At 40.3% G+C, this 115343-nt stretch carries 83 protein-coding genes and 3 pseudogenes (2 of these 86 running past the window's edge); 43 read left to right on the plus strand and 43 right to left on the minus strand.

Annotated features, from left to right (window positions below):
- The 13 genes and pseudogenes from AC1HCU_RS06220 to AC1HCU_RS06280 all read left to right on the plus strand — a co-directional run.
- On the plus strand, nucleotides 1-366 hold the final stretch of the coding sequence (locus AC1HCU_RS06220) for a RagB/SusD family nutrient uptake outer membrane protein (protein ID WP_480370390.1). Its footprint begins 1488 nt before the window's first position; 366 of the gene's 1854 nt are visible here — the last part of the coding sequence; its start codon lies beyond the left edge, outside the window; its stop codon occupies nucleotides 364-366.
- Nucleotides 367-402: 36 nt separating this feature from the next.
- Nucleotides 403-1770: a BT_3987 domain-containing protein gene (locus AC1HCU_RS06225; RefSeq protein WP_480370394.1), complete on the plus strand. Its 1368-nt coding sequence runs from the start codon at nucleotides 403-405 to the stop codon at nucleotides 1768-1770.
- Nucleotides 1771-2013: 243 nt separating this feature from the next.
- Complete coding sequence (locus AC1HCU_RS06230) at nucleotides 2014-2322, plus strand: hypothetical protein (RefSeq protein WP_480370397.1); 309 nt, start codon at nucleotides 2014-2016, stop codon at nucleotides 2320-2322.
- A gap of 38 nt (nucleotides 2323-2360) precedes the next feature.
- Nucleotides 2361-3194 (plus strand): CHAP domain-containing protein, encoded by an 834-nt coding sequence (locus tag AC1HCU_RS06235; protein WP_480370399.1) that lies wholly within the window; start codon nucleotides 2361-2363, stop codon nucleotides 3192-3194.
- A 138-nt stretch (nucleotides 3195-3332) separates the two neighbouring features.
- On the plus strand, nucleotides 3333-3629 hold the full coding sequence (locus tag AC1HCU_RS06240) for a transposase (RefSeq protein ID WP_286880050.1): 297 nt from the start codon (nucleotides 3333-3335) through the stop codon (nucleotides 3627-3629).
- A 68-nt stretch (nucleotides 3630-3697) separates the two neighbouring features.
- The gene (locus tag AC1HCU_RS06245) at nucleotides 3698-4453 is read left to right on the plus strand and encodes an IS3 family transposase (RefSeq protein ID WP_231960459.1); all 756 of its coding nucleotides are present in this window, start codon (nucleotides 3698-3700) and stop codon (nucleotides 4451-4453) included.
- A gap of 296 nt (nucleotides 4454-4749) precedes the next feature.
- On the plus strand, nucleotides 4750-6018 hold the full coding sequence (locus AC1HCU_RS06250; RefSeq protein ID WP_480370401.1) for a hypothetical protein: 1269 nt from the start codon (nucleotides 4750-4752) through the stop codon (nucleotides 6016-6018).
- 6 nt (nucleotides 6019-6024) lie between these two features.
- On the plus strand, nucleotides 6025-6858 hold the full coding sequence (locus AC1HCU_RS06255; RefSeq protein WP_480370404.1) for a CHAP domain-containing protein: 834 nt from the start codon (nucleotides 6025-6027) through the stop codon (nucleotides 6856-6858).
- A gap of 21 nt (nucleotides 6859-6879) precedes the next feature.
- Nucleotides 6880-8304, plus strand: a complete 1425-nt coding sequence (locus tag AC1HCU_RS06260) for a Gfo/Idh/MocA family protein (protein ID WP_480370407.1) — start codon at nucleotides 6880-6882, stop codon at nucleotides 8302-8304.
- Nucleotides 8305-8441: 137 nt separating this feature from the next.
- On the plus strand, nucleotides 8442-10658 hold the full coding sequence (locus AC1HCU_RS06265) for an alpha-galactosidase (protein WP_480370410.1): 2217 nt from the start codon (nucleotides 8442-8444) through the stop codon (nucleotides 10656-10658).
- A 542-nt stretch (nucleotides 10659-11200) separates the two neighbouring features.
- On the plus strand, nucleotides 11201-12853 hold the full coding sequence (locus AC1HCU_RS06270) for an ISL3 family transposase (RefSeq protein ID WP_480370413.1): 1653 nt from the start codon (nucleotides 11201-11203) through the stop codon (nucleotides 12851-12853).
- 36 nt (nucleotides 12854-12889) lie between these two features.
- Nucleotides 12890-13609, plus strand: a pseudogene (locus tag AC1HCU_RS06275) (IS256 family transposase); the annotation flags it as partial.
- A 385-nt stretch (nucleotides 13610-13994) separates the two neighbouring features.
- On the plus strand, nucleotides 13995-15545 hold the full coding sequence (locus tag AC1HCU_RS06280; RefSeq protein ID WP_480370415.1) for a hypothetical protein: 1551 nt from the start codon (nucleotides 13995-13997) through the stop codon (nucleotides 15543-15545).
- A 148-nt stretch (nucleotides 15546-15693) separates the two neighbouring features.
- Here AC1HCU_RS06280 and erm read toward each other — a convergent pair whose 3' ends face one another.
- Nucleotides 15694-16500 carry a 23S ribosomal RNA methyltransferase Erm gene (gene erm, locus AC1HCU_RS06285; RefSeq protein ID WP_332456452.1) on the minus strand — a complete coding sequence of 269 codons (807 nt, stop codon included), beginning with the start codon at nucleotides 16498-16500 and terminating at the stop codon, nucleotides 15694-15696.
- A gap of 232 nt (nucleotides 16501-16732) precedes the next feature.
- On the opposite strand from erm, the gene AC1HCU_RS06290 reads away from it, so the two are divergent.
- From AC1HCU_RS06290 to AC1HCU_RS06305, 4 genes are all read left to right on the plus strand, one after another.
- Nucleotides 16733-17398, plus strand: a complete 666-nt coding sequence (locus AC1HCU_RS06290) for a KilA-N domain-containing protein (RefSeq protein WP_480370418.1) — start codon at nucleotides 16733-16735, stop codon at nucleotides 17396-17398.
- Nucleotides 17399-17771: 373 nt separating this feature from the next.
- Entirely contained in the window at nucleotides 17772-18263 is a 492-nt protein-coding gene (locus AC1HCU_RS06295) for a putative signal transducing protein (protein WP_332456457.1), read from the plus strand.
- Nucleotides 18264-18543: 280 nt separating this feature from the next.
- Nucleotides 18544-19158, plus strand: coding sequence for a Vat family streptogramin A O-acetyltransferase (locus AC1HCU_RS06300; RefSeq protein WP_332456458.1), 615 nt, complete (start codon nucleotides 18544-18546; stop codon nucleotides 19156-19158).
- Nucleotides 19159-20058: 900 nt separating this feature from the next.
- Nucleotides 20059-21588 carry a serine hydrolase domain-containing protein gene (locus AC1HCU_RS06305; protein ID WP_480370421.1) on the plus strand — a complete coding sequence of 510 codons (1530 nt, stop codon included), beginning with the start codon at nucleotides 20059-20061 and terminating at the stop codon, nucleotides 21586-21588.
- A 54-nt stretch (nucleotides 21589-21642) separates the two neighbouring features.
- On the opposite strand, the gene AC1HCU_RS06310 is transcribed toward AC1HCU_RS06305, so the two are convergent.
- Nucleotides 21643-21918 (minus strand): hypothetical protein, encoded by a 276-nt coding sequence (locus AC1HCU_RS06310; protein WP_480370423.1) that lies wholly within the window; start codon nucleotides 21916-21918, stop codon nucleotides 21643-21645.
- Nucleotides 21919-22472: 554 nt separating this feature from the next.
- Here AC1HCU_RS06310 and arr (AC1HCU_RS06315) point away from each other — a divergent pair.
- The 8 genes from arr (AC1HCU_RS06315) (at nucleotide 22473) to map (ending at nucleotide 35723) form a co-directional block, all read left to right on the plus strand.
- Nucleotides 22473-22922: an NAD(+)--rifampin ADP-ribosyltransferase gene (arr, locus tag AC1HCU_RS06315; RefSeq protein WP_480370426.1), complete on the plus strand. Its 450-nt coding sequence runs from the start codon at nucleotides 22473-22475 to the stop codon at nucleotides 22920-22922.
- Between the two features lie 787 nt (nucleotides 22923-23709).
- On the plus strand, nucleotides 23710-26838 hold the full coding sequence (locus AC1HCU_RS06320) for a SusC/RagA family TonB-linked outer membrane protein (RefSeq protein WP_480370429.1): 3129 nt from the start codon (nucleotides 23710-23712) through the stop codon (nucleotides 26836-26838).
- Between the two features lie 21 nt (nucleotides 26839-26859).
- On the plus strand, nucleotides 26860-28794 hold the full coding sequence (locus tag AC1HCU_RS06325) for a RagB/SusD family nutrient uptake outer membrane protein (protein ID WP_480370432.1): 1935 nt from the start codon (nucleotides 26860-26862) through the stop codon (nucleotides 28792-28794).
- A 30-nt stretch (nucleotides 28795-28824) separates the two neighbouring features.
- Nucleotides 28825-30033, plus strand: a complete 1209-nt coding sequence (locus AC1HCU_RS06330; protein WP_480370434.1) for a DUF5000 domain-containing lipoprotein — start codon at nucleotides 28825-28827, stop codon at nucleotides 30031-30033.
- A gap of 32 nt (nucleotides 30034-30065) precedes the next feature.
- Complete coding sequence (locus AC1HCU_RS06335) at nucleotides 30066-31232, plus strand: DUF4998 domain-containing protein (RefSeq protein WP_480370437.1); 1167 nt, start codon at nucleotides 30066-30068, stop codon at nucleotides 31230-31232.
- A gap of 171 nt (nucleotides 31233-31403) precedes the next feature.
- A complete protein-coding gene (locus tag AC1HCU_RS06340; RefSeq protein WP_480370440.1) occupies nucleotides 31404-33935 on the plus strand; it encodes an alpha-L-rhamnosidase-related protein in 2532 nt (843 codons plus the stop codon).
- A 120-nt stretch (nucleotides 33936-34055) separates the two neighbouring features.
- Nucleotides 34056-34943 carry an AraC family transcriptional regulator gene (locus AC1HCU_RS06345; protein WP_480370443.1) on the plus strand — a complete coding sequence of 296 codons (888 nt, stop codon included), beginning with the start codon at nucleotides 34056-34058 and terminating at the stop codon, nucleotides 34941-34943.
- A 15-nt stretch (nucleotides 34944-34958) separates the two neighbouring features.
- Nucleotides 34959-35723, plus strand: coding sequence for a type I methionyl aminopeptidase (gene map / locus AC1HCU_RS06350; protein ID WP_480370446.1), 765 nt, complete (start codon nucleotides 34959-34961; stop codon nucleotides 35721-35723).
- Nucleotides 35724-36129: 406 nt separating this feature from the next.
- Here the strand turns inward: map and AC1HCU_RS06355 are convergent, their stop codons facing one another.
- The 17 genes from AC1HCU_RS06355 to AC1HCU_RS06435 form a co-directional block, all read right to left on the minus strand.
- Nucleotides 36130-38955: a glycosyl hydrolase gene (locus AC1HCU_RS06355; RefSeq protein WP_480370449.1), complete on the minus strand. Its 2826-nt coding sequence runs from the start codon at nucleotides 38953-38955 to the stop codon at nucleotides 36130-36132.
- Between the two features lie 44 nt (nucleotides 38956-38999).
- Nucleotides 39000-41012 (minus strand): C2 family cysteine protease, encoded by a 2013-nt coding sequence (locus tag AC1HCU_RS06360; RefSeq protein ID WP_480370452.1) that lies wholly within the window; start codon nucleotides 41010-41012, stop codon nucleotides 39000-39002.
- A gap of 177 nt (nucleotides 41013-41189) precedes the next feature.
- A complete protein-coding gene (locus AC1HCU_RS06365) occupies nucleotides 41190-41759 on the minus strand; it encodes a hypothetical protein (RefSeq protein ID WP_480370455.1) in 570 nt (189 codons plus the stop codon).
- 593 nt (nucleotides 41760-42352) lie between these two features.
- Nucleotides 42353-43465 carry a discoidin domain-containing protein gene (locus AC1HCU_RS06370; RefSeq protein ID WP_480370458.1) on the minus strand — a complete coding sequence of 371 codons (1113 nt, stop codon included), beginning with the start codon at nucleotides 43463-43465 and terminating at the stop codon, nucleotides 42353-42355.
- 41 nt (nucleotides 43466-43506) lie between these two features.
- Nucleotides 43507-44502, minus strand: a complete 996-nt coding sequence (locus tag AC1HCU_RS06375; RefSeq protein ID WP_480370460.1) for a BT_3044 domain-containing protein — start codon at nucleotides 44500-44502, stop codon at nucleotides 43507-43509.
- Between the two features lie 35 nt (nucleotides 44503-44537).
- Nucleotides 44538-46595 (minus strand): RagB/SusD family nutrient uptake outer membrane protein, encoded by a 2058-nt coding sequence (locus AC1HCU_RS06380; RefSeq protein ID WP_480370463.1) that lies wholly within the window; start codon nucleotides 46593-46595, stop codon nucleotides 44538-44540.
- A gap of 12 nt (nucleotides 46596-46607) precedes the next feature.
- Complete coding sequence (locus AC1HCU_RS06385; RefSeq protein ID WP_480370467.1) at nucleotides 46608-49727, minus strand: SusC/RagA family TonB-linked outer membrane protein; 3120 nt, start codon at nucleotides 49725-49727, stop codon at nucleotides 46608-46610.
- An 18-nt stretch (nucleotides 49728-49745) separates the two neighbouring features.
- Complete coding sequence (locus AC1HCU_RS06390; RefSeq protein ID WP_480370470.1) at nucleotides 49746-51227, minus strand: IPT/TIG domain-containing protein; 1482 nt, start codon at nucleotides 51225-51227, stop codon at nucleotides 49746-49748.
- Between the two features lie 42 nt (nucleotides 51228-51269).
- The gene (locus tag AC1HCU_RS06395) at nucleotides 51270-51665 is read right to left on the minus strand and encodes a hypothetical protein (RefSeq protein WP_480370473.1); all 396 of its coding nucleotides are present in this window, start codon (nucleotides 51663-51665) and stop codon (nucleotides 51270-51272) included.
- Between the two features lie 34 nt (nucleotides 51666-51699).
- On the minus strand, nucleotides 51700-53076 hold the full coding sequence (locus tag AC1HCU_RS06400; RefSeq protein WP_480371088.1) for a transglutaminase domain-containing protein: 1377 nt from the start codon (nucleotides 53074-53076) through the stop codon (nucleotides 51700-51702).
- A 565-nt stretch (nucleotides 53077-53641) separates the two neighbouring features.
- On the minus strand, nucleotides 53642-54265 hold the full coding sequence (locus AC1HCU_RS06405; RefSeq protein ID WP_480370475.1) for a hypothetical protein: 624 nt from the start codon (nucleotides 54263-54265) through the stop codon (nucleotides 53642-53644).
- Between the two features lie 24 nt (nucleotides 54266-54289).
- Complete coding sequence (locus AC1HCU_RS06410; RefSeq protein WP_480370478.1) at nucleotides 54290-55252, minus strand: hypothetical protein; 963 nt, start codon at nucleotides 55250-55252, stop codon at nucleotides 54290-54292.
- Nucleotides 55253-55408: 156 nt separating this feature from the next.
- Nucleotides 55409-57103, minus strand: coding sequence for a hypothetical protein (locus tag AC1HCU_RS06415; protein ID WP_480370481.1), 1695 nt, complete (start codon nucleotides 57101-57103; stop codon nucleotides 55409-55411).
- A gap of 393 nt (nucleotides 57104-57496) precedes the next feature.
- Nucleotides 57497-59122: a RagB/SusD family nutrient uptake outer membrane protein gene (locus AC1HCU_RS06420; protein WP_480370483.1), complete on the minus strand. Its 1626-nt coding sequence runs from the start codon at nucleotides 59120-59122 to the stop codon at nucleotides 57497-57499.
- A gap of 125 nt (nucleotides 59123-59247) precedes the next feature.
- On the minus strand, nucleotides 59248-62604 hold the full coding sequence (locus AC1HCU_RS06425) for a TonB-dependent receptor (protein ID WP_480370486.1): 3357 nt from the start codon (nucleotides 62602-62604) through the stop codon (nucleotides 59248-59250).
- A 223-nt stretch (nucleotides 62605-62827) separates the two neighbouring features.
- Nucleotides 62828-63844, minus strand: coding sequence for a FecR family protein (locus tag AC1HCU_RS06430; RefSeq protein ID WP_480370489.1), 1017 nt, complete (start codon nucleotides 63842-63844; stop codon nucleotides 62828-62830).
- A gap of 49 nt (nucleotides 63845-63893) precedes the next feature.
- Entirely contained in the window at nucleotides 63894-64451 is a 558-nt protein-coding gene (locus AC1HCU_RS06435; RefSeq protein WP_480370492.1) for an RNA polymerase sigma-70 factor, read from the minus strand.
- 849 nt (nucleotides 64452-65300) lie between these two features.
- Here AC1HCU_RS06435 and AC1HCU_RS06440 point away from each other — a divergent pair.
- The 4 genes from AC1HCU_RS06440 (at nucleotide 65301) to AC1HCU_RS06455 (ending at nucleotide 68428) form a co-directional block, all read left to right on the plus strand.
- Nucleotides 65301-66521: a transposase family protein gene (locus tag AC1HCU_RS06440; RefSeq protein WP_480370495.1), complete on the plus strand. Its 1221-nt coding sequence runs from the start codon at nucleotides 65301-65303 to the stop codon at nucleotides 66519-66521.
- 17 nt (nucleotides 66522-66538) lie between these two features.
- Complete coding sequence (locus AC1HCU_RS06445; protein WP_286880050.1) at nucleotides 66539-66835, plus strand: transposase; 297 nt, start codon at nucleotides 66539-66541, stop codon at nucleotides 66833-66835.
- 68 nt (nucleotides 66836-66903) lie between these two features.
- Nucleotides 66904-67659 carry an IS3 family transposase gene (locus AC1HCU_RS06450; protein WP_231960459.1) on the plus strand — a complete coding sequence of 252 codons (756 nt, stop codon included), beginning with the start codon at nucleotides 66904-66906 and terminating at the stop codon, nucleotides 67657-67659.
- 346 nt (nucleotides 67660-68005) lie between these two features.
- Nucleotides 68006-68428, plus strand: coding sequence for a hypothetical protein (locus AC1HCU_RS06455; RefSeq protein WP_480370498.1), 423 nt, complete (start codon nucleotides 68006-68008; stop codon nucleotides 68426-68428).
- Between the two features lie 751 nt (nucleotides 68429-69179).
- On the opposite strand, the gene AC1HCU_RS06460 is transcribed toward AC1HCU_RS06455, so the two are convergent.
- Both AC1HCU_RS06460 and AC1HCU_RS06465 read right to left on the minus strand, forming a co-directional pair.
- Complete coding sequence (locus tag AC1HCU_RS06460) at nucleotides 69180-70061, minus strand: IS3 family transposase (protein WP_139224143.1); 882 nt, start codon at nucleotides 70059-70061, stop codon at nucleotides 69180-69182.
- A complete protein-coding gene (locus tag AC1HCU_RS06465) occupies nucleotides 70004-70300 on the minus strand; it encodes a transposase (RefSeq protein WP_286880050.1) in 297 nt (98 codons plus the stop codon). Before AC1HCU_RS06465 ends, AC1HCU_RS06460 begins: the two co-directional genes overlap by 58 nt.
- Nucleotides 70301-70394: 94 nt before the next feature.
- On the opposite strand from AC1HCU_RS06465, the pseudogene AC1HCU_RS06470 reads away from it, so the two are divergent.
- From AC1HCU_RS06470 to bla, 11 genes and pseudogenes are all read left to right on the plus strand, one after another.
- Nucleotides 70395-70640: pseudogene (locus tag AC1HCU_RS06470) on the plus strand (hypothetical protein); the annotation flags it as partial.
- A 576-nt stretch (nucleotides 70641-71216) separates the two neighbouring features.
- The gene (locus AC1HCU_RS06475) at nucleotides 71217-71873 is read left to right on the plus strand and encodes a hypothetical protein (protein ID WP_480370501.1); all 657 of its coding nucleotides are present in this window, start codon (nucleotides 71217-71219) and stop codon (nucleotides 71871-71873) included.
- 212 nt (nucleotides 71874-72085) lie between these two features.
- Nucleotides 72086-72649 (plus strand): DUF7010 family protein, encoded by a 564-nt coding sequence (locus AC1HCU_RS06480; RefSeq protein ID WP_480370503.1) that lies wholly within the window; start codon nucleotides 72086-72088, stop codon nucleotides 72647-72649.
- A gap of 495 nt (nucleotides 72650-73144) precedes the next feature.
- Nucleotides 73145-73484: pseudogene (gene arr / locus AC1HCU_RS06485) on the plus strand (NAD(+)--rifampin ADP-ribosyltransferase); the annotation flags it as partial.
- A gap of 110 nt (nucleotides 73485-73594) precedes the next feature.
- On the plus strand, nucleotides 73595-74092 hold the full coding sequence (locus tag AC1HCU_RS06490; RefSeq protein WP_480370506.1) for a hypothetical protein: 498 nt from the start codon (nucleotides 73595-73597) through the stop codon (nucleotides 74090-74092).
- Nucleotides 74093-74463: 371 nt separating this feature from the next.
- Nucleotides 74464-75039 (plus strand): Crp/Fnr family transcriptional regulator, encoded by a 576-nt coding sequence (locus AC1HCU_RS06495; protein WP_480370509.1) that lies wholly within the window; start codon nucleotides 74464-74466, stop codon nucleotides 75037-75039.
- Between the two features lie 136 nt (nucleotides 75040-75175).
- A complete protein-coding gene (locus AC1HCU_RS06500) occupies nucleotides 75176-75700 on the plus strand; it encodes a hypothetical protein (protein WP_480370512.1) in 525 nt (174 codons plus the stop codon).
- 24 nt (nucleotides 75701-75724) lie between these two features.
- The gene (locus tag AC1HCU_RS06505) at nucleotides 75725-76429 is read left to right on the plus strand and encodes an outer membrane beta-barrel protein (RefSeq protein WP_480370515.1); all 705 of its coding nucleotides are present in this window, start codon (nucleotides 75725-75727) and stop codon (nucleotides 76427-76429) included.
- A 35-nt stretch (nucleotides 76430-76464) separates the two neighbouring features.
- A complete protein-coding gene (locus tag AC1HCU_RS06510; protein WP_480370517.1) occupies nucleotides 76465-77181 on the plus strand; it encodes a porin family protein in 717 nt (238 codons plus the stop codon).
- 217 nt (nucleotides 77182-77398) lie between these two features.
- A complete protein-coding gene (locus AC1HCU_RS06515; protein ID WP_480370519.1) occupies nucleotides 77399-77971 on the plus strand; it encodes a hypothetical protein in 573 nt (190 codons plus the stop codon).
- Nucleotides 77972-77998: 27 nt separating this feature from the next.
- Complete coding sequence (gene bla, locus AC1HCU_RS06520; RefSeq protein WP_480370522.1) at nucleotides 77999-79060, plus strand: subclass B1 metallo-beta-lactamase; 1062 nt, start codon at nucleotides 77999-78001, stop codon at nucleotides 79058-79060.
- Nucleotides 79061-79445: 385 nt separating this feature from the next.
- On the opposite strand, the gene AC1HCU_RS06525 is transcribed toward bla, so the two are convergent.
- From AC1HCU_RS06525 to AC1HCU_RS06560, 8 genes are all read right to left on the minus strand, one after another.
- The gene (locus AC1HCU_RS06525) at nucleotides 79446-80441 is read right to left on the minus strand and encodes a Gfo/Idh/MocA family protein (protein ID WP_480370525.1); all 996 of its coding nucleotides are present in this window, start codon (nucleotides 80439-80441) and stop codon (nucleotides 79446-79448) included.
- Nucleotides 80442-80454: 13 nt separating this feature from the next.
- Nucleotides 80455-81891, minus strand: a complete 1437-nt coding sequence (locus AC1HCU_RS06530; protein WP_480370528.1) for an MFS transporter — start codon at nucleotides 81889-81891, stop codon at nucleotides 80455-80457.
- Between the two features lie 10 nt (nucleotides 81892-81901).
- Nucleotides 81902-83086 (minus strand): Gfo/Idh/MocA family protein, encoded by a 1185-nt coding sequence (locus AC1HCU_RS06535; protein WP_286880563.1) that lies wholly within the window; start codon nucleotides 83084-83086, stop codon nucleotides 81902-81904.
- Nucleotides 83087-83240: 154 nt separating this feature from the next.
- The gene (locus AC1HCU_RS06540) at nucleotides 83241-84866 is read right to left on the minus strand and encodes a 3-keto-alpha-glucoside-1,2-lyase-like domain-containing protein (protein WP_480370532.1); all 1626 of its coding nucleotides are present in this window, start codon (nucleotides 84864-84866) and stop codon (nucleotides 83241-83243) included.
- A 22-nt stretch (nucleotides 84867-84888) separates the two neighbouring features.
- The gene (locus tag AC1HCU_RS06545) at nucleotides 84889-85797 is read right to left on the minus strand and encodes a sugar phosphate isomerase/epimerase family protein (protein ID WP_480370535.1); all 909 of its coding nucleotides are present in this window, start codon (nucleotides 85795-85797) and stop codon (nucleotides 84889-84891) included.
- 263 nt (nucleotides 85798-86060) lie between these two features.
- Nucleotides 86061-88430 (minus strand): 3-keto-alpha-glucoside-1,2-lyase-like domain-containing protein, encoded by a 2370-nt coding sequence (locus tag AC1HCU_RS06550; protein WP_480370538.1) that lies wholly within the window; start codon nucleotides 88428-88430, stop codon nucleotides 86061-86063.
- 13 nt (nucleotides 88431-88443) lie between these two features.
- Complete coding sequence (locus AC1HCU_RS06555) at nucleotides 88444-90228, minus strand: RagB/SusD family nutrient uptake outer membrane protein (protein ID WP_286880568.1); 1785 nt, start codon at nucleotides 90226-90228, stop codon at nucleotides 88444-88446.
- Nucleotides 90229-90338: 110 nt separating this feature from the next.
- Nucleotides 90339-93329, minus strand: coding sequence for a SusC/RagA family TonB-linked outer membrane protein (locus tag AC1HCU_RS06560; RefSeq protein ID WP_480370541.1), 2991 nt, complete (start codon nucleotides 93327-93329; stop codon nucleotides 90339-90341).
- Nucleotides 93330-93944: 615 nt separating this feature from the next.
- On the opposite strand from AC1HCU_RS06560, the gene AC1HCU_RS06565 reads away from it, so the two are divergent.
- Nucleotides 93945-95018 carry a substrate-binding domain-containing protein gene (locus AC1HCU_RS06565; RefSeq protein ID WP_480370544.1) on the plus strand — a complete coding sequence of 358 codons (1074 nt, stop codon included), beginning with the start codon at nucleotides 93945-93947 and terminating at the stop codon, nucleotides 95016-95018.
- Nucleotides 95019-95270: 252 nt separating this feature from the next.
- Here AC1HCU_RS06565 and scpA read toward each other — a convergent pair whose 3' ends face one another.
- The 14 genes from scpA to AC1HCU_RS06635 form a co-directional block, all read right to left on the minus strand.
- Nucleotides 95271-97418 (minus strand): methylmalonyl-CoA mutase, encoded by a 2148-nt coding sequence (gene scpA, locus AC1HCU_RS06570; RefSeq protein ID WP_480370547.1) that lies wholly within the window; start codon nucleotides 97416-97418, stop codon nucleotides 95271-95273.
- A 236-nt stretch (nucleotides 97419-97654) separates the two neighbouring features.
- Nucleotides 97655-99550 carry a methylmalonyl-CoA mutase family protein gene (locus AC1HCU_RS06575; protein WP_480370550.1) on the minus strand — a complete coding sequence of 632 codons (1896 nt, stop codon included), beginning with the start codon at nucleotides 99548-99550 and terminating at the stop codon, nucleotides 97655-97657.
- A 65-nt stretch (nucleotides 99551-99615) separates the two neighbouring features.
- A complete protein-coding gene (locus AC1HCU_RS06580; RefSeq protein ID WP_480370552.1) occupies nucleotides 99616-100371 on the minus strand; it encodes a creatininase family protein in 756 nt (251 codons plus the stop codon).
- 19 nt (nucleotides 100372-100390) lie between these two features.
- Nucleotides 100391-101260 carry a LuxR C-terminal-related transcriptional regulator gene (locus AC1HCU_RS06585; protein ID WP_480370555.1) on the minus strand — a complete coding sequence of 290 codons (870 nt, stop codon included), beginning with the start codon at nucleotides 101258-101260 and terminating at the stop codon, nucleotides 100391-100393.
- On the minus strand, nucleotides 101261-101605 hold the full coding sequence (locus AC1HCU_RS06590) for a nitrous oxide-stimulated promoter family protein (protein WP_480370557.1): 345 nt from the start codon (nucleotides 101603-101605) through the stop codon (nucleotides 101261-101263).
- Between the two features lie 99 nt (nucleotides 101606-101704).
- The gene (gene mtgA / locus AC1HCU_RS06595; RefSeq protein ID WP_480370560.1) at nucleotides 101705-102382 is read right to left on the minus strand and encodes a monofunctional biosynthetic peptidoglycan transglycosylase; all 678 of its coding nucleotides are present in this window, start codon (nucleotides 102380-102382) and stop codon (nucleotides 101705-101707) included.
- 49 nt (nucleotides 102383-102431) lie between these two features.
- The gene (locus tag AC1HCU_RS06600) at nucleotides 102432-103733 is read right to left on the minus strand and encodes a hypothetical protein (RefSeq protein ID WP_480370563.1); all 1302 of its coding nucleotides are present in this window, start codon (nucleotides 103731-103733) and stop codon (nucleotides 102432-102434) included.
- 356 nt (nucleotides 103734-104089) lie between these two features.
- Nucleotides 104090-105550, minus strand: a complete 1461-nt coding sequence (gene rodA, locus AC1HCU_RS06605) for a rod shape-determining protein RodA (RefSeq protein ID WP_480371091.1) — start codon at nucleotides 105548-105550, stop codon at nucleotides 104090-104092.
- Between the two features lie 29 nt (nucleotides 105551-105579).
- Entirely contained in the window at nucleotides 105580-107457 is a 1878-nt protein-coding gene (locus tag AC1HCU_RS06610; RefSeq protein WP_480370566.1) for a penicillin-binding transpeptidase domain-containing protein, read from the minus strand.
- Entirely contained in the window at nucleotides 107441-107959 is a 519-nt protein-coding gene (gene mreD / locus AC1HCU_RS06615) for a rod shape-determining protein MreD (protein WP_480370569.1), read from the minus strand. Before mreD ends, AC1HCU_RS06610 begins: the two co-directional genes overlap by 17 nt.
- Nucleotides 107956-108804 carry a rod shape-determining protein MreC gene (mreC, locus tag AC1HCU_RS06620; RefSeq protein ID WP_480370572.1) on the minus strand — a complete coding sequence of 283 codons (849 nt, stop codon included), beginning with the start codon at nucleotides 108802-108804 and terminating at the stop codon, nucleotides 107956-107958. The genes mreD and mreC overlap by 4 nt, the downstream gene beginning before the upstream one ends.
- 69 nt (nucleotides 108805-108873) lie before the next feature.
- Nucleotides 108874-109899, minus strand: coding sequence for a rod shape-determining protein (locus AC1HCU_RS06625; RefSeq protein WP_480370573.1), 1026 nt, complete (start codon nucleotides 109897-109899; stop codon nucleotides 108874-108876).
- A gap of 48 nt (nucleotides 109900-109947) precedes the next feature.
- Nucleotides 109948-111471 (minus strand): bifunctional phosphoribosylaminoimidazolecarboxamide formyltransferase/IMP cyclohydrolase, encoded by a 1524-nt coding sequence (gene purH, locus AC1HCU_RS06630; protein ID WP_480370576.1) that lies wholly within the window; start codon nucleotides 111469-111471, stop codon nucleotides 109948-109950.
- 330 nt (nucleotides 111472-111801) lie between these two features.
- Complete coding sequence (locus AC1HCU_RS06635) at nucleotides 111802-112764, minus strand: ROK family protein (protein ID WP_480370579.1); 963 nt, start codon at nucleotides 112762-112764, stop codon at nucleotides 111802-111804.
- Nucleotides 112765-113038: 274 nt separating this feature from the next.
- Between AC1HCU_RS06635 and AC1HCU_RS06640 the strand changes: the two genes are divergently transcribed.
- Together AC1HCU_RS06640 and AC1HCU_RS06645 are read left to right on the plus strand one after the other, a co-directional pair.
- Nucleotides 113039-114487, plus strand: a complete 1449-nt coding sequence (locus tag AC1HCU_RS06640) for a tryptophanase (RefSeq protein WP_480370582.1) — start codon at nucleotides 113039-113041, stop codon at nucleotides 114485-114487.
- A 172-nt stretch (nucleotides 114488-114659) separates the two neighbouring features.
- A protein-coding gene (locus AC1HCU_RS06645; RefSeq protein ID WP_480370585.1) for a winged helix-turn-helix domain-containing protein crosses the window boundary here: on the plus strand, nucleotides 114660-115343 show its 5' portion. The gene runs 300 nt beyond the window's last position; only the first 684 of its 984 coding nucleotides appear in the window; its start codon is at nucleotides 114660-114662; its stop codon lies beyond the right edge, outside the window.

Raw genomic sequence — 115343 nt, forward strand, 5'->3', positions numbered from 1 at the left:
GATGCTTTATTGTCTGTAAATTTGGTTAGAGAAAGAAGCGGACTCAATAAACTTGAAGAAGCGTATCCAGAAGTTATCGGTAACAAAGAGTTGTTGAGAGAATTAATAAGGAAAGAGAGAATGGTTGAATTAGCATTTGAATGTCACAGGTATTATGATGTTAGGACATGGATGATTGCAAAAGAAGAGTCTAACCAACCTAACTTTACGTTAGATCTCACATCCACAACTTATGACGAATCTTGGAAACGTACAAATAAGGTATTCCCAGGTAAACTGGTTTTTGAAGATAAACATTATCTTTTCCCAATTCAACAGAATCAGTTGAGTGAAATGGTAAATATTACACAAAATTATGGTTGGTAAAATAAAATAGGTCTAACATTTATTTAAAAATAAATTATGAAATATATACTAAATGAGCTTAATGTTGTTATTCAACTAATTTTGGCCGTTGTATTACTTGTATCTTATTCTTGTGAGGATAGTCGGATGCACAATATGGTTGATGATAAAGTTTATATTTTGAAAAGTGGTTTTGTAGAAGAGGATATTTTTACAGATAACTCTCCATATCACTTTTATGTTGTTAAAAGCGGTATCACAGGTATGGAAGCTGCAGTAGAATTGGTAATCGATGAAGAACCAATGTTAATCTATAATTATAATAATAATACTAATTATAAGATGTTGCCGGAAGATACTTATACTATAGAGTCAAGCATCATTAATTTTGGTCCGAACGACTACAAGAAATCATTCCCTATAGTTTTTAATACTGAAAAAATTAAAAGTTTGAAGGAAACCAATCAAGTTGAATACGTACTCCCTTGTAGAATTAGATTATTGCGATCAAAATCAGAAGCAGAAGTCTCAGATTCATTACATATAACAACTATAATTCATCCGAACATAAAAGATGCTTACGTTGAATTTCCTGAAACCAATGATGAGGTTTTGATGTTTCCTAATTCTGATAAAGAGATCGATTATTATTTAAAAGTTCATACTACATACCATAACACATCGGATGTTATAGTAAGAGTAAATTTTGATGAGTCCTTGGTGGTGAAATACAATTCAGAAAATAATACAACATACAAGTTGTTACCTGAGTTGGCGTATACTAATAGTTTATCTAACAATTCATTGACAATACCTGCATTATCTAAGGAGCAATTTATTAAATTTACTATTAAGAAGTCTGCCTTTTTAGATGAAAATGGAAATTATTTGTTCGGTGATTATATTATACCGTTGCAATTAACTAGCACTTCTGGAGAAACTGTAAATGAAGAGAAGTCAGAATTCTTATTGTTTGTTTCCTTCTTGCCAATTATGATTGAAAAGAAAGACTGGCAAGTAATAGAAGTTTCTGATGAGGAAACATCTGCAGAAGATGGAAAAGCAGTTAATGTCATAGATGGTGATTATAATACATGGTGGCATAGCAAATATTCTAAACCTTTGGCTCAGATTCCACATCACATTACTTTATATTTGGCTAAAGAAGTTACGTTGACGAAAATACATTTATTTAAGAAAAAATCAGCGTATAGGTCAGACACGAAAGGTGGTGAGTTTTATGTAAGCCTTGATAATGAAACTTGGACAAAATTAAGTGATTGGAAATATGCAGACTTAATGTCATATGATGAAATGTTTGAGGTGACACCAACACCAGCAAGATATTTGAAAATTGTTTTCACAGAAAGTAACAGAGCTTCATTTTCTAATTTGGCAGAAGTGGATCTGTATGGAATATATTAAAAATAGATAATCGATTAAATCAATAGTGAGGCCAACATCCAATTAACTGAAACAATCAATGCTTTATATAATGAAATATGACACGAAAAAGAAGGTTAAAAACTTATTATCAGCATCTTTATAATAATTCCAAACACTGTAAAGATGGGTAAAACCAGCATATTTAACCAATATAGGAGTATCTGTAGTTATGTTTCAAATAAACTAACTACTAAGTTAAACAAAAGTTTAAAATTGTTCCTTATGGAGACATTAGTTTTATACATAATTATCCCCAGCAGGATTATTTCCCTTCAAATGGGAAGGTATGGCATATCTTGTAAACAACGATTTCGCCAGAACTTCTCGAAGGATTTTGATTGGCTTATCTCCCTGTCAGAAAGGATATTATCCGGTTATCGTAAGGCAATAACCATTGATTCCAGCTATATATCCAAGTCAGGAAAGTGTTCTCCTTGGATTGGTCACTTCTGGTCCGGCATAAAGCCTAACAGAAGATTAAATGATAAACTTATTAAAAAAATTGTTGATTTTGAGTCAATTGCGGCATGACTCTTATACTAAATATTTAACGAACTATTGATTAAATAATGAAGAAAAAATATTATTATTTTATATTTTTATTAGCGTTTTCTACTAATTTGTTGTTCAGTCAAAATAATGTTAGTCGATCTGACGGTATTGGTTACAACTATTTAGGTGAAGATCATAGGCCATTTATGAGATGTGAGCAATATAGCGATAAAGAGGCTGAAGATTTGAAATTGTCTTTTAAACACGTAATTGAGAAGGCCACAACGACACGTCAAAAAGCCATTACTGCTGCACATTTTCTTGCAACATTACCTTATGCAATTCCTTTTGGTTATGAGTCTCATGAAGAAGGGTACGAGCTGGCATGGAAATATACACGAAAAGGTTTATTTTTAAATACGGTAGTGGAAAATGGGCGTTTGTATCCAGCCTGGGGATGTGATGTTCTATCATCTGGATTAGCTGATGATTTCAGAGCGTCTTTAAATAAGTTAGGAGACACATATAAAGTAGGTTTTCACTGTTCTTCTTTTATTAGATGGTGTCTTTACAATGCAGATGCAGTGACACAAAATATATTAGAGGGATCCTGGGCTAACGATTTTGGAAATTTTCCAGGAAGCATAAAGGTCCCATTAAAAGAAGGATTGGAGCAGATGAAGCCAGGTGATTTGATGTATTTTCCGGTTGATGAAAGAAATGGACATATTGCCATGATAATAGGTATAAAAGGTGATATAGTAACATTTGCTGAAAGTGCTTTATGGGGTGGTGATCATAAAGATAATAGAAATGGCGTGCGCTGGCGCGTATTTAATATGAAAACCACAAATTACGACACCTACAGATTTAAATGGTTAATCCGTATGGATAACATTTATAAAGATTAGAAATATTAATAATTAAACTATTTGTTATGTCTAGAATAAAAAACACATTTTTTGCACTAATATTATTCAGTCCAATTATAATACTCCCCGAAATTTGTACCACGAACTAAGCAAAGATTAAATGCTTATATTTGTGATATGAACAAGTCAAGAAGAAAACATTCAGCCGCCTTCAAGGCAGAGGTTGCATTGGCAGCGATCAAGGAACGCGAGACGTTATCTGAGTTAAGTGCCCGTTATGGTGTTCACCCCACAGTGATCAGCACGTGGAAAAATGAGTTTCTGAAACGTTCAGAAGAAATCTTCTCGAAACAAGGTCCCAAGAGTGAAGCTGACTTTGAAAAGGAGCGACGGGAGCTCTTCGCCAAGATAGGTGAATTGGAGATGCAGCGGGACTGGTTAAAAAAAAAGTCGAAACAGTTGGGCTTGGAATAATTGAACGTCGAAGCCTTGTATCGAAAGATGATTGTATAAGCCTCCAGAGCCAATGTGATCTGCTGGGGATCAGCAAATCCGGTCTTTACTATGTGGCAAAAGGAGAATGTGATGCGAATCTTGAGATTATGAAGAAAATGGATAAACACCATCAGGATCATCCCACTTACGGAGTTCTGCAAATGCAAGACTACTTGTTGGCACAGGGTTTACGGGTCAATCCCAAGCGAGTGAGACGACTCATGCGCAAGGCGCAGATAATAGCTCAATATCCAAAGCGAAATTTGAGCAAATTGGGCCTATCCGACTATATCTATCCCTATCTGCTTCGTAATCTTGATGTAGACCATCCGAACCAGGTCTGGGAGATTGACATCACGTACATACCCATGGACAGGGGTTTCATGTATCTAACGGCAATCATAGACGTGTACAGTCGTTTTATTGTTGGATGGGGACTTCATAACAGCCTTCATGGAGAGAACGTGATTGAAGTCCTTGACGGGGCAATAGATGAGCACGGTGTGCCCGGGATTATCAACTCGGATCAGGGAAGTCAGTTTACCAGCCCGGCGTGGGTGAACAGGCTCAATGAACTTGGAATCAGCATCAGCATGGATGGCCGTGGCAGGGCAACGGACAACATCTATATTGAACGGTTCTGGAGGACATTGAAACAGGATTATGTTTACCCGTTTCCGGCAGAGAACGGCACCACACTCTGGAAAGGGATCCGATGGTTTGTGAATCATTACAACAAGGAGAAAACCCACCAGGGTGTGGGTAGAAGAACGCCGGAAAGCGTGTTCCGGTTAAGTGCATAATTTTTTACTTGTAAACAAATGTACATGCACCAAATGAGACATCAAGCTAAATCCCTGACGGGTTTTGGGAAAAATCTCCACTCAAAAGGAGTTGTATTTTTTCCAAAAAGCTTGACTTACTCATTTGCTTCAAGAATGGCTGGTTTACAAGTAAAAAAACGATAATGTGAAAAAATTCGAGAACAATATTTTAGTTAAAAACCCCGCTTAATCGGTACAGAGAATAGGGAGTACTAAAAATAATATTATTAAATTGCACCAGTGAGGAACCATTGGAGGATATCAAGTACAATGAAATGAAATATCAATTGTCGGTAAATCCTGATAAAATAGAGAAATTTGACTATCTAGGAGGAGAAAAGACATTGACTATTAAAGCAGAAGAAATTGTAAAGAAATTTGTAAACGATGTTTATCAACCTAATAGTGATGAAATAGTTAACGCAGATTTTGAATATTCTTTAGAGGGTAGTGATGGTTTCACTGCTTCCAAGGAGAATTATATGATTAAGGTTGAAGTTACAAAGAATGAATCTGATGAACGTACAGCAGAGCTTTTTGTATTTTTAAAGGATAAACCCTATTATAATACTACTATTCAGCTTTTTCAAGAGGCATCACCGGAGTTTTTCATATATGAATTAATATTATCGGTTGAGGATATGCTTATATTTACTTCAGAGGGTGGAAGTAAGAATGTAACTATTACAGCTAATGAAAAGCATATGAAAAAAGAAGGAGATGATATTGTTGAGTTAGAGGTCAAACAAACGCCATTCAAAATAGAGTTAACTGGAGATGTATTCACGAAAAACTTAGTAGGTAATACTCTCACTTTAACTACACCTAAAAATGATTTAGGTTATGTAGAACATATGGGTGAAATGACTATAACTTTAGATAAAGATTCAACAAAGACAATAACATTAGCACTAATACAGAAAGGTGTGCCATTCCCTAAGGATCACCCATTTCCTCTATTAGCCGAATACAATGTAGGGCCAACACCTAAAGTTTTTACAGACAGTCATGATAACGACAGAAGTGGGTTATATATTCAGTCAACCGCAGTGAATGTTTGTCCAGATGGTTGGCGTCTTCCAACTTATGAAGAACAGAGTTATTATTCACCTGGAAACGTTAATGATAGAATTGGGATATATGGTAAAGAACTTGAATATAAAATTATTAATAAAACAGCATACAAATATAGAAAAATTGGCGCATTTACTGAAACAACACCTCCCAATAACACTTCTAGATTAGAAATAACAGCTCGTTATTTGGGTGACGTTGCAATTCAACCAGGTCTTATAACACAGAAAGAGTGGTGGGATTCTAATAACAGTGGCGATGTAGTTCGTTATTTCCCAATGCCAGGTCGTCTTCAAGGTGGTAAAGTAAATAGTTTTGGTGCCAGAGCATTCTATTGGTCTAGCTCAAAAAATACTAGTAGTGGTAATCCTTACCATATGAGTATAAATAATTGGGATATATATGAAAATTCGGGCTATGATGGTTCAGTTGGAGGACCTGCTCGTTGTATTAAAATTGTAAATAATTAATTGAATATGAAAAATATGTATGAGAAAATGTTATATGTTTTTGTATTAATCACACTATTCTTTTCTTGCTCAAAAGAGTCAGATAAAGTTGTAAACGAGATAGAAGATAAAGATACCTTCACAGGCTACAACTATACAGGAATTGATGATCGTCCATTTCTTAAATGTGGGCAATACTCAGATGATGATATAAATAAAATAAATCAGGCTTTAGCTAAAGCTATAGCACAAGCTCCAAATAAAAGGGAGAAAGTAGTTGCTGCCGCTAACTTCCAGGTCACTATGGATCATGTAGTGCCTTATGCGTACGAGCCTGGAGGAGAGGCTTATAAGCTAGTATGTCGCTATTCAAGAAAAGGCCTGTTTTTGAAAAATATAGAAGAAAATGGCTACCTATACCCAGCATGGGGATGTGACGTAATAAAACCTGTTGATTTTAAACAAGACGTAAAGAACTTAGGACAAACTTATGCAAACGGATTGCACTGCTCCTCATTTATCGGTTGGTGTTTAGTTAACGGTGAAGTTTCTAAAGCTGAATTGGTTGATAAAACATGGGCAAATGGTTATCGGGTATTTCCAGGGAGCAAAGAGGTTCCTCTCAAGACTGGTAGATATGACATTAAACCAGGAGATTTAATGTGGTTTAATGGACACGTTGCAATAGTTATAGGTGTAAAGGGCGACATTGTTACATTCGCAGAAAGTGCACTTTGGGGAGGAAATCACACTGACCAAAGGAATGGTACAAGATGGCGCACCTTTAATCGTGAGACTGAAAACTATGATACTTTTAGATTTAAGTCTCTAATTAAGATGGATGGAGTATATAACAAATAAATACATTTAAAAGAGTAATAAATGGCACAAAGTAGAAGAAATTTCATAAAAGGTTTAACACTAGGAACAGTAGGATTAAGCGCAACTAATATATTGGCAAATGTAGATTCAAGTGCTATATTGTCATCGAGTAAAAAAGAGGTGAGAAGGCAAACATTCAATATGTGTGGTTACCGTGCGCCAAAAATTAATAAAGTAAGAGTTACATTTATTGGCGTTGGATCTAGAGGAAGAAGTAATCTAAGACAAATGACTTTTTTAGAAGGGGTTGAAATTAAATCGATTTGCGATATCGACCCTTCTGCTATTGATAAAACTCAAAAATTATTGTCCGACCAGAAACTTCCAAAGGCAAAGGTATATACCGGTAGTGACTACGCATGGAAAAGAGCTTGTGAAGATACTGATATAGACTTAGTAAGTATTGCTGTTCCGAGAGGTCCTTTACATGCAGCTATATCTATCTATGCAATGGAGCAAGGGAAACATGTTGCTGTTGAGGTCCCTGCAATATTCACAATTGATGAAGCTTGGAAGTTGGTAGAAACATCTGAAAATACGAAGAGGCACTGTATGATGATGGAAAATTGTTGTTATGATTTCTTTGAATTGCTAACATTAAATATGGTTCGTCAGGGCTATTTTGGAGATGTCGTTCATGCAGATGCTGCATATATACATTCTTCAGGTGGAGCTGATGGATTGGTTAGCGAAAAATCTAGGATTTGGGCACTCGAGGAAAAACAACGACATAATGGTAATCTTTATCCAACTCATGGCTTAGGTCCTGTTTGCCAAGCAATGAATATTAACAGGGGAGACAAGTTTACTTACATGGTATCTATGTCATCAGATGACTTTATGAGAGGTAAAGCAGTGCATGAAAAAGCAAAAGAAGACCCATACTACGAAAGATTTGATGGCAGTAATTTTTGTGGCAATATGAATACGTCCTTAATTCGTACAGAAAACGGTAAAACTATTATGCTACAATACGACGTAACAAGTCCAAGAGTATACTCCAGAATACATATGCTAAGTGGTACAAAAGCAGCATGTATGAAATATCCACTTCCAGCTAGGATTTCTATAAAAGAAAAATGGTTGAATGATGCAGAGATGAAGGAGCTAGAGGATAAATATACGCCAGAAACGTTGAAACGTATAGGGAACATGGCAAAGAAAGTTGGAGGCCATGGTGGAATGGACTTCTTAATGACATGGAGGTTAATTGACTGCCTTCGCAATGGACTTCCTATGGATCAAGATGTTTATGACGCAGCCTTATGGAGTGTAATTTGGCCATTAAGTGAATGGTCTGTTGCTAATAAATCAAAACCTGTTGATGTACCAGATTTTACTCGAGGTGCATGGAGAACCAATGAGCCAACAGACGTATCTTTGTCACAAGGTGGTTCAACATTAGTGCGTATGGAATTACTGTAGATTAAATAAAATTTGCGTAATAAATTGGCATATAGTTTATTTTGAGTACAATTTTATCACATTATATTTTTAGACAAATACACATTCAATTGAATGTGTATTTGTCTAAAATTTTAACTATCTAAAACAAAAAACAAATGAAGAGGAATATTCATAAATTTTCAATAGTTCTACTATTTATTTTTTTTAGTAATGTCGTTTTATTTGCTACTAGCCAATCAGAACTAATAAAATTAAATACGGACAATTTATCTTTAGTATTTGAGGTAGATGAAAAAGGGGTGTTACTTCACAGGTATTTTGGAGAAAAACTAATAGATTCATCTCCATTTTTATCAAAAAAATCATATCGTTCTGTCGAATATGCAACTAAAAATGAAGTTTATTCGACCGCAGGAGGTAAAAATTTTAGAGAACCGGCTCTACGTGTAACACATTTTGATGGTGATTTGAATACAGAGTTAGTATTTGAAAAATTAGAAAGAGAAATTTCGAAGGATAACAATACTGAAATTGTTACCATTTATCTTAAAGATAGGAAATATCCATTTAATGTATTACTTATTTTTAAAGCTTTTAAAAAAGAAGATGTTTTTACAATGTATACAGAATTCAGCAATAACGAAGATGGAGATGTTGTTTTGCATAATTTTTATTCCTTTTATTTACCAATTGATGCAAGAAGATATTACCTGACTAAATTTTATGGTATTGCCACAACTGAAATGACGGCAGAAGAAACACCTCTACCTCATGGTGTTACGTCTATTGAAAGCCGAAAGGGTATTCGTGCTACGCATAGTGAAAATCCTTCTTTCTTATTATCACTTAATAATCCGCTACAGGAGGATGATGGAGAGGTAATTGCTGGGGCTTTGGCATGGAGTGGCAACTATAAGTTAAATTTTGAAATAGACGAATTCAATACTTTGAATATATCAGCTGGTATTAATCCGTATGCATCAGAATACCATTTAGCTAAAAGAGAGAATTTTATAACACCAGAAATGGTATTTACTTATAGTTCAAATGGTGCCGGCGATGTCTCCAGAAATTTGCATGACTGGGCAAGGAAGGGTGGCTTATATGACCCTAATGCGATTCGCCCTATAGTTTTAAACAGCTGGGAAGGCGTGCATTTTTCTTTTACAGAAGAAAAAATAATGGAAATGATTGATAATGCTGCTGAATTAGGAATAGAAGTCTTCGTATTGGATGATGGGTGGTTTGGGAATAATTACCCAAGAAATAATGCCACAATGGGATTGGGAGATTGGCAAGTGAACAAAGAGAAATTACCTAACGGAATTGACTATCTTGCTAAATATGCAGTTAGCAAAGGCCTAAAGTTTGGAATATGGATTGAGCCAGAGATGGTAAATCCTAAAAGTGACTTAGCTAATGAGCACCCAGAATGGATAGTTCAAGCAGAAGGTCGTGAAATACCAGTAAGGCGTAATCAATGGGTATTGGATTTAAGTAATATCGAAGTACAGGATTTTGTATTTAATGTTTTTGATTCGGTGATGCAAATGTCGGATGATATATCATACATCAAATGGGATGCAAACAGGCATCTTGAATCGGTTGGCTCTACTTGGTTGCCTTCAGACAAACAGTCGCATTTTTGGATTGAATATGTACTGGGCCTTTATAGTGTCTATGATAGAATTCGGGAAAAGTATCCAGATGTTATAATACAGGCCTGTTCTTCTGGAGGAGGAAGAGTAGAGTATGGCTCATTAAAATATCATCAAGATTACTGGACAAGCGACAATACTGATGCATATAGCAGAGTTTTTATCCAATATGGTACAAATTTAATTTATCCGGCTATTTCAACTGGTGCGCATTTTTCTCACGTGCCAAACAAACATACTGGTAGGGTTATTCCTCTAATGTTTAGGATGGCTGTAGCAATGACAGGTAGACTTGGGTTTGAGATGAAGTTGAGTGATCTTAACACTGGAGAAAAACAAATATTGAGAACATCTATAAAACAATATAAAGAAATACGTGATATAATTCAATTTGGTGATTTGTATAGAATAGTTTCACCATATGATGACTCCGGTTATTATTCACTAATGTACGTAAGTAAGGATAAAAAGAGAGCTGTGTTTTATGCCTTTTGCCTAAAATATAGGGGTTATCTCTCTGTAGTTAATTTTAAATTAAAGGGTTTAGATTCAACTAAAACTTATCATGTAAAAGAACTTAACAATCTCAAACCATCATTTTGGGCTAATGAACTGAATATCAATGGAGACTTTTTACTAAAAGAAGGCTTAAATCCTAATTTGCAAAATATTTATCAAAGCATAGTTTTATATTTAGAAGATGTGAATTTATAATAAATATTATGCCCTTACCATTGCAAATTCCGTTTCATCCTGACCCCTCGTTCCAGAATACTGACCCCTCTATAACTTCATCCAGAGAAGTAATATTTTAAATGGATAACAGGGGGTCAACCTGCCGGAATGTCTGCAACCTGCCGTTCCGACATATTGACCCCTTCGGGTGCTGAAGGTTTTCCTCTATTTGAATTGTTTATGTTTACAGAAACATAATCAATATCAAGATGGCAAGGACAGCAAAAAGCATCAGTATGATCAAACAAATACTACGTCTACACAGACTTGGAGTAAGCCCCCGATAAAATACCCATTTTAGCGTAAATGGTTTTTTCCGATCTTTGCCGGCAAACGTATTTTCTATGAAGCCTTGTAAACAGGAATCAAAAATGGTTCTTCGTCACTTTTGGTGGCAGTGAAAAATATTGCTAATTTATAATATATATACCTCATATACAGATAAATAAACCTTATAAAATTAGGTTTGTTCGATATTTATGATTAACTTTAATGCATTGTGTATTAAATGTATAACATAAATGAAGAGGGTTTTAGAAAGCAAGAAAAATATCTCCTTACGGTCATTGATACAGCTTCCAAGAGTAAAAGTGAAAGGAATCTCCATGAATGAAGATCAGTTGTTCATATCAGCAGAAATTGCATCCAAATATGGTTTTTGTCCTTTATGCGGTTCAAGGAGTAAACGTCTTCATAGTTACTATTGCAGGAAGTTGCAAGATCTTCCAATAATATCCAGATCCGTCAAGTTAGAACTTAAAGTAAGAAAGATTTTCTGTGACAATCCAAAGTGTTCGAAAAAAGTGTTTTCACAACAATTGTCTGATAAAGTGGTCCCATATTCACGCAGAACATCACGAGCCAATGACAGACTACTCCATTTAAGCAAGGAAACATCATCAAACAAAGCTTCATGGATTTCAGAGCAGATGCTGCTACGGGTCAGCTCCTCAACGTGTCTTAGAACCATACACAAATGCAATGTTTCTCCTCCTGCAAAAATGACACATTTGGGAATAGATGACTGGGCATACCACAAGGGGCATACCTATGGTACGATAGTCGTAAATAGGGAGACAGGTAAAACAGTAGAAGTATTAAAGAGCCGGGAAAAGGAGGATATAGCAGAGTGGTTACGACAGTATCCCGACATCAAGACCATCACACGTGACCGGGGCGATTGTTACATCCAGGCAGTCAGTGAAGCCCTGCCTGATGCAATCCAAATTGCCGATAGGTTTCATTTGATAGTGAATTACTCCGATCATGTCAGAAATACAGTCAAAAAACTTATATCCAGACTCAAAATAGGAATAGCATTAAAAAAAACGGGTATTCAGGACAATGATGACATTATAATTCAAAAGATAATTGATCTTAGCGCCGCTTCTGCTGTACAACCTGATGAAAATAAGTCCTCTTTAATACGGAGAGTAAGGGATCTTTATAAGGAAAACTATTCCATGAGATCGATTGCCCAGATATTACAAATTGATTTCAGAACTGTTCATAAGTATATCCACATGGAAAAAGACCAGATCCTTACAATAAGAAAAACATTCGTTAACTACACGATGTATCTGGATGACTTGATTGATGGATTTCGTAAAGGAGAAAGTATCAGTTTGATTTTCAGAAGGATAAAAGAAAAGGGTTTCAAGGGTTCTCTAAGGGGATTAACGATCCGTTTTGGTAAGCTATACAAAGGCCGTATGGAAAGAAGAGGGTCTAGTGTTTCAAAGAAGGAAACCATAAAGTTCCCGAAAATATTTTCAAGTAGAAAAATCAGTATTTATCTTACTAATAAAAACTTTGAAAGAATATTATCCCCAGTTGAAATAGGATGGTATGAACATCTTAGAAAAGAAAATCCAATTCTTCAAAGTCTTTGGAATTTGTCAGAAAACTTCAGATCAATTTTTACAGAGCGATCCATAATGAAATTCCATGAGTGGATTCAACAGGTCAGGCAATCTGATTTCAGGGAGTTAAAAAACTTCGTATGTGGTTTACAAAAGGATTTAAAAGCGATTGAAGCATCCATAATCTATGACTTTAACAACGGAATAACAGAGGGTTGTGTAAACAGATTGAAGAATATAAAGAAGCAGATGTATGGAAGAGCAAGTTTTGATTTACTTAGAAAGAAAGTAATTCTTTCAAAATGGGGATAACCACCAAAAGTGACGAAGAACCATTCCTAGTTACCGTTAACAGCCATCCACTACAAGGTTATGGATGATAAAAACCGACCGGTTACCCGCGCCATTTACAATGTGCTCGGAGTTGACCGCAACGGGCATAAGGATCTGCTGGGAATGTATATTTCCAGGAGCGAAGGTGCTAATTTCTGGCTCTCGGTACTGACTGATTTACAAACTCGGGGAGTACGGGATATTTTAATAGCCAGTGTGGATAATCTGACCGGTTTCTCCGATGCGATCAATAGTGTGTTCCCGGAAACCATCGTTCAGAGCTGCATTGTGCATCAGGTGCGAAACTCCCTAAAATATGTTGCCGGCAAATACCAAAAAGCCTTCATGAAGGATCTCAAGCCCGTTTATCAGGCTGTAAGCAAGGAACAGGCAGAAGTGGAGCTGGACAATCTGGAGTTGAACTGGGGCGAACAATATCCACTGGTGATTAAATCCTGGCAGGACAACTGGCATAAACTATCGGCCTATTTCCAGTATACTGACGCCATCCGGCGACTGGTCTACACCACCAACACGGTGGAGGGATATCATCGTCAGATTCGCAAGGTGACAAAAAACAAAGGGGTTTTCACGAATGACACGGCGTTGGAAAAACTGGTTTATCTGGCCTACCGCAATATCCGCAAGAAGTGGACCATGCCCTTGAAAGACTGGGGACAGGCGGCCCAGCAACTGGCTATTCTTTTTCCGGATAGATTTAAACTTTTCGATTAAATTTTTATTGATAATGGCGATTCAATAATTTTCATTAGTTTTGTGGTGACCAACAAGACGATGGCGATGCTTTGCATCATTGGAACATAAAAACGATTAGGGGATCGACCCCTAACCGTTTTTGACCAACTAAAACTCAGGTCTCAGCATTACCCATTAGAAAATGACGTTGAATTAACAATAAAATTAAAACCTGACACAGTTTAATTTACACAACCCTATAACAGGCGTTTGGCTCAATGGCGGGTGAAGAAGTTAATTGAACATTCTACCTCGCATCAAAATTTGTGGTGTATTGACAGTTTTGAGCTCCGAAATCCGCCACTGCGCCAAGCGCCAAAACGTTAGCGGCAAGCGTACGTGCGGAAAATGAAAGTAAAATAAAATGGAAATGTATCAATATATACAGATATTGAACCAATCTAATAAGAAGTGGTTTTTCTCGAAAGAAAATATCGAGGAAAAGCTACTTGTTGTGTCAAAAATTGGAGAAAGCGGTTATCCGAGTTTAATTCCATACCTGATTCCTTATTTGAAACATTCTAATAAAAATCTTCGGAACAAATGCTGCGAAACGATATTGTTTCTTTTCACGAAAATTGACAGCAAAAAAGGATTTTACGAATCAATCAAATATTGTCAAATTTCTATTGATGACATTGATTTTTATGAGAAAAAATTTCCCAAAGAAGAATACTTGAATTTATTGGCAATCAGTTCTTTTAATTCAAGCGGATATATAAGAGAAAAGGCTGTCAGAAAATTAATAGAATCAAAATCTGAAAGAACAATTCCATTTTTGATTTATCGTTTGGCTGATTGGGTAAAGCAAGTTCGGGACGTTGCCTTGCAAGGATTTGAATATTTCAAGCAAAGCGAATTTATTGATTCGCTGTTGGAAAATCTTCCTCTATTTGAGTGGCTTCAAAAAGTGCAAAGAACCGATTTGAGTGGATTGTATAATGAAGTCGTGAATTTCATTATCTGGGGAAATCGTGAATACATTCTCAAATCGTTCAAAAAGTATCCCGAAAAATTGAGAATAATAATTGCAAAATATTTATCTGAAACCTATTCAGACAATTATCAAGAATTGCAGTTGCTTATTGCCGACAAACATTTCTTGGTGCGAAGTTTTGCAATAAATCACTTTGACAAATTAGCAAAGAATGAAATCGAATTATTACTGAAAGACAAATCGGGAAAAATCCGTTATCAAACTCTTTCTAAACTAAAAGATTGCGATACTTTCAGCGACTTGATTTTGAATTTTATCGCAGATGAATCTGGTACCGTCAGAAATTTTGCGAGATATTCTTTGAAAAATTCAAATCTTGATTTTGCGGAAATATACAGCCAAAATCTACAAGAGAAAAAGCAAATTATTGGTTCATTAAACGGATTAGCCGAAATTAACGCAGTAGGAAAAGTTAGTATAATAGATCAGTATTTATCGAATCCAATAATTAAGGTTCAAAAAACAGCATTTTTCGCATTACAAAAATTAGATAACGAGAAAGCCTATTCATTTGCAGTTGAAAATTTGAGTGTAAAAGCAACAGGACTTAGAAATATTATAATCGAGTTTCTGTCGCATAATGCAACAAGCGATGTTTTGAAAAAAGCAAGAGAAATTTATAAGCAAGATAACCAAGATTTGAAAAAATCAATGTTGAAACTGTTTTCAAAAATTGGCGGTTGGTCTGTTATTGCAGATTTGGTAATCGGCACGATTGATAATGATGAAACAATTAGAATTCTGAGTGCGGAATCTATTCGGAATTGGAAACGTCAAGTAACAAATTTGTTTATCATTCCAAAACAAGAAGATATAGAAAATGGAAAATCAGCATTAAGTCTTGCTTCTAAAGTTCTTGAAGAGAAAAAATATTTTAAAGAAGACCCGTTAAATGAACTTGAATTTTATATAAAATAAAGAATGCCAGCCAATAACAAGCGGTTTGCTGTAATGCGGGGCGTGAACATTTGTGAACCCCGCACTACAACAAGCTGCCGAACCGTTATGTGCAAGCAAAAACAACACTCTCCCCAAATGAAAAAGCGTTGTTCTGACAAAAACGGATTTACTTTTTTGGGTGAAATTTATCGGGTACGACTTTTAACATTTCAACAAAACATTCTAAAAATTGCTGTGCAGACATCGTGCAAACCGAATTATCCAACTTTAAACCAGACTTTTCAGAAAGTTCCCTAACTTGTTGTTTACGAAAGATTTTCTTCAAAGCCGTACGTGCCGGCAAATCAGGGAAATGAAGCATAAAATAAAGAAAATCAAGATATTTTTCTTTCATCTCGACACCGATATTTTCACACTTCTTTTTACTGATTTTTAGTAATGCCGACTTAACCGTTGGAGGCGGCAGAAAACTTTTCGGACTAATTTCATACATCAATTCCAACCTGAAAAATGTATGATAAAAAACAACATACGGGTTGAAAAACTTTTGCTGAACAAGTTTTTGAGCGGGTTCTAATTGCATAATCAAACAGCCTTGCGTAAAATATTCCAGATTCGTGAACATCAGCGATTTCAGAATATCGGAAGTGATTCCGTATGGTATATTAGAAACCACTTTAAAATGCTTTTGCGGAAACGAAAACCGCATATAGTCGATTGCTACAATGTTGACTTTTTTATTACATCCGAATTTCGACCTGAGTTCGGATACAAAACGCCTGTCATTTTCAATAGCTATCACATTGTCAGAGTTTTTAGCTAAATGAACAGTCAAAAAACCGAGACCGGCACCAATATCTAAAACCAAATCTTCTTTTTGCACGTCAGCCAGCCGAATAGCATCATTTATTAATCGGGTGTCTATTGTAAAATGTTGACCTGTAAACCTTACAGGAACACGATTTTTTTTCATTATTAATTTCTTTTGGATGAATACTTGACTCAAATCACAGAAAGTGAAAGACAGTATTAACCATCAGAAACAGCAATGAAATTACGACACTGATTTTAGAATAAAATAGTGGCTGTAAATCATAGACTAATCGTCTAGAAAAAATATTGATTTAAAAAAATAAGGAAGGACTGTCTCTCACTTATATAAAAGTCCAAGGTCTGCTGAAATACATGATGAAATAATTTAGTTTATGACAAAAGTACAAAAAAAATTGCCATCACACAACATCGGCTTTGCAAAAGCGGGGGCAAAATTCCCTGGCGTTGAAGATTTTCGCACTTTAAGTCGCAAAAAAACATTTAGTTTTTTTATTTTTTGTAAGTTTGAAAAACGAAAATGGTTTTTGCTCGAGTTCGTATTTATAGAAAGTTTTAAATTTCTTAGCCCCGCTTTCGCAAAGCCGTTAACCGTTAGCGGTCATTGTAAAACGAGAACCGATAGCGTATCAAACACGCAAAAAACAAATTTTATGGCAAAAGGAAGAATACTACAAGTCAAAGCATTCGAAATAACGGTTATCAGTCAGCTGAATACCGATTATATCAGCCTCACGAATATGGCTGTTACTTTTCGAGAAGGTAGCAAAAAGACTGGCAAATGGATAACCAACAATAATAATATAGAGTATCTTGGCGTTTGGGGGAAAATAAATAATCCCGATTTTAATTACCCCGAATTCGGGGTAACTGGACAAGAAGCAGGCACAAGCAGATTTATAATGTCAGCTGGTCAATGGATTGACCGGACAAAAGCCGTAGGAATGCTTGTAAAAGCCGGACGCTACGGAACAAGAAAAGTAGCTATCACACAAATGAAGTCGTTACTTGCAAGCAACACAATGAAAAAACTGAGATGAGTAAACAACGAGCCACTAACATCCTATTGGCAAGCGGGCGACAGCATGGCAGGATAAAGTAGTAATTAAACTATGTCGATAAAGATAAAAGCAAATCAGATTGTAGGATTGATGTTTACAGTAATCAATTTATTGTGGATAATCTACCAAACTTATTTCTTTCTTGCTTATCGACTAAAAAAAGATGTATTATGGCTCATTATGATTCGCGAAGGGATATTGATTACTAATGTAATAATAGGTTGCATAGGAGTTTGTTTAAGTTTGTCATTGCTTGGGAACAAATTGGAAATGAAATATTTTTTGATTTTCGAGGCTATTCTTCTATTGATAGAATTTTATTTAATTTAACAGTCTGAGTATGGTTTTCAAAATGAATAATACAGAGAAAAAGATAAACGAGAAGTTTGTTACGGTTTTAACTGCAACTTTTGGATATGAAATTGCGATAATTCGAGGCAAATTAGAATCAGAAGGAATTACTTGTTTCGTGCAAGACGAATTAACAGTTCAAGTCAATCCATTTTATTCAAATGCGATTGGAGGAGTGAAACTTCAAGTCAGAGAAAGCGATTTAAACCAAGCTATTGAAATTTTGAAAGAAACGGGATATATTAAAGATGATAATTTGCAATCGCCAGAAGAGTTGTCTCGTTTTGAAAATTATTCTGATGAGCAAGAGGAAGTAAACGATGAAGCAAAGGTATTTTGTCCATTTTGCGGTTCAAACGAGATTGTTAAATCGAAGAAGGCAGGTTGGTTCTTTTTAACTACTTCAATACTGTTTGCGACTCCTACACCGTTTTTTCAAAAGAGATATTATTGCTTTGATTGCAAACAAGAGTTTAAACAAAAAAGAAAATGATTAGTCGTTACCAGCAGGTAACGAGCGGTTTCACGCAAGCTGGACAGCGGTATGTCGAGAGATAACAATAGTAAACGTTAAAGAATAAATACATGAAAGCAAATACATTGAAATTAAATTACCTACCATAAAAGAACAAGAGCGAATTTTAAGATTATTTGGACGCGATAAAGATATTTTCAAATTGGATCTTATAGAAAAATATAATGCAAACTTATACGGCTGCTAACACGTTAGCGGTCATTTATAAAAGATACCCAACACATAGATTAGGACAGGAATAGGTCCAGATAAAAACGAAAAATATCCACTAAATGGACAAAAGAGACTATGTTTTCTTAAGAATACTATAACGAATCCCAATATTATAGTCGGAGATTACACATATTATGACGATTTTGAAGACGCCTTGAATTTTGAAAAAAACGTAAAGTATCATTATGATTTTATTGGAGATAAGCTAATTATCGGGAAATTTTGCATGATTGCACCGGGAGTGACTTTTATAATGAATGGAGCCAATCATCAACAAAAAGGGGTTACGACATATCCGTTTAGTCTTTTTGGCAATGGATGGGAGAGAGTAATGCCGACATTACATGATTTACCAATAAAAGGTGATACCGTTATTGGTAATGATGTGTGGATTGGTTCAAATGTTACCATAATGCCAGGAATTCGTATCGGTGATGGAGCAATAATTGCGACCAATTCGACAGTAACCAAAGATGTTGCACCTTATGCAATAATTGGGGGCAACCCAGCAATTGAGATTAGAAAGAGATTTTCTGATATTAAGATAAAAGAATTGTTAGAATTACAGTGGTGGAATTGGGATATTGAAAAGATAACAGAGAGTCTTGGATACTTAACTGGAAAGAAAATTGAAAAATAAAAACGCCCGCTAACACGCGGTCATAAAACATAGCGGTTTTAGTGCAATTTGCAGCTCAGTTCCCGCTGGTAAGGTCAGTAACGAGGGATAGGTTCGCAGCCACGAAATCCACTACGTTTCATACCGTCAACCGTTAAACTAAACCTGTCGGTAAATTAGAATAATGATAATTTTGAAAAAAGTGAGTAATATATTAGTCCAATTTTCCGAAGAATTTAAAATTAAAATGGAAGAAAAATAAAGAACTACGTACAACGCACAATATAAACAGTTGTTGTTCCGTTGATTGTGAAACTTTTGTTCCCACACCAACATTTTTCCCAGCGGATACGAACGCACCCCGAAAACCCAACCATTTCATATTGTCAGCCGTTGTGCGGTATGCCAATAACCTATGAAATATCATATTGGCGTAAATGACGTAAATATGACGTAAGTATGACTTGAGCAATTAATGATATTAAGTATACTTTTGTTCTAAATTTTAAAATATAAAAAATGAAGAACAAAGAATTAGCACAAAAAATTAAAACCTTGAGAAGTAGAAAAGGTTTGTCCCAAGAATATCTATCTGAAAAAAATGGACTTAGTTTACTATCATCCAAAAATTAGATTCCTAAGGAAATAAAGCATAGCACATAACAATGATACAAATAATAACAGAGTAAATAGTAAATTCAAGGGTTGTGCGCTTCAACTTTTTTTGTATTTTTGACAGGTAGATACCACGCTGTCGGCTACTATTCTTTTTCTCGCCGTTAGCCGTCAAGGGAAAACTGTACTTTATGGTTGCCTTTGAAAAGTGGCTGGTGCGTGAATATGAAAAGGTTCTGCTTTGCTTCATTGCTAATTCGGTTACTTTTCCAGTAAAACATAATGCACATATAAAGACTAAATAATATGAAAGAATCAAAGGAACTAATATTCTTTGTTTGCGTGGCTTTTTGTTTGCTAGTTCCAAACAGATCAATGGCACAAGCAACAAGCTTATTTTTTGAAAATGATAGCATTGACAAATACATACAACAAGCAATTGAAAATTGGCAAATACCGGGAATAGCCGTTTGCATTATAAAAGACGGGGAAATTTTGCTTCAAAAGGGTTATGGTGTACGGGATTGGGAAACAAAAAATAAAGTCGACGAACAAACCATATTTCCCATTGCTTCGGTAACAAAAACATTCACCGGGACATTATTTGCTACAATGGAAGCTGAAAATAAAATATCTTTAAATGATTTAGTAAAAAAATGGCTACCATGGTTGACGATGAAAGATAAGCTATATGAACAGCAAATTACGCTTACGGATGTACTGTCTCACCGTTCAGGATGGAAAACCTTTCAAGGTGACTTCCTCAACACAGAGACCACATTGGATTATGCGACCATGATTAATTTGTTCAGTAAAATCCCCCCCGCTTATCCAATAAGGACACGTTTTGGATATTCGAATTTTGGGTTTATGATTGCTGGCGAATGTGTGAAAAACATTACCGGTCTAAACTGGAATGAATATCTGCACAATAGGTTTTTAATTCCACTTGAGATGAAACGGACACTTGTTTTTGAGAAAGATATCATTATCGATACAAATAAAGTGACTGGTCATACCGTTATAAATGACTCCCTTATTGTTCTTGCACCTCATAAAATCGAGCCTTTCAGTCATGGTGGTATCTATGCAAGCATCAAAGATTTGGGTATTTGGGTGAAAGTTTTATTGAACAAGGGAAGCTTCGAAAACAAAAATATTATCCCTGAAAGTGCAATAGAAAAAATGTGGCAAAGTAATACCATAATAGGTAAATCAAAAGCAGCAGATAGAGAGTTGTATTTTAAAACCTATGGGCTAGGATGGGAGATTTTTCAATATCAAAATATTGAAGTGATGCAGCATAATGGTGCTTATGCAGGAACTTTAACTTCAATGGCACTTATTCCTAGACTAAATTTAGGTATTGTCATATTAACAAATCAAGATAATCACCTTTTACATGAAACCCTTAAATGGCAAATAATTGATGCGTCTCTCCAAAGAAATGCACCGGATTATACATTTAGCAATATAGAGCGTCAGAAAAAAAGAAATGCGGAAAATAACACTCAGATTAAAGAGGACAGGGCTGAAAGAGAAAACTTTTCCATCAACATGGATTTTATTGTTGGCACATACTTTTGTGATTATTACGGCAAAGCATACATTCAAAAACGGGGCAATGAATATGTTCTTTCCTTGGAGCATCACCCCCAACTTCAAGGAGTATTCTCAATATTCAAAAAAGATATGCTCACCTGTACTTATAATCAACCCATGTTTGGAACTGTTCAGTTTCCTTTTGTTTTTGAAAATAATAGAGTGAAATCATTTAAGTTGTTTGTGGATGGGTTTGTAGAGCCAGATGGTTATGAATTTAGGAAATTGAAATAATAAAATCACGAACCGCTAATTTGAGGATTGCTATTCGGACGGTAACAGTAATCCTCAAATTACATATTGAACCGGTTGACTAAAACCTGCCCTACGGCTTTGACGAAGTATTCGGTCAACCACGGTAGGTACACCTAAAAGACTTGTCTCCCCGTCACTCTTGGGCATCTCTACCCAAAAAATGGACTGTGGCAAGCAAGTGCCGTTTACCAATGATTTCTCTATATTTTCCCTGTTCCTTGTCAGGTGATGGTCGTATAGTTCATCTACAGGCATTCGATCAACTCCGGCTGAACCTCTGTTCTGCCTGACCTGTTGTAATGCATGCATCAAACAGTTGTTGTTCCGTTGATTGTGGGACTATGCATAGCGGACTTAAATGGTCATCGCAAAATAGGACTATGTTCAAAAATGGGTTCGGTTATTACTGTGACAATTGTGGTGAAATAATTCCTGTACAAAGAAACTAGACATCATCAATAGTACTGGTTTTGACTTTCCCGATTTGGGGATGGTTTAGAAAAGCATTAAAACAAAACTGGTTAAACAAGCAACCCGACAGATATGAAACATAAATCTTGAAATTTCGGAAACGAAAAATTAGACTAAAAATTGGTTAAAATCAGGTCTCTTCTTTGGACTGTTTATGTTTATTACAATGCAAATCCTTTTCCCATTGATCAAAAACTAGGATATTACTCAAAAAAGTATTTTGATTGGGATACCATTATGGTTAATTTGTGGATTTAGTTGGAGATTGACTATAAAATGGTGGATGATGAATAAGAAAGGGAAAGAAAACAGGGACCATAACACGCGGTTAATGAGCGTTGTAAAACAACCGGCAATCAAAGACAACAGACAGTAAAAAATAAAATTTCACAATGGAGAATAAGAATAACGAACAGAAAACGAATAGAAAAGGTGCGACACCTTTCGCACAGACTTTTTTTCACGGGACAAAAGCAGACTTGAAAGTTGGTGACTTAATAGAAGCTGGTTACAATTCTAACTACGGACAACAAAAAAATGCAAAATATATCTTCTTGACAGCGACATTAGACGCTGCAGTTTGGGGAGCAGAGCTTGCCTTTGGAGACGGACGGGAAAGAATATACTTAGTAGAACCAACAGGAGAAATTGAAAATGACCCCGACTTAACCGACAAGAAGTTCCCTGGAAATCCTACACAATCTTTTCGTTCAACTCAACCATTTAGAGTTGTTGGAGAAGTAACAATATGGCAAGGACATCAAACCGAACAAGTAAATGCAATGAAAGAACACCTTGAAAAATTAAAAGAACAAGGCATTAATTCACTTAATGACGAATGATATTGGACAATTTTTGAAATAGAAAAAATAAATACGGAGTTAACAGTAATAATGCAAGTACTCCAAGATTGATAATGAAAACAAATGAGATTCGGACTTTTCTCTCTATCTGTTTGTATCATATCAGAAAATAAAACACTTCCCATTTAGACAATGATTACAATTGAATTTTCATTGATTATTAATTGTTTGCCATAAACGAAGAGAACCTTGACAGGAAAAAAAGCATATCATTTTCATCTCTTTTGTAATACCCGGGAATCAGTCCGAAAAAAATACAGGTGAATGATGATAAGATTTCAATATTAGCAACCCGGCAAAGTGGCTCCCTATTCACAAAGGACATCGCTACAGGGCAGAAAGATGTGATGATGCCAATGTGCCCGTGATGGAAACACATTCTTAAAAGTACAATTTACGTCATTTCGTACATGTGAAACTTTAAATTTTTGCAATTTTACATTGATCAATCCTGTTTTTGGGTACAGTCTCACAGGATATAAATATCATTTTTATTTAAAAAAGAAACTAAAATCCATAGAATTTAACATTAAAACGGCATATCGCGCTGTTTTAAAATCATTTTTTACATCCAGGGACAATTCAGGGACTCTATCTTTGCTTTGTATTTAAATTTATATATTTTTCTGTATAGACATAAGAAAAGATGTAGACTTCCTCAACGTGGGCACTTGCTTAATATGCTCATTAATAGCAATATACAACCCACTATATCTAATCAACAATTCAAACTAAATCTAATTATTAAACAAAGAAAAAGAACAAGATGAAAAAAAAGTTAATTTTTCTATTTTTAATTTCTTTATTACTTCCTATTTATTTATCTGCGCAAGAGAAACAGGTAAGCGGGAAAGTAATAGAATCGGAAACAGGTGAACCTTTGCCGGGTGCCACAATTCAGATTGAAAATTCAACGCGGGGAGTTACGACAGACATAGATGGGTCTTTCGAAATTAGGGCCACTTCTACCGACAAGCTGGTAGTCTCTTTTCTCGGACTACAATCGCAAACTATCACGGTAGGAGCCCAGACCTACCTTGAAATAACCATGAAGGCGGCAGCCAGCGAATTAGACGAAGTGACCGTTGTTGCTTTCGGGAAGCAAAAGAAAGAGAGCGTCGTAGCTTCTATATCAACGGTCAATCCCGGAGAATTGAAAATTCCTTCAAGTAACTTAACAACTGCATTGGCCGGGCGGATGTCCGGACTGATCGCTTATCAGCGAAGCGGTGAACCGGGCAGGGATAACGCAGAGTTTTTCATTCGTGGTGTAACCACTTTTGGATATAAGAAAGACCCGCTGATCCTAATTGACAATAATGAGTCATCCAGTACGGAACTAGCCAGAATGCAGCCGGATGACATTGCGAGTTTTTCTATTTTGAAAGATGCGACAGCAACAGCCCTTTATGGTTCGAGAGGAGCCAATGGTGTTATCCTCGTTTCGACCAAGGAGGGACGGGAAGGCAAGGCCCGGATAAATATCAGGTATGAGGAAGCCCTCTCCCAGCCGACAAAAATAGTGCATATGGCAGATCCGGTCACCTATATGCGATTGCATAACGAGGCCATCCGGACAAGGGATCCGCTAGGTAAATTGATGTATTCGGAACACAAGATTCAAAACACGATAAACAAAACCAACCCTTATGTATATCCGGCCACTGACTGGTATGACATGTTATTCAAAGATTATTCCAACAACCATCGGTTGAATTTTAACCTGTCGGGCGGGGGAAAGGTCACCCGTTATTACCTTGCCGGAAGTGTAATAAACGACAACGGGGTATTGAATGTTGACAATAAAAACAATTTTAATAACAACGTCCAATTGAACCGGTACATGTTGCGCTCGAACGTGAATATTAACGTTACTCCGACAACGGAAGCAATTGTACGTCTGTCGGGAGCATTCGACGATTATAAGGGTCCCCCTCAAGGTGGCCAGCGGATTTTTCAAATGGTGATGCATACAAATCCGGTATTGTTTCCCCCTTATTATGCACCCGATGCAGCAAATGAATATACGGAACATATATTGTTCGGCAATTACGACAACATGCAATATTATAACCCGTATGCAGAAATGGTGAGAGGATATAAAGAATATTCAGAGAGCCAAATGGGAGCCCAATTTGAATTAAAACAGGATCTTGAATTCATCATGGAAGGTCTCTCTTTTCGTGCTATGTTCAATACAAACCGGTATTCATACTTTGACGTGGTAAGGCAATATGATCCGTTTTACTATACCGTAGGGAGTTACAATAAAGGAAAAGATACCTATACGCTTTCTCCCCTGAATGAAGAACATGGGACGGACTACCTTTCTTATAGTGAAGGGCCTAAAAACGTAAATGCGGTCACCTATTTTGAGAGTGCGTTAAACTGGGCACGTAATCTTAATGAAAAGCATGACTTGGGAGCGCTTTTGGTCTATACCATGCGGAATGAATTAAAAGGGAACGCGGGGGATCTGCAAAGGTCGTTACCATACAGGAACCTTAACCTGGCAGGACGTATCACGTACGCCTATGATTCACGATATATGTTTGAAGGTAATTTCGGATATAATGGGTCGGAGCGTTTTTCAAAAGCGGAGCGTTTTGGATTTTTTCCTTCTGCCGGCATCGGATGGAATATCTCAAACGAAAGTTTTTACGGGGAAGGATTGCGTAAGATTGTGAGCAGTCTGAAATTAAAATCCACATACGGATTATCGGGAAACGATGCTATCGGTGATGCCAATGACAGGTTCTTCTATCTTTCCAATGTGAACATGAACAGCTCGAGTCACCGCTCTTCATTCGGCACATTTGGGAATAGGGGCGGTCTGACCAAAGATGGTGTTTCTATTAGCCGGTACGCGAATGACCAGATTACCTGGGAAACTTCGAAGAAATTTAATATTACCGCCGAGATCGGATTATTTGAAAAAATTGATATTCAAGCAGAATACTTTCAGGAAGATAGGAGCAATATCCTGATGAACAGGGCATTTATTCCTTCAACCATGGGACTACAAGCTGCTACCCGTTCCAATGTGGGTAAAGCCGCTGCCCATGGAGTTGATGTTTCCGTAAATATGAACCATTCCTTTAACAAAGATGCATGGATAAGCGGTATAGCCAACTTCACTTATGCAACCAGTGAATTTAAAGTATACGAAGAGCCTGATTATCCCGATGCTCCATGGAGATCGAGAATTGGATATCCATTGACTCAAACCTGGGGATATATTGCTGAACGCTTGTTTGTAGATGACGAAGAGGTACGCAATTCCCCGACACAGTTTGGCAATTATAAAGGCGGAGATATCAAATATAAGGATTTGAACGGGGACGGGAAAATCACAGAATTGGATATGGCTCCCATAGGATATCCTAGAACTCCTGAAATTACTTACGGATTCGGATTATCATCCGGCTATAAGGACTTTGACCTCTCTTTCTTTTTTCAGGGAAATGCAAGGACATCCTTCTGGCTTACAACATATAATGACTTTGGTCGTGGAATTGTAGATGTAACCCCGTTTATCGGGGGGCAACAAGGGTTGATGGAGGCTATCGCCAACAGTCATTGGTCGGAGGCAAACAGGAATGTATATGCCATGTGGCCGCGTCTGTCGACCACCCATATAGAGAATAATAGCAGGACGTCTACATGGCTGATGCGAGATGGCACGTTCCTTCGCCTGAAGTCCGTCGAGTTGGGATATACTTTACCTGTACACATCGCGTCCAAAGCCCATATGTCTAATTTACGCATCTATTTTAGCGGGACAAACTTGCTCACATTCAGCAAATTCAAGTTATGGGATCCTGAAATGGGGGGGAACGGGCTAGGATATCCTGTCCAAAGAGTATTTAATATGGGTATACAATTGAGTTTTTGAAGGTTTTAAAACAGAATTAAGATGAAAACAAGAATAATAAAAGAGATAATACTTTTTGTCTGTGTATTGTATACCACATCATCCTGTGATTATTTAGATGTTGTCCCGGATAATGTGGCTACAATCGATTACGCATTTAAAAACAGTATTGCCGCCGAAAAATACTTATACGGGTGTTATAGCTACAGGCCGGCAATCGGGGACATACAGAATGATCCGGCGATGACCGGGTCGGATGAAACGACACAAAGGTACGTGCAGATGGAATTAGGGACAAGATTTGTCACCTGGGGAGGAACAAAGATAACACGTGGATTACAAAATGCCAATGAGCCGATCATGAATACATGGGATGGTAACCGTTCATTGTGGGTAGGTATTCGTGACTGCAATATTTTTCTTGAAAATATCGGTAAAGTTAGAGATTTGATGGAACATAACCGAAGAAGGTGGATCGCGGAAGTTAAATTTTTAAAAGCTTATTATCATTATACCCTAATGAAGCGGTACGGCCCGGTTCCTATTGTAGACGTGAACCTGCCCATCTCGGCCGATGTGACTGCAGTTCAGGTTTATAGGGAACCCATAGACGATGTAGTGAATTACGTGATTGGCCTGATTGAAGAAGCGATACCGGATTTACCGGAAACGAAAGAAATTGTAGAAGGGACAGAAGCCGGCAGAGTAGATAAACTAATCGCCATGACGTTAAAAGCGGAAGTACTACTTTTTGCGGCAAGCCCGTTGTTTAACGGCAATACCGATTATTCGGGAATGAAAGATAACAAAGGCAGGCAGCTATTCCCATCAAGTTACGATCCCAATAAATGGCAGATAGCCGCTGATGCTTGCCTCGAAGCTATTAACGCTGCCCATGAACAAGGAAAAAGGCTGTATAATCAGTTGGATCCGTTGTTAATTAATGAGCATGAAACATTACAATTGGAGATAAATTACAGGCAGGCTATTTGTGACAAATGGAATTCCGAATTGATATGGGGTGGGACAAATAATGATTGCGGGATTCTTGCACGTGACGCTTCAACAAGAATAATCCGGATGAGTCCAACCACCTTAACTTCCGTGACAAGTGAATGGTCCCCAACGCTGGGACTAGTAAACAAATACTATTCCACGAACGGTGTTCCTATAGAGGAAGATAAATACTGGCAATCCAAAGGATGGTACCAGAATAGATATTCCATTCGTCCCGAACCCTCTGACGATGAAGAGATCTACTATGTGAAAGAAGGAGAAAGAACTGTATATTTGCATTATAACCGTGAACCTCGTTTTTATGCTAGCATCGCTTTTGACAAGGGGATTTATTTTGGTGCCGGATACAATACATTCAAAGATGTCAAACATTGCGAATTTATGAATACCCAAATTTCAGGTTTCCAGGCCGGAGAAGCAAATAGTATTACAGGCTATGGAGCTAAAAAAATGAGCCACTATAAAAATACACAGCAATATGACAGGACGACTTGGGAATATTTTCCATTTCCTGTTTATCGGTTGGCCGATTTATATTTGATGTATTCCGAAGCATTAAATGAAGCGGGAGGACCGGAGGATGAAATATTCAGATACTTGGATAAGATCCGGGAACGAGCCGGATTGGAAGGAATTGCCAACTCATGGACAAAATACTCTACAAACCCGGAAAAAATTAACACCAAAGAGGGCAGAAGAAACATCATCCGCAGAGAGAGAGCGATAGAATTGGCTTTTGAAGGGAAGCGCTTTTGGGATATACGGAGATGGAAAGAAATAGAGATTTACAATACGGACCCGCAAGGATGGAATATCATGGGGGAAACGCCGGAAGATTTCTATACAGTCCTTCCCTTGAGAAACGAATCGGTGAGGTTTACCGTAAAAGATTATTTCTGGCCAATACGGGAGTCTAACTTGTTTGTGAACAAAAACCTTGTTCAAAACTATGGTTGGTAAATTATCAAGCATTTATAACTATAATATAATATGAAACTAAAAAAGAATTGTTTTATCCGGTTAGTTTTGGGGATGGTATTTCTTTATTCATGTGGAAATGAAGAGCCTGTAGGACAACAACCTCTGGATAATATCCCGCCCGGAATAATAACAAATGTAAGTGTGAAGAATATTGCGGGAGGTGCTGTTTTCCACTATACACTTCCTTCCGATGAAGACCTGTTATATGTAAAAGCAGTTTACTCCATTGACGGGGAAACGGAAGTGGAGAGCAAAGCTTCGGCTTTTGTTGATTCACTGTTAGTGTTGGGGTTTGGTGACACCATACAGTATCAGGTGAAGTTGATCGCGGTGGACAAAAGTCGTAATGAGTCCGACCCACATGTTGAAACGATAAGACCGCTCATTCCGGATGTCCTTTCTATTTCTAAAACCCTTTCAATTGTTTCAGACTTCGGAGGATTACTGGCCACATGGGAAAATCCAAACAAGGCAGATATTTCGGTTAATATTGAAATAGAGGATCATAACAGGGAGTATGTGCCCAAAGAAATATTCTATAGTTCCTCGATAAAAGGAAAAGGAACCGTACGGGGTATGGATACGATCCCTTTTCATTTCCGGACTTACCTGCAAGACCACTGGGGAAACAAGAGCCCTTTTAGATATGACACGATTATCCCGATTTATGAAACGGAATTCGATAAATTGAAATTCGCCAAAGTGACAACATCAGGAGATATACCCCCTTATAATTCAAACTACGACATACATAGGATATGGGACGGGAACAAAGGGGGTGACCCGTGTTATAGCTCCCCTGCAGGAACGGGTATATGGCCTCAATCTATTTCTTTTGATCTGGGAATAATAGGAAAAATCAGTCGATTACGGTTATTTCAGAGGACTGCGAGTCCAAGTTATATTTTTCACGAAGGGAATTTGAGAAACTTTGAAGTATGGGGATGTGTAAATTACAATCCGGCTCAACCGGGGTGGGAACAATGGACTAAATTGATGGAGTGTGAATCTATTAAGCCATCCGGATTGCCTCTTGGAAAGATCTCTATTGAAGATGAAGAACAAGCTCGAAACGGGGAGGATTTTACGAATGATCCTAATAACCCGCCGGTACGCTATATAAGAATATTGGCAAAACGAACCTGGGCCAATGGAGCCAATTTTCAAATCGGAGAGGTGGAAATTTATGGCGACAACAGGCCATCAGTAATGCAATAGAAAATATTAGTAATTTAAATGAATGATTATTTATGAATAATTTGCTGGAAATAATTTATATATCGGCCATAACGGTTTGCCTGCTGCTCGTTTCATGTTCCGATATGAACGAATTGAGCGATCGTTTTCTGAAAGAAGGAGAAACTACTTATGCCACATTGCCTGATTCTGTAACTGTTGGAGCCGGAAAAGAACGCGTACAATTTGAAATATTTATAACAACAAACAGAGTAAAAACAACGCGTATCTATTGGAATAACCACACTGATTCGGTAGATATTGAAATAGGGAATCAAGCGGGAGTATTCTATAAGACCATAGAGAATTTACCGGAACAAAGCTATCTGTTCGATCTGGTTAACTTAGATCAATATGGTAATCGGTCTCTTCCCTATGAAGTGTCCGGGCGATCTCTCGGGGAGAAATATGAAAGTACAATGTTAAACAGGCGCCTTGTCTCTTTGAGTGCAAATAACGCCGGAAATAAAGTATTGGTGTGGGGCGGTATGGATGAGTCTCTGGATGCCAAGCACACAGAGATATCATATACCAATATCGACGATGAGAATGTACTGATGGAAGTTCCTTTATCTGAAAATAGTACGATTATCACAGATCTTAAACCCGGTAGTTTACCCAAATATCGCACCGTCTATATTCCGGATGAAATGGTTGTTGATGTTTTTTACACCGACTTCACGGACGCTTCTCTTGCTTACGACGGTGATTTTTTGTTAATTAAATCCGAAATTTCAATTATAGGGTATTCAAATCAACACGATTCGGGGGACAATGCAGCTAAACACGCCCTTGATAATAATTATACCAACAGATGGCATACACGTGTTGGTAAAAATTATCCCCATTGGATGGTTTTTGATATCGGCGGAGAAGTTCTTGTGAGTAGATTTTCCATATGGCCTTCGGTATTTGGTTTAGAAACAGGAAAAATATTTGATAATAGACTGCCTGCTACATTCTCTCTTTGGGGAAGAAATGATGAACCTCCCAGTGATAATTTGTCTGGAGAAGAAGGGTGGACACAATTGGGAAACTATTCAATTGAAGAAAGAGGCGGAGAACAGACCTTTATTATAGACAATCCAATTCCGGTGAAATATCTCAAGATGAGTTCACCTAATGGGTTAAATGGTACAACAATGATGGTGATCGGAGAGTTTGATATTTACTCCAGATAATTCATTTATTTTCTGGATAAAAGGGTGTATTAAAACAGTTATCTCAACTTTATTTAATACACCCTGCCCCACCCATTAATGAGAGTTTGTTGATTTTTTATACTCCTATTACAATATTATCATTTAACGGGTATCCGTTGTAAAATATCCTCTCAATTAACAATGCAAAAAATGTCAAAAATAAATACTCTATCATTTCTTATTGCAATAGCATTGCTTCTTCCTGGGAAAATTTTCGCAGTAAATAAAATTCTGGATCGAAGTAATATACCTCAGTTTAATTCAATCGTTCACGATCCTTTAACAAAAAAAATCATTCTTTCAGATCCAAACGGGAATCTCATTTTACAAATAGACTATACAAAGGGTTGCCGAATAACCGAATTAAGCATAAAAGGGCAAAACACATTATCACCTGCAGGCGTTTACACCGGATTCAGGACTAAGGGCGGAGCGTTCACCTCTTTAGCCGGTATCGATGAAATCGATGTGGAAGAGCAAATGGGAATCATTACTATAAGAAATATTATTTATGGTGATCATTCAATTCAGGTGAATGAGTCTTGGATTTTTGAAACAATTGGTGATAAGATTGTTTGGCATATAGACCGGGAATACAGCGGGTTGGCAAAACTGGAGGAAACCTCTTTCCCTCAATGGAACTTTAGTGATTTATCCGTCTGGAAAGGTGGGATACTGGATAATGGCGGGGTTATCTGGTGTAAATATCTTAGTAAAGTGAATAATACATACGGCGTACACACTGGTGGAGTTACTTTTTGGAATCCCGACAATGGAAATGCTTTCCGAATAGATGCAAAAGCAGATGGTAAAAATATTGCAGCTAAATATTCACTAAATGAAAATCAAGAATTTGTATGTACGCATTTTGTGACAGACACCGAATTGGAACCACGTTACAATTTGAACCGTTTTGTGAACGGACGATCGGATGTGTTTGCTTCATTTGACGTACATCGTGGAATGACCTCGATAACGTTGGAAATGGAATACATTAATTATGATATGGCATATTCTCGTGGTGTACTTCCGGGTATCGACGAAAAAGCAGTTCGGGAATTGATGAATACAACCGGACGTTATGGCGTTGTCGATAATGGCATTGTGGGTGCCAATGGTTGGCTTACAAACTGGAAATGCTTGCATGAACCATTTTTCGCACAAATAGGCATGGCTTTGGGGGATGACAATTATATTCTGAATATGGGAACTACTCTGGATAGGGAAAGAGACCATGCATTAACCTCTGAAGGACGCGTCTTGTCGCGCTGGCATAATGAAGACGAAGACCAGATGCCTGGCACATTTAATTATAAGACCGGATACTACGAGGCACGTTGGGGATATACTGTCGATTCACAAACCGGATATATTATTAATACGGCTGAACAATTTGACTTATGTGGCGATGTTAATTGGTTACTTTCGCATAAAGCCAGTTGTGAGAAAGCATTGGACTGGCTAATCAGACGGGATACAAATGATAATGGAATTTTCGAGATGATGAATAATTCCATTGCGGAAAAAAAGGCAAGCGATTGGTTGGATATTGTCTGGGCTTCTTTTGAAAATGCTTTTGTAAATGCCCAAATGTATGAAGCCTTGAGTCTATGGGAAGAATGTGAACGGATTCTTGGTGATATGGAAAAAGCGGAATACTACCATAAAATAGCCAAACGACTCAAAGAAAATTTCAATAAGTCGGTTGATGAAGGCGGTTTTTGGTCACCAGAACAAAAGCAATATATTTACTGGCGCGATAAAGATGGCTCTGTGCATGGAGATAATCTGGTTACTCCCGTCAACTTTGCCGTTATTGCATTTAATCTTTGCGATGACAAAAAACGCATCGCACAAATCCTTGATCAGATAGAGAAGAGAAGTAATGCTGAAAATCTTTTCCATTGGCCTTTATGCTTCGATTCTTTCAAAAGGGAAGAAGTGGAATCGGGCAATTGGCCCTTCCCGAGATATGAAAACGGAGACATATTCCCCACCTGGGGATATCTGGGTGTCAGGGCTTATGCTGGATATAACAAAGAAATAGCATTGAAGTATATACGTAATCTTTTAGCACAATATAAGAAAGATGGCCTTTCTTCGCAGCGTTATAGTCGAGAAACTCAATTGGGTTTGGGTTCGGATATACTGGCTGGGATATGTACAAGCGTTACGGCTCTCTACCGGGATATCTATGGTATTCGTCCCAAATGGAACCGGATGGGATTGGAACCCAATATGCTTAAGAACTTGAATGGAACAGTCTTTAATTACTCCTTGCGCAATACACTTTATCAAGTCATATTGAATACGAATGATTATGAATTGCGCAATGATAACTTTTCCGTGAAAAGCAGAGAGGCTTTTGGTGTGTCATTCAAGAATAAGGAACTGGCAGTCTTCCCTCACAATAGAGAACAAGTGATCCTGAAACTAAAAGGAGATTCGAACCTGCCGATATCTGTCGAACTTAACAGTTATACCGGAAAGAACCTCTCCTGGAAGGTAACTTCTGCAGGCAATTACCATGTTACCGTCGAAGGATTAGATCCTGCAGAGAAATATACAATATCAATCAATGGAAAGAGCGTCAATATAGAAGTAAACAGGGATGGAGAAGCCTCATTTTCTTATTCTTGCATAAAGCCAACGCTCTTTAGTTTGAATGGAAAATTGGGATAGACAATCACTTTTAGGCAATTATATTACTAGCTGAAGTTGAATAAATAATACTTCTCTTGTAAAAATGCGATTTTTTTATTTTTTTTGTTTAGAGAATCCCTACATGGACATTGAACGGATATGAAATATAATAATTCGGGGATAGATTTTAAATACCTGTTGGTCAATGAACGGGATAAAAAATTCGGGTTGACAGTCGATTCGGTTGGTTTTCAAACTATCCCTCCGAATACATTCTATCCTCCTTCAAAACACCCTAAAAGCCATTTTTTCAAACCCGACGAAGGTCGTGTTTTATCCTCAAATCATATCGTATATATCAGTAAAGGAAGCGGGAGTTTTTCTTCAGCAACTACCAGAAGAACAAATATTGCAGAAGGGCAGGTTATTCTTCTGTTTCCAGGTCAGTGGCACACCTATAATCCTTCGAAAGAAAGTGGCTGGGACGAATATTACATCGGTTTTTGGGGGGAGATTATTGATAATATTGTCGCTCACGGATTCATATCTTCTGATAATCAAATCCTCAATGTAGGTATAAATGGGGATTTAGTGAACCTCTATGTGAATGCCATACGAGTTGCCAAAGAAGATAAGCCAGCCAGCCAGCAATATTTAGCCGGTATTGCACTTAATATACTGGGAACTGTTCTATCTTTAACTCAAAACAAAAAATTCGACTCAAGAGAACAGGCAAAAAAGATTGAACTCGCAAAAATCATCATGATTGAACATATTCACGAAAATATCAATATGAAGGAGTTGGCGGGGAACATAGGCATCGACTATTCAACATTCAGAAAAATATTTAAAGAACATACAGGATATGCGCCATTACAGTTTTTTCATGAGCTTAAACTGCGAAGAGCGAAAGAGCTGCTGACAGAGACCTCCAAACCGGTTAAGGAAATTGCCTATGAACTGGGTTTTGGGACTTATGAGTATTTCCTATCTTTTTTTCTGAAAAAAACGGGAAAATCTCCATCAAATTATAAAAATAAAAGATGAATTGAACAAAACATTATGTCAATAACAAAAGAATCAGAACTAGTTGGCATGAAGAAAGTAAGTGATGTAGTTGCTTACACTTTAAAAGAAATGAAATATTTTGCTAAACCAGGTATTTCAACCAAACAACTTGACGAATACGGAGCAAAAATATTGCAGGGCTTTGGTGCAAATTCAGCACCTTATAAAACATACAAATTTCCCGGTTGGACTTGCATAAGCGTGGACAATGAATTTTGCCACGGAATACCTTCAGCAAATAGAATATTAAAAGAAGGGAACCTGATAAATATCGATGTATCAGCCGAATTAAATGGATTTTGGTCAGACAACGGAGCCTCATTTGTGCTTGGAGAAGACAAATTCGGACATCTAAAACTTGTAGACGCTTCCAAAAAAATATTGAAAAAAACTGTTTCAAATATCAAGGACGGTGTAAGGATATCAGACATTGGACATCTCATAGAGACAGAAGCCTACAGGCTTGGATATAAAGTGATCAAGAATTTGGGTGGACACGGAATAGGCAGAAGCTTACATGAACAACCTGACGGAATTCTTAATTATAAAAATCGATTTGACCGAAGACATTTCAAAAAGAACATGGTTGTGGCAATTGAAACTTTCATATCAACCTTATCAACCTATGCAATTGAGAATAATGATGGTTGGACATTAGTTGGCAATAAAGGCGGATTTATGGCTCAACACGAACATACAATAGTTGTTACTGATAATAAACCTATAATTTTGACCGAAAAGAATGAGATTTGGGATTGAATATAAGAATAGAAAATCCCGAACCGCTAACAACGTATACAACTTATGGGACACCACCGTAGAAGTTTAACGCATTTTTGCCGCACCTTATTGGGTTATCTCGGTTTTGACTGTTATAGGCTTTAATATATGTATGATGGCTGTATGTTAATACCGATAAGAAGATTGAACCGATTTAACCTCGCCCGCCTCCTTATCTACTATCTTCATTTCCTTATCAGCAAAGCCAGCAAATATTTCTATTGATTATCAGGATATTCAGGCTTTAAGGCACCTTAAACCCGGATATATATAAGTTAAAAGTGTTCCAGAAACTGATTATAGCGATTCAAATCAGGTCTGAACTTTTACACAATTAATGTGCTCGATTGTTATGGACTAAAACATATTAATTAATAATCAGATTCTACATTATTTTCACTGGCCCGCACATTCCTACGGATGTCCATCCTTGCCCCCGTGTCCATCCTTGTCCAACTTCATTTCCGGGAGTAGATTTCAAAAAATTACCTACAGTGGTTGTAATTTTGATTTGCAATGTCTTACCGCCAGCATTATTCGGTAAGGCATACAAGTGCCTTCCGTACCATTTGTTGCCCAGAATTTCGTTATCAATCGACACCTCTGATACACCATGTACTTTACCCAAGTCAAGCCAGTGATAACCATCCACGTCGCCGAGTTCCTTCTCATAATACATGCATCCGGCAAAAGAGCGGGTCGATTCATCCCGGGAGAGGTCGAATAGTTGATCCATATCGCGAGTCTGTACCGTACCATTGAGATGTTCCATGCGCAATTTCCATCCTGTTAGCGTGATTGGATTTAGGTTTTCAGAAACCATTGGTTCAGAGCTAAGCAATGGAGCTGTCTTTGATTTTTCAAACACAACCAGCTGTGAAGTGGCGGGGGGCAGATCTATTCTTTGCTTCTTCCCTGCAGGGAGTGAATACCGTTGCCCTGTTTCCGCATCCCATAATTGCGGAACGCCTTCCGTATCCGGGAACGAAACGTTCAACACCACCCGTTCATCCTGACTGGCGTTACTGATAAAGAAAATATCCTTACCCTCGGTACGATGGCGGATCTGACTGACATTTACAGACGGATGATCGATCTGCATGTAGGGGCGGATGCCGCATTGTTTCTGTATGCCGGCAAACCATTCAACCGTATTGTCGGTTGGCGATTCGACAGTGAATACACGCGAAGGATTCTTTTTCTTCATGGCGGATATGGTCTTGTACACTAACCGGTCATTCTTTTTGTAATTGACCAGCCCGGGTGATTTGTATGGTTTTTTTCCTACAAATACCAATTTACCTCCATTTGCCACAAAATTTGCCAGTGCTTTGGCGGTAGCCGGTTGTAAGGTCTCCGCTTCTATCAATATCAGCGTATTGTATTTCCGGCGGCCATATTTCAAATAGCCGTTTCTCGCTACGCTTTTTTGGATAATGCCTTCACTGGTATAGTCGCAACTATTGCCGTTTTTGTGGATGGCCTCCCATATTTTGTACTGGTAGGAGGGATATAGCAGTCCGGGGAACGGATCGCGCTGTGGACCGTGGTGTGTCCACATATCGGCAAGGGGGTGCAGTACCGCGATGTCGGCAAATGCTTCGGTCTCCTGCAGGATGGTGGAAATGCGGGCTTTATAGGCTGTCCATTGTTTGAAATAAGGCCACCATGGATTACGTTCATTGAAAAAGGTGCCGTAACGTATCCATCCGGGAAAAGGAGCCTCAAGCGGGGAATAATTAAACCCATGGAGGATGGAGTGATTCACACCCGAGAGGTTGCTCTGGTCACCGCATATTTTCACTTGCTCCAGGGTAGTGTTGAAAACGAGCGTCGTGTTGGTAATCTCCTCGCAGCTTACAATCTTTTTACCGGCAAAACGTACAGCCGAAGCCACATATTTATTGACATTGGTACTGGAAGGCTGGTTGACAAAATCAAGATAAGTATAGCCATCCTTATTGGTGCGTCCCCAAATCCATGTCTCGCATTCGGGAATATCGATCGACAGGGAGGCTTCAAGCGGATGAAACTCGTTACCGTAAGGTTGCATCCTTGATTTGAACCCGTGCTTATTACACCAACGGGTGTAAGTGGCCAGGAAGCGGTCGGTGATAATTGCCATGCAGGTAGTGTAAAAATCGTAACGGGCGCGACTCACCTTTTCTTCCGCATCGCCCGATAGTTGCGTGACTTCTAAGCCTTCTATTTTCGATCCCATGTTACCCACTTTGAAAAGTATATAGGGCAGGAAGGGCTTGATATCATATCCCCGCCGCCGTTTAAATTCTTCGGGGAAATCACGGCACCAGTTGGCACCCTCCAGTTCCATGCTGTCGCAAAACATAGCACGAAACCCCTTCAACCCGTCCAGTTTCGGGAACAATGTATCCGACATCCGGTTGAGAAATTTTTCGGTAGCTTCCTTGTCATAATGGTTCAGCACCGGGCCTGCCGCGCCCGGGGCGCCGTTGATCACCGCCTGGAAGCCGGTACACTTCACCAGGACATACAGGATATGTTCCCCTTCGGGCGCCTCGATCTCGAGGGTACTCTGACTTTTATCGAAAGGCAACCACCGGGGTTGTGTAAACTCATCCATCTTCACCGGGGCGAGGCAAACGCCGTAGAGTTCATAGTCGGCGCCTTTATGGGGAGCGTGTACCCTGGGTTTGGCATCATTGAAGATATCGGCGACTTCCCACCGGATCGTTTCCGGTCCGCGGATTTTTTTGCTCGTAAGGGTAAGCAATTGTGAACGGTCGTCCCCTTCGAGTATCTCAGCGCCGAAAGGCCAACCCGAGCCGACGATGATGTCGCAGATCATGTCCCTCTCTTCAGTGCCCTTTAAAGCCACTTTCACCATTTCGATCCATTCGGGGCTGAGCCATTGCATGGATGGGACTCCCAAGTCATCACCACCCGGAAAAGCAATCGGATTGATTTCCACACCGCCGATCCCGGCCTCCTTCATCACGTCCAGTTCTCGCAGAATCTCTTTAGCCGACAGTTTGTCGCCGTTCCACCACCAACGCACAAAAGGCTTTGCAGTGACAGGAGGCTGCCGGAACAGGTAGTACAACTTATCTTCAGTATGTGGTTGTGTAACCTTTCCCCAGACGGGAGATATCCGCAATACTGGTAATCCGGCAGTTAAAACCATTCCCGTTTTGAGGAACGATCTCCGGGAAAATAAATCAGTTTCTTTCATTTGTATCTGTTTTATATTAATTACTCAATTTTCCTTTTACATGTTCATCTCCCCGACTCCATCAGGGCAGCACTAACGCGCATCTTATGCGTCGTGAATGAGTATATCGAAGGATCGTATGGTTTGACATCCTTTTTCATCGGAGCAGCTTTTCCCGGTCCCGTAACCCCAACATCTATCAAAGTAGGAATAATACCATCATCAGGTATGTTCAATACGCCGTCCAGTGTGCCATCTGCACCGGGATTTCCACCCCAGGGATTACGCATGGAAAAAAGTGCATTTGGATCTGTGGACAACAGATACGTATAAGCGTGACCTGTTACTGTTTTCGTATTACCAATAGGCTTCACCTGATTAAATCCCCCCACAACGAAATTTCCCTCGTTTAAAGAAGTCTCGACCATTACTTTTAGTTGATCAGGCTTCAACACACCTGCGGGAAAACCAAAACTATTCCCTTCACCGGTGAAGAGAGGCGGAACAACATGACTTCCGATTCCCCCGATTTCAGGATCCACTTTGTAGATTGCATTATATTTGATAATTGCTTTCTCAAGTAAAGTGCTCCAGCAGGCCTGGTCTCTTTTACCCGACACAGCGGCGATATTACCATTGTCTTTTGTGACAAGAAAAGTAGATGACAATGTAACCTTGATCGGTTTCCCCTGAGGATCGAACATGTCGACAGTGTATGTTTTATCCCCATTATCCGTAATGATTGATTTTATAAAATCAGGGTATAAGTAAGCCATTGAAGTCAGAGCGGCTATCCCGCCGCAATCGCCAATATTGTGCTGATTAATATCAGCGGGTATTGGATCCCCAAAAGGATAAAGAGTAACGGGAAGTTCTTTCCAGATTGCACTGCCATTTAAACTGCCCGGTACAGGCGGTTCATTATTTGCATCAAGCAGCCACGCCCTGTCCAAATCGGTAGTCAAATGACGATTTTCATAATGAACACCCATTGGGGTTTGGGTTGAATGGGTGAAACCCGAAGCCAATTTCATCAGGTCTTCCATCTTTATCGTTTTTTTCAAACCCCAATCGGCAATTTGTGTTATGACACCTCCATTATTGGCAGTAATGTCTAATTTAAAATATAGATAAGAGTTATTATCTGTAATGGAAAATATTTTTTTCGCTTTTCGGTCTGTAAATGTATAAGCAGTCTTTGTGTCTAGTACTTTCCAGGAAATACTGTCATTTGAGGCCGACAAAATCCATGATTTAGGATCAAACTGAGAATGAAAAGTGGAAGAGGTGATAAAATACCCATCCAACTCAACGGCAGAATTACCTTTCCATACAATCCAAACCTTGTTATAATTCACCGTATATTTGGTGTCGGCATCTCCGTCGATGAGTTTGTCTATATCATCCCCAACCGGCGAATCATCATATTGAACGGTTATGGTTCCCGTCCCGGGCAGGGTTGTGTTTTCAGATACGATTTTTATTGACTTGGGCATCACCTTCTTCATCGTCAGCCCCCAGTCGGCTATCTCAATCTTGGTACCTCCATTATTGGCCGTAACAGATAATTTGTAATATTTATATGAATTATTATTCGTAAACTGAAACTCTTTTTTCTGTTTCCGTTCCGTGAAAGTAATATTGGAACCAGAAGCAAGCGTTTTCCACGACGTGTTATCGTTGGATGCCGACAAATTCCATGACTTGGGATCGTTTTCAGGATTTCCCTCTGCCGATGTGATAAAATAACCGGTAGCAGTAAAAGCTTCGTCGCTTCTCCAGACGATCCATACTTTATCACTTTCTATGGAGAATTTTGAATCGGGATCGTTATCCACTATTTTATCAATACCATTGCCTGACGGAGAATCTGAATATTGTACGGTAATGGTCCCACTGGCAGGCATTGTAATATTACCGGAATTAATTCCAATGGACTTCGGATCATCTTTTCTTGCAGGAGTCCCGTTTGGATCCTCTTCTTTATCAGGATCAGGAAAATTATCTGTTTCTTCCTGTGAACAACCGGATAAAACGATACATACTGTCAAAAGTAACAGATAGAATATTTTTTCCATAACAATTCCGCTTTTGCAGGTTATATTTCTCTGTGAATTTTTCATTTTGATTCCGTTTTAAATCAATATTTACCGAAGTATTTAGTTATGGTCATAATAAAAGAAACTATTTGCTGAAATGAAAGGAAACTTGTCCTTTATTTTTTACCCACATTTTCAACCATAAGTTATCTATATTCATATTAGAGGCCGATAATCGTTTGACCCACTATATGCCGCTCCGCTTACAGGCAGATTATCACTGGCTAACGGCGGAAGCACGTAAGCAAGCTGCCCTAACATGTTATAACCTGGAAGTTTAAACATCACTTGAGATGGTCTTGCTTGGGAAAAGGAAGAAATATAATAAGTCATTGTCCGGTCCAGGGCTCTTCCTCCAGAATATGCTGTTCCTCCAATAACGAAGCTTGCTCCATTCAAATCATCCGATATTCTCTGCCACATATCATTGCCAACAAATTCATCAAGAGACCCATATCCTGCATAGGAATTCCCCCACATTCCCTTCGATATCCGGGTCAATTGACTCACATATGAATCAGATGCCATTCCTCCCGACAAGAACCATAACTGTCCGGTGCGGGAATTATAGTTCAATCCCGGGTAATAGGCATCCCCATAGGGATTTAAAAAGTCCCTATCGGATCTGTATATCCAATTACTGTTATACTGGAAACTTCCGCCCAACAACAAACTTTCTATTGCCCGGCGGATCTCTTCAGGGTCGGTGATGCTCCATACGTCCATGCCGTTGGGATCGATATTTTTTTACCGGGTTGTTCAAGCCTTCTATTTTATTATGGGGTTGTATAAAGAAAGCAATATACAAAGGAGTTCCAAAAGACACGATGAGATAAAGTATAGTATATACCATTCCTCTCTTTCGTTTTGCTTCACTTTCCGATTTAAATTCTTCAAATATCTTCTCATGCTGTTTTTTTGCGTGCAAGTAATAAATAATTGAATATCCCACCAACTAGAAAAACTATCGGGATAAAAATATACTCATTGGCATCAATCTCCGACAATTTAATAATTTCTGTTTTTAGTAACACCAATAAAATGAGGGATATGTTTATTATATTGATATACAATGAAAAAGTTAATGTAAGCACTGCATTTATACGGGAATTTTCCACTTCATCCTTCTTTTTCAGCCAGATACAATATAATTTATAATATAAGTATCTATACGTTTTCATATTGATATGTAAATTAGTACGAACTATAGCTATATGGAACTACGTACGTATTATCTATTTGAAAAAGAGTGATAACGGAAGAGGGTGTTTTATCTCCACTCCCTTCCGCTTAAAAATTATCTGTAAATATGACTATACCTACTCCGGTGCATATATTCTGAATTCAGCAATACTGAAGTGGCGGGGAGCCGTACCTGAGGATGTTTTGTTTACAGTAAACCTGAAATGCGTAAACGGTGAATCAGCCGCCAGGTAGGCTGACTCGTATTGAGAGGAAGAACCTCTTGGTAACCCGGCAGAGATATGTGACAAATCACTCCATTGTTCTCCGTCTGTACTAACCTGTATTAACACGTCAATAGGTTCCCCACCGGAAGCATTTCTATTCTGATACCAGAAAATGCACCCTTCTATAGGATCGTTTAATGTGACCTGAAAAAAGTGCGGCACACCAATACTGTAAGACCATGCTGAGTGGAAGTAGGTGCCGGGGTTACCATCTATCAGATTTTTTATGGGACCCTCACGAGGTTCTTGCGCATTTGTAGATAACATATCCTCCGTCAACGGTATTTCAGCGAAAATCATACCTGCCTGTGAAATAACAAAAGAAGCCGTATGATTGTAGTTATCCGATGATTGAAAGGTTACAGCACTATAACGCGCATTTCTACTAAGATTCTGATCAATTTTAAAAGTCACTGTTTTTTCATCCATACTCCCCTCCACATCTGTGATAGCATCAACATGTACAAAGTCTACAGTATCAGGGATCAGGATATGATCCAAAACTATATTTGACGTAACCTGTACCGAAACAGTTGTTGCAGCCGCGCTAACCGATTTAACTATACCTTTCCTTTCTCCATCAACCAAAAGAATAGGGATCTTACCTGTCTGGGAAACATTAATATAATATGCCTGATGTCCGTATTCAATAGTGACACGGGCAATTCGGGGAGCATACGTGTCATTACTCCCGGCAGACATGATTACTTTTCCCTCTTTCTTGTCAACCGATAACCAAGTTGCATTCGAAGATGCCGACCAGCCGGTTAATGCCACATTGGTTTCCACCTCGGCAATTGCTTCGCCCCCTTCCAAAGGGAAAAATACGGGAGCCAGGCTTTTATCGGGAACAATCAATGTTTTTACTTCGAATTCTGTCTCATAATCGGGTTTGCAGGAGATTACACCCAAGGGGCTAACCAATACTCCGATTAATCCGAATAATACTATATTTTTTCTCATACGATTATTTTTTATTTGGTACATGATACTTTTGATGATCATTATAACATGTCCGCTCTCGGACTATATTCCATTCGCAAAATTGCTTTCACCTCCTTATAGGGATCTGATCCTTTCAACCGGTACTTATAATGCAACCTGAATTCTTTATAGTACGTGCTACGGCCATCGGGTGTGGAGATGATGTTAATCAAGAATGTATTATCATAGATTTCAAACGGAACCAGTTGTATCACGTCGATTGTTCCATATGGTTCAATTGTAGCATGACGTGCCAGGGGGTTTTTTGATGTTTGCTCACCCATTGTTACTACAATGCTCCTTTCGCTAATGCGATCCAGTGCGGTTTTGTATTCACCAAATTCCTCATCACCGGCCAGCATCCTCACGGAACTATTTCCCAGCGGAAATACCTGGTTGGCACTGGTTGGGCGCCGTACAAGCGGATTATCCTTGTCCAGTATAGTTACAAACGAAGTGGTATAATTATAATAAATATTACGCCGGGTCGTGGAGAAGTCATTTTCTTTAAATATACGCAATAATACCTCGTCTTTTTTAGGATTAAATGCGTCTGTTTTCGAAGGATCAATTTTGTAATTCAAGAAATAGATCGAATCAGGAGAAAGTTTATCCAGGTTTTGTAAGTAAACAGGGAACTTCACCTGCGTTTCTCCCGCTGGTATCTGTCCTTCCAAAGAAGGAATTGTATAACACTCTTCAGGAAGTAGTCGTGCATAGCGGTCCGTTTCTATATCGTAATTCGATTTATTGTATGCTTTAAAAAGGGAATCCGCTTCCATGAGTGCCACTTTGAAAGGTCTGTCGGCTTTTAACGTTCCGCTCAATCCTGCCACAAGATAAACGGTATCACCGTCCTGTTTAAGCTCAGCAATCTGCCGGTCATATACCAAATTGGAATTGCTGAGTAAATAAACTTCGTTCCTGTGTTGTTCCTGTTCAAAATCATAGGAATTACAGGCTATCATAGTTATTCCAAGTATGCTATAACAAGCTTTCTTTATACTATTTTTCATTTTCAAATCAGTTTATTGAGTAATAAGATTACTATTTATCTGTCCCAACCAGGGTTTTGATCCATTTCCGGTACCTTTAGCAATTCATTGTGTGGTAATGGGAGAAAAACCATCCGGGGGGAGGCAATACGATCGCGAATGTTTTGTGTGTTGATGGTCACTATCTCAAAAAAGCCCTCGTTATTGTTATTGTTCGTTCTGTCTCTCTCTATATTAAGCCCTCTCCAATTAGATGAATTTGCATCTTCTTCCAGATAGATACCCCATCTTCGAGTATCAAAGACACGGTATCCTTCATTGAAGAGTTCAACTTGCCTTTCATTCATAATCACTTCCTGAAATGTCTCTTTGCTTGCCAGTTGGGCATCACTTACTCCGGGGAGTCCCGCCCGGTAGCGGATAAGGTTAAAGTATTTCGCCATTTCCACCACATCACGGGTAATGGTAACGGTGATCGTGTCATTACCAATCGGTTCAATGGTTTCTACAATTTCACTGCCTTCCACGTTGTTGAGTGCTTCCACGTATTCCAACAATACTTCGGCATAGCGAATGATTGGAAAAGGTTTGGGTTCTGTAATAAAGGCTGATTTCACATTTCCTTTCCCGTTTGCCCATGAATCGTCTGGATGAATATATTTAATGGGAGTATAACCGCTCACATTGTAGTCGTTGATATTACTCCCTGCACCTGTAATTCCGGATACATCATCATGTGAAAACCACAATTGCTTCTGTGTGTATGTACCGTCCTGGGAAGCGGAGTTCATGGGCCAGAAAGAACCTGGAAAGCCGATAGAGGCATAAAAACGAGCTTCACGGTTATCATACATTTTGGGTACATCTGCCCGTAATACATAAGTGCCCAAAACTTTGCCACTTCCTCCAATTGTATTCGTTAATATGGGATCATACGGATATTCTTCAGAGGCATTATGGATTGTTCGTCCATCAGCCATGAGGTAACAGTCTATCACACGTTGTGGAACTGCCATACCTCCCCATCCTCCAAAATAAACCGGAAAAGAATGTCTGGTGTAATTCCTCACACTAGACGATATATGCGCCCAGATAAATTCTTTGTTAGTCTGTATAATTCCTTCACCATTAAACATATCATGATACGAATGTAAGGGATCGATTCCTCCGGCTCCTTCAGGGAACGGTGCAGTAGGTACATTAACAGCTAAAGGGTATGGATTCTTCGGATCGGCATCCACTGTATACAACTGATACTGTCCCATATCTATCACTGCTTTTGCTGCAGCGGCGGCAATAGCCCAGCGGCGCGGATCATATTCCTGGTTCACATAAAAGACTCCGTCGCTCTTCCGTTTCCATGTGCCGAAACTTCTGCGGGCGGCGTCGCCTCCATTGAACAGGGGAGAAGCGTGGTAAAGCCTTAATCGGGCAATCATTGCCAATGCTGCCCCCTTGGTGGGACGCTCGAAATAACTGATTGATTGCTGTGATGCCGAAGGGATGGATTGTGCGGCCAATGCGAACTCATTGCATATGTAATCCACTGATTCGTCATAGGTGGAGCGTTCCCTATTATAATATTCCGCCGACTCGGAGTTGGGAAATACCTCGTCCCCTACTATCAGGCATGGCCCCCAGTTCATCAGCAGATGGTAGTATGCGTATCCCCGCAAAAAATGAACATATCCCTTATATATCTGTTTTTCCCGGGTGGACATGTCTCCCACCTTGTCTACCTCGCCAAGCATGGTGTTACAGCGCCGGATCACTTTATACATCCTGTGCCAGATATTCATGGATCCCGGAACATTCCTCTCATTGATCTCTCCAACCGTAAACTGGATTCCGGCAAACTCCCCGGTTCTCCATCTAGCCGTCATTTCATCAGACGCCATTTCTCCGAGATTCCATGAATTACCCCATATGGCTCCCGGATCCGGGAAATCTTTTGGTGTGTTCCATAGGTAGCCCTCTGCATTTTTCATGCTATGAAATATGGAGTCCTCTCTGAATGTATCTTCGAAGTAGGTGTCAACATCCAGAAAATTACAGGAACTAAGCATCAGGCTTACAACTCCAGTCGCAATTATTATTTTTGATAAGATATTCATATATAGTAATCATTAAAAGTTCAGATAGATTTGAAACGTATACGATGTTGGAATAGGATACACTCCCCCGTTATAAGTCGCTTGTTCGGGATCGAAATATTTTACCTTGTCAATAGTGAAAAGATTATTCGCTACAAATTCCAGGTCGACAGAGGTCAACCCCAGACTCTTCATCCATAGACGATTATTCACTTTATAACGCAGACTCACCTCTTGTAGGCGGACGTAAGACCCATCCCGTTTCCAGAAGGTAGAAAGTTGGGAATTATTGGAGTTGCTACCATACGAAAGGCGGGGGAATTCGGCATTGGGATTTTCTGTTTCAGCAGTACCTGAATACCATGCCGGCGTCCACCGATTTGAGGGATTGTTTGCCAGTTTGATCACATTCCCCAATTCGCCGTTATAGAAAGGTATCCAACCCGGGGCATTGAGCCCGTAGTTGGCAATATTCATGCCTGCACGATAATATTCCACTTTAGCGGCACCTTTAAATAACACGGCCAGAGTCAGTTTTTTCCAACGGATATCTCCTCCCACACCGTACATAAGCCGGGGCACCTGGTTACCGTATGAAAGCGGTACTTTATCATCATCATTGATGATGCCATCCCCATTTACATCACGATATTTGATATCACCCGGACGTACCTGACCAAAACCGCTCTGGTCGGGGCTGGTTTCTATCTCTTCCTGGTTACTAAACAATCCTTCCGAGATATATCCGCGAATAATGCCATATGGTTTACCAGAAACACTCATATATTCGTAAGGAAGTTTATTTTCTTCGAAATAGTCTATGATATTTTGAGAAAATGTATAATTTGCTCGCACGGTGAAATCTATATCTTTATTAAGGGCATGGAAATAGGATACATTGCCGTCAGAGCCAAAACTGTGCATACTTCCCACATTTGATTGCGGAATAGTGACCAATCCCAAAAAATCGGGCAGTGTAACCCTTGGCATAAATATATTATCGCGTTGATCCCGGAACAGATCCACCACAAACCGGAGGTTGTCATTGAAGAAGTTAGCTTCTATACCTATATTGGCTTTTTTAGAAACTTCCCATCGTAAATTATCAGCCCCAATCTGTATTTCAGTAATACCAAATCCCCGGTATCCCCAATAACTTCCGGCTCGATTGTCAATAAATGTAAGGTAAGGGAAACGAGCTGCCCCGGCTATCTGGTCGTTACCTGCCAAACCATAGGAACCCCTAAACTTAAGGAAAGATAATACCGGTAAATTATCCTGTACCCACTGATAGGAAGTGGGTACCCATCCGAGCGCTATAGAAGGAAAGAATCCATAACGTTGGCCTCTCGCAAACTGGGAAGAGCCGGTATAGCCAAAATTTCCGTCGATAAAGTAAGTGTTGTTATAGCCATAAGAAAGACGTCCCGATACATTTTGACGGCGAGCGGGAATGGAGTTGATGCCGAGATTGTCACCATCTCTTCTCCAACGGGTGTCCTGAGCGTCTTCCATATAATAGTACAGAAGCGCTCCCATATCGTGTCTGCCAAAAGAACGATTCCAGTTCGCTTTGGCTTCCCCGTAATATTTTCTCCACATATTGTTATTACTGCCGTAACTGAGTTGAGATTCCGTAATACGCAACGTTTTGATGAGCATTCCTTTCGCATCACGTCCTGTAGCCCGGTACATATTGGGCCATAAGCGACGGTGTTCAGAAAAATAGGTTTCATAATCGGCCATCACTTGTGCCGACAAGCTAAGTCCTTCAAGGAATCCTCCTACCTGCTGCGCAAGACTGAGCGTGATCATGTTGCGTGAATTACTGTTACGTGTGTATCCCGTATAATTAAGGGTAGTGTACGGGGATGACAGGTCATAAGTACCATAAGTCGGTAACGTGTCATCAGCATATTTTAAGGGGAACATAACGGGAGTGAGTTGGCGGACAGCACTCCATAGAGTATTAGTATTTTCGGATCCCGGCAAGGTATGCTCGGTGACGTTTCCATCTACACCAAAATAGAGTTTTGTTTTTGGCGTGAGATTCATATCGATATTGGCCCGATACGTCAGTTTGTTGTAGGCTACGGGTTTTTTAAATTTGGACTCCTCCTGCTTGTATGCCGCATATTCCTGTTGAGCTCCCACAGATACGTAATAGTTAGCCAGGTCACCGCCGCCCTTTGCACTCATATAGTATCGTTGCTGCATGGAGTTTTTTTTCATGATCTCGTCAATCCAGTTGACATCAGGGTATAACTCTGGGTCGAGACGGGATTGAATGACATCCAATTCAAGGCGTGTATATAAGTCCGGGTCGCCTGACATGGCTCTCGCCTCATTGGCCAGTTTAGCATAGTCGTATGCACCCAGGTACTCAGGTAATCTTCGCAGTTGATTTATCTGCAGTGTAGCCCGGCCTGTTATTTGTAGTCTCCCGGCTTCACCTCTTTTCGTGGTAACAATGACTACCCCATTTGCCCCACGTACCCCATAGACCGCAGTTGCCGCTGCATCCTTCAGTATTTGGAATGACTGTACGTCATCGGGATCCACATCTTCAAGACGTCCTTCCAGTCCGTCGATCAATACCAAAGCGCCCGAATTCGCTCCAAAGGTACCAATGCCCCTGATCCAGAAATTGGAAATATTCTTTCCAGGTTCACCTGATGTCATACTTGTCATTATACCCGCTACCCTACCTCCCAGCATGTTGTTGAGGGATACAGCGGGTGTTTTCAACTCATCCACGTCTACACTGGTAATTGCACCCACTATTGACACTTTCTTTTGTGATGTCAAGCCGGTAACCACTATTTCTTCCAATTGTTGACTGTCATCTTCAAGAATGATCTCCATTTTCTTATCGCTCTTTTCCACAAAATATTCAACAGAGGTCATCCCGATCATCTGAAAAACTACGGTTTCCCTATAACCTACTTTCAAGTTGAACTTGCCCTTCGCGTCAGTAGTAGTTCCTACAGCGGGTACGTTTTTAATATAGATGGAAACACCGGGTAAGGGTTCATTGGTAGCATCCAAAACCACGCCGGAGATTTCCAGGTTTCTATTTGTATTTTCCTGGCTGTAGACACGTATAACACATGAACAGATCAGGAGTAAAGTGAAAAGTGTTGTTTTTTTCATATTTATACTGTCTTACAATTATTCAATGGATAGTTTCCGGATCACTTTGTTACGGGTGTCGGCAACATAGACGATAGAGCCGTCGCTGTTCACAGCTACACCACAAGGATTATCGAATTTTGCCAACTCAGGACCTCCATCCTTGTATCCTGGGCTTTGCGGCAATCCGATTGCCGTGTTCACCGTGGCTTTGTCTTTAGGCACGGTCGTGTCAATTACCCGGATGCAATGGTTCCCGGTGTCGGCAATATACAATTTCCCGTCTTCCGTAAAGCATATTTGTTTGGGTCCAAAAAAACGTGCATTCTCAAGTAAGCCATCTTCCCATCCGGACCCGTTCCGGGGGCCTTCCAAGATTGCTTTTCCGGCATAATACTCACCTTTATAGGTCGCTTTGTCCTTATCGGCCAGTTGAGAGACATCCACCCGCCCGATAATATTATAATCCTCCATACAGAAATACAACAAATTGGGATTGATGGGTGAAAAGATGCAAAAAGTATTGCACCCTGACTGGCCTTTGTAGTTGGGTATATTGGGCAACACATTGTGGAGTAGTAACTCAACATTCCTCGTGGAAGGATTAAAGCGAACCAGTTGTCCTTTCCACATAACCGAATATACCATGTTGTCTACTTTATTGGCGACAAATGAATACTTCCAGTTCCCTTCAATGATATCCTTTGTTTCGGGTGAGGTAATCAAAGAGCGTCGTCTGGGAGCATAACTCAGACTTTTAGGTAGTTGATAATAATACAAACCGTCATCTACCGGCATGTATACGGACTCATTCCCTGGCTCCCCGGAAAACGTAGGCGCATTGGTAAGATTGGCATTATATTGGACAACCGTTACGGTTTGACTTTTCGTATCCGCCATGACAAGATTGCTGCTCACGTCGTTACCCTTATCGTCTTTTGCCCTTTGACTATTGAATCCGTTCGGACTGTTGGTAAATCGTTCTGCAACAAAGATATTATCTTCATCGTCCAATACAATCGTGAAAGGTACGGAGAGCGTAGCCGAAGTAAAATCGCCTCCTATCGTCCGTGACGAATTATTGTCCGGTTCGGGTCTTCCCACCACGGTACTCACCGTAGTTTGGGTCTTGTACTGAAATAGGTCGGCCGCTACCCCAGCCACCTTTTCCCCATTGGGGAGTGTCCGTTCCACGATAATTTTCATGTTCCTCAGGTAGGTCAATTTCGGTACCATCGTATAAATTTTATTTCCGTTTGATCCTACTATTCCCGCCGGATGTTTTACCCCGAGCGTATCTTCAAAGAAAACCTTCAAATCTGTCGTATCACTACCAAAATTATGTCCTTCAATAATAAAAGGAGTTGCAATACCTCCCGAGTCGGGATAAAATCCTCCTATTTCTATGGGTTTTGACGGATCAAATGCCTGAAATTTCGTCTGATCTTCATTTTCATTGCACGAAATCCAAAGCCCTATGAAAAAGGGGATGCATAAAAAAATAATTCCAAATCTTTTCATTCTTTCATGTTTTTGTGATTAGTAATTGATTAATAATGTCATTTAGTTATAATAAAAGAGTGTGTCTTCCAAAAAAAAGGAAACTTGCCCTTTATTTTTTATTGTATTGTTAGAGAGATAAAACAATGATCTGCGCGGAACTTTGAATTCAACTGTTTGCCCCTTTGCGATTTTTTTACCCAGGGATCTCCATCGGTCGGTTTCCCAGTGAAATAACTCATATTCATGCCCTTCATAAATACCGATACCCAAGAGTCGGGGTGAGTATTGTATAGATGCAATTTTCCTTTCTTCTCCGAAGTCCAGGCCGGTCCATGACTCTTCCGCCCCGGCTGCATCATAAAATGTAGTGATATCCCCGTCGAATGCTTTATCACCAGTATTACCCCAGTCATTATAAGATCCTGGAAGACCGATATTTTCACCTTTAAGTTTCACGCCGGAAGCATCGTAAAAAGATATTTCTGAAACATTACAGTAACAACCGGCAGGAGCCCTGTAACGGATATACCGGTAAGGATATGTTTTTTTTCAATACTACCTTATTATAAAGCCCGGGCATTTCCGATATTGTATGTATTTTCCGGACATTTGAAAAATCAGCATCATCCGAACCTTCAAAGACGGCATCCACCATACGCCAATTCAATGTAAGGTCATCTCCCGACCCTATTGCCCGGAACGACATCAGGCTGTCGGGGCTGTCCGGCGACAGGAGGTGGATTTCCCCTTTACTATCCACATAAAATGGATTCCCGGCTGGAATCTGGATTCCCTTTTCGCAATAGACCGGAAGATAAAGGATATCTTTCCCGATATGCTGGAAACGGATACTATCGGAATCAACTTCACCATGCCCTGTCAAACGCCATTCAAAATCGTAGAACAGGGCAAGAAAGACATGACCCGTCTGGATTTCGGAACGGTGTTTTACCGGGATGGCCGTGCTTGCCATGTTATGATGTTCCGAAGAAATATCGGTTAAATTGTCCTGAAACAAGGGTGGGGTACTCATTTCATCCATTTCCACAATTCTGTGCTGCCTGTAGGTTTTTCGGTATGCCTTTGCTTTCTGCAATGTATTGCCTTGGTGGGAGTCGTAAGGATTGGTTTCAGTCCACATGAAGGATATGTGTTGTCCCGCACTGTCGCAAACACTGTTCCAGCTATGCCCGGTAGGGTGATTTTTCCACTGCGGGGTAAAGTCAATGGTTACGGGAATTCCCAGTCCTCTCATCACAAAAGCGGCCAATGCGGCCTGGCTGTCACACATTCCCCTTGTGGTTGCCATCAGTCGGGTAAAACTCATATTGGAGAAGTCCTTGTCCAGACGGAAGCGGGGTAAAAGGTCATTTACCCTGCGGCATGCTTGCACAGCGGTCATTATAGAATCTTCCTTTAGCGAATTATTTATGTCGGCAAAACTTGTCAGGACTTTCTCCCGCCAATTTTCAAGCGACTCCGTTCCGATCCGGTATGGAAGTATTTCTTCGCAAAAGGTGTCGAAAGGGATATATTTTCCCCACGGCTTGTCGTTCCAGACCTGAAAAGCCAGGTCGATATTGTTAATCAGATATTCGGCAGTGATATGTTCAATATCTTCTTTTCGAACCGGATTTCCCAATTGATAAGTGTCTAACACTTTCTGTTTGTCTGAAGAGCTACTCCACCTCAGGTTTACGGTCGCCACATCTTCCCAGGGCGCTTCATAACATTCGGAATATTTTCCCGGCATGTTCAGGATAAGGAATTCGGCAGCTTTCAGTTTCAGGCTGTCCACCGGTGTTGCGCGGTAATGTTTGATTACCCGTTCTAATTCATGTCTGTTTGAACCGGCCAGTTTCAACACTTCTTCCAAAGGGCTGTTTTTTTTATGGGAACAGCCGAAGGAAAAGACAAAAAATGCGAAAAAAGAAATTCTGTATATATGTTTCATTGTTTGATGTAACATGTATAATTTGAAAAAAGAGATTTACCGGATGAGGCAATTTGTCCGGTAAATCTTCTGGATTATTCAGAACAAGTGTTTAATGGCTTCATAGAGCCATAATCCCGACAAAAGTCCCGCGACATACATCAATCTGGAACAAGTGGCGTACCTACCTTTCTGTTGAAATCTTTTCGACGCTTTAAGGCATGTAATAGTTAATGTGACTGCCAATAATATGTAGGCTATGCCCCAAAAAATATCGGGTACATTATATAGCCCTGAAGTAGAAAAAATAACAAGTAGGATAAATATACAGGCAGCTATTGCAAATGCCCAGCTTACTTTGAGTTGTTCTTTTATTATCGGTTTCATATTGTATTCAATTAATTTTAGCGAGTCATCCGAACTATCCGGTTCATTCAATAAACTTCGCATTTTATTGATGATGCTGTTTATTACCGGAGAGGGGATTTTCTAATATCTTTTATTTTTTACTTAACGTGATTTTTTTTGCTTCATTTATATATTCTATATGAGTTATTGGAATTTCAATGCCAAAAATATTTCCTTTCAATAGTACTTTTTTTGTAGTTGGGTTGACAAAAATATAATGCCTGTGCTTTTGCAATTCTACGACATAATCAATTGCGTAAACTTCATCTCCAATATGAACATACTCTTCCGAAATAGTATTGATCATATTTCTAATAGTTTTCTTTCCAAGAATAGGTAATGGATTTTCTGTAAAAAATTCAGCAGAAGAGGGAATATTCTCACTTATATCGGCATTATTTCTGTAGAAAACAGTAGTCCAACTAAACCAGAAATTCTCATCATAATTCTTTTTTACAAACTTTTTGGCGTCCCTCTTATGTTTTATTGTTCCCACAAATTCATAAGACAAAAAATCAATATCTTCTCCATTTTCAACATACAGTGGGAAGTTTTTGAACAGATTTATTATATTATCCTCGCTTTTAATGATAGGTGCCCCGTATTCATACAGGTTCGTAGTTGCTCCATTAAATCCATGAGAAATTTGAGGGTATACCCCTTCTAAATTACACAAACTAAGGCCAAGGAGAAAAAGACAAACTAAATTTTTCATAATTAAATAAGATTAGAATTTACTCTAATTACTGAGCATATTAGGAGTGATATTTGTTTCTGCTCCAAACTTTTTAGAACCCCCAGAAGGGTTTATTTGTGCTACTGAAACCTCCCATTTAAATCTACAATAGCCGTTTGCCCCAGACTCATATCCTAAGATATTTAAATAAGCATCTGCTACGTATCCAAATCCCGTGGTTGATGAATAATATTCTGGAGTATAACCTGTTATCGAGTTAATGCTCCCTGCTCTTGTCCCATAAACAGTAACACTTGCCCAAGCTACGGCTGATCCTGTCAAACCAGAAATACTGCAACTTGGTGAATTGAAGAAATATATAATAGGTTCATCATTTTCGTTTTCACTTTTAAGACGTGGTATTTGACGAGTTTCAGATGGCTCAGATATTGTAATGACATAAATGTGAGATAAAAGGTCATCATAGATAATTTCGCTATCAACCACTAAACAGAGAGTTGTAAATTCTACATTTTTATATGCCCATTTAAGCTGTACTTTTCTTAAAGAAGTATTTGTGTGTTGATCTATTACACTTTCTCTAAAATGAATGTAATCATTTACTATATTAGGTTTGGATTTAGATATTTCAGAAAGAGGTAATATTTCATATTTATTGTAATCCATTGGATTATTATAAAGGGGAAAGTATGAACGAGCATTAATATTGCCATTGGCATCTTCATCATCTGGCAATAATTTATAACTAATTAACTTTAATCCCTGCTTAGTAATAAAGCTCGTCTCAGGCCTATCATCGATAAGATAATCTAATTGATCTTGCCATGTATCATAAGATAACTTAATTATGTCTGTATTATTATTGGGAGTTTCCTGAAATTCTATTATATCTTCATTATTAAATAAAAAATCTAACTGATTATCACAACCTGATATAATAACACCCAAAGTAATGATATTTATCAATACAATTAATCTCAAAGTTTTTCTCTTAATCTGTTCCATAATAATCTTGTTTGAGTTATTTTACTTTATTGATTACATCTTCGAAAGGCAGATGGCTTGCCGGAATAGAGGTTACATTATGCCGTATGCTTTACTGTAAGTTTCACTTGGTGTGTTTTAATATTTCGACAAAAAAATCAATCATTATTCTTCCTATTATCTGTTTGTGCAGTTGATTAACAACTTGTGTTTGTTCGGTACCATTTTGAGATCATATTCAGTCTTATCTCCCTTTTGAATGAATCCCTGTTCACAGGTAATCTTATAAGGAAATCCTTTGAATTTAGCTCTCAGTACAGTTGCTTCAAACGACTCAAAAGGGAGTCGATCTTTTCTGCTTTCCGGGACCTTTAATGCCATTAGCCATCTAAAGTCCTTTTTATCTCCTTTATATGATATATCGATTTTATTTTCATAAAATACAATTTCAAATCGGTTACCCTTGCCGTCCGATGTAGATACACATAGTACATCTATTGCTGGTTCAGTTACCACGGGATCTTTCAGTACTATCTCCTTTACGGAACCGTCATCCTCAAGTTGCATGATTTGAAGTCCGGTTTTTTCTTCAGGAGTACTCCAGTAAAAACGATCAATCACAGGCAGTGTATAATAGAAAAATTGATTGCCTGTTCCCGGTGTAGTCAGATAATCCGATTGGAGATTCTCATCAAACATATGGATATCCCTGAAACAGAAACCATCTTTCTCCCATAGCAGACTCGCGCGATAAAAACGGCTGTTAAACCAGACTGTTTTATTTCCTTCTTCTCTAATATCCGTCAAAGTGGTGACAGCGGTTGCAGGAGTCATAATGAAGCGGTCTTTAAACCATTTACCGGAGTTCTCCAGTGTTTCAATGCGAATTTTCCCCTCATCACGTAAAGATTTGAATAAGGAGAACTGCATTTTTAATCCCTCTTCCATGCTGCTCCACGTAAACGAATTTTCCTGACCTGCTTGCGCATAATTAAAAGCGAGGCTTGGCTGATTGACAATCGATTCGAGAAAATATTTTACCCATTCCCTGTTTTTCCCGGCCTCTCTATAAACCGGTTCAAGCGAGATTACATCCTGACCATTTGTCCCTACGCCTGTTTCATATTGATATATCGGATCACTTCCCAGCATTCGGAATATAGGAACCGGTATCTGGTTCTCTTTTGTTTGTGCCGGCATGTATGCGTTGTGTCGACTGGGATAATAGGCCTGGTTCCAATAGCCGCCCCACAGCGTATATCCATCAGTACCTACCTGATCTTTACAATTAGAAGAGGCCACTATTTTGTATTTTTTAACCATATACGCCAATGTATGGGCATCAATAAACCATGACCCGACCGATCTGGGATACTCCCCGTAGATGTCTTTGAATTTGGACATATAGACGTCGACCAGCTTTTCCCGCTCTTCCGGGGTATATCCGGTTGTAAAAGCAATATTCGCATGAGACACCCAGGAGTGTTCTCCGCGCCATTTTATTCCCGCTGCTTCTACATGGGGTTGTGTAATCTCCCACCATGCACCGATTTCGCAATTAGGACTTAATTGAGTTTTCATCAGCTTCTGGTATGCAGGATTAATCAATGCATCATACTGAAAGAGAAATGTTGCCGGAAAATTATATTCATTAACCAGTTTAATCTGATTTTCCACAGCCTCAAACAATAGTTTATCGGAGTTCTCGATCCGGTAATCGGTCTGCCGGATAAAATTAATTATATTGATAATCCGTGAAGAGTCTGAAAATGACTCTTTTGGTATCTTAACTTCAGGAGATTGACTGCTACAGTTTAGATGCAAACTAATAAATAAAATTAAGAGAGTAGAAAATACGTAATTAAACTTCATGTGAATAAATATTTTTTTAAATTTACTATTTTACAAATTTCAATTTTAAAGATTATCTGATAAGCAACAAGATAGGAGTGTGGATATTCCCATAACTATTTATACGCCTAATCCTAAATTAAATGTTTTTTATTATTTCAAATAATAATTTAACAATATAAATATGACACATTTATTTTATGCTTTACAAAAGCAATTTATTCATATTGTCAGTAACTACATTAGAAGATGCATAAAATAAACTATGAACTTTGGAGTTATTGTAAATCGAATAGTTAAACACCTTTTCGGACGAAGATTTAACTTAAAAGCATGTTTAAGTTTTACATATCAAGAATATTTTGGCTCAGCGGTCTTCTATTCAAGCTTTGAACGAGGCTGAATATATGATATTTATTCATACTGAGGATTTTGAACCAACGTATTCTTACTTTTAAGAATTTCGGCCCGGGGAATTGGAAGCAAATAATGTTGGGGAAGAAATTTTCGTTCCAATACAGTAATGGAATTATATTTAAATATTCCGTCATCCTTCTTGATTACCTGTACTCCCATCGCATCAATATTTTCATAAAATTCTGCAATAAGCCATCGGCGCAGATCAAAATAACGATGATTCTCAAAAGATAACTCTATTCTACGTTCATTGTAAAGCCTTTCCATCAATTTACTACCTGACTCGGTAACCAGGGGCATTTCTACCCCCTTGCGTCTTCTCACGATATTTATGGCATCTCGACATTCAGCTTCATTGCCAAGATGATATTGTGCTTCAGCGTAATTCAAATAAAATTCTGCCAATCGGAAGAATACCCACGGTTGTGTATTAGTTTCACTTAATAGTTGACTCTCATCCATGAATTTATATAAATAGTATCCTGTCAGCGAAGTATTCCAACTGCCCACATCACCTTCCGAACTATCTTTTCCTTTAGGGATAAATACTTCCACTTCTCGTCCGCGATATATGGCTCCGTTGTACAAAACAGATGCATAGAAACGAGGATCACGGCCTTCATACGGATGAGTAGAGTCATAACCTGATCCCTCCTCAATCGGTCTCTTTCCGGTAGCTTTCATTTCGTAATCATCTACCAGATTCTGCAGTGGACAATTGCCTCCCCATCCGTCAAAACCATTAGGAGAATTGAAGAGATTCATCCTATGTCCGTTTGCTTTGGTATATTCCCTTTTGAATATAACTTCCCTGTTATTTTTTTCAAGAAAGATATCCCTATAATTATCAGAAAGTTCATATCCTGGGAGATTCATTACTTCTAAAGATGCATCACGGGCTTTCTCCCACTTGATTTTATCATTACCGGGATTGTTCATCGGACTGGCTGCATAAAGCAAGATTCTTGCTCTAAGTGCTTTACATGCATCAGCTGAAGCCCTACCAGAGTGAGCACCTTCCATTTTATCAGGTAAATTCTCTATCGCTTCCGCTAAGTCGGTCAATATAAAATCCACGCACTGGTCGTATGTATTTCTCTGCATAGAATAATCGGTCTCATTTAAATCATAAGAGCGTGTTATAATCGGGACTCCGCCAAAACGCCAAATCAGATTGGAATAAATGAATGCCCGTATAAATTTCATCTCACCAGTCAATCTATTCTTCAGGACTTCCGAAACATTTGCATCATCAATCTTTTCAAAATAAGTATTGACATTGCGCAGATATTCATATGCCTTTTCCCAGTAATTAAAATTAGAAAAACGCCCGCTATCGAAAATAGTAATGTTATCCGGGGTCATTTCTCCCCTGGACACGATAACTGAACTTTCCTTTCCGTGGCGTGTGTAAGTCTCGTCTGTGGTAGAAGACATCATGGCTTCTTCGAAGCCACTGGGATAGGCATTATAACAGGCATTTACATAAGCTATCAACAAAGCATCATCATTGAAAACATCTTCTTCTGTCATTTTATCAAGAGGTTTTCTGTCAAGGAAATCATTACAGGAGACAAACAGGAAATACAGGATTGATAAACTGATATATATAATATTTTTCATATTATTAAAATTATTTATTTTCAAAAGTAGCATATGAAACTCGCTTTTAATCAAATTATTGGATGAGAATTATTTTGACAAAGTCGATTACTTCGTAATTCATGCTCGTTTCATACAATTATATTTTAAAAAGTTATATTGACACCCACATTGAATATTCTGAGTTGTGGGTAATATGTACCTTTACCATCTTGTGTTTCGGGATCTACTTCCTTTATCTTATCGATAGTCAACAGGTTATATCCACTCAAATATATCCGGCAATGGGAAATATTCAACTTGTCCAACCAATTATTCCCAGGAATGGTATATCCCAGCTCCACATTCTTCAAACGCAGGAAAGAAGCATCCTTGAGGTAATAAGTCGAACTGTAGCTCTCCATCGAATTAATACTGCCTCCTACACGGGGTTGCGTCCCGTTCATATTATGTGGTGTCCATCGATCTTGTACCTGACTCATATAAAAGTTCCCGGTCTGATCGGCACGAGAATATACCGCTTGTTTTGCCCGACCTTGTCCCTGCAACAAAATGGAAAGGTCGAGATTTTTCCAATCGGCGCCCAAAGTCATTCCGAATACTATTTCCGGGAAATTAGTCAACGGCTGCCTTATCCGATCCATCGAATTAATTTCCCCATTGTCATCTACATCTTTAAATATAAGGTCTCCGGGGCGTGCTCCTTCCATGTGAGGATAAGACTCCAGGTGCGCCTGGTCCTTGAAGATCCCGATTACTTCGTAATAAAGGCCTGCACCTAAGGGCATCCCTTCTTCCTTCATATAATCATAACCTTCTCCCCAGGGAGTTTCGTCCATATAAATCACCTTGTTACAGGCATACAAGAAATTACCCGAAGCATTGAAATTTACTTTTCCTATCCGGTTTCTGTGGTTAAGTTGCAACTCCACACCTTTGTTTTCTACCTTACCAATATTTTCGTCGGGGAGATCCTTTAGTCCGGTATATTGCGGGATAGAGGCATTACGTCGCCGCAGGATATTGGATCTTTTGGTTTTGAAGAGATCGAATTCGATTCCCAGTAGTCCGTTCCAAAAATCTCCGTCAAGCCCTATATTATAAGTATCGGCCACTTCCCATGTGATATTTTTGTTAGGAAATCCTTCCTGATAAACACCTTGCACGTCGGTATTGCCGAAAACATAATTCCGTCCGGTTGCATATTTCAGTAAATATTGGTAAGCGCCTACGTTATCATTACCCTGCTGTCCGTAAGAAGCCCTGATTTTCAGATTATTCATCCACTGCACATTCTCTTTGATAAAGTTCTCTTCCGACAATCTCCACCCGAGTGATATGCCGGGAAAGAATCCCCATCTTTTACCCGCCGCGAAAATATAGGAACCATCGTATCTTAAATTGAACTGAGCCATATATTTACCGGTATAATCATATCCCAGCCGCCCGAAATAACTCATTCGCGCCTGCTCGTACGCACTCCCTCCATTGTCATAATGTTCTTTGTTGGTACTTCCTGCAAAAAGCTGGTCTATAGCCGTTGATAAGTAATTAGAGCGGGAACCCCAGAAGTCGTTTCCCTTCGATTCGTTTTGTTCATACCCCAACAAAAGGTCAAGTCCGTGTACCTCATTAAATCTATTATTGTACATTAACTTGGTATTGAAGGTAAGCGACGTGCGGGGAACATAATCCTGCCTCAGAGATGCATAATCCCGGGTCCCGTTTTTCTTTTTCTCATAAGTATCAGTTGTCTGATCCCAAACATAATAATAAAAAGGTATTTTCCACTCTTTTTTCTCCATTCCTTCCTTATCGAAAGCCATGTAGCCGTCAATTGATAATCCTTCGATCAACCACGACAGATCAAGTTTAGCCATAAATGTGCTATTAAATACCGATTTATTATACCGTCTATAACCGGTTTCATCGGTTACCAGTGTCACAGGATTACCAATATCCATCCCCACGGTAGGAAATCCGTTGGGATAACGGGCCAATGACGTGGGAAAAGAACGAAGCAAACTAAAAAAAATAGTCCCCGCGTCGTATCCTGAATATTGCTGGTCCTCAATTCTTCCGGCAAGATCGACCGACGCACTAAGGTATTTGGTGATCTGTGCATCGATGTTCGAACGTATATTGTATTGGCGATAAAATGTATTACTGTTTTTATAAATGGCATCCTGATCTGCAAATCCAGCGCCGACAAAGTACTTAATCCTATCATTTCCGCCTCTTAACGATACATTGTGTTTTTGCTGCAAAGAAGTTTTCCGTAGGGTTTCTTTCAGCCAGTCGGTATTCGGATAATTAACTGGATCGGAACCATTACGGAATTTTTCAATCTCTTCAACCGTATAACGGGGAATACGTCCTTCGTATTCTTCAATCTCGTTGAATACCTCTGCAAATGTTGCGGCATCAGCCAATTGAGGGAGGCGTGTCGGTTGTTGAAATCCAATATTATAAGAATAGTCTATCGTGGGTTTGCCTTCTTTACCCCGCTTGGTAGTGATCAGGATAACACCGTTAGCCGAACGCGACCCGTAAATAGCGGCCGATGCGTCTTTCAGGACTGTGATACTTTCAATATCGTTGGGGTTTATCCGGTCCCAGTTTCCACTTCGGTTGGCAATACCATCTACCAATATTAGCGGATCGGTATTGCCAGTTGTACTTTTACCACGAATGCTTATCGATGCCCCGTCAGAACCTGGTTCTCCCGATCTCACATTCATTATGACCCCCGGTATACGCCCCTGTAATGATTGGCCTAAGTTCTGAGAGGGACTTTTAATTATCTCTTCTCCTTTGGTTAATGAGATAGATCCGGTTATCAATCCTTTCCTCTGTGTCCCATAACCTACAATCACAACCTCATTTAAAGTCTGGAGATCTTCTTTAAGTGTTATTTGAAAATCATTTCCACTCCCAACATCTATTTCCTGAGATAAATATCCGATATATGAAACAAATATAACTGAACTGTCTGAGACAGAAAGTAAAAACGTTCCGTCTATATTGGTTATAGTACCGTTTGTAGTTTCTTTCTCAATAATATTTGCACCAATAATGGGTTCACCCTGTTCATCGGTAATCTTTCCTGTAATTTGCTTTTTTTGTTGCTGGACTAGTGATGGAGTTATACCATTTGAATTCAATATAATCGCCTTATTATGAACCTGATATAATAGTCCGGTGTTTTTAAGAGCAAGATCAAGTACTTCAAATATAGTTTTATCTTTTACGTTTATAGTAACCTTTAGATGCTTGTTAACCTGATCATTGTTGTAGAAAAAATAAAAATCGGTCTGCTTCTCGATTTTATGGAAAAGTTCACCCAATTCAATTTCATTTTCTTGGATTGTCAGGTGTGTGTTTTGTGCATAAGAACTGGTGGCATATGTCTGCAAAATACTAATGACAAACAAAAAGAATGTCATTCTCATAATAAACAATAAAAATGCAGGAATGGGTATTCTATGTATCCTATTTTTCATATATTTGTTTGTTTTTTAATTTTTAGCCTTTAACCGGTTCCAGCAAGAATATGGTTATTGGCGGGATTAATAATTTAAAACTTAGTGAGTCGGAAGATAGAGCAATATCGTCCGGCTCTTTTATTTTATTTTATTTTATCTTATATTATATTATCTTATATCACATTTATCAGGCTAATTCACTTTTTTCATAGGCATTATTTTTTGAATTAGACATATGATACTATCGTTCATTCACATAAATTTTTTTTCCTGAAATGTGATAGTTAATTGGATAGCTTTTTGCAATTGATTCTAAAATATCTTCTATATTTTCCCCTGGTATAACCCTACCAGTAAATCGTTTATTTCTCAAAGATGGGGCAATATGAATATCCAAATTAAAACGTTTAGCCAGTAAAGGGACAATTTTCTCTAATAGTTCATCCGTAAACCTATAAGTCCCATCTTTCCATGCGACATAATAACTGGTATCGATATTTTCAATTTCCACATTGCCCTTTAAGCGATTTATACGGGCTTGCTCTCCGGGTGCAAGAGCAGTGGATAGGATTCCACCTTCCCTGTTTTTATAATTTAAAATAACAGTACCGGAAATCAAGGTTATAAACGATTTTTCTTCCAGCATGGATTCTACAAAGAATTCAGTACCGGTAACTTCTATATTTACATCTCCAATTTGTACAATAAAGGGATTTTCGGGATCTTTACGGATATCAAAATATGCTTTACCTTCTAAAGCTACCAACCGGGTTCCATCCGTAAACTTTTCGGGATAGGCAATCCGGGTTTCTTCATTCATCCAGACCTTCGAATGATCGGGTAAAATGACGGGGTATACACCTGTCTTGTTATAAACCACATTTTGAACAAGGAATTGCTGCCGGGAATCTTTCGAGATATCGAATAGTGTTATCCAGACAGCTGTAGCAATCAACACACCTATAAACACAGCGGCAACATAATGAAGCCATTCGATCTTCCGTTTTTTGACCGGAATAACAGATGATTGTTTTGTTGGCGGACGCGCAGCAATTTCTCCGGAAAGCATCTGCCAACCATTATAAATAATTTCTTCGGGTAAATTTTTCCTTGAATTCCAAATTTCTTCCAGTTGGCAATAATATGCAACATTCTCTTTCTTTTCCCCCAGCCAATTGTTGAGAATAGCCAGATCTCCGGGAGTCGCAATTTTACGAATCGATCGAATAATTATTTCTTCAGTTGCAAATGGCATCATTTTAATATTTCTTCCTATATTGATAAGACAAGATGCCGTAAATATTTACTTAAAAGAAAAATAGAAAAAATAAGTTTTTTTTACCATCAGCGATCAATTGGGATCGTAATGTCCTCAATCCCAAATATAACTGATGTTCGACGGTACGGATAGAAATGTTCAGGTTTTCTGCAATCTCTGCATTTTTCTTTTCTTCGAAATAAGCCATCTTAAAAATAAGCTTACATTTTTCAGGTAACTTCTCAATCTCATCATAGACATACTGCATATCTTCTCGGTCTATAATCTGTTTTTCAAAAGAATCGTAATAATCAAGACCTAAAATACGATTATCTAATTCGGTTGATTGTATATAGTTCTTTTTCACCCGTTCTCTTATGAGGCTATTCAAACATTTGTTCCTTACAGCTATAAATAAATAAGAACGGGAGGGTAATTTTTCATTTATCCCGACATAATCCCATATATCGAGAAAAACATCCTGTATAATATCTTCGGCCATTTCTTCAGATACAAAACGGCGAGCAAATAATATCAATGGCGGTACGTTAGCCTCGTAATAATTTCTGAAAGATAGGAGACTATTCTCTATATTCTTGTCTTTCATCTATAGGTTCTCTGTAAATTCAAATAAACTGTATAACCTGATACGACCCTCAACAGAGGTTGGTCACCCATGATTACTTCTGCCCTAAGAAAAAAATCCAATCCAATGGGCACAAAGTTATATTATTTTGTACCGTTGTCCAAAAAAGAGTGTTTGCTCTGTATATTCGAGAACATACTGATCCATATTTCGGGCATACCGACTCCTCTTTACTGTTGATTTATGATAGTATTAATTTACTTCGCAATCCAATAGCTGGTAATAATGAAGGCACTATGTAAGAAAAACAACAAGTAGAAGTGAAATAAAGAAAATGCTTTCATTGCTTAAAGTAGATAAAAAAATCAAGACTATTGCAGTCATTACCAATATTAACCGTAAGACCTGCGTATTCCGGTGATGCTGCCCCCTTGTCCGGGATATTGACCCCTCCATTCTCCCGGAGGGCACTCCGAAGGTTCTCCTTTTTTGATTTATCAAAAAAAGGCAAAGACAAATTTATCTTTTTTTCTTCTCATAGAATCGCCTTTGTTATGGAAAGCTTTCCATAACAAAGGGAAGAGCTATAGGATACAGAACAGAAAAAACATTTTTAATGGACAATCTGATAAGATATGAACATAAAAAATTACCTTTGCGACTGATGCATCATTGTTACAGAATATGCTGCATTGTTGTTACCGAAGGTGCTGTATCGCTGTGGTTCTTCGTCACTTTTGGTGGCAGTGAAAAATATTGCTAATTTATAATATATATACCTCATATACAGATAAATAAACCTTATAAAATTAGGTTTGTTCGATATTTATGATTAACTTTAATGCATTGTGTATTAAATGTATAACATAAATGAAGAGGGTTTTAGAAAGCAAGAAAAATATCTCCTTACGGTCATTGATACAGCTTCCAAGAGTAAAAGTGAAAGGAATCTCCATGAATGAAGATCAGTTGTTCATATCAGCAGAAATTGCATCCAAATATGGTTTTTGTCCTTTATGCGGTTCAAGGAGTAAGCGTCTTCATAGTTACTATTGCAGGAAGTTGCAAGATCTTCCAATAATATCCAGATCCGTCAAGTTAGAACTTAAAGTAAGAAAGATTTTCTGTGACAATCCAAAGTGTTCGAAAAAAGTGTTTTCACAACAATTGTCTGATAAAGTGGTCCCATATTCACGCAGAACATCACGAGCCAATGACAGACTACTCCATTTAAGCAAGGAAACATCATCAAACAAAGCTTCATGGATTTCAGAGCAGATGCTGCTACGGGTCAGCTCCTCAACGTGTCTTAGAACCATACACAAATGCAATGTTTCTCCTCCTGCAAAAATGACACATTTGGGAATAGATGACTGGGCATACCACAAGGGGCATACCTATGGTACGATAGTCGTAAATAGGGAGACAGGTAAAACAGTAGAAGTATTAAAGAGCCGGGAAAAGGAGGATATAGCAGAGTGGTTACGACAGTATCCCGACATCAAGACCATCACACGTGACCGGGGCGATTGTTACATCCAGGCAGTCAGTGAAGCCCTGCCTGATGCAATCCAAAAGTTACCGTTAACAACCGTTATGGGCTATATTATGAAAAGACGTAGAAACATATTAATAATTTTATTGCTTTTGAGGATAAATCTATCAGCACAGATTGTGTATGATACAATACCTGATGATGAAGTGATCATTGGTGGACATGGTTGGGAGGAGTTGTTTGTATTTAAAGACTTTAAAACTCAGGTATTGACATATTTTGATAAAATTGATTTTGAAAATTTTGATTGCTATGGAGAGAAAGTATTCGTTGAGACAGTTTTTGGAAAAAATGGAGAGTTAAAAAACACCAGAATTGTAAAATCAGCAAACTCGATTTGCGATTCCATTGCGTTTAATTTTGTTAATGAGTTCAAGGATTGGTTGCCTGGAATACAAAGAGGAAGATTTGTTGATATACCTTTTGTATTTCCAATTACTTTTGATAGTTTGGAAATTAAGGACAAATATGTAAAAGCCTATGGGTTCCTTTATAATACTCCCCGAAATTTGTACCACGAACTAAGCAAAGATTAAATGCTTATATTTGTGATATGAACAAGTCAAGAAGAAAACATTCAGCCGCCTTCAAGGCAGAGGTTGCATTGGCAGCGATCAAGGAACGCGAGACGTTATCTGAGTTAAGTGCCCGTTATGGTGTTCACCCCACAGTGATCAGCACGTGGAAAAATGAGTTTCTGAAACGTTCAGAAGAAATCTTCTCGAAACAAGGTCCCAAGAGTGAAGCTGACTTTGAAAAGGAGCGACGGGAGCTCTTCGCCAAGATAGGTGAATTGGAGATGCAGCGGGACTGGTTAAAAAAAAAGTCGAAACAGTTGGGCTTGGAATAATTGAACGTCGAAGCCTTGTATCGAAAGATGATTGTATAAGCCTCCAGAGCCAATGTGATCTGCTGGGGATCAGCAAATCCGGTCTTTACTATGTGGCAAAAGGAGAATGTGATGCGAATCTTGAGATTATGAAGAAAATGGATAAACACCATCAGGATCATCCCACTTACGGAGTTCTGCAAATGCAAGACTACTTGTTGGCACAGGGTTTACGGGTCAATCCCAAGCGAGTGAGACGACTCATGCGCAAGGCGCAGATAATAGCTCAATATCCAAAGCGAAATTTGAGCAAATTGGGCCTATCCGACTATATCTATCCCTATCTGCTTCGTAATCTTGATGTAGACCATCCGAACCAGGTCTGGGAGATTGACATCACGTACATACCCATGGACAGGGGTTTCATGTATCTAACGGCAATCATAGACGTGTACAGTCGTTTTATTGTTGGATGGGGACTTCATAACAGCCTTCATGGAGAGAACGTGATTGAAGTCCTTGACGGGGCAATAGATGAGCACGGTGTGCCCGGGATTATCAACTCGGATCAGGGAAGTCAGTTTACCAGCCCGGCGTGGGTGAACAGGCTCAATGAACTTGGAATCAGCATCAGCATGGATGGCCGTGGCAGGGCAACGGACAACATCTATATTGAACGGTTCTGGAGGACATTGAAACAGGATTATGTTTACCCGTTTCCGGCAGAGAACGGCACCACACTCTGGAAAGGGATCCGATGGTTTGTGAATCATTACAACAAGGAGAAAACCCACCAGGGTGTGGGTAGAAGAACGCCGGAAAGCGTGTTCCGGTTAAGTGCATAATTTTTTACTTGTAAACAAATGTACATGCACCAAATGAGACATCAAGCTAAATCCCTGACGGGTTTTGGGAAAAATCTCCACTCAAAAGGAGTTGTATTTTTTCCAAAAAGCTTGACTTACTCATTTGCTTCAAGAATGGCTGGTTTACAAGTAAAAAAACGATAATGTGAAAAAATTCGAGAACAATATTTTAGTTAAAAACCCCGCTTAATCGGTACAGAGAATAGGGAGTACTAAACTTAACGCAACAGCAGAAGAATTTGATAAAAGGAAAAAGTATTTTGATTTTGTTTATTCAAAAAGTTCTCAGAAAGTAATAAACGACTTTGAATTGTTCTATAAATTCTTGGCAGAAAAACTAAGTGGTGATAGTCTTTATGTTTATTGCTGGGAATATACAAAACCCAAAAGGAAAGATAGAGTAAAAATTAATCTAAACAGGGAAAGTTCAGATTGCATAAACTTTATCATTTATTATCCTGAGAATCCTAGGTCAATTAATTATATTTTCGCTAAAGAAAGGTGGATATTCTACTGGGATAAGAATAAATGGCAGCTTATCCCAAATCTAAATCCGCCAAAGAAAAGCGGAACGGTATATCTTGAGAAAAATAAGAAAACAATGTTAATAGGTTATGTAAGTGGGAAAGAAGAACCTAAGTTGGCAATATATAAGAATATAATTTTTTCAAGTGATACTATACTTAACCTTGATTTAAAAAAATATAATAAAAATGACTTGATGAATGAAATTAAATACAGCCCATAACACGCAATATAGCCAACAGCGGGAGAAGTGGCGATTCGAAGCATCCTACCCCTTATAAAAGTTTGCAACAGTGATAATTGTATCCTGGTCTAAAATATTACCGACTGAAAAAAGTAAAACGAGAATGATTAAAGAACTGAACAATAAAAAATAACTGGGTACAACACGTAGTCAGTTTTGCTCGCGGCGGTGATTAGCTGAAAGTGCACTTTCTATCCCCTCCCGAACGCAAAGCCCCAACCCGTTGTACACAAGCCACCAAGATAGAAACATCGTACTAATTTGATGAAAAAAAAGAAAATTGAAATACTAAGAAACCTTATAAACGTTTGTACTAAAAAAACCGCCATTACGCCAAGCCGAAAAACGTTATGTGTAATTTTATAAAACCGGAAAAAAATACTGATAAACAAATAATTAAATAATAAGAATTCAACAATTGTAATAACGATTATATGAATATTTCCAGATTTAAAATTTTCACAACTGATAGAAGAAAAATTATTGATTATCTTTAGTACTCCCTATTCTCTGTACCGATTAAGCGGGGTTTTTAACTAAAATATTGTTCTCGAATTTTTTCACATTATCGTTTTTTTACTTGTAAACCAGCCATTCTTGAAGCAAATGAGTAAGTCAAGCTTTTTGGAAAAAATACAACTCCTTTTGAGTGGAGATTTTTCCCAAAACCCGTCAGGGATTTAGCTTGATGTCTCATTTGGTGCATGTACATTTGTTTACAAGTAAAAAATTATGCACTTAACCGGAACACGCTTTCCGGCGTTCTTCTACCCACACCCTGGTGGGTTTTCTCCTTGTTGTAATGATTCACAAACCATCGGATCCCTTTCCAGAGTGTGGTGCCGTTCTCTGCCGGAAACGGGTAAACATAATCCTGTTTCAATGTCCTCCAGAACCGTTCAATATAGATGTTGTCCGTTGCCCTGCCACGGCCATCCATGCTGATGCTGATTCCAAGTTCATTGAGCCTGTTCACCCACGCCGGGCTGGTAAACTGACTTCCCTGATCCGAGTTGATAATCCCGGGCACACCGTGCTCATCTATTGCCCCGTCAAGGACTTCAATCACGTTCTCTCCATGAAGGCTGTTATGAAGTCCCCATCCAACAATAAAACGACTGTACACGTCTATGATTGCCGTTAGATACATGAAACCCCTGTCCATGGGTATGTACGTGATGTCAATCTCCCAGACCTGGTTCGGATGGTCTACATCAAGATTACGAAGCAGATAGGGATAGATATAGTCGGATAGGCCCAATTTGCTCAAATTTCGCTTTGGATATTGAGCTATTATCTGCGCCTTGCGCATGAGTCGTCTCACTCGCTTGGGATTGACCCGTAAACCCTGTGCCAACAAGTAGTCTTGCATTTGCAGAACTCCGTAAGTGGGATGATCCTGATGGTGTTTATCCATTTTCTTCATAATCTCAAGATTCGCATCACATTCTCCTTTTGCCACATAGTAAAGACCGGATTTGCTGATCCCCAGCAGATCACATTGGCTCTGGAGGCTTATACAATCATCTTTCGATACAAGGCTTCGACGTTCAATTATTCCAAGCCCAACTGTTTCGACTTTTTTTTTAACCAGTCCCGCTGCATCTCCAATTCACCTATCTTGGCGAAGAGCTCCCGTCGCTCCTTTTCAAAGTCAGCTTCACTCTTGGGACCTTGTTTCGAGAAGATTTCTTCTGAACGTTTCAGAAACTCATTTTTCCACGTGCTGATCACTGTGGGGTGAACACCATAACGGGCACTTAACTCAGATAACGTCTCGCGTTCCTTGATCGCTGCCAATGCAACCTCTGCCTTGAAGGCGGCTGAATGTTTTCTTCTTGACTTGTTCATATCACAAATATAAGCATTTAATCTTTGCTTAGTTCGTGGTACAAATTTCGGGGAGTATTATAATCTAAAAGATCATTTCTCATTTGAATATGAGAAACATAGTTCTAATATGTCCATTTTAGCGGATGAACAATTCTATTTTAGAAATAGTTCAACCCAAATGAATATGGTGATTTTGAAAATAGAAAAAAGTTCTATTGATATTGATATAATTGGAGGTGCAGGAGGAAGAGGACTATTAAATATTGATCTGTGGTCTGAGAAAAGCTATATAAAAAAAGTGAGTAAGATATTAGTCCAATTTTCCGAAGAATTTAAAATTAAAATGGAAGAAAAATAAAGAACTACGTACAACACACAATATAAACAGTTGTCGTTCCGTTGATTGTGAAACTTTTGTTCCACACCAATATTTTCCCCAGCGGATACGAACGCACCCCGAAAACCCAACCGTTTCATATTGTCAGCCGTTGTGCGGTATGCCAATAACCTATGAAATATCATATTGGCGTAAATGACGTAAATATGACGTAAGTATGACTTGAGCAATTAATGACATTAAGTATACTTTTGTTCTAAATTTTAAAATATAAAAATTGAAGAACAAAGAATTAGCACAAAAAATTAAAACCTTGAGAAGTAGGAAAGGTTTGTCCCAAGAATATCTATCTGAAAAAAATGGACTTAGTTTACTATCATCCAAAAATTAGATTCCTAAGGAAATAAAGCATAGCACATAACAATGATACAAATAATAACAGAGTAAATAGTAAATTCAAGGGTTGTACGCTTCAACTTTTTTTGTATTTTTGACAGGTAGATACCACGCTGTCGGCTACTATTCTTTTTCTCGCCGTTAGCCGTCAAGGGAAGACAATACTTTACGGATGTGAAAAAATGAATAAAAAACAATGACATGAAATACGACAAGAAGAAATACAAGATCTGGAATTGGAAAAGTCCGGTGATTTTGCATTGTATTATTAATCCAGGACTTGTAATTAATGAATTGATTTTAGGACAGACAATCCCAAAAGTAATGTTAATCGAACGGGAAGGGAAAAAACCTTTCTATCAACGTTCATTGATTCCTTGTTCTCATTGTGGAACTATGCATAGCGGACTTAAATGGTCATCGCAAAATAGAACTATGTTCAAAAACTGGTTCGGTTATTACTGTGACAATTGTGGTGAAATAATTCCTGTACAAAGAAACTTGACATCATTGATAGTACTGGTTTTGACTTTTCCGATTTGGGGATGGTTTAGAAAAGCATTAAAACAAAACTGGTTAAACAAGCAACCCGACAGATATAAAAACATTAATCTTGAAATTTCGGAAACGAAAAATTCGACTAAAAATTGGTTGAAATCAGGCCTCTTCTTTGGACTGTTTATGTTTATTACAATGCAAATCCTTTTCCCATTGATTAAAAATAAGGATATTACTCAAAAAAGTATTTTGATTGGGATACCATTATGGTTAATTTGTGGACTTGGCTGGGGATTGACTATGAAATGGTGGATGAATAAGAAAGGAAAAGGAAACAGGGTCCATAACACGCGGTCATAAAACATTGGTAAATAAATTTTTATTCAAGTTTTGCCTCTCGCACCAAGGTCTGCAGTACCTTGACAGTGGAAGAGCTCCGAAATCCCTGATGTTTCATATCCCTATCCGATATAAATACAAAATATTTTCACATTAATAATTATTCACGAATATTGCAAATCGGGTATCAATGAAAGTTATATTTTTATAGCGTTAACAAAAGATTGATAGAAATGACAACGGAAAAACTTGATGAATTAAGAAATGAGTTATCAGTTAAATCAAAAAATGGGATTGATTTTACTTTATCAGCAAGTATAATTTGGCTGGTAATTGCTTATTTATGGACACTTAAATTCAAAGCGTATGACAGATCTGTACTTGTATTCATAGCAGGTGCCCCACTTCTTCCAATGGCACTTTTCTTTTCCAGGATACTAAAGACCAATTGGAAAATCACAAATAATCCCTTACAACCTTTAGGACTTTGGTTAAACTTTGCCCAATTGTTTTATTTTCCGTTTTTAATCTTCACAATGATTAAAATTCCAGAGTACTTTATTATGGTTTATGCAATCATTACAGGTGCTCATCTTTTTCCTTATGGATGGTTTTATAAGACAAGTTGGTATTCAATATTTTCCGGGATAATTGCTATCGGCGCTTTATTACTTGGACTTAATTTGTCATTTGAAAAAATGTATTTGATTGCGCTTTTTACAAGCGTTTCGCTGTTCATATTAACATCGTTTTTGTATTTAGATACTACTAAAAAACTCAAACAGGGAAAACTTTAAATACAAACGGCAGCGAATTGTTATTCCGAAGATTAGTTATAAATACCAGGATAAGATGAAACGACTTTTGAGACTTCCGATTTATGTACTGATTCTTGCAGGACTCTTAATTTCAATGACGGAAAAGCTGATAATGGTTCTTCAATTGCGACCTATGATAATTGGTATTCCACCGGTTATGGAGTAAATGTATTTGTCATATATAATGAGAAAGGAAATGCCGAAAAGACGTATAAACTTGAAGTGATTACTCCATTTCCTTTGAATGACTATTCTATGTCAATTTCATCGTTGTATTGGAGAAAAGATGCCCGCTACATCGATAATGACAAAATTGAAATAGTTTTTGAGTCAGATGATAATAGAACAAGCAAACGGATTTATAATTTAAAAAGATTAGAATTTGAAGAATAACATCCCATAACACGATGTTATCCAGCATCGTAAAACAACCGGCAACCAAAGACAACAGGCTGTAAAAAATAAAATTTTACAATGGAGAATAAGAATAACGAACAGAAAAGGTGCGACACCTTTCGCACAGACTTTTTTCACGGGATAAAAGCAGACTTGAAAGTTGATGGCTTAATAGATACTGGTTACAATTCTAACTACGGACAACAAAAAAACAAAAAATATCTTCTTGACAGCGACATTAGACGCTGCAGTTTGGGGAGCAGAACTTGCCTTTGGAGACGGACGGGAAAGAATATACTTAGTAGAACCAACAGGAGAAATTGAACATGACCCCGACTTAACCGACAAGAAGTTTCCTGGAAATTCTACACAATCTTTTCGTTCAACTCAACCATTCAGAGTTGTTGGAGAAGTAACAATACCCCCTGAAATTTGTACCATAATTTAAGCAAAGATTAAACCGTAAGAAAATGCAATCCTTCGAACGTTGAAAGATTGAATTTATGATAACAACTTAAAAACAATTACATGATGAAAAGAATGTTCTATTTATTAATTACAGTCCTACTTTTTTCTAATTGCAGTCATCGCATAGTTCGAACCGGATATCATATTAAAAAGTCCGATTATGTCACATGTGATGTGATAATTAAAAAAAACATTTCAATTGCGGACACATTAGCGACTAAGATTGGAGAAGTTAAACTTGGCGATTCAGGTTTTTCAGTAGCATGTAGTGAAGAACATGCCATCAATATTCTGAGAGGCGAAGCTTGTGCTATCAATGCGGATTTAATAATAATTACAGAAGAAAACAGACCTGACCTTTGGAGTTCCTGTTACAGATGTCGTGCTGAGTTTTATCGATTCAATAAATCAGATAATAACAAAGACATCAAAAGTGACGAAATCTATGATCCAAGAAATATACAGGACAGAGTTTCAAGAGATAGATTGAAAAATACAGCAATAGCAATTGGTTCAACAGCTATAGGATTTATTATTGGATTATTACTATTCTTATGACAATAAACAAATTTGCAAAATCAGCAGGACGAAAGCCGTAACGATATCGACACGTGCATATCCGGGTAAGAATACTACCTGGACCTCTAAAACCATCATATCCCCCCAGTTGCGAAAATTAGAGCTTGTATGTTGCGGATCAGACATTTTGCCTAACGGCAGACAACCGTACTCTCCGGAAAAAACAGATGTCGAGGTTTAGCATCCGACCGATGCATGCCATGATACCGGAACAACACACAAAAACTTACTGCTTTAATTTGGCATATAAGTCATATTCTTCTATCTTTGGCATACATTCTGTATGTGTAAATAAACCATTTTTTCAGTCTGTACAGCGGCTTCGCTTCCGCTTTCTGGTTACTTGTTCTATGTCTGACTTCAATACCTATATGACCCGCTTTGACTACTCCGGGATAATTGATTTTATAAGGCAGAACGGTACATTGGTGAAATACCGTCGTGGCGAGCCATTCTCTCTTACCGGAAGTTCATGTAAAACAATGGGATATATACGCAAAGGAGCGTTTATTTACTCCGCGCATGATTCCCGGGGAGAACACCATGTAGTGGGTTATGCCTTCGAAAATTCGTTCGTGGGCGATTATGGCGCATTCAGGCTGAAAGAAATTTCCGGCGTAGATATCGTCGCCCTGTGTGAAAGTGAAGTCTATTTGATTACTTATGAAACGTTAGAGCGACTTATCACTGAAAACAGCAGTTATTTTCTCCATATAACCGAATTGTTGTATTCCGAAACATATCAACGTTTTGTCGATACCTATACCCGTACTCCGGAAGAACGCTATATCAAAATTCTGCAATGCAATCCCCATATTTTTGAGCGAACCACCGCCAAAGATCTGGCATCGTACCTTCAAATCACGCCCGAAACCCTGAGTCGTATCCGCCGGAAACTGAAAAAAAGTAATAAAAACCTGTTTTAACATCGTGCCTTGATTTAAATCAACATTTATAAAAAACAGAAGATTTATCTTTGTTTTGGATTACTAGCTTATTAACTTGTGACAGGCAACTTGTCTGATATCACAGTACATGTGCCCAATTTAATTGTAACTTGAAATGACAAAAAAATCACTTTTATTTATCGGGATTATTGCTGCATGTCTTGTACTATCTACAGGTTGTGGCAGCACAAAGGGTTATCAGGGAGCAAAGCCGGGTTCGGGTGAACTGGCCCGCATACAGCAGGGAGACCACAAACTGCGGATTAAAGGAAAAAAAACGTCGGAATCGGCATTACTCATTAAAGTTGATACAGTTTCGGTGGGTAGTTATATGAAAGGTTACCCCAAACATACGGATGTATTGCCCGGTGAAAAAACGGTGGAAATCCGTCATTTTCAGCAATGGAAAGACAAAGCAGCCATGGCAGGCGCCATGTTCGGATTAATTGGTGCGTCAATTGCGGAATCAAACAATCCACACACGCATTACAAACTTATATTTTCTGTAGAAAAAAGCAAAGCATATACTATTATGCCCATAACCGATGAAGTTACCCAAGTACCGGAGTTTTTTGTAATAGAAACATCATCCAACGATACCATTCGCCCACAAGTGATACAAATAGAAAAAAAGAAATAAACACGTTAAAAAAACAACCATTTTATGAAACGAATTTATCTTATCGTATTAGCTGCTACCTTTATTAGCGCATCGGCCATTTTGTCTGCAAATGCACAGCAGGCAACACCCTATCAGGTGGAATATCAAACTCCGCAAAACTACAAGGATTTCCGCTTTTCCATTGGCGGTGGTTATGCTTTTCGATTGGGGAAAGTGCAAAAAACCGGCGACTCCAAAATCGATGACATGAATAAAAAATTACGTCACGGTTTCACTGTTGACGCCGATGCACAATACTTTTTCAAGGAAGGCTGGGGATTGGGCTTGAATGCCAACTATTGTTCGGCAAGCACCTCGGGCGATAACATCACCATTCCCGGATTAAACCAAAGCGTAAATTACAAGGAAACACAAAGTTTTCTTTACGTTGGACCATCGTTTGTGGGGCGCAACGAATCTGAAAAATTTTTGCTGGTGTCCAATTTCGGTATTGGTCCGCTTTTCGTTAACAGCGACATGAACCTGAGCGGAGTTAGCGTAAACGGCAGTAAAACAACTATTGGCATAAATGCCGGAGTAGCGGGTGAATATAAAGTAAACAGCAAAACGGGTGTCGGGCTTAAGTTATCGTATGTGATGGGTACAATCGACAACATGAACGTGGAAGGGCAGAATTATAAATCGGAGGAGAAAATCAGCGTATCCAACCTGATGGCTACACTGTTTATCAGCTTTAGATCATGGTAATAAGAGCGTTATAATCTGCTTTTTAATTATAAATCATGAATAAAAGAATCATTCCTTTAGTCCTGTTGTTATTGTTGACGACAGCCACCTTCGCACAATTTCGCACAGGAGTAAAAGGCGGTGGAAACATCTCGAACATCAATATGAACATGAACGGTGTGGAACTGGAAATCTACAAGCCCCGCATGGGTGTGCATGCAGGATTTATGGCTGAATATATGTTTGGAGCCCACTTCGGGTTACAGACAGAATTGCTGTATGTATACAGCGGTGCAACCATTAACTCTGACAAATACACGCAAGGGTTGGAGGTCCCCGAAGGAGTTGAAATGGAGGGTTATGCAGATATGCACACATTCCAGCTGCCTTTGTATTTAAAAACAAAGTTCATTGTATCTCCCGCGATCAAGCTGTATGTTATGGGTGGCGGGTTTGCCACGTTTACGCCAACAGCCGAACAACACGTGCGAACGTCTTATGAAGGAGAATCCATGAAAGTGAAATGGAGTTTGTTTGATTCCAAAATCCGCATTCTGGATGTAGAAGAGAATAACGTGTATATGCAACAGCGGTGGAACGCAGGTTTAGCGGCCGAAATGGGCACCGAAGTGATGGACAGACTAACGGTCGGTGTAGGTTTCAGGCATGTACTGAACAACATGGCAGCATTCGGATATCTTGTTGGAGGCGGTTCCGTAAAACCCACCACGAAGATGTGGACGACAAATATCTCGGTGGGGTATTTCTTCTGACTTTTATCAGCAAGGCGATTTTAAAACGATATCGCATGGTTTCATTCTGAAACACGAGAGAGTACCTCCCTACCCGATATTAGGGAAAACAAGATGAGGCGAGAAGTTGCCTGTTACAGATTCATCAATCGACTAAAAAAAGAAACTAAAGAAACAATTATACACGCTGGTTAAAACAGTTATTTGTAAATGATATAACTTCTAAAATATCAAACATATGGAAAGGAGTAATCGCTCACTTTTAAGATTGATTTTTGTAAGTTGTTCATTATTCATATCAAGCATAGGTTTCACAGCATGTGAAAAAGAGAACTCCGATGAGCCTGAACTTCCCCGTCTTACCGGACGATTCTTCTATATGGACAACACCTACGAACTCGATCATGGAATCATATACAGAGATGCTGCCTATGCAGGAACACACGGTATTTACCTCTTTTCGGAAGACGGGCGCAACAAGGTGGATTTGTCCTTTATCGTACAGAGCTGGCCGACCGAAACGGGACCGCCTGTTGCAAGTGACCGGCTGTTGCCGGGATGGTATCAATTTATGGGCGAAACCGGGCAAACAGTTGGCAACAGGGTAAATGCGAAACTTAGTCTCGCTTATCGCTGTGATTTTTCTGAACGTTTCGAGGACTCGTATCCCCATTACGGGGTTGAAATTGAAGAAGAGGAAGATGGTAGCGGCTACCATCTCCGTATATTTACGCAAAATGAGCCGGGGAGCCCCCAAATCGACCGGGTTATATGCCGTGGACAATTCGCAGTATCCGTAAAACCAGGATAACAAGGCGCAACCTTCTATTATGAAAAAATGAAAACTTTATTAATGATTTGTTGTGTTGCATTTGTGACGGATGTAATCGGACAGACAGTTGTAGTAAATCCGGACGGGACTCACTCCGTAGTTCACGGCAATGTAATTGTAAATCCGGACGGGACTCACTCCGTAGTTCACGGCAATGTAATTGTAAATCCGGACGGGACCCACTCCACGGTTCATGGCAATGTAATTGTAAATCCAAACGGGACCCACTCCACGGTTCACGGCAACGTAATTGTAAATCCAAACGGGACCCACTCCACGGTTCACGGCAATGTAATTGTAAATCCGGACGGGACTCACTCCGTAGTTCACGGCAATGTAATTGTAAATCCGGACGGGACCCACTCCACGGTTCATGGCAATGTCAACATAGACAGAGTAACGGAAAAGAATGTATACAACTCAGCGTCTTTGATAATTAATCAGATTTCCGAATATGTATATCAACATATTTCATTTCTTGATTATGGGGATCTGGAGAAAATTTCGTGTAATGGAATGATTGTTGCAAAGGACAATGAAGCCGTTATTTTTGATACGCCGACAGACAATGAAACTTCTCGCGAACTGATTAACTGGCTTACACAATCGTTGAAATGCAAAATTATAGCGGTTGTTCCAACGCATTATCATATAGACAACTTGGGAGGCCTGGAGGAATTTCACAGACAGGGCATTATTTCTTACGCCTACAACAAAACGATACAGATAGCGAAAGAAAATGGATCTACGATACCAAAACAGGGGTTTGATAAGTATTTGAACTTAAATATCGGTAACGAGGCGGTGCATATTGAATTTTGTGGAGAAGGCCATACCTGCGATAACATTATTGGTTATTTCCCTTTGGAAGATATTATGTTTGGCGGTTGTTTAATAAAAGAAGCAGGAGCAGGAAAGGGTAATCTCGCGGAAGCGAATGTCGAAGAGTGGTCGGAAACGGTAAGAAAAGTAAAGATGAAATATCCAAAAGTAAAAAAAGTTATAACCGGACACGGGAAATCCGGCGGAATTGAACTTTTGGATTACACAATCGAGCTATTTGAATGAAAGGAAAAAAATACCCCGTCTGGATGGCACGAGACAACAACTACTACGACCCACAGGCTTATTCTCTAGTTCAACATGATTAACTTCCTCTTGATGCCGACGGTATGCAGGCTGTCAGACACCATGGTGAAATTATCGGCCGACATGAAGACGATTTAGGTCACCACAGTGTCTCTCCCTCAGAAATAGATGCCTGCAGGATGGCGGATGGGGAAAGCAGGCCCTTTAAAACAAGCAGATTTGGGTAATCAATCTCAAAATTGGAATTCTCACCTTTCACAGCGTACCGTATACATTGCAAGACATTGCAGAATGCACTTTCCCCATGCATCGGTTTGAACACTCACTCTGAGCAGGGGTGTTTATCGAAGATTTACAATTTTTTCTATAGTTTTATCCATTTATGTTCTTTGTTGCTTTCAACAATTGCATCAATAACTCTCATATTATTAATAGAATCACTAAGGGAAAACTCAATTTCACCATCTTCAATGATGGTTCTTGAAAAATAATCGGCTTGTCGAGTATATTGATTCTCAGGATCAAATGTAACTTCTTCTGCACACCCTTTGGTGTAAATCCAAACATGAGTCATCTTATCGACTGGAGCATTTACAGGTATCTCCACTTCAATTCTACCATTTTCGCCTACAATATTTACCCGTTGATAAGGCATTAATTGCGTGGAACACGTAAATGTTGCTGTTGCACCGGTTGAAAAAACAAGAATCCCCGAGGTCAGCCTGTCTGTTTTCATCACAGGATCCATATCCATTACACCAATCACTTTTTCAGGCTCCGAGTTGAGTATGAATCTCGAAAAGGATATGCAATAACAACCAATATCCATCAATGCTCCACCACCCACTTCTGTCCTGTTTCGAATATTGTTCGGGTCAATGTTGTAATATGAAAAAAACAGATTGACAGCGCTCACTTTTCCAATAGTACCGTTTTCAACAATTGACCTAACCTTATGCCACTGCGAATGAAAACGATACATGAACGCCTCCATTATTTTTAAATGAGGAAATTTATTAGAAGTGTCTAATAACTTTTGAGCGTCGGTTGAATTTAGTCCGATCGGCTTCTCGCATAAAACATGTTTTCCTGCTTCCAATGCTTTAATGGACCACTCCACATGTAAATGATTGGGAAGCGGTATGTATACCGCTTCAATATCCGGATCTTCTAAAAGTTTCTCGTAAGAATCATAAATCCTTTCTATGCCATGTTGAGCTGCAATTGTTGTTGCAAATTCTCTGTTTTCCGAGCCAATTCCCAATACACGGCTGCATTTACTTGCCTGAATAGCCGGTATCACTTTCTCTCTGCCAATTTTTGCAGTGCTTAATACTCCCCAATTAACGATACGTTTCATGTCATGTGATTATTTACAGTTCAGTTATTATTTTATATTTTGGCACTAAAGCTCTCATTATCGACCATCCGATCAGATAAGTAACAGCACAAAGACAAAACACGATAAAATATCCCGATTCAATTCCCTTAAATCCCAACAAACTCAAGCTACTGCTTTCAGCATAATCAAACAATACTCCTGAACCTTTGTTCATGATGAAAGAAGCAATTCCGCCTGCCAATCCACCAATGCCCGTAATTGTTCCAATGGCATGTTTGGGAAACATATCGCCGATTGTAGAGAACAAATTTGCCGACCAGGATTGATGTGCAGCCAATGCCACACCAATGATGATCACCGGAATCCATACTGAAATATAACCCAATGGCTGGGCAAACAATACAATCAGTGGAATAAAAGCAAATATCAACATCGATTTCATTCTTCCTTCGTATGGATTCATTCGTTTCTTATCAACATAGTAAGTCGGCAACCAGCCACCTACCAATGACAACATGCTGATTGCATACATTACAAAGATTTGAGGAGCACTTTGTGTGGAGTCTAATCCATACACTGAACTTAAATAAGCGGGCGTCCAAAACAAGAAAAACCACCAGGCACCATCGGACATGAATTTTCCGGCTGCAAATGCCCAGGTTTGCTTGTGTCGAAAAGCCTGCCTGTATGTCACTTTCCTCTCGTGGGTTGATGCTGCTTTCAGCTCTTCAAATTCTTTTTCATCTTGCTGGATATAGGTCAGTTCAGCGGCATTGACCCATTTATTTTCTTCCGGCTTTTTGTATAAGAATACCCAAAATGCCATCCAGATAAATCCGGTTGCACCTATAATGATAAATGCCATCTCCCATCCGTATGCTTTGGCTAAAAACGGTATGGTAAGCGGTGCAATAAGCGGACCGATTGCTGCACCCGAATTAAAAATACTGGTGGCAAATCCACGGTCTTTTTTCGGGAAATATTCGGCAACGGCTTTAATAGAGGCCGGGAAATTACCCGCTTCGCCAATTGCCAGCACAAACCGGGCAATCACGAACAGATACACACTTACAGAAGCTATTAATGTGGTGTTTTTGACAACGGACAATGCCTCAACGGCGCCTCTGAAACTCTCGGGCCAAACTCCGGTAACAATCGCGGCGGTTGCAAGTCCGCAGAAAGCATGTAAACAAGCTCCAAGTGACCAGATTCCAATTGCCCACATAAACCCTTTTTTGGTTCCCATCCAGTCCATAAACCTTCCGGCAAACAACATCCCGATTGCATAAAAAATAGAAAATAATCCTGTTATAGTGCCATAATCATTATTTGTCCAATGAAATTCCGGCGCGATAAAATCTTTCCAGGTCAATGAGAGGACCTGACGATCCATATAATTGATGGTAAGTGCCATAAACAGCATACCTACTACACCCCATCTGTAATTTGTTGATTTTTCTTTTTGCATGAATTATATTTTACTCAAAAACAGTAACTTGCACTTCTACTCCCCTGTTTTCTGCTGAAAGATAGGCTGAATATATTGTCGCAATCACATCCGCAGCAAGTTTGCTGTCACTTTCAATGGGCGTTCCATGAGCGGCTGTTTTATAAAATGCATCCATCTCGTGCTGATACCCATTGAACCAGCCTTCATCGGGCGAAATATTAGACCATCCTTGTTTCGTGCCTGTTTTTTCAACCACATAGATATCGTTGAAATTTTCATCCACAGGATTGTATGTCTGCATGGCATTGTTCGGCGTGATATTGCAAATGGTACGGTGATTGTTTGCATGTACTTCCACATAGTTTTTCACTCCTCCATGCAGCAGCTCGCTTGCCACCACATCGGCCACTGTTCCGTCTTCAAAAACGATGTGTGTGACTGCATAATCTTCCACGTCGGTATAGGTATCGCGCAAATGGCCTTGATTTTCAAAATTTTCCATTCTTGTGATTGCGTGAACCCGGGCTGAAATTGTTTTCGGGCGAATAGGTTTTCCGAAACGCACTTTGCCTTCCACATGCTTAAAATAGATGGTAGCAGCCAACGGATGACTGCCTTTTCCCATCAGCGAACCTCCACCGGCAAGTCTCCATTTTCCATAATCAAGCGAATGAGAGCCCGAATGAGACTGTTGCGCCTGAATCCAAAGTATTTGAGATTTTGTTTTCTCGATGATTTCGCGTTCTTTCTGTACCGCAGGGGCATATATCCAGTTTTCAGCGTACATGATTTTACCCTGGCTGTTCTTCTCGGCATCGAGCATCCGCTTGATACTTTCCAAGGCATTTTCAAGTCCTTTTTGACGAGGAAAGGTATCTCCATTAAATTCTGGAGAGCCATCACCAAAATACCCGGTAAAAGGCTTTTCAATAATGACAAACTTATTTTGCTTCAACACTTCAATTGCAATTGGCTCGTGTGTAACCGGAGGTGTGCAAACGTGAAGAACATCCGAAGCCGCAATTAACTCTTCCAATGTTTTGAATGTTTGCAGTCCTCTTTCATCCGCAAATTTTTGTGCATTTTCTGCATTTCTTGAAAAAACACCCGCAATTTCCACTTTTGTACTGAAGACACGTTGTAAAGCATCGAAATGAAATCGCGCAGCAAAACCCGAACCGATAATCCCGGCTCTTAAAACCTTTTTATCCATAAATAGTTAAAATATAATCCTTTATAAACTTCAACAAGTCAGACAAAATGTTGACAACAAAGACAACAGTTCTGTAAAGCCTCAGATAAGGCTTTTCAAATATCAATCACCACAATTTTACAATGCTGTAGCAATATGGAGCCACAGGGTGATCTTACTTATACTCGTTGGCAATAGCTGTTTCTAATTCTTTTAAAAGTGCAGGAACCATTTTCTCGGGTTCTGTCGGACGCATCGGAAAATCAGGTTGCGGTTGTCCTTTCATCACTTTGTCGCCCAATGTTTCAATAGGCAGATAACCTCTGTAGCCACTGTTATTCACAATTCTCAATAATCGCGGCATATCAATGCGAATGCGACTCAACACACCAAACGGACTCTCTTTTACTTGAAAATTAACCGCATAAGGCATGATTTTTTCAATGTCCACATAAGGGTCATCGGTTATGAAATAGCCTGTATCGACTATCACGCCGAACCAATCGGAGTTGACCATTTTCACTATTTCGATTGTTTCATCCGCTGTTTTTAAAAAGTCCCCGTGATTTTGTACACCCACAAGTACTCCATGCTGTTCACCATACTCCGCACATTCCCTCAAGCTTTCAGACATATATTTTGCTATGTCGTCCCAACGGTTCTCATATCCAGCAGGAATGGGCCCTGCAAATACACGAATGACCGGAGCTCCTAACTTTGAGGCAACTTCAATCCATTCTTTTACGTGTTTCACATCGGCTGCCCGTTTGGCAGGGTCGGGATTTGCAAAGTCATTCCTGACACCGGTTCCACTGATGTCAATTCCTTTCTTGAAAGCATATTTTTTCAAGTTATAGATAAATTCATCACCCGGAACAGCCGGGTAGCCCGGAAAATAGTATCCCGTGAGGTCCACGGCATCAAATCCATTGTCTGCACAATAATCAATCAGCTGAAAAAGGGTCATTCTCCCGCTATTCAAGTCTTTAGCAAAAGAGAAAGCGTTCAGACTTGTTTTAACGGCCGACTTTGTTTTTTTCTTTGTCAGATCTTGTTCAGATTTATGAAGTGCCGGATAGTTTTTGGATAAATCCTGAATTTTAATATTTTTCCATGAAACCTGCATTGGCTTTGGGTCTTTTACGGCATGAACCTGCAGTCCGATAAAACCCGATTTAGTCATATCGTCAAATAGTGCGGAAGCCAACACCCCATTCACCCATGTGTAGATGCGATAACCAGTCGCCTCCAAGCGAATGTGGTTCCACACTCCGGGTTTGAAGGCTTTTCGGGCAGCTTCGTTTTGAGTCAGATCATTCAGCCAGCCACGACGCTTTTCATCATAAATACCCCCTGTCCAACTCCTAGGTTCCGTTCCCGATGGGACAACATCACCATTTGACCGATAGTTAAACGGTTCTTTGGAGTAGAGTTCTTTTTGTATTGGGTCAATTTCTACTTGATAACCATGTACTATTCCATCTTTGTAGTTTTTATCGACATTGCTCCTGAATTGAATTCCGGAATTCAACCCTTCATCCACTTTAAAATCCAACTCTAAAATAAAGTCGCCGTAATGTTTTTTTGTAACTAAAAAGCTGTTTGGTGAGTTAAGAACAGTAGTGCCAACGATGGCCCCGTCTTTCACTTCATACTTTGCGCTACCTTGAATCTGCTCCCACCCGTTCAATGTTTTCCCATCGAAGAGGTTTTCCCACGGAATATTATCTTGAGAATAGCTGAAATTGACACAGCCTAATGCCGTTACAATAGCGAGAAATAAACTTTTTCTGATATTCATGCGAGATATTTTTAATTTTTTATTATTCTCCAAAAGCGGCTTTCTGAGCAGCTTTAACTTTTTTGTAAAAAACAGGCACTGCCGTATAGGGATCATAACCCGACTTTTTTTCCACAGCGATGCTTTTTTCAGCAGATGTTTTGTTTGAGAATGCAGCTTGTGTCACTTTGTTTGCCGCTGCTTTCGCTGCTTTACCACCTTGATTTTTTTTGCCTGAAGTTTTATTTGGGAGACCGGCCGCGGCAGCCGCTGCTTGTTCTGCTTGCTTTCTTGCTTTATTGCCACCCAACTTCGACAAGGTTTCAATCGGCAAATAACCTCTGTATCCGGTTCTTTTAATAATCTCCATGATACGCTCTAAATCAATCGGCACCACACTTGCAGCTCCAAATGCACTCTCTTTCAGCTGAAAATTAACCGCATAAGGCATCACTTTTTCAATATCCACATAGGGATCAGGGGTCAAAAAATAACCGGTGTCGACAATCACACCAAACCATTCGGAGTTTACCATTTGTACAAGTTTGATCGTTTCATCGGCAGTTTTCAAGAAATCCCCGTGATTCTGAACTCCAAGTAAAATACCTTTTTCCTTACCATAATCAGCACATTCTTTTATGCTTTCGGCCATGTATCCGGCCACCTCATCCCATTTATTTTCATAGCCTGATGGAACAGGACCTGCAAAAATACGCACAACGGGCGCTCCCAATTTTGCAGCCACATCTATCCACTCCTTCACGTGTTTGACGTCGGCAGCACGGTTGGCAGGATCAGGATCGGCAAAATTATTCCGAACCCCTGTACCTGTTATGATAATGCCTGAAGTATGTGCATACTTTTTCAGATTATAAATGAATTCATCACTGGGTAATTCAGGATAATTCGGAAAATAATAGCCGGTCAGATCAACACCGTCAAAACCTTGCACAGCACACCAGTCTATCAGTTCGAAAAGAGACATTTTCTCGCCACTCCGGTTTTTTGAGTAGTTCAATAGTGGTTTTGTGAATGAATAGGCATTCAACGCAATTTTCACATCAGCTTTACCGGGACGTTTGATGATTAAATTATCTTGTCCAAAAGAGTTTGATGCTCCAAACAGGAATACAGTTAAAAATAGTACGCTATAAAATAATTTCACTTTCATACGATTAAAATATTTTTTTTACATCAATATATATGAAACTCGCTTTAATTGCCCATCTCACCGTGAGTCAAGGTTTCCCAAATAATATGGTGATTTGTTCCCGTAGGACGATTGGTGGGGATTACTGCGCCAATTTTTGGTAAATTATTTCCCTTTCGGTTGTGGAAATGATTATAGGCAATCTCCCAGGTTGGATTCAGTGCAAATTCCAAATGTTCAGGCCAGGGCCTATTGTTGGGTTTCAGATATTGCCCTTGAAATTCCATTGCTGCCATGATTCTTTCTCCTTCTTCTCCATACAAGTCAACCCCTTGTATGTAGGCTGTTTCTGCCGCATTCACCATGGAGGCAAATGCCATCCAGGCATGGTGTGTATCGCGGGCTGTTTCTTGCAGAAGTCCATCGACAAATTCAGGGGTATATCCCTTGTTTCCCCATATAGCCATTCCGCATCCCGGTGGCTCAATCGGTGTAGGCCCATCCGATTTCAAATAAATATAGGCTGGCGTTCTTCCCCGCCACATCTTCACACCCAAGTCAAACACTTCCTTATCATCATTGAAAACGCCAATATTGATAAGAGCCTCACTCATAGCTAATTCCTTGTTCCCGTTTTCACAGTTACCATGTATGATAGAAGGTAAGTACTGTGTACGAAGCATGTTTTGAAATCTTGCGATGTCGGATTCTTTCCAGCCATCGTAGGTGTAACGGATAATTTCGGCAGCACGGGGCCAAACGGATCCGCACCAGGCAGCCTGAACAGGGCCATTGGCGTAATTGTGTCCGCCATTGAGGGTGTATGACCATTCGTTCATTATCCTGATGGCGTTCTCGGCATACGTTTTATTACGGGTAATCACCCAAAGCAATGCTTGAGAATAAGCAGCAATCACATCTGACTGTTCATCTTTACAACCGATATCCGGATTGGAATATGGACCACATGAAACAGTATCATACGCTGTAGGCATGTAATCCAGAGCGCCGTAGCGACTATCTTTCAATGCCATAAAAGCAGTTTTCTGGGGTTCAATACCATTATTAACACGGTTTCTTATTTCCTCCAACTGACCGGAATTAATTAAAATTCCGGGATGCACAAACTCTGATGCAGGAGCAGGTTTATCACTAAAAATATAAGTTGTATTGACACTTTTGTCCGCGTAGAATGGATTTAGTTCGCCTTCATAACTTGCATCGTATCTTTTGTTGCTGCTTCCTTTTTTCTTCCCGGACTTTTGATCTGCAGAGTTATTATTTACAGATGTTTTCTTTGAACCGTTTTTTAACGCTACATCAGCACCAACAGTAGTCCCTGCATTTTTTCTGCCGCCACCTTTTTTACCTCCGGCTTTATTGCCTCCTTTTTTGGTTGGGGACACCGTTTCCGAATCATCGTCCTGGCCGGATTTCGCTTCCACAGTTTGAAAGTTTTCGGTCCCTTTCAACGTTTTATCAATTACCCAGATATTTCTGAACTGATAAGCTGTTCCATGATCTTGCAAATAAACGGGTCCGACACCGGCTTCGCCTAATTTAGCCGTTGAGCCTTTTACAGAAACGATTTCAACATCATCATAAATGGTCACGCCGTTATGTACAAGTGTAATGCGGGCATTTTCTATTTTTTTTGTTCCGGTGGCATCGAACCGGGGGGCTCTGAAGTCAATATCAAATGTTTGCCATTGCATTGGTGGAAACGCCATATTGAAGGACGGGTATAAATCCTTCGGATCCGAGACATTTCCGAAACCAATCGGGGTTCCGCCGACTGTCCCATATGCATCTTTTATATTCAATTCATATCTTGACATTAAATATACGCCACCATTTGTAACGTCACCAAGCAATCTAAACTCAAGGTGCATTTCTAAATCGCCAAATTTTTGTTTGGTAATGATTGACCCGCTGTTTGGCACAACTTCAAGTATTCCTCCCGGCAAAATTTTCCAGTTGTCGGCGGGAGCCCCTCCCTCCAACCAGTCTTTTTCGGCTACCCTGGTCCACGCATCCATGTTTTTTCCGTTGAAGAGCACAATGGCATCTTTGGGAGCTTTCGCACCCATAGTTGGAGAAGTGCGCATAATGGGTTTCAAGGCAAAGGACTGATTTCCACTTTTCAGGCTCATATCTTTTTTACTGATTTTTCCACTCCAATTGCGGCCTGATATGGTCAGCTCAAACTCACTTGCTTTCACGCCGGCCAATTCGGCTATCGGTTTGCCGCGCGTTGTCAGGTCATCGACGATGTTGATTTTATATGCATTATTTTTGTCTTTGTATACTTGGGCAAAATAATTTCCACTCGTGGATTTCCAATCGCCACAGAATGCATCCAATCTATCAACGCCTTGCGAAAAAGCGAAAGATGAGATGAAAAGCAGTACAATTAAATTCAAATATTTCTTCATTTAATGGTCTTTTTTACTGATTAAAACCTGGATTTTGAGGCATTACAGAATTCAGATTGGCATCGATTACTGTTTGGGGAATGGCAAATAATGTGTCACGAAGCGTCATATTCTTATCTATCTTGTTAAATTCCTGTACCCTTCTGAAGAAGAATTTCTCCCCTCCCATTCTTAAAAGCGTATATCTGCGCTGTTCCTCCAGAAGCAGTTCCCGTGAACGTTCATCCAAAATATAATCCAGGAAGGAAGTCAGGTCTGTACCTAAATCGGATATTGTAACTAATTTTGCATTTGCGCGATCACGAAGCAAATTAATATCATCGGCTGCTCCTTGCAGATTGTTCAGTCGTCCTTTTGCTTCCGCACGTAGTAAAACAGTTTCTGCGAGACGCATAAAAACCTGATCTGAATGTGATTCGGTGGTGGTTGGAAAACCCGGGTCACAATATGCAAATTTCAAGCTGTAAGGCCAGTTGTTATCATTCGATGTATTGTCAGACAATAAATTAAAATTATACGCTCCACTTTGAAATTTGTCTCCAGGGTTTGTTACCTTTTTTTTGGAAGTAGGTGTAGCCAGCCAAACTGTATCGCCAGCTTTCCAAAGTTGTTTTGTGGCAGGATTTTGGATTCCGGCAAAATCATCCAATGCTCCTACTGTAAAATATTTTCGAATGGCATATTCCGATCCTCTTTGATCCAATCTTTTATTTAAACTGTCGCTTGATGAATAATACAGTAACAAGCCTTTTTTGGTCAATGTCTGTCTGCTCCAGCCTCTTCCACCTCTTTCATCGGTGTACGTGAGAAATCCCTTTTTACCACAATACTGAACCTGATCATACCTGTTTGTGGTTTCATGACGCATCAGATTATCACTTCCTCCCACTACATTTTGTTCGTACTGCAGCACCCACAACGCTTCGGTATTTCCATCCGAAATATTGGTTTTTGACGGATGAAACATATCCATAAAGGCAGCACCCGGTTTGTCAGAATTAGCTCCATACCGTGAAGTTATCAACTTATATGGACCCTTATTAATGCATTCATTAGTCCAGTATAATGCGGAGTCTGGCTTTCCGACAGCCAGGTAGGTTTCTGCCAAATAAGTTTGAACTGCACCGCGTGAGATATGTCCGGCCTTTTCGGGAATCCAGGGTAGATTTTCTGATGCATACTTTAAATCATTGATCATCAACTTCCGAATAACCGACACTTTCTCGCGAACGAGATCTGTTTGAATATTTTCGCCCGACACTTCTTCTGTCATTAACGGTACATCGCCCCATAAATAGGTTAGATGACGGTAAGCCCATGCGCGGATAGCCCGTGCCTCTGCTACAATTTTTTCTTTGTTGTTTTCGCCTACTCCCCAATCCACATCCGGATTTTCTGCACGCGAAATAATTTGGTTGGAAGCACTGACCGCCTTATAAAGCCATAAGAATATTTTGTCCAGGTTGGGATCGGTTGAGGTGCTTTTAGTCCAGTCACCCAAAAGCGTAGTCAATCCTCCCGAAGTTCCGGTAGCTACATTATCCGTTCCTGCTAAATAAATTTGAGAACAAAGGTCAATTTTTCCAAAACCTCCGGTATAATTTATTCCGCTTCTTTCTTGCTGAACCAATGAATAAAGTCCATTAATTCCTGCATTAAAACCGTCTACGTTGGTGTAAAGCACATCCGCAGTAATAAAATGTGGAGGTTTTTCTACCAGCATATCATCTGAGCAACTACCCAAAAAGCCAATTAACAGGAAAATTGCTAACACTGTTGTTATTTTTATCTTTTTCATACGATTATTTCATTTATTACATTATGGTGTATGGAACTCACGATAATCATCATCTTGGGTGTAATGATGTTCATGTTCGTTTCATTTTATATTCTGTTTAAGTAGTTTTTTTAGAATGATAAATTCAAACCAAGAATGTATTCCCGTTGCAATGGAATAGCTCTTTGATTGTCAAGTTCCGGATCCAGTGCCCCCCACTTGGTAAAAGTAAATAAATTCTTACCGGTAAAGTACACTTTAGCATTCTCCAGTCTAATAACATTCAAGGCTTTACGTGGAATTGAATAAGCCAACGTCACCTCTTTTACCCTTACAAAGTCAGCATTTTCATAGACACTCGGATAATTTCCTTTGCCAAGGTATTTATTTGCCTGACTTGCATTAGACCAGTAGTCATTGGTCGGATTGTCGACTGTCCAATAATTCTGCTTAATCAAATAAGTCCTGTCTTTATAAGGATTGGCTTTTAATACTCCTGTTTTTCCATACATGAAAAATGACAAGCTAAAATCATTGTATTTGAAGTTATTTGTCAGTCCCCATGTGAAACTTGGCTCAGGGGAACCTATCAGCTGACGGTCGGCCGGTCCGTAAACACCATCCTTATTAAAGTCATCATAGCGTGCATAGCCCGGTTTCGCTCCGTACTGTTCCGCCAGGATTTCATCTGACTGTTGCCATACACCAATGAACTTATAGTCGTAATTTACCATTATCGGTTGCCCAATAAACCAGTTATTGGCGACATCATCTTTACCGTCTCCGTACAAATCCACTATTTTGGTGTGAATAGTGCTCATATTCAGATTTGTAGACCATGAAAAGTCTCTTGTTTGAATTAAATTGGCGTTCACCATAAATTCAACCCCTTCGTTGTTGGTTTTTCCGATGTTTTGAAAAATGTAATTCACGCCATGAACCGCAGAAATTGAACGTTTCAGGAGTAAGTCTTCCGTATTGTTGTTATAGACGTTTATTTCTCCTGTTATCCTTGAATTGAATAATCCAAAATCCAATCCGACATTAAATGCATACGTTGTTTCCCACCCCAACGTGGCTGTTCCAAGAGTGATCGGGATGTATCCCGGTTGAGGTACTCCCAAGCTATTATAGTCTCCGGCACCTAACTGAGACAGGGTTTGGTAAGGAACAATGGCCTGATTCCCGTTTTTCCCGTAAGATAAACGTAATTTCAGCGTGTTCACACTTTCTTTTGCATTCGAGAAAAATGATTCGTTTGCGATATTCCAGCCTATGGCAGCAGACGGAAAAACTCCATACTTCCTCTTCTCTCCGAATCCCGAATAACCATCGCGTCTCACTGTACCTGTAAACAAATAACGACTGTCATAACTATAGTTTAGGCGAAGCATTTGGGATATCAAATCGGTCTTACTATACTCATAATCCGGAGTGTACTTACTCGCCTGCGGGGCACCATACCAGGAGAGAAAATCATTTGAAAAACCGCTTGCGCTGATAATTGTGTTCTTGTTCTCTTTTTCTTCAAGACTGTATAATCCTGTCAGGAACAAGCTATGTCTTGCAAAATCACGTTTGTAGGAAAAAATATTTTCTAAAATATAGGAGTGGTCGGCTCCATTGTTTGTTCTGCTTTCTCCTTTTATATCATCGGCCAAATTGGTATTAAGACCGTGATACCAGTTCTTTTCAGTAGATGAATATTGTACACCCGTATTCAGCTGGTATGAGAATCCCTTTATAAAAGGAAGTTCAATATTAATATAATTATTGGCAGAGATGGCATATCTTCTGTTCAAATCATCGTATAATAAAGGTTCAAGCGGATTCAGTTTTCTTGGTTCGTCGGCTATCGGGTAAATGTTTATTGAACCATCCGGATTGAATGGAACCGCCAGGGGTGATTTATTGAAAACATCGATAAAGGAAGGAGTAGCTCCGCTATTATCGGTATAAGAAAGCATTACATTTGTACCCAACGTCAGCCAGTTGTTCATATCAGACTTCAGGTTAATTCTGGAAGTACCGCGCTGATATTTATCATTTAAGACAATACCGGTAGTCCCTAAATAGGAAAAACTTGTATTGTAAGTGATGCGGTCGTTTCCTCCGGACACCGAAAGGTTATGGCGTGTACTGTTTCCATTTTGAATGATGAGATCTCTCCAGGTCCACGACTTATAACTTCCGGAGTCGTAAACTTCTTGCTCTGAATCTGTCAAAGGAAGATTTTCTTCGTCTGAAACATCTGCGCCTTGCTTGAAATCCAGATATTCATCGCCATTCATTAAGTGTGGAAAATTTGCTACCGATTGAATGGAATAAAAAGCATCATAACGAATGGTAGGTTTCCCTTTCACACCCTTTACGGTTTGAATCAGGATTACTCCATTTGAAGCTCTTGAACCGTAAATAGCACTTGACGATGCATCCTTCAAGACTTCAATGGATTCAATGTCCTTCGGATTGATATCCGACAAGCTTCCATAAAAAGTAACTCCATCGAGTACAATCAGGGGGTCGTTGCTCGCGCTGATTGAGTTCCTGCCACGGATAAGTAGTACAGCGCCACTTTCCGGATTTGCTCCTGCTTGAGTAGGTGTGATGTTCAGACCTGCAACAGCGCCCTGAAGATATTGAATAGCATCCGTTGCCACTCCATTGTTTATCCTGTCTTTCGAGACAGAGGCCACAGCACCCGTAATGTCACTTTTTTTCTGTGTGCCATAACCTACCACCACCACCTCATCCAATCCAATAAGCTGAGGAGCAAGAGAAACATTCAACACCGTTTCGCCTTTCCATAATTTTTCCGTTGTTGTATAGCCAACATAGGAAAAAAGTAAAAATTCGTTGTCAGTTGACGGTAACGACAACCTGTAGTTACCATCTACATCCGTAACAACTCCCTGGCTAGTACCTTTTACAACCACTGTAACACCAATTAAGGGTTCACCTGTAGTTGCATCAGTTACGGTTCCGGAAACGATTACTGTATCGGCAGCTTTCGAAGGTATCAGGAAAATAGTGAAAATAAAAAACACGAAAAGTGCTTTTTTACACAACAGCCCGTTTAAATAGGCAAGAGAATGTTTTTCGAAGCATTTAATAATTTTCATATTATTTGAGATTATATAAATAAATTATCACGACATCAAGCACTAAAGACAGTAATATCCAACACGATACACATACAGCAGGAATAGCACATTGTTGAAAGCCAGACTTTCTGATCTGAAAGTATTTACTCTGAAATCAGTATTTCTTTGTTCCTTCAACAGAACATCGAACAGCTTTCCGGATGATATGGTATCTCTTTTTTTACTCTTTTGCACAAATATTCCATCACACCTTCATGGAATAATTAAAAAACATTGTTTATAAATATCAAATTCAGTCCGTTAATACATGAATTCAAGACCACCGGGAATAGATATACACATTAACACCCTATATATCAGGAACGTGTTGCTACACAATATTAGGACCGTGTTGCAACACAAAGATATGTGTTTTTTAAAGATAAGCTCCTGTTTTATGGTTAAATTTATATTATTATTTCTTAATGATTCACACTTTATCTATAAAATAATAAATAAAAAACACCTATCAAGCAATGATAGAGGTTATTATACAATTTTACCAATAAAATCCATACCGTGTTGCTACACATTTAAAAATTTATATCTTTGTAATTAGAAATTTATTAATTTTCACGTCAATAAATATTGTATATGTCGAAAAGAATAACAATAAAAGATATTGCAAAGCTTGCAGGTGTATCAGTAGGCACGGTAGATCGCGTGCTTTATAACAGGGGGAGCGTATCGGAAGCAAGTCGGATTGCTATTGAAAAGGCCATTGAAAAGATGGAATATAAGCCGAATATTCACGTATCGGCACTCGCTTTAAGAAAAACTTACAAACTTTGTATTACCATTCCTCAATTTACGGAGGGCGAATACTGGGACGCCCTGGAAAGTGGAATAAAAAGGGCAATAGAAAAATATGAAGGGGTTGATATTAGTGTGAAATTTTTCTATTACAATCAATTTGACATATATGACTGTAGAAAAACCTTTGACGAAGTAAGCAAATATGATGCGGATGCGGTTATCATAGGCCCGACTTTCAGAGACGAAACAATTTATCTTGTTAGCCAACTCGAATACTTGAAGATTCCATATGTTTTTGTAGATTCAGTGGTTGAGAACACATCTCCACTCGCGTTTTTCGTGGCAGATCCATATACTTGCGGTTATATAATGTCAAAATTAATAACAGGACTAACACCATATAATTCTGAATTAGTCTTATTCCAGGCTGAGAGAATCGGTGATGAAAGTGCTAACACAACAATTCTCAGAAAACGAGGTTTTTTAGCATATCTAAAAGACAAAAAACTCACAAACAAACTGCATAGTGTGATGTATTCCGCATTGGATTCAAGTAGAAATGACAAGCTTATTGGAGATTATTTTGAAAAAAATCCGAACATTCACGGTGCAATTGTCTTGAATTCAAGAGGGCATGTGATTGCTGATTATTTTGAAAAAAAGAATATAAATAACATCAAATTAGTCTGCATTGATATGACTGAAAAGAATATTCACGCGATTAAATCAGGATACATTGATTACTTGATTTGCCAAAGGCCCGAGGCTCAGGGGTATCTGGCAACAAAATCAATTATTGAATTTCTGGTTTACCGCTTATCCTTTAAAGTTGAAAATTATTTGCCACTTGATATTTTAGTCAACGAAACTGTTTGTTTATATGAAGAGTTTAACAATATTGATTATTTATGATACAGGCATATTGATATCCTAATTAAAATAGAAAAGAGTTTTTCAGTACTTTTGAAATATTACAATAGTTTCTCGCGCAAACGAACTTGAAAATTATAATCTTGTATCAGATAAACGCAACAGCATATGCCCCATGAAACTATCCTGTGTATCATATCTTTTCCTGTAGTCACAAAAAACCCGCTCCTCTGCCCGTCTTACCGGAACGGGATGAGGGAGCGGGTTTGTAATGATTAAAAAACTACCGGATGATCACTCATCCATCAGCACATGCATGATTTCACAGGCCGATTTGGTCACGGAGCTTCCCGGTCCAAAGATGGCTGCCACACCGGCACGGTAAAGAAAATCGTAATCCTGAGCAGGAATCACACCCCCGGCAATCACGACGATGTCGGGACGTCCGAGCCGATTCAGTTCTTCGATCACCTGCGGTACCAATGTCTTATGACCGGCAGCCAGCGAGGAAATACCCAACACATGCACATCGTTCTCTACTGCCTGGCGTGCAGCCTCGGCCGGCGTCTGGAACAAGGGTCCCATGTCCACGTCGAAACCACAATCGGCATAACCCGTAGCTACTACCTTTGCGCCGCGGTCGTGCCCGTCCTGACCCATCTTGGCGATCATTATCCTGGGTCTGCGCCCTTCCTTCAGGGCAAACTTATCGGTGAGTGCACGCGCTTCCTCGAGCGTTGCATCTGTTTTTGATTCTGATGAATACACGCCTGATATTGTTCTGATAATTGCATTATAACGTCCCACGATTTTTTCACATGCATCGGAGATCTCACCCAATGTGGCACGTACCCGTGCTGCTTCTACCGACAGGGCAAGGAGATTGCCTTCTTTGGTTTCCACACAGCGGGTGATGGCATCCAGCGCTTTTTGTACCGCTTCATTATCACGGGTTGCCCTCAGCTGGCTCAACCGTTCTACCTGCTGCTTGCGTACTTCGGTATTGTCGATATCCAGGATGTCGATGGGATCTTCCTGTTCCAGCCTGTAACGGTTTACACCGATGATTGCCTGCACACCGGAGTCGATACGTGCCTGTGTGCGTGCAGCAGCCTCCTCGATACGCATCTTGGGGATTCCGGTTTCAATGGCCTTGGCCATACCGCCCAACTTTTCGATCTCTTCAATGAGGGCCCATGCCTTATCTACCAGCTCCTGAGTAAGTGATTCCACATAATAGGAACCGGCCCAGGGATCCACTTGCCGGGTGATTTGAGTCTCTTCCTGGATGTAGATCTGGGTATTACGGGCAATACGTGCCGAGAAATCGGTCGGCAACGCAATGGCTTCATCCAGCGCGTTGGTGTGGAGCGACTGGGTATGGCCCAGTGCAGCAGCCATCGCCTCCACGCAGGTACGTCCCACGTTATTGAAGGGATCCTGCTCGGTGAGCGACCATCCCGATGTCTGTGAGTGGGTACGCAGTGCCATCGATTTGGGATTCTTGGCACCGAAGCCCTTCACAATCTTGGCCCACAGCAGGCGTGCAGCACGCATCTTGGCTATCTCCATGAAGTGATTCATGCCGATGGCCCAGAAGAAGGAGAGACGGGGTGCAAAAGCATCCACATCGATACCGGCATTGATGCCGGCACGCAGATACTCGATACCGTCGGCCAGCGTATAAGCCAGCTCAATGTCGGCTGTAGCCCCTGCCTCCTGCATATGATATCCGGAGATGGAGATTGAGTTGAACTTGGGCATCTTCTGTGAGGTGAACTCGAAGATGTCGGCGATGATCTTCATCGAGAACCCGGGAGGGTAAATGTAGGTGTTACGCACCATGAACTCCTTCAGAATATCGTTCTGGATGGTACCTGCCATCTCTTCCAGTTTGGCTCCCTGCTCCTGTGCAGCCACGATGTAGAATGCAAGGATGGGCAGTACGGCACCGTTCATGGTCATTGAGACCGACATCTTGTTCAGGGGAATACCATCGAAGAGAATCTTCATATCTTCCACCGAGCAGATAGATACACCCGCCTTACCTACGTCACCCACCACCCGGTCGTTATCGGCATCGTAACCGCGGTGCGTGGGCAGGTCGAAAGCCACTGAAAGGCCTTTCTGCCCCGACGCCAGGTTGCGGCGGTAGAAGGCATTTGATTCCTCTGCCGTGGAGAATCCGGCGTACTGACGGATGGTCCAGGGACGCATCACGTACATGGTGGAATAGGGTCCACGCAGATAGGGAGCGATGCCTGCAGCATAGTTCAGATGCTCCATGCCTTCGAGATCTTCCTTGGTGTAGACCGGTTTCACCGGAATCTGTTCCGGTGTGAGCCAATCGGCTTTGATCTCATTCTTTTCAACCCACTCCCCCACGTGAACGGCCGAAAAACCATCCGATTGAATATCTATTTCCTTAAAATCAGGTTTCATACGATTATTTTATTTTTTACACTATGGTGTATGAAATTGAGCGAAGCGAAATCGCCGACTTCCATTGAAAATGATAGCCGGAGGCAACCTTTCGCTTTTAATCATTAACTTGGGCGTTATGACTACTTGCTCGTTTCATATGTTTTTTTGTCATTGTTCAGCTTTCAGCTATTTGTTTTCTAATAAATTATTGTATTGATTCTTGAATCTCGAATCTTGCTTCTTGAATCCTGAATCTACAATAGCTTCTCATTAAACATTTGCAGTGTCTCCAGTACATTGCTTCGCACGTGGATGAAATGTTCGATACCCGCTGACTTCAGCTCATCCATGCATGCGGGAGCACCGGCCACTACAAACAGTTCCTTTCCTCCCTTTAAAAGGTTGAATGCTTCAGGCGCATAGGTGACATATTCGTCGTCGCTGGAGCAGAGTACCACCACATTGGCTCCCTTTTCACGAGCTGCCTGCACGCCTTCTTCCACGGTATTGAAGCCCAGATTGTCGATCAGCTCATAGCCTGCCGAAGCAAAGAAGTTACTCGAGAACTGAGAACGTGCCAGGCGCATGGCCAGGCTGCCAATGGTAAGCATAAACACCTTTGGTGTTTTTCCGCTTTGCTCTGTTGCCAGACGCAATGAATTGAAAGCATCGGCAAGACGTCCCGTGTTGAGTTTCTTCAGTGGCGTGGCGGCCTCGTTACTGCCGCAGCCGCAACCATGGGATTCCTTGTTTTCTATTTTTCCAGCCATAGTCTCCCTGAAGTTGGGATACTGGTTGGTACCGAGCAGGATCTCTCTGCGGTTTGCAGCAGCATTGGAGCGGGCATGGGCAGAAGCATTGACGGCATCCTGTACACTGCCTGCCTTCAAGGCAGCATAAAACCCCGTCTCCTCCGTTTCGAGGAAGAGCTTCCATGCCTGTTGTGCCAACGAAGCGGTAAGCGTTTCAATATAATAAGAACCCGCGGAAGGATCAGTAATTTTATCGAAATGAGCTTCTTCTTTCAGTAACAGTTGCTGGTTTGCTGCAATACGTTCCGCAAAGGCTGTGGGTGTTTCAAACGCTTCATCGAAGGAACGTACCGTCAACGAATCTACCATACCAATTATGGCCGACATTGCTTCAGTCTGTGTACGCAGAAGATTCACATATGGATCATACAACGATTGATTAAATTGGGAAGTGGTAGCATGAATATTCATCTTCGCAGCACAACGGCAGGTACCATCTGCAGCCTTGTTATCACATTGGTTTGGACAAGGAGGCTTGTATGCATCCACAATCTCGGCCCACAACCAGCGTGCAGCTCTGAACTTGGCAATCTCCATGAAATAGTTGGATCCCACACCAAACTCAAACTTTATTTTTTTTGCAGCCATAGCGGGTGGAAGCCCGTTATTTATTAGCTCAGACAATACCTGATTGCCGTAAGCCAGGCTGTAACCCAGTTCCTGAAAGCTATATGCACCGGCATCATTCATCCGGTTGCCAGTCACAGAGATGGCACGATACCGTGGCAGAGGGGCAGTAATCTGCACAATCTCCACGGCCTTCGCTACCCAGCCGGGTTCATCTATACCCTTTTTCAGTATCTTCCGGAATGGATCAAACTCTATGGAACCGAAGCATTCCATCACGTTCAGGTTACGGTTTATCACATAATCAACTACCAGTCGGGCCAAATCTACTGTACGTGAGATACAGGTACGGAAGTTCAGCTCCACCCTGTCGGGCGCAATCCCCTGAAGAAGTATTTCCATGTTTTCGGCCGAAAGTGCATTCTTCGGCAAATGAAATCCCAAAGAGGTTATTCCCCTTTCCAAAAGTGCCAATGCCTTTTTGTTGGCTTCGGCAAAATCCTGCACGTCGATTTCCTGACGCACGTACCATACATTTTCCTTTTTCGTACCCCGAATGTAGGGAAATTGTCCCGGCAAGTTCTCCAACGCGGGAAAGCCTTCCACGTCTTCTGCACGATAAAATGGATTCACATGAAACCCTTCATTTGTTTTCCACACCAGTTTTTTTTGAAAATCAGCCCCTTTCAGGTCTTTGGTAACGACTTCCATCCACTCTCCGGTGGTAACGGGAGGAAAATCTGCGAAAAGTTTTTCTCTCTGTTTACTCATACTTACTCTGTTATTATTTTGATGTTTTCTTCTTCGCCTTCGCTTTTTTAGGCGGTATAATATATCTATGTTGCCTCTTTCAAATCAATCAGCAGCTCTCCTATTTTTTCGATGACAGCCTGCACGTAACGCGCTCCCTTTTCGGCGGTCGATTTTTTTGGATTACCGATTCCAGTGTCCACGGAGATCTCGTCCCAGTTGCGTGGCATCCATCCAATTTTTTTATCTACAGCCTCTATCTGCGACGGTGAAACAGGACCGTCGCCCGCCCGCTCCATAGCGACCAGTTCAGGATGGTAATGAAGCATCGCTGATGTCTCCTGTTCACCGGCATGCTCGTCGGGTTTTTCTTCAAAATACGCATCTGTGGGAATAATCGAGTACCAGTCGGCCACCACAATACGAAAATCTGGAAAATCCATCGCCAGATCACGGATGTAAGGCTTGAAACTGTTTCCTCCATGCCCGTTGATGATGACCAGTTTCCGGAAGCCCTGCTCATGGAGTGATGCTACAATATCGGCGAGAATTGCTTTTTGGGTCTCACTTTGTGTGTGTACGCAGAAAGGTTTGTTCCACTGTCCCGCGTTCTGTGAACCAAACCATACAGGCGGCAACACCATGCAGGTAATACCCCGATCATAGACCCTGTCTGCACAATCACAGGCAATCTCATATGAAAGGAAGCAATCGGTCAGATAGGGAAGATGACGGTTGTGCGGTTCAAAGGCTCCCCAGGGAAGGATGACCAGATCATATTTATGCTCCATTATCTCACCATAGTTGGTGAGCGGCCCACGAAGGAAGTTATTTTTTGACATATTATCTTTGAGTGAAATTTTACATCTGTATCAACCCTTTGCGGATACAATAGAAAGTAAGTCCCGACACGGTTTTGATACCTGTTTTGGCAATGATGTTTTTACGGTGTGTCAGCACCGTATTGTGACTGATATTCAGTTCGTCGGCAATCTCCTTATTGAGATACCCCTTTACGATAAGTTTGAGTATTTCCGTTTCCCTATTGGTCAGCTGAAGATCGGCATTCTCCTTTTGGTGTCCGTGTTCGCTGGAAATAGTATGTTGTAGTTGCCTTATGCCCAGAGAGTCCAGCTCGTTGAGCTTCGGCTGTAACACCTTATTACGGAGCCGGTTATGCGCAGCAAGGTCCTTTTCGAAAGAGTGCAGGGAGAAGATCACGGCATAACTCAGGTTCTGGTTGTGTTCAACCGAGAGATGCTTGATGAGGATACTCTTCAGATCATGCAGCAGGTCGTCGGGGAGGTCATCGGCATATTCTGCATGTTGCTGCAGATAATCGGTCATCCTCTCCTTAAACTTCAAAAATAAAACGCGGAGCATTCCCAGTTCTTTGTTATCCGTGCCTCCCGTTGCGATCAGTGCATTAAGATGAATCTCGATGTTGGGTACCAGCTCGTGAAGATAATTCTCCACGGTATGGCGAAAGTAATCGGCAATGGATTCGGCATCGAACAACATGAGTGTCGATTTCGGCAGGTAAGACTTGTCGAGACAAACATTGAGTACAGTGAGCACAAGGTTGGGATTGAGCTGGTATTCCGCACAGATTTCCAGTATGGTCTTATCCCCCACTCCTATTCTGATGCCGAAACGGTTCAGTACGGGAATCAGCTCATTGTGCTCCGCAAGCACATCGGCCATCACACTATGGGGATTGAGTAAAGACAATTATTCTGTTTTTTGGGATGGTTTTGTTTTTACCGCGAAGTGGCGATTGCGTTGCCGTTCCTTATAAAAATGTTTCAAAGTATCTATCGGATGCAGGAAAAACATACTTGGCCCCGCTGTACGCATAGTCTCTTTAATTTTCATACGCATTTCCGGCTTGTAACAATGAATGGGACAGGATGCACAGGTAGGTTTTTCTTCTCCGAACGGACAACGTTCCAGACGCTGATGCGCATATGTCAACAGCGCGCTGCATTTATCGCATAGTTGTGTGCTTGAACCGTGTACCGACCGGCAGTAGATGCTGACCATTCTGGTGACAACTTTTTTTTCTTCTGCATTCATTCGCTCCACTTCTTTCGGATCGTAAAATTAACGATTTTCTTTATCCCTGCCAAATATGACATCCTGTTTCATATGAAGCAGTCACGACTGCATATTATGTTAATCCTTCTGCAGGCGTACGGTATTCATCTGCCTGAGAATACTTGCCTGTCTTTTTTTTATGTAGGCCGAAGGATTCCGGGAACTATAAACCAGTGGGTTGGGTAAGGTGGCAGCTATCAGCGCAGACTGGGATGCCGACAGTTTTTCCGCAGTGGTGTTGAAGTGAAGGCGGGCTACCGCTTCCGCTCCATAGATACCCTTACCGGTCTCCATGCTGTTAAGATATACCTCCAATATCCGATCTTTGGACCATATTAACTCAATGAGTAGTGTAAAATAGACCTCCAACCCTTTTCTGAACCAGGAGGAATGTGGCCACAGGAAAAGGTTCTTGGCTGTTTGCTGGGAGATGGTGCTTGCTCCGCGGGCCCGCTTACGGGTCTTGTTTTCCTTCAGTGCTTTCTTGATTTCTACGCGGTCGAACCCGTTGTGCAGATAAAAACGCTGGTCTTCGGATGCAATTACGGCACGTTTCAGATGATTGGAAATATGACCGGAGGAGACCCAATCGTGATGAAACTGCGGCGATTTACCCTGAGCGAACGACTGTACCACACGGATACCCATAAGCGGTGTAAAATAAACCGGCACAAATCTGAACAGTAGTACTCCTCCAACGGAGAGTATCAAAAACCACATGATCAGTTTCGCTAAAAAACGCACAATTTTTTGCATCGGCTCATCTGTTTGAATACAAGCCGCAAAGATAGAAAAAATAATGCATTCACCTGTTTTTTCGCGACAACAAATAATTTCCTGAAACCGTTTTTTCGATGTAGTATCCCTCATTGAGTTCAATTTCCCAACCATCGCCACGGACTATTTCCTTCTGAATTTCGAGAGGTTCGGACACAATCACCCAACGCCAGTCCGATCGCAACAAAGCCCCTCCGCCATCAACGGTAAGTATGCCCCACTGATCGCTAATCTGTATGGTAAAATACACCATTCCCTCATCCTCGTCGAGAGGAATCACATTTTGGAAATCGAAAGAAATTTCAATGTCTCCCAGGCGGATCTCCAGATGCGGATTCTCTAAAAACTTCTGCCTGTACAGGTCGAGACGCGCGCTGTGAGATATCTCCCGGCTCTGTTCTTCGTCTACGATGGTCCTGCCGTTGTACTCATCTGCCACCTGTTTGACGTAGGTCTGCAGAATAATTCGCATCTCCATTCCGAATGCATCCGAAAAGAAGGCGGTAAGATCACTGTCGGAATCAATCTTCTTATTCCAGTTGTTATCTTTCTGATAAAGAAAAAAACCATATACGGGTATTGTTTCATAAGCAAAAGTGCGTACGTAGGAAGGTAACTCTTCAAAGGCGTTTATACGGTTAATAAGGTAATCACGCAATTGCCACTTATCGCGCCCGCTCATCATCTGACCGGTGTAGCTTGCCAGCCCCTCCAACAATTCAAGACTGTTTTCCGAGGCATCTGCACCTCTAAAGAGCAGATGTCTGTACCTCCTGAATATTAAAGCATTACGCAAGTGCTCTTCCGACCGGGAAAGACGGCTGGACAACAATGCCTCTCTGAGAGCGGCCATTTCAAGGCGCAGATAGATTCGACCTTCCCTGTCATCCAAATGAATATTTTCCTCCCGTTTGAGTTCAAACCCGAGTGAAGGTTGCGCAACGTGAAACAATTCATGCGTAATAAGATCTGTCCGGTCCTCTCTTTTGTCGGGCAGGGGTAGTTTTACCATTGCCCAATGAACACCGTTCCAGGATATTTCGGTATTGGCAATGGGGATATCTTTGGGTAATATGCCCTGATAGATACCGTTCAGGGAATGGAGTAATCCTGCTTTATCGGGCGCATTGGCGTATACCTGACGTGTTTGGGGATCTGCCAGCAGGAGGGGTCCGTAAAGATCTCTGTTCCATAAGCCGGCATGTTGCTGCGTGGCTTTTTTTGCTTCGCTGAAATACAAGGCAATACTGTCTGTGCGGACCTGTGTGGTGTGCGCAGCGACCGTTTGGAAAATAAGGTTCATCAGCCATATTCCAATAAGGTACTTCATAACCCTGTTATTTCGATTACAATCAGTTTTTCCGTTTACAATAAAGGATATTCAATCCGGCAAAAGTTATTCCGTACACTCTCTATGAATCATCCTGATAGGAGGGCCTGGGGTCGTTGGTCAGGATCGCTTATCGATCTATTTGATACAAAATTAAACTATTTTCTTTCACCCATGTCAAATATACGGATATTTTTAAGGAACATAAATAATGAAAATATCTGAATGATAAAGGTATTGCAGGAAACGGAAACCCTCCCATGGGTCTCCACACCAAAATCCTGCAATTAAATTGGGTTCTAATTGATCGGACACGCACTGGTTGTGATAATTGGTGTGTGTCCACTTTATACAGATCAGCTCCGTTTACGGGATTTATCGATCCGTAAAAAAATAAAAAGAAGAATTGTAAAACCCCACAACGATGAACCGCCATAACTAAAGAATGGCAAAGGAATGCCAATTACGGGCATTATGCCGATCACCATCCCTATATTGACAATCAGATGAAAAATAAAGACACTCACCACTCCATAGCCATATACCCGTCCGAAGGTGGTAGTCTGCCGTTCGGCCAGGTTCAGCAGACGCAGGATAAAAACCATGTAGAGTATCATGATGATTGCAGAACCAATGAAACCGTGTTCTTCACCGATTGTGCAAAAAATGAAGTCGGTATCCTGCTCCGGAACATACTTTAATTTGGTCTGGGTACCGTTAAGAAAACCCTTACCGGTAAGACCTCCCGAGCCAATGGCAATTTTCGACTGTCCCACGTGATACCCTGCCCCGCTCAGATCCTGTTCCATGCCCAAGGTCACCTTGATGCGCATCTGCTGATGCGGTTGCAGCACATCATAGAATACATACTCCACCGATTCAAGGAAAACAAATGAACCAATCATAAACAGAAGAATATACAGATAATGCTTTTTGCGATTCCGGAAAAATAAAAAAAGAAGGTAGAGACCCGTCATCGAAAAGGCTGTGATCGCGGTGATTCCCCAATCTACGGGGACAGAAAAAAACGATATCACGTAAGTGCCCAGGAAAACAAGAACCAATAAAAGGAGTATGATTAAAACCTCCTTCCGTCGTTTTAAATAATTCCACACCATTGCGGCCGAAAAGATGACAATCAGGATAATGGCGATCAATTCTCCTTTCGAAAGAAATCCCATTTGTACGTCGGAAAATTTTATTCCCAAAACGAAGTACAACACAGATGCTACTCCCATGAAAAGCACTCCGCCCGGGAGTCCTTCCCTATACAATACCAGCAGGAGAGAGAGATAAACCAGCGCCGTCCCTGTTTCTTTCTGTGCAATTACAAGCAGTACGGGTAATAAAATAATACAGCTTACCAACAAGAGGTTATTGCGTATCATCAATCGAAATCCGTAGGTGTTGAACACCCGTGCCAGTGCCAGTGCAATGGTGAACTTCATAAACTCGGCCGGCTGCAGCCTTACGGGACCAATGACCAGCCACGACCGTGAACCGTTTATTTCCTGCGCAACGAGAAGGGTAAGAAGCAATAGTCCAATTCCGGCAAGGTAAAAAATAAATGAATAAGTCTCATAGAAACCCACTTCTATTTTCAGCAATGCAAAAGCCAGGAGCAGGGAGGTACCGATCCATACAAGCTGCATGCCGGCCCTGCCCGAAAGGTCGAACAGGCTGGTAGCATTCTCCAGATCGAAGCTGGCAGCATAAATATTAAGCCATCCCAGGGTCACGAAAAGAAGGTAGAGACCAGTCGTTATCCAGTCCACTTTTCCCTTTTCCACAATCTCCCTGCTTCCCTGATAAACCATAACCATGCTATTTATTTTTGTACTTTAATTTAATTTGCAGGCATGTTTCGGGTATATGTGTAAGGCAGTATGACCCGGTTTATAATAGATGTCTCCAGCCATTTGTCGCTCTCGGGAATCTCTCCTGAGAAAAATTTCTGCATCATAAGCCGTGCAATAGGCACAGCGTTGGTAGCTCCAAAACGGCCATTTTCAACCACGACTGCAATTGCAATCTGTGGATTGTCTTTCGGTGCAAACCCCATAAAGATTGAATGGTCATCGCCATGGGGGTTTTCCGACGTACCTGTCTTTCCGCAGACATCTACAAGGGGAGCCAGGTTGATACCGCGACAAGTACCTATGGTGACTGCATCGGCCATGCCGGCGACAGTCACTTCATAATGCTCCCTGTTGATACCTGTTTCGTGTCGTGTAGTAAAGGCCGCATCGAGCGATGCTCCTTTTCGTTCACGAACCACATGCGGGGTATAGTAATATCCCCTGTTTGCGATGGTGGCTCCCAGATTGGCAATCTGTAGCGGTGTAGCCAGAATCTCTCCCTGGCCAATGGCAATGGAAATAATGTTGTGCGCAACCCAACGATCAGTCTTGAACACATTTGTATAAAACTTACTGTTGGGGATGAAGCCGCTTTTCTCGGAAGGAAGATCAACCCCAAGCGGATAACCAAACCCCATATTCACCATGTGATCGCGCCATACATCGAAGGCACCGGAGGTACTTGAATATTTGGTTCTGTTGCCCAGCATGCCGTTAAGTCCGTAACTAAAAAAAGAGTTACAGGATGTGGCGAGTGCATACTGTATTGCAAGCGGAGAAGCATGTCCGTGGCAGCCCGGACGGCCTCCCAACGGGGGATATCCGCCAAAACAGGAATATCTTGTTTCGGGCGTGATGATTCCTTCCTGCAGAAAGATGAGCCCCTGCGTGGGTTTAAAAGTCGACCCTGGTGGATAAGTACCTGCAATAGACCTGTTAAACAAAGCCTTGTACGGATTGGCCTCAAGTTGACGATAGTTTGTACCGAACGCTTTTCCGGTGAGGAGGGCAGGATCATACGTCGGCGCCGACACCATACAGAGTATTTCACCGGTAGCCGGCTCAATCATCACAATGCTGCCCACTTTATTTTGCATGAGCAATTCCCCGTATGCCTGTAAATCAATATCGATGCTCAATGTAAGATCTTTTCCCGATTTGGGCGCCTTGTCCTGTTTCCCGTCATCGTAACGTCCCTGCACCCTTCCGTGTGCATCCCTCAGCAATACTTCCACTCCCTTTTCACCCCGGAGATCTTCCTCGTGAGACAGCTCGATACCCGATTTTCCCACATAATCGCCCCTCACATAATAAGGATCGGCAACCATTTTATTTTTATCCACCTCGGCCACGTAACCGAGAATGAGCCCCATGTTGGGATAATTATACTGTCTTTCTGTTCTGTTCTGGATGTAGATACCCGGAAATTTGTAGAGCTTTTCCTGCAGCAGACCATACTCTTCCACATCGAGCTGCGACATGAACAGTTGCGGGGTATAGGTTGAATACCCGGGATTCTTCCGACGGTCTCTCATATCGGCATTCAAAGAGTGAAATCGATTCATGTCGATATTCAGTGTACCACAGAAATCGAGAGTGTCAAATTGTTTCATCTCTCTCACCACCATCATCACATCGTAGGTGGGCCGGTTATAAACAAGCAGGTTCCCTTTTCGGTCGTAAATGGCTCCCCGTGACGGATAAAGCGTTCGCCGCAAAAAAGCGTTGCTGTCGGCATAGTCCCGATACTGGGGACTAAGAATTTGCAAATTAAACAGTTGAACCAGGTATACAAGGCCCGCGATTACCACTCCCGCAGCGATCACCTGTTTTCTTTTTGCCAGAGCGTTATACTTGTTCACCACGTTTTCTCTTAAAAATGAAGCTGTCCAATGCAAAAATCAGAAGGATCGAAATAACCGAGGAAGAGACTATGCGCAGCAGGGTAGCCGGCAGATTAAACAATGTGAATGACTCAATAAAAAAAAGCAGGGTGAGATGCAACGACACCATCAGAATGGTAAAACGAATAAATGGTCCCGTAGCAGTATAAATACCTGGAACGAAATCGTCATATTCATCCTTTTCGAAGAACAGATTCATGAATGGTTTTCTGCATGCCGCCACAATGGTCGTTGCCGCAGCATTCATTCCGGGAGTATTCAAAAAAATATCAATTGCCAAACCCAGAAGGAAACCTGAGATAATCACGTAAAGAAAGTTTCGGCCCATTGTCAGCTTCAGCAGAAAATAAAGATACAACACCGGTGTGGCAATACCGAAGAAGCTTATCCTGTTTAATAGCAATACCTGCAACAGGATGAGCAATATAAACAACACAATTTCGTAGAGATAACTGATTTTCATTGCTGTAAAGTCTCTTCAAGTGTTTGTTGTTCATCATACAGCCGGTCCTTTATCACCAGTACATCCTGAAGCGTATAAAAATTGGTTGCAAGATGCACGTTAAACGTGTTAAAATTGTCGTCGCCGGACTTACCCGTATCACTCACAAAGCCAATAATCAGATTCTTTGGAAAGATACGCGAGAAACTGGTCACCACCGTATCTCCCTCGTGAAACGCTTCATGCTTTGGCAGATCCTGCAATTGAGCCTGACGGATGTTACCCCCGTCCCATGATATGGAACCGTAGTTCTCGGAGTTCCTTAACCGGGCGCTTAACCGGAATTTGGGATTAATGACAGGAATCACGACTGAAAAATGGGGAGATACATTTGCGACCACACCCACCACACCCTGTTGTGAAATAACTCCCATATCAGGTTTAATACCGTGTGAAGATCCTTTGTTGAGAGTGATAAAATTATTCACACCCGAATAACTGAGGTTGACTACTCCTGCCGGAATAAAATCGAACTGAGGTGTGACTATAGAATCGGGTGCAAAAGCAGTCACCTCCACGGAATCGGGAGCAACAAGACTGTCCAGAAGCTCCTGAAAAACATGAAGTCTCCTCTCCAAAAGCGCGTTGCGTTCCAATAACTGCTCATTACTTTTTTTCAGCAGAAAAAATGATGCGATGTTATTGGTTGTCGAATAAAACCATCCCGACACGCTGTTTGCAGAAGTAAGATAAACACTCCGCTGGTATGAATTATGCGCGAAAACAAGATAAAAACTGAAAGCAACAAGCAATATTGCTACCAGCCAGTGACCGTTTCGGAAGATGAAGTTGAAAAGATTCCGCATGCAAGCCTGCCATTGTCTGTGATATTGTGATATAAGCCAATAGCTTAATGCTAAAAGCCGACAGCGATTTTACCGCATCAAAAAAGTAAATTTGTCAATATTCCTCAATGCAATACTGGTGCCTTTTGCCACCATGTGCAACGGATCATCCACCACCCTGAACGGAATACCAATTTTGTCGGTCAACCGCTTGTCCAGACCACGCAAAAGAGCGCCTCCACCAGTCAGGTAGATACCATTTCTAACAATATCAGCATACAGCTCCGGGGGAGTCTGTTCCAGTGCGCTTAATACAGCCGAATCGACTTTCGTTACCGATTTTTCGATGCAATGTGCCACTTCCTGATAAGAGACCGGTACATCCATCGGCAGGGAAGTCATCCTGTTGGGCCCGTGAACCACGAAATCTTCCGGTGGATTATCAAGTTCGGTCAGTACCGATCCGACCTTGATCTTAATTTGCTCTGCTGTACGGTCACCCACTTTGATATTGTGCTGACGGCCCATATAATCCTGAATATCTTCGGTAAAGTCGTCCCCTGCAATCTTGATCGATTTGTTTGATACAATTCCGCCCAGTGAAATCACGGCAATCTCCGTGGTACCACCGCCTATATCCACGATCATGTTTCCCTCGGGTGCTTCCACATCAAGGCCAATTCCCAGCGCGGCTGCCATGGGCTCAAAGATCATGTATACATCTCGTCCGCCGGCATGCTCGGCCGAGTCACGGACGGCCCTAATTTCCACCTCGGTACTTCCCGAAGGAATACAAACCACCACACGCAATGAGGGTGAAAACAATCCTCCTTTATTTTTATTGGCAGCCTTAATCATTCCGCGAATCATCTGTTCCGCAGCGTTGAAATCGGCAATCACCCCATCTCTCAATGGCCTAACCGTGCGTATATTTTCGTGCGTTTTTCCGTGCATCTGCCTTGCTTTCTCACCCAAAGCAATCATTTTCTCGGTCTTGCGATCCAAAGCCACAATGGAAGGTTCGTCCAGCAATATCTTCCCTGCATTGTTCACAATCACCGAGTTGGCAGTACCAAGGTCCATCGCCAGCTCCTGTGTAAATGAAAATAAGCCCATAATGTTTTAAATTTTAAGCAGTCAGCTCTCGGCTTTCAGCTTTTGGTGTTAATGTTTAAAATGCCTGACGCCCGTAATAACCATTGCAAGTCCATGCTGGTCGCAATAAGCGACCGACTCGGCATCGCGGATGGAACCTCCCGGTTGAATAACTGCCGTGATGCCTGCCTGGTGTGCTATTTCCACACAATCGGGAAAAGGGAAAAAAGCATCACTGGCCATGACTGCACCCTGCAGGTCAAAATGAAAGGCTCCCGCCTTTTCAATTGCCTGCTTAAGGGCATCTACACGCGATGTCTGTCCGGTTCCGCTGGCAATGAGTTGTTTGTTTCTAGCCAGGACAATGGCGTTCGACTTGGTGTGCTTAACCAGAATGTTGGCAAAAAGCAGGTCCTCTGTTTCCCGGTTATCGGGTGCTGTTTGTGTCACTACCTGCAATTGTTCGGCCGACTGTACGCTCTCGTTTTTATCCTGTACCAACACACCGTTCAATACAGAACGGTACTGCAGCGGTTGTCTGGTTTTCCCGGGCGATTTCAGCACCAAAATTATACGATTTTTCTTTTGAAACAAAATATCGAGTGCTTCTTTATCGTATGCAGGAGCAATGATAACTTCAAAAAATATTTCATGGATAGCCGCTGCAGCTTCCTTGTCCACCGGCCTGTTGGTCACCACAATACCCCCGAATGCCGAAACCGGGTCGGCAGCCAGTGCTGCATCCCATGCTTCTTTCACGGTTGGGCGACATGCCATGCCACATGCGTTGTTATGCTTGAGTATGGCCAGCGCAGTCTCGTTGAAATCGGAAATCAGGGAGACCGCGGCATCAATATCTAGAAGATTGTTATAGGATATTTCCTTGCCATGAAGCTGTTCGAAAATATCCTCGAAATGACCATAAAATATTCCTTTCTGATGAGGGTTCTCTCCGTAACGCAGCTCTTTTCCCTCGTCAAATGCCAGACGAAATGCCGAATTTTCACCCTGATCAAAGTATCTGAATATGGCGGAATCATAACCTGAAGAGACTTTAAAAGCTTCCTTTGCAAACCAGCGACGGTCTTCCAGGGTTGTGATCCCCTGTTTTTCTTTCAACAATTCGAGCAAAGGCTGGTACTGGTGTCTGGAGGCCACAATAAGTACATCTTTGTGGTTTTTTGCAGCACCACGTATAAGAGAAATACCGCCAATATCGATCTTCTCTATGATCTCCTCCTCGGTACCTCCGGCAGCCACGGTTTCCTCGAAAGGATATAAATCTACAATTACCAAGTCAATAGAAGGGATATCGTAAGATTTTACCTGTTTTTTATCGGACTCGTTATCCCTGCGGTAAAGAATTCCACCGAAAATTTTGGGATGAAGTGTTTTCACCCGTCCACCCAGGATCGACGGATAACCGCTTACGTCCTCCACGGCCTCACACTCGTAGCCCAACGACTGGATAAACTCCTTTGTACCTCCCGTGGAAATAAATTTTATACGTAATTTGTTTAGTTCCTGAAGAATTTCTTCTAATCCCTCCTTATGATATACCGAAATGAGGGCTGTTTGAATTTTTTGTGACATCTTCTGTCTTTTAGGCATGTTATTTTTAAAGGAGTACAAAGGTATGAAATCTATCGGTCTTTTCCGATATTTGTTTCAAAAAAAACAGCCTACAATCACTTGCGGGCTGAACCATGTGACTACCTATATAAACAGCCACTTAATTATAGAGAGAATGAAAATGTTTAACAATGCAATATTACGCCAAAAAAAACAGATGTTTCACATTTTCCGGTTAAGTTAAAATGAAGTTTTGGCTACAAAAATGTTACATGATAAGCGGGGATACCGCCAAAACAATATCCCCGCTTTAAAACAGGTTCCGGGTCACCTTCAAAAAAGATGCACCTGCTACCTTACTTCCCAACCCAGGGCGCTTGCACCCAGTACGGCCGCGTCGCTCTCCTTGAGTTCGGAAAACATGAGTTTCACTTTATTCCTGAAAATATTCAGCAGGCTCTTTTCCATACTTTCACGAATGGGATTCATGATCAGGTCGCCCGCTTTCGATAATCCACCGAAGAGGATGATTGCTTCCGGGCTGGAAAAAGCCACAAAATCAGCAAAAGCTTCACCGAGCATCTCTCCGGTAAAACGGAAGATATCCTTCGCCATCTCATCTCCCTGTATAGCTGCATCAAATACATCTTTGGAAGTAATTTCTTCGATGGGGATGTTTCGAAGTCTTGTCGGGGTATCAGGTTTCAGCTCCAGATATTCACGTGCTGTTCGAGCTACCCCCGTTGCAGATGAATAAGCTTCAAGACACCCAGTTCTACCACAACCACACATACGGCCGTTATGACGGCGCACTATCACGTGTCCCAGTTCACCGGCAAAGCCATCGTGTCCGTAAACAAGCTGCCCGTTTACCACAATACCACTCCCCACACCGGTACCCAGCGTGATAACGATGAAGTCCTTCATGCCACGGGCCGCCCCGTAAGTCATTTCACCGATGGCTGCTGCGTTGGCGTCATTGGTGAGTGCCACCGGAATACCTACCCTGTCTTCCAGCATCTGAGCAAAAGGAATCACCCCTTTCCAGGGAAGGTTGGGAGCAAATTCAATGCTACCGGTAAAGTAGTTACCGTTGGGTGTTCCGGCACCAATTCCTTTGATCTGATCTTTGGTCGTAACTTCAGCGATGAGTCCGTTGATCAGTTCGGTTAATTCATCAAGATAGTCTTCTACCTGTGGATGTTTGGCCGTTTTAATACTTCCGCTAATTAAAATCTGCCCTCTTTTGTCTACAATGCCGGCAACAGTATTGGTGCCGCCCACATCAATACCTACTACATAGGGTTTATCCATGATTCTTTTTTATTAAAAGTTAGTCAATGTTGTTAAATGTGATTAACCGGACAAATATAGGGATTTTTCACCAAACGGATTTCCAGTTCAGTAAAATATTTCAGAATAATTGCATTATAAAAAAATTGATGCGGCTATTTTTCTCTTTTGATATTTTTGTTTTACATTTGCAGTTTTAAATAATGATTTATCGGCCAAGCTCCGAAATTAACATCAATTTTCAACAAAAAATCGGCATAAATTACACAAACAGCCACATACGTACACGAATCTCATGAATGAAATTAAATTTTATAACGGTGAAAACATACCGTTAGAACTGCACAAGGTAAGGGTTGTGCAAAAATTGCACTTAGTACCTATCGAAAGAAGACTGGAAGCCCTGCATGAAGGTGGCTTCAACACCTTCAGACTGAGCACGAAAGACGTTTTCCTGGATATGCTCACCGACAGCGGCACCAACGCAATGAGTGACAATCAGATGGCTGCCATGATGCAGGCAGATGATGCCTATGCCGGATCACAAAGTTTTTTCCGCCTGCAGAAAGCGGTAGAGGAAGTATTGGGAAAAAAGTATTATCTGCCAGTACACCAGGGCCGTGCTGCTGAAAACATTCTATCGAATGCTTACGTACGGAAGGGTAACCTGGTACCGATGAATTATCATTTTACCACCGCCATGGCGCACATCACCCAATACGGTGGAAAAATTGCCGAACTGCTATACGACGAAGCATATGTGATCAATTCCTCCCATCCTTTTAAAGGGAACATGAACCTTGAAAAACTGGAAGAAATCATCAAGATACATGGAGCCAAAAATATTCCATTCATTCGCATGGAAGCCTCTACCAACCTTATCGGGGGACAACCCTTTTCAGTTCAAAATCTAAGAGATGTAAGGGCTGTGGCCGACAAATACAATATCCGCCTTGTGCTGGATGCCAGCTTGCTGGGAGAAAATGCATACCTGGTCATTCAGCGTGAAGAAGAATTCAAAAACAGTACCATGGGCGAGGTGATTCAAACCATGACCGGTCTGGCAGACATTGTGTACTTCTCGGCTCGCAAACTCAGCTCCTCCCGTGGCGGAGGTATCTGCACCAACAACATCGATATTTACCGAGAGTTGGAAGCACTGGTTCCCTTGTTTGAAGGTTTCCTCACTTATGGCGGCATCTCAGTCCGTGAAATTGAGGCAATGGCAGTAGGACTGTATGAAACGCTCGATGAGACCATGATCAGCCAGAGCCCGAACTTTATCGCCTACCTGGTGAATTCTCTCGATGCACATGGCGTACCTATGGTTAAACCGGCCGGTGTGCTGGGTGCACACGTCGATGCAATGCAGGTCTGTGCCCATATTCCACAGAAAGAGTATCCCGCAGGCTCGCTTGCCGCAGCACTCTATCTGATATCTGGAATCCGGGGTATGGAAAGGGGATCTATCTCCAATCAACGCGATGAATATGGCAATGAGACTTTCGCCGACATGGAACTGGTTCGCCTTGCAGTACCCCGTCGCGTATTCACACTCTCTCAGATTAAATACGTAGCAGACAGGATGAGCTGGCTATACGAAAATCGGGAATTAATAGGAGGACTGCGATTTGTGTATGAACCCCCGGTACTCCGCTTCTTCATGGGAGGCCTGGAACCGGTGAGCGACTGGCCACAGAAATTGATCACGAAGTTCAAAGAAGACTTTGGTGATAGTCTATAAAATATACCGGAAAAAGGAAGAGGTGTCCCCTCTTCCTTTTTTGTTTGAAACATGCTAAAAAACATATAAAAACATTTTTTTATCTAATATTAACCTGATACCTTTGCCCCTATAATCAGCACAGAACAGTACAGAACAGTACGGCTTATCTGAGAAATGAAAACTTACACAAATGGATTTCAAATTTGACGGGAGGAGCACCAAAGTACAGCAACTGGCAGAATATATCCAGGATGCCATCGCCACGAGTGAACTGAAGGTAGGCGAGAAGATACCATCTATCAACCATTTAAGCAGTCAGTTCTCGGTCTCAAGAGATACTGTGTTCAAAGCGCTGTCCGATTTACGGGAACGTGGAGTGATCGATGCCATTCATGGAAAGAACTATTTTGTAGCTTCTCACACCAAAAACATTTTGTTGTTGCTCGACGAGTATTCTCCCTTTAAAGAGGTTTTACATACTATTCTGGTTTCCAGTTTGCCCAAATCTTACAAAATTGATCTGTGGTTTCATCAGTATAACGAGCATCTTTTCAATAATATCATTCATGAATCTATTGGCAGATATAATAAATATCTCGTCATGAATTACGACAACGAAAAATTTTCCGATGCATTGTCGAAAATTGATAAAAAAAAGTTGCTATTGCTTGATTTCGGAAAATTTGACAAGGATGGATATTCTTATGTTTGTCAGGATTTCGACAATGGGTTGTACGATGCACTGTGCACCATAAAAAATGAACTGCGCAAATACAAAAAAATGATTTTTGTCCTCAATAAATTCCATAAGCATCCGCAGAGCAGCAAAACCGCGTTCAGTAATTTTTGCCTCGACAACAAATTCGAATTCAAT

The organism is Proteiniphilum sp. LBM24028 (genome assembly GCF_056629195.1).

What these genes read in the sequence shown, in the direction of transcription:
- AC1HCU_RS06225 (WP_480370394.1), top strand. Translation starts at nt 403, where the DNA reads ATGAAATATATACTAAATGAGCTTAATGTTGTTATTCAACTAATTTTG.
- AC1HCU_RS06230 (WP_480370397.1), top strand. Translation starts at nt 2,014, where the DNA reads ATGGAGACATTAGTTTTATACATAATTATCCCCAGCAGGATTATTTCC.
- AC1HCU_RS06235 (WP_480370399.1), top strand. Translation starts at nt 2,361, where the DNA reads ATGAAGAAAAAATATTATTATTTTATATTTTTATTAGCGTTTTCTACT.
- AC1HCU_RS06240 (WP_286880050.1), top strand. Translation starts at nt 3,333, where the DNA reads ATGAACAAGTCAAGAAGAAAACATTCAGCCGCCTTCAAGGCAGAGGTT.
- AC1HCU_RS06250 (WP_480370401.1), top strand. Translation starts at nt 4,750, where the DNA reads ATGAAATATCAATTGTCGGTAAATCCTGATAAAATAGAGAAATTTGAC.
- AC1HCU_RS06255 (WP_480370404.1), top strand. Translation starts at nt 6,025, where the DNA reads ATGAAAAATATGTATGAGAAAATGTTATATGTTTTTGTATTAATCACA.
- AC1HCU_RS06260 (WP_480370407.1), top strand. Translation starts at nt 6,880, where the DNA reads ATGGCACAAAGTAGAAGAAATTTCATAAAAGGTTTAACACTAGGAACA.
- AC1HCU_RS06265 (WP_480370410.1), top strand. Translation starts at nt 8,442, where the DNA reads ATGAAGAGGAATATTCATAAATTTTCAATAGTTCTACTATTTATTTTT.
- AC1HCU_RS06270 (WP_480370413.1), top strand. Translation starts at nt 11,201, where the DNA reads ATGAAGAGGGTTTTAGAAAGCAAGAAAAATATCTCCTTACGGTCATTG.
- AC1HCU_RS06280 (WP_480370415.1), top strand. Translation starts at nt 13,995, where the DNA reads ATGGAAATGTATCAATATATACAGATATTGAACCAATCTAATAAGAAG.
- erm (WP_332456452.1), bottom strand. Translation starts at nt 16,500, where the DNA reads ATGAAAAAAAATCGTGTTCCTGTAAGGTTTACAGGTCAACATTTTACA.
- AC1HCU_RS06290 (WP_480370418.1), top strand. Translation starts at nt 16,733, where the DNA reads ATGACAAAAGTACAAAAAAAATTGCCATCACACAACATCGGCTTTGCA.
- AC1HCU_RS06295 (WP_332456457.1), top strand. Translation starts at nt 17,772, where the DNA reads ATGAATAATACAGAGAAAAAGATAAACGAGAAGTTTGTTACGGTTTTA.
- AC1HCU_RS06305 (WP_480370421.1), top strand. Translation starts at nt 20,059, where the DNA reads ATGAAAGAATCAAAGGAACTAATATTCTTTGTTTGCGTGGCTTTTTGT.
- AC1HCU_RS06310 (WP_480370423.1), bottom strand. Translation starts at nt 21,918, where the DNA reads ATGCATGCATTACAACAGGTCAGGCAGAACAGAGGTTCAGCCGGAGTT.
- arr (WP_480370426.1), top strand. Translation starts at nt 22,473, where the DNA reads ATGGAGAATAAGAATAACGAACAGAAAACGAATAGAAAAGGTGCGACA.
- AC1HCU_RS06320 (WP_480370429.1), top strand. Translation starts at nt 23,710, where the DNA reads ATGAAAAAAAAGTTAATTTTTCTATTTTTAATTTCTTTATTACTTCCT.
- AC1HCU_RS06325 (WP_480370432.1), top strand. Translation starts at nt 26,860, where the DNA reads ATGAAAACAAGAATAATAAAAGAGATAATACTTTTTGTCTGTGTATTG.
- AC1HCU_RS06330 (WP_480370434.1), top strand. Translation starts at nt 28,825, where the DNA reads ATGAAACTAAAAAAGAATTGTTTTATCCGGTTAGTTTTGGGGATGGTA.
- AC1HCU_RS06335 (WP_480370437.1), top strand. Translation starts at nt 30,066, where the DNA reads ATGAATAATTTGCTGGAAATAATTTATATATCGGCCATAACGGTTTGC.
- AC1HCU_RS06340 (WP_480370440.1), top strand. Translation starts at nt 31,404, where the DNA reads ATGTCAAAAATAAATACTCTATCATTTCTTATTGCAATAGCATTGCTT.
- AC1HCU_RS06345 (WP_480370443.1), top strand. Translation starts at nt 34,056, where the DNA reads ATGAAATATAATAATTCGGGGATAGATTTTAAATACCTGTTGGTCAAT.
- map (WP_480370446.1), top strand. Translation starts at nt 34,959, where the DNA reads ATGTCAATAACAAAAGAATCAGAACTAGTTGGCATGAAGAAAGTAAGT.
- AC1HCU_RS06355 (WP_480370449.1), bottom strand. Translation starts at nt 38,955, where the DNA reads ATGAAAGAAACTGATTTATTTTCCCGGAGATCGTTCCTCAAAACGGGA.
- AC1HCU_RS06360 (WP_480370452.1), bottom strand. Translation starts at nt 41,012, where the DNA reads ATGGAAAAAATATTCTATCTGTTACTTTTGACAGTATGTATCGTTTTA.
- AC1HCU_RS06365 (WP_480370455.1), bottom strand. Translation starts at nt 41,759, where the DNA reads ATGGACGTATGGAGCATCACCGACCCTGAAGAGATCCGCCGGGCAATA.
- AC1HCU_RS06370 (WP_480370458.1), bottom strand. Translation starts at nt 43,465, where the DNA reads ATGAGAAAAAATATAGTATTATTCGGATTAATCGGAGTATTGGTTAGC.
- AC1HCU_RS06375 (WP_480370460.1), bottom strand. Translation starts at nt 44,502, where the DNA reads ATGAAAAATAGTATAAAGAAAGCTTGTTATAGCATACTTGGAATAACT.
- AC1HCU_RS06380 (WP_480370463.1), bottom strand. Translation starts at nt 46,595, where the DNA reads ATGAATATCTTATCAAAAATAATAATTGCGACTGGAGTTGTAAGCCTG.
- AC1HCU_RS06385 (WP_480370467.1), bottom strand. Translation starts at nt 49,727, where the DNA reads ATGAAAAAAACAACACTTTTCACTTTACTCCTGATCTGTTCATGTGTT.
- AC1HCU_RS06390 (WP_480370470.1), bottom strand. Translation starts at nt 51,227, where the DNA reads ATGAAAAGATTTGGAATTATTTTTTTATGCATCCCCTTTTTCATAGGG.
- AC1HCU_RS06405 (WP_480370475.1), bottom strand. Translation starts at nt 54,265, where the DNA reads ATGAAAAATTTAGTTTGTCTTTTTCTCCTTGGCCTTAGTTTGTGTAAT.
- AC1HCU_RS06410 (WP_480370478.1), bottom strand. Translation starts at nt 55,252, where the DNA reads ATGGAACAGATTAAGAGAAAAACTTTGAGATTAATTGTATTGATAAAT.
- AC1HCU_RS06415 (WP_480370481.1), bottom strand. Translation starts at nt 57,103, where the DNA reads ATGAAGTTTAATTACGTATTTTCTACTCTCTTAATTTTATTTATTAGT.
- AC1HCU_RS06420 (WP_480370483.1), bottom strand. Translation starts at nt 59,122, where the DNA reads ATGAAAAATATTATATATATCAGTTTATCAATCCTGTATTTCCTGTTT.
- AC1HCU_RS06425 (WP_480370486.1), bottom strand. Translation starts at nt 62,604, where the DNA reads ATGAAAAATAGGATACATAGAATACCCATTCCTGCATTTTTATTGTTT.
- AC1HCU_RS06430 (WP_480370489.1), bottom strand. Translation starts at nt 63,844, where the DNA reads ATGATGCCATTTGCAACTGAAGAAATAATTATTCGATCGATTCGTAAA.
- AC1HCU_RS06435 (WP_480370492.1), bottom strand. Translation starts at nt 64,451, where the DNA reads ATGAAAGACAAGAATATAGAGAATAGTCTCCTATCTTTCAGAAATTAT.
- AC1HCU_RS06440 (WP_480370495.1), top strand. Translation starts at nt 65,301, where the DNA reads ATGAAGAGGGTTTTAGAAAGCAAGAAAAATATCTCCTTACGGTCATTG.
- AC1HCU_RS06445 (WP_286880050.1), top strand. Translation starts at nt 66,539, where the DNA reads ATGAACAAGTCAAGAAGAAAACATTCAGCCGCCTTCAAGGCAGAGGTT.
- AC1HCU_RS06465 (WP_286880050.1), bottom strand. Translation starts at nt 70,300, where the DNA reads ATGAACAAGTCAAGAAGAAAACATTCAGCCGCCTTCAAGGCAGAGGTT.
- AC1HCU_RS06475 (WP_480370501.1), top strand. Translation starts at nt 71,217, where the DNA reads ATGAAATACGACAAGAAGAAATACAAGATCTGGAATTGGAAAAGTCCG.
- AC1HCU_RS06480 (WP_480370503.1), top strand. Translation starts at nt 72,086, where the DNA reads ATGACAACGGAAAAACTTGATGAATTAAGAAATGAGTTATCAGTTAAA.
- AC1HCU_RS06490 (WP_480370506.1), top strand. Translation starts at nt 73,595, where the DNA reads ATGATGAAAAGAATGTTCTATTTATTAATTACAGTCCTACTTTTTTCT.
- AC1HCU_RS06495 (WP_480370509.1), top strand. Translation starts at nt 74,464, where the DNA reads ATGTCTGACTTCAATACCTATATGACCCGCTTTGACTACTCCGGGATA.
- AC1HCU_RS06500 (WP_480370512.1), top strand. Translation starts at nt 75,176, where the DNA reads ATGACAAAAAAATCACTTTTATTTATCGGGATTATTGCTGCATGTCTT.
- AC1HCU_RS06505 (WP_480370515.1), top strand. Translation starts at nt 75,725, where the DNA reads ATGAAACGAATTTATCTTATCGTATTAGCTGCTACCTTTATTAGCGCA.
- AC1HCU_RS06510 (WP_480370517.1), top strand. Translation starts at nt 76,465, where the DNA reads ATGAATAAAAGAATCATTCCTTTAGTCCTGTTGTTATTGTTGACGACA.
- AC1HCU_RS06515 (WP_480370519.1), top strand. Translation starts at nt 77,399, where the DNA reads ATGGAAAGGAGTAATCGCTCACTTTTAAGATTGATTTTTGTAAGTTGT.
- bla (WP_480370522.1), top strand. Translation starts at nt 77,999, where the DNA reads ATGAAAACTTTATTAATGATTTGTTGTGTTGCATTTGTGACGGATGTA.
- AC1HCU_RS06525 (WP_480370525.1), bottom strand. Translation starts at nt 80,441, where the DNA reads ATGAAACGTATCGTTAATTGGGGAGTATTAAGCACTGCAAAAATTGGC.
- AC1HCU_RS06530 (WP_480370528.1), bottom strand. Translation starts at nt 81,891, where the DNA reads ATGCAAAAAGAAAAATCAACAAATTACAGATGGGGTGTAGTAGGTATG.
- AC1HCU_RS06535 (WP_286880563.1), bottom strand. Translation starts at nt 83,086, where the DNA reads ATGGATAAAAAGGTTTTAAGAGCCGGGATTATCGGTTCGGGTTTTGCT.
- AC1HCU_RS06540 (WP_480370532.1), bottom strand. Translation starts at nt 84,866, where the DNA reads ATGAATATCAGAAAAAGTTTATTTCTCGCTATTGTAACGGCATTAGGC.
- AC1HCU_RS06550 (WP_480370538.1), bottom strand. Translation starts at nt 88,430, where the DNA reads ATGAAGAAATATTTGAATTTAATTGTACTGCTTTTCATCTCATCTTTC.
- AC1HCU_RS06555 (WP_286880568.1), bottom strand. Translation starts at nt 90,228, where the DNA reads ATGAAAAAGATAAAAATAACAACAGTGTTAGCAATTTTCCTGTTAATT.
- AC1HCU_RS06560 (WP_480370541.1), bottom strand. Translation starts at nt 93,329, where the DNA reads ATGAAAATTATTAAATGCTTCGAAAAACATTCTCTTGCCTATTTAAAC.
- AC1HCU_RS06565 (WP_480370544.1), top strand. Translation starts at nt 93,945, where the DNA reads ATGTCGAAAAGAATAACAATAAAAGATATTGCAAAGCTTGCAGGTGTA.
- scpA (WP_480370547.1), bottom strand. Translation starts at nt 97,418, where the DNA reads ATGAAACCTGATTTTAAGGAAATAGATATTCAATCGGATGGTTTTTCG.
- AC1HCU_RS06575 (WP_480370550.1), bottom strand. Translation starts at nt 99,550, where the DNA reads ATGAGTAAACAGAGAGAAAAACTTTTCGCAGATTTTCCTCCCGTTACC.
- AC1HCU_RS06580 (WP_480370552.1), bottom strand. Translation starts at nt 100,371, where the DNA reads ATGTCAAAAAATAACTTCCTTCGTGGGCCGCTCACCAACTATGGTGAG.
- AC1HCU_RS06590 (WP_480370557.1), bottom strand. Translation starts at nt 101,605, where the DNA reads ATGAATGCAGAAGAAAAAAAAGTTGTCACCAGAATGGTCAGCATCTAC.
- mtgA (WP_480370560.1), bottom strand. Translation starts at nt 102,382, where the DNA reads ATGCAAAAAATTGTGCGTTTTTTAGCGAAACTGATCATGTGGTTTTTG.
- AC1HCU_RS06600 (WP_480370563.1), bottom strand. Translation starts at nt 103,733, where the DNA reads ATGAAGTACCTTATTGGAATATGGCTGATGAACCTTATTTTCCAAACG.
- rodA (WP_480371091.1), bottom strand. Translation starts at nt 105,550, where the DNA reads ATGGTTTATCAGGGAAGCAGGGAGATTGTGGAAAAGGGAAAAGTGGAC.
- mreD (WP_480370569.1), bottom strand. Translation starts at nt 107,959, where the DNA reads ATGAAAATCAGTTATCTCTACGAAATTGTGTTGTTTATATTGCTCATC.
- mreC (WP_480370572.1), bottom strand. Translation starts at nt 108,804, where the DNA reads ATGCGGAATCTTTTCAACTTCATCTTCCGAAACGGTCACTGGCTGGTA.
- AC1HCU_RS06625 (WP_480370573.1), bottom strand. Translation starts at nt 109,899, where the DNA reads ATGGGCTTATTTTCATTTACACAGGAGCTGGCGATGGACCTTGGTACT.
- purH (WP_480370576.1), bottom strand. Translation starts at nt 111,471, where the DNA reads ATGTCACAAAAAATTCAAACAGCCCTCATTTCGGTATATCATAAGGAG.
- AC1HCU_RS06635 (WP_480370579.1), bottom strand. Translation starts at nt 112,764, where the DNA reads ATGGATAAACCCTATGTAGTAGGTATTGATGTGGGCGGCACCAATACT.
- AC1HCU_RS06640 (WP_480370582.1), top strand. Translation starts at nt 113,039, where the DNA reads ATGAATGAAATTAAATTTTATAACGGTGAAAACATACCGTTAGAACTG.